The sequence below is a fragment of the Neorhizobium tunisiense genome (genome assembly GCF_039631515.1).
GTDB lineage: Bacteria > Pseudomonadota > Alphaproteobacteria > Rhizobiales > Rhizobiaceae > Neorhizobium.
In genome coordinates, this window is record NZ_JBDIUU010000002.1 from 512,544 (window position 1) to 624,430 (window position 111,887).

A 111,887-nucleotide genomic window follows, 5' to 3' on the forward strand; every position below is an offset into this window, starting at 1 on the left:
AACAATGCCGGTGAGCTCGGCCTCAACGGTGCCGGCGCCGCAACGCCCGGCTCTACGCAGGACTTCACCGTCAATGTCGGCGACCGCATCTTCTTCGATACCGACAGCACCTCGATCCGTGCCGACGCCCAGCAGACGCTCGACCGTCAGGCGCAGTGGCTGGCCCGCTATCCGAACTATGCGATCACCGTCGAAGGCCATGCCGACGAACGCGGCACACGCGAGTACAATCTCGCGCTCGGTGCCCGCCGCGCTGCCGCCACCAAGGAATATCTCGCCTCGCGCGGCGTTCCGGCGAATCGCATGAAGACCATCTCCTACGGCAAGGAACGCCCGGTTGCCGTCTGCGACGACATCTCCTGCTGGTCGCAGAACCGTCGCGCTGTCACCGTCCTCGGCGGCGCCGGCATGTGATCCGAGCAACAGCTCGAGAATAAAAGGCGGTCTTCGGGCCGCCTTTTTGTTTTTTCCATAGTTTAGCCCTGTTTTCCGGGATTTTTGACTGGGAACTCGGTTGCTTTTTGCCGGCAGTTGGAAAAATCTCCTCTCGCGCCAATCCGGCGCAGACTAAAGAGCAGGACGGACGAAGATGAAGAAACTTGTCTTGGCAGCGATGCTGGGGCTGATGGCGACGAGCGCCCCGGCTGGGGCTTTCGCGCTGCCGAAACTCTTCCAGGGCAGCAATCAGCCTGCTGCAGAACAGCCGCGGGAAACCACTCCGCCCCCGGTCATTCTGGCGCAGAGCAATGATGCCGTCCGCATCCAGCAGCTCCAGGAAGAGGTCCGCCAGTTGAACGGCCGGATCGAGGAAATGAGTTTTCAGCTGCTGCAGATGCAGGAGCAGCTGCGCAAGACGCAGGAAGACAACGAATTCCGCTTCCAGGACCTGGAAAAGAAGAAGCGCACCGAAGCAGACGACACGACCGGGAAACCGGCCGTGGCGTCCAACCGCGCTCCTGCCGCCCAGCCGCCGTTGCCGCAAGCGACCGCTCCCGCCCAGTCCTCCGACGATGTCGCACGGATCATCGAGTCGCCGTCCGGTCAGGGTGTCGGCGGGGCGACACCGGGCCGCGCGCCGCCTCCGACGACGCTCGGTTCGATGGATATCGACCAGAACGGCAATCCGCGTGGCGCAAGCCGCAACGACCGGGCCAACAATGCCGCCGGGCTTCCGGGCGTCGAGACCGGCCCGCCGACGACCGGCAGGACGCCGGCGCCGACGGGCAGAACCGATCCGCAGCAGACCGCGTCGCTCGGCACCGAAAACGATGCCTATCAGACTGCCTACAACCATGTCCTGGCCGGCGACTACCCGCTCGCCGAAAAGGAATTCAACGGATATCTGGCCGCCTATCCGAAGGGCGCCAAGGTGGCAGATGCGAGCTTCTGGCTCGGTGAATCGCAGTATTCCCAGGGAAAATACAACGACGCCGCCAAGACCTTCCTCAACGCGCATCAGACCTACAGCAAATCGCCCAAGGCGCCGGAAATGCTGTTGAAGCTCGGCATGTCGCTTGCAGCACTCGACAATACCGACACGGCCTGCGCAACCCTCAAGGAAGTCACCCGGCGTTATCCGACCGCGCCCAAAGCGGTGCTTGCCAAGGTCGGCAGCGAACAGAAGCGCCTCGCCTGCTGATCCGCGGCGTCGTTTTCTGGTGACCGCGGGGCCGAAAATCCTGTCGCCTGAACAGGCGGCCGAGCGGCTGATCGCCGATATCGCCAGACCCGCGCGCCTTCTCGTGGCGATTTCCGGGGGCAGCGATTCCTGCGGGCTGCTGATCGCCCTTTCCAAATTCAATCTCCCCGGCTCCGGCCTGTCGCTTTTCGCGGCGACGATCGATCATGGGCTAAGGCCTGAATCCGCGGATGAGGCGCGCGCCGTCGCGGCCCTTTGCGATAAACTCGGCATCCCGCATTTCATTCGCCGCTGGGAAGGGGACAAGCCCCTCAGCGGCATTTCGGCCGCAGCCCGCGAGGCACGCTACCGGCTGCTGCTCGAGGTCGCCGACGAGATCGATGCGACTGCGATCGTCACCGGCCACACGCTCGACGATCAGGCGGAAACCGTCGCCATGCGCGCCGGTCGCGGCGAGGGCGAGGAGAATTCGGGCCTTGCCGGCATGGCGCAGGCGGTACTTCTCGACAGCCGCCGCTGGCTGCTCAGGCCATTTCTCAGCAGCCGCCGGTCCGATATCCGCGCTTTCCTGGCGAAAGAAGGACAGGGCTGGATCGACGACCCCAGCAATGTCGATCCCCATTACGAGCGGGTGAGGGTCCGCGGGCGGCTGGCGCAGGAAAGCCCGTTCGACGCTGCCGTCCAGGCCGCGGCGGCCGCGCGGCGCATCACGCTTTCCGACGAGGCGGCGCGGCTTGTGCGGGAGCATGTGACGATCGCCCAAGGTGTTTTGGGGCATATCGATGCCTCGGGGATGCAAGGGGATGCGGCGTCACGCCGTCATGCGCTGTCGCTCCTTGCCGCGGTGCTCGGGGGCAGGGCACATGCGCTCGGCAGCGACAGCATGGACCGGGTGGTGGCCTTTCTCGACGGTGGCCAGCCTGGCCGCATCACCGCCGGCCGGGTGATCTTCGACCGGCGCCGCGACGGGCTTTATCTCGTCCGTGAAAACCGCGGCATTCTGCCGCTGCACATTCCTCCGGGCAATACGGCGATCTGGGACGGTCGCTACCGCATCACGAACGCCGGCCCGGACGAGATCATCGTCGGCCCGACTGCCCCGGATCGCGACGAGGCATTGGCGCTGTTTCCCGGCGTGCCGCCCGCGATCGCCATGCGCGCCGTGGCGGCGATGCCTTTCATCGAAGCCAATGCCCTCCTTTCGACGGAGGATGGCGAGAACAAAGGAATGGCCGAACGAAGTATCGTTCGCCCGCTGCTTGCGCCTTTCGACCGCTTTTTGCCGCAGTTCGAACTTAGATTTGGCAGCGAGTTAGCGGTTTTGCTCGGATGCGACGGTTTTCCCCGGCTGCCAGTTAAGGATTCCTCGCGGAAAAGGTAGGCAGCGGCTCCGGTTCGCCTTGGCAAGGACTTGCCGCAACCCTATGTTATGCGGCAAGCAAGGCGGCCGCCTCAAGAAGCTGGCCGTCGCAGTCCGGGGAGTTCAATGAACCCAAACTTTCGTAATATCGCCCTCTGGGTCATCATAGCCCTCCTGCTGGTCGCGTTGTTCAGCATGTTCCAGACGGCACCGTCGCAGACCAGTTCGCGTGAGGTCCCCTATTCGCAGTTCCTGCGGGATGTGGATTCGGGGCGAGTGCGGGATGTCGTCGTCACAGGCAACCGGGTGCTCGGCACCTACAATGAAAACGGCTCGGGATTTCAGACCTATTCGCCCGTCATCGACGATTCGTTGATGGATCGGCTGCAGGCCAAGAACGTCACCATCGTCGCCCGTCCGGAAACGGATGGATCCTCGGGTTTCCTCAGCTATCTCGGCACGCTGCTGCCGATGCTGCTCATCCTCGGCGTCTGGCTGTTCTTCATGCGGCAGATGCAGGGCGGTTCGCGCGGCGCGATGGGCTTCGGCAAGTCCAAGGCCAAGCTTCTCACCGAAGCGCATGGTCGCGTGACGTTCGAAGACGTCGCCGGCGTCGACGAAGCCAAGCAGGATCTCGAAGAAATCGTCGAGTTCCTGCGCGATCCGCAGAAATTCCAGCGTCTCGGCGGACGTATTCCGCGCGGCGTGCTGCTTGTCGGCCCTCCGGGTACCGGTAAGACGCTGCTCGCTCGGGCGATCGCCGGCGAAGCCAACGTGCCCTTCTTCACCATTTCCGGTTCCGACTTCGTTGAAATGTTCGTCGGCGTCGGTGCAAGCCGCGTGCGCGACATGTTCGAGCAGGCGAAGAAGAATGCACCGTGCATCATCTTCATCGACGAAATCGACGCGGTCGGCCGTCACCGTGGCGCAGGCCTGGGCGGCGGTAACGACGAGCGCGAGCAGACCCTCAACCAGCTCCTCGTCGAGATGGACGGTTTCGAAGCCAATGAAGGCATCATCCTGATCGCCGCGACCAACCGTCCGGACGTTCTCGACCCGGCGCTGCTGCGTCCAGGCCGTTTCGACCGCCAGGTCGTCGTGCCGAACCCGGATATCGTCGGCCGCGAGCGCATCCTCAAGGTCCATGCCCGCAACGTGCCGCTGGCGCCGAATGTCGACCTCAAGGTTCTCGCCCGCGGTACGCCCGGCTTCTCCGGTGCTGACCTCATGAACCTCGTCAACGAAGCAGCCCTGATGGCCGCGCGCCGCAACAAGCGCATGGTCACCATGAGCGAGTTCGAAGACGCCAAGGACAAGATCATGATGGGCGCCGAGCGTCGCTCGTCCGCCATGACGGAAGCGGAAAAGAAGCTCACCGCCTATCATGAAGCCGGCCACGCCACGACCGCGATCAACGTGCCTGTCGCAGATCCGCTGCATAAGGCGACGATCATTCCGCGCGGCCGTGCGCTTGGCATGGTCATGCAGTTGCCGGAAGGCGACCGCTACTCGATGAGCTACAAGTGGATGGTCTCGCGTCTGGTCATCATGATGGGCGGCCGCGTTGCCGAGGAACTGACCTTCGGCAAGGAGAACATCACCTCCGGCGCATCCTCGGACATCGAGCAGGCGACGAAGCTTGCCCGCGCGATGGTGACCCAATGGGGCTTTTCCGACATGCTCGGCCAGGTCGCCTATGGCGAAAACCAGCAGGAGGTCTTCCTCGGCCATTCCGTCTCCCAATCGAAGAACGTCTCGGAATCGACTGCCCAGAAGATCGACACCGAGGTTCGCCGTCTGATCGACGAAGCCTATACCGAGGCGCGCCGCATTCTCACCGAAAAACACGACGACTTCGTCGCGATTGCCGAAGGCCTGCTCGAATACGAGACGCTTTCGGGCGAGGAGATCAAGGCGCTGATCAAGGGCCATAAGCCGTCGCGCGATCTCGGCGACGACGCGCCGCCGACCCGTGGTTCGGCCGTTCCCTCGGCTGGCTCCAAGAAGGACGAGCCGAAGGGCGGAGAACCGGAAAGCGGTCTGGAACCGCAGCCGCACTGATCCAGGCTATCGCATTAAAAAGCCGCCGCGGAGCGATCCGCGGCGGCTTTTGCTTGGAAGAGTTTATTTATTAGTAACGGGATATAATCGATTTTGACGCTAATTTATGTGCTTGTGCCGTTAATCTATGGCATGAGCCAAGCTTCAGGCCGGATTTACCGTCTAACATGCTGCGGGTTCGATCCCTGCAAGGACCGCGACGTTCAGGCGCGATGACGAAGGAGCTTATATGACACGCCGCTATTTTGGCACTGATGGCATTCGCGGACAGTCCAACATTCATCCGATGACGCCGGATCTGGCCATGCGCGTCGGCATTGCCGTCGGCACGATCTTCCGCAACGGCAATCATCGCCATCGGGTGGTGATCGGCAAGGATACACGTCTCTCCGGTTATATGCTGGAAAACGCCATGGTGGCGGGTTTCACAGCTGCCGGCCTCGACGTCTTCCTGCTCGGACCGATCCCGACGCCGGCCGTCGCCATGCTCACCCGGTCGCTGCGCGCCGATGTCGGCGTGATGATCTCCGCTTCGCACAACCCTTACGAGGATAACGGCATCAAGCTGTTCGGCCCGGACGGCTACAAGCTTTCCGACGAACTCGAAATGCGCATCGAGGACCTGCTCGACAGCGACCTGCATTCCCAGCTCGCCAAGTCCGGCGATATCGGCCGGGCGAAGCGCGTCGAGGGCGACATTTACCGCTATATCGAACATGTGAAGCGTACGCTGCCGCGCGACGTTACCCTGCATGGCCTGCGCGTCGCGATCGATTGCGCCAATGGTGCGGCCTACAAGGTGGCGCCGCTTGCACTCTGGGAGCTCGGGGCCGAGGTGGTGACGATCGGCAACGAGCCTAATGGCACGAACATCAATCTCGATTGCGGCTCGACCAGCCCGGAAGCGCTGCAGCGGAAGGTGCATGAAGTGCGTGCCGATATCGGCATCGCGCTCGACGGTGACGCCGACCGGGTGATTATCGTCGACGAGCGCGGCGAGATCGTCGATGGCGACCAGCTGATGGCCGTGATCGCCGAGAGCTGGGCCGAGGACCAGAAGCTCAAAGGCGGCGGTATCGTCGCGACCGTGATGTCCAATCTCGGCCTGGAACGTTTCCTCAACGGCAAGGGGCTCGATCTGGCGCGCACAAAGGTCGGCGACCGTTATGTCGTCGAGCATATGCGCAATAACGATTTCAACGTCGGCGGCGAACAGTCGGGCCATATCGTGCTCTCCGATTTCGGCACGACCGGCGACGGCCTGGTCGCCGGCCTGCAGGTTCTGGCGCGGGCGAAGCGGCTCGGCAAGCCGATCAGCGAGATCTGCCGGCGTTTCGAACCCGTGCCGCAGCTTCTGAAGAATGTCCGTTTCCAGGGCGGCAAGCCGCTGGAGGACAATGTTGTGCGCCAGGCGATCGCCGATGCGGAAGCCGAGCTCGCCGCCAAGGGGCGCCTGGTGATCCGCCCGTCCGGCACCGAGCCGCTGATCCGCGTGATGGCAGAAGGCGACGACCGGGGACAGATCGAGCGCATCGTCGATGAATTGGTCGGCGTCATCGCCAATGTCCGCAACGCGGCCTGACAGACATAGTTCGCGGAACGCTGGGCGAGTTCGCGCACTTCCTGCGGGGCGAGGTGCCTTTGCGCAAGTCTCCGGATTTGCCGTTACTTGCAGAATTGCTTGCCGTTTTAAGGAAAACGCCCGGTAAACGAGCATGGTTAAGCGAGACTTAACCTTTGTCGATCATCATCCACGGCGGATCAACCCGTTGGCTGCCCGTTTTGCACGCCATACGCGATACGAGCTTTGGAGATGAACCCATGAGAAAGTTGCTGGCCAGCGCTTTTGCGCTGACACTGACGGTGAGTGCCGCCAATTCCGCCGATCTCTACCAGCCGCAGCCGGAGCCCTATCAGGATGCGCCGGAAGTGACCGTCCAGGAGGCGACCGGCTGGTACCTTCGCGGTGACGTCGGTTATTCCTTCAAGAAGTCGCGCGGCACCGAGTTCTACCAGGGGACCGGCACGCCTGGTGTAGGGCTTGCCGAATTCGGCCGTTCCGACCTGCGTGATGCCTTCACGCTCGGCGGCGGTGTCGGTTACCAGATCAACAGCTACCTGCGCACCGACGTCACCCTCGACTACATGTTCAACAGCAAGTTCCGCGGCTCGACCTCCGGTAGTTGCGGTGTCGCCGCCGCGTGTACCTCGACTGATTTGGCCTCGATGCATGCCTATTCGCTTATGGCCAACGCCTATGTCGATCTCGGCACCTATGGCTACTTCACACCTTACGTCGGTGCCGGTATCGGCGGCACCTACGTCAAGTGGTCGAACCTGCGCAACACGTCGTGCGCCGACAGCGGCGCCGGTTGCGACCCGGAAGTGACGCATGGCGGCGAAAAGAGCTGGCGTTTCACCTACGCGCTCATGGCCGGCGCGTCGATCGACGTTACCTGCAACGTCAAGGCCGATGTCGGTTATCGCTTCCGCCATGTCACGGGTGGCGACATGTTCGGCTACTCAACGGGCGGCGGCCCGGGCAAGGACAAGGGTTTCTATTCGCATGAAGCCCGCGTCGGCGCCCGCTACATCTTCGGCGGCTGCGACACGCCGCCGGCTTACGAGCCCCCGCCGCAGCAGATCGTCTACAAGTAATACCAGCTCGTCTCCCAGCCAAAGCCGCCTCCGGGCGGCTTTTTGCGTTTCGGGCGACAGACATGCGGCAGAAATTTATCCGAGAGCGACATGCCCTCTTGACTGTGAAGGCGCTCAGGCATAACCACAGCGGCGGGACACCCTTCCCCAACGAAGGGCCATCTATCTGGAAGGATAGCCATATGGCAAACGCCGCAAAGCCGGACCTGCGTCCGAACAATACCCACTTTTCTTCTGGCCCTTGCTCGAAGCGCCCCGGTTGGTCGCTCGAAGCGCTCGCTGATGCTCCGCTCGGTCGTTCGCACCGCGCCAAGATCGGCAAGGCGAAGCTGAAGCAGGCCATCGACCTCACCCGTGAAATTCTGAATGTGCCGGCGGATTACCGCATCGGCATCGTGCCAGCTTCCGATACCGGCGCCGTCGAAATGGCGCTCTGGTCGCTGCTCGGCGAGCGCGGCGTCGACATGCTGTCCTGGGAAAGCTTTGGTGCCGGCTGGGTCACCGACGTCGTCAAGCAGCTGAAGCTCAAGGACGTCCGCAAGATCGAAGCCGGCTACGGCCTGCTTCCGGACCTTTCCACGGTCGATTTCGACCGCGACGTGGTCTTCACCTGGAACGGCACCACCTCGGGCGTGCGCGTCCCGAACGCCGATTTCATCCCGGCAGACCGCAAGGGCCTGACGATCTGCGACGCCACCTCGGCGGCTTTCGCGCAGGACATGGACTTCGCCAAGCTCGACGTCGTCACCTTCTCCTGGCAGAAGGTTCTGGGCGGCGAGGGCGGCCACGGCATGCTGATCCTCAGCCCCCGCGCTGTCGAGCGCCTGCAGACCTACGTTCCGGCCTGGCCGCTGCCGAAGATTTTCCGCCTGACTTCGGGCGGCAAGCTGATCGAAGGCATCTTCGTCGGCGAGACGATCAACACGCCGTCGATGCTCTGCGTCGAGGACTATATCGATGCGCTCAACTGGGCCAAGTCGGTCGGCAGCCTTGAAGGCCTGATCGCCCGTGCGGATGCCAACGCCAAGGTGATCCACGATTTCGTGGCCGCCAATGCCTGGATCGACAACCTTGCCGTGGACCCGGCAACGCGCTCCAACACCTCCGTCTGCCTCAAGATCGCCGACGCCGATGTTGCCGCTCTCGATACCGACGCGCAGGAAGCCTTTGCCAAGGGCATGGTGTCGATCCTCGAAAAGGAAGGCGTCGCGCTTGACATCGGTGCCTATCGTGATGCGCCGTCCGGCCTTCGCATCTGGGCCGGCGCCACGATCGAAGAAGCCGACATGAAGGCGCTGATGCCTTGGCTCACCTACGCTTTCGAAACGCAGAAGGCCGCGCTTTCCAAGGCCGCCGCTTAGCCAAGTCGCGTATCGGCTCCGCTGACGAAGCGGAGCCCATTCCCTCATTCACGACAGAAACTTTTTCAGGAGGCCACTGATGGCACCTCGCGTTCTCGTATCCGACGAATTGTCGGAAACCGCCGTCCAGATCTTTCGCGATCGCGGCGTTGAAGTCGATTTCCAGCCGAAGCTCGGCAAGGACAAGGAAAAGCTCGCCGAGATCATCGGCAACTATGACGGCCTCGCGATCCGTTCCGCCACCAAGGCGACCGAAAAGCTGATCGCCGCCGCGACCAACCTCAAGGTCATCGGCCGCGCCGGCATCGGCGTCGACAATGTCGATATCCCGGCCGCCTCGCGCCGCGGCATCATCGTCATGAACACGCCGTTCGGCAATTCGATCACCACGGCCGAACACGCCATCGCCCTGATGTTCGCCGTCGCCCGCCAGCTTCCGGCAGCCGACTCGTCGACGCAGGCCGGCAAATGGGAAAAGTCGCGCTTCATGGGCGTCGAGATCACCGGCAAGATCCTCGGGGTCATCGGCGCCGGCAATATCGGCGGCATCGTCTGCAAGAAGGCGATCGGCATCGGCATGCACGTTCTCGCCTACGACCCCTTCCTCTCGGCCGAACGCGCCGAGGAAATGGGCGTCACCAAGGTCGAGCTCGACGAGCTGCTGGCCCAGGCCGACTTCATCACCCTGCACGTGCCGATGACCGACAAGACCCGCGGCATCCTCGGCAAGGAAGCGCTCGCCAAGACCAAGCCCGGCGTTCGCATCATCAACTGCGCCCGTGGCGGCCTGGTGGATGAGGCAGCGCTTGCCGAAGCCATCAAGTCCGGCCATGTCGCCGGCGCCGGCTTCGACGTGTTCGAAGTCGAACCGGCCACGGCAAGCCCGCTCTTCGGCCTCGAAAACGTCGTCTGCACGCCGCATCTCGGCGCCTCGACCACGGAAGCGCAGGAAAACGTCGCACTTCAGGTCGCCGAGCAGATGTCGGACTACCTGATCAAGGGCGCCGTCTCCAACGCCATCAACATGCCGTCGATCACTGCCGAGGAAGCGCCGCGCCTGAAGCCGTTCATCCGGCTCGCCGACGTGCTCGGCGCCTTCGTTGGCCAGGTCACCGAGGATGCGATCAAGGAAATCGAGATCCTCTATGACGGCTCGACCGCCGGCATGAACACCAAGGCGCTGACGAGCGCGCTGCTCGCCGGCCTCATCCGCAGCCAGGTCTCCGACGTCAACATGGTTTCGGCGCCGATCATGATCAAGGAAAAGGGCATCATCCTGTCCGAAGCCAAGCGCGACAAGTCGGGCGTCTTCGACGGCTATATCAAGCTTACCGTCACCACCGACACGATGACCCGCTCGGTCGCCGGCACGGTCTTCTCGGACGGCAAGCCGCGCTTCATCCAGATCAAGGGCATCAACCTCGATGCGGATGTCGGCACCAACATGGTCTACATCGCCAATACCGACGTGCCCGGCATGATCGGCTTCATCGGCATGACGCTCGGCAATGCCGGCGTCAACATCGCCAACTTCCATCTCGGCCGCGACAAGGAAGGTGGCGACGCGATCGCTCTCCTTTATGTCGACGGTCCGGTTCCGGCCGACGTGCTCGCGAAACTGACCGCCAATCCGGCGATCCGCCAGGCCAAGCCGCTGGCGTTCAACGTCGAGTAACAATCGCCAAAGCTTTTCACGCCCGTTGTGGTCGTGAGGGTTTTCCGAACAGGACGAAGGCCTCCGGTGAAAACCGCCGGAGGCCTTCGTCATTTTATCCGTCCGACATGTCCTGCATGTCGGAGAGCTCGATGCCATGGGTGTCGAACCACCATTCGGGGCTCATGCCGGGATGCTTTTCCCGCAGGCGCAGGTATTTTGCCCGAAGCCGTTCCTGGCGCTGGACCTCCTCGATGAAGAAAGGATGGTCGAGCGTGCTGCCCATCCGATGCAGGCGGCGGAGCAGTTTGCGCAGCACGTAACCCTGCTCCTTGTTTCCCGGACGATAACCGCTTTCGATGATCTTCACGATCGCGCTGCTCAGCGTTTCGACCACATCCTCCGGCGGCGTGCCGTTGATGAGCATGTCGAGACGATCGGCGCCGAAGCCGACATCGATGCAGGTTCCGAGCGGATTGACGATGTTGCCGATCTCCACTCGATCCTTGTAAAACTCGGTGCTGTATGCGGTGATGCTGCCATCGCTCCACGTGCATTCGGGATCCGGAACGATTGGAATGCGTCCGCGGTAAAGCGGCGTCCATTCGGCCAGGCGGTCCGGATGAATGGTGACGTGATCCGGCACAAGACCGAGCGTTCGCAGGAACTCGAGCCAGAAATCGATGGCACCGCCAACGCTCATCTCCCGGAAGGAGAAGAGGCCGAGCATGGTGAAGTGAAGGAAGTGGGTTCCGTCTCCGATTTCGTCCAGGTCGCCCAGGCGCAGGCATGCCTGGCTGTTTGCGACGGTTCCTCTATGGGAAGGATCGGAAAAGAGCGGTTTGTACTGCTGCATGCCAGCGCTGCAGAAGAGCGTGGTGGCGTCATGCGGCCTTACGGATTGAATGTTTGTGAAGTCGATGCCCTTTGAAAGGCAGAAGTCTTGATAGTGCTGGATCAGGCGTCCCGCGGTGACATAGGCAACCTCCTTTGCGTTTGTGTGCCTCGCCCAAAGGTAATGGCATTCTGCACGCGGCGCAATCTAGTCTGCAGGATCATCTTTCGACGCAGAGATCCGCGCCTGGATGTCGCAGGCCGATATGAGCTACCTCTCCCTTTGGTTGTATTTATGGAGCTTGGCTCCCGTTTCAAACTCCGTTATCTACTTCGACGGGAAAAATGGAGGATGGGCCTAAAATCCTGGAGGCAGCCTCTCTATATAAACAGGGCATTCCGCGATTGAGCGGTTTATGAGGAGAAAACGATGTTATCCAACCTTCGGCGTTTCAAGAACCTGTTCGCGATCCTGGCGATCGGAATGGCGGTTTCCTTGACCGCCGTGGACATGGCTGAGGCGCGCCGCGCCAGCGGCGGCTTCGGCAGCCGCGGCACGCGCACGTATTCGGCTCCGGCAACCACCAATACCGCGCCCACCGCTCCGACCGGCATCAACCGGTCGATGACGCCCAATACGCAACAGAACGCCACGACCCCGCAGAACGGCCTTGGCCAGCAGGCGGCGCAGCAGCCCCGTCGCGGCCTCTTCGGTGGCATGTTCGGCGGCCTACTCGGCGGTCTCGCCCTTGGTGGCCTGCTCGGCATGTTGATGGGCACCGGTTTCGGCGGCATGGCCGGCATGCTGGGCATGCTGCTGCAGATCGCGCTGATCGGCGGTCTCGCGATGCTGGCTTTCCGTTGGTTCGCGCGCCGTCAGCAGACGGCTGGCGGCCCGGCAGGCGGGATGAACACCGGGTTCGGCCAGTCGCGCAACGCCTATGATGCGCCGAGCCAGAATACGTCGTCCTTCCAGATCCCGAAGATCGGCTCGCTGGGCGGCGGCGGTGCGCCAACCGGTTTCGGCGGCGGTTCCAATGCCGCTCCGCGCCAGGCCGGCCCAGAGACCGACGAGATCGGCATCACCAACCGCGACCTCGACCAGTTCGAGAAGCTGCTGACCAATGTCCAGTCTGCCTATGGCGACGAAGACTATGCCAAGCTCCGCAGCCTCACGACGCCGGAAGCGATGTCCTACCTGGCCGAAGAACTCGGCGAGAACGCCACCAACGGCGTCAAGAACGAGGTGAAGGACGTCAAGCTGCTGCAGGGCGACCTGGCGGAAGCCTGGCGCGAAAACGGCCAGGACTATGCGACCGTGGCGATGCGCTATTCGAGCATCGACTATATGAAGGACCGCAAGACCGGCGCAGTCGCCGAAGGCGATCCGAACGCGGTGACCGAGACCGTCGAAGTCTGGACCTTTGTGCGCAAGCCGGCCAACGACTGGAAGCTTTCGGCCATCCAGGCGGCCGCCTAACGTCGAAGCAGCGCGACGGTCTTCTCGTCGCGCTCACCATCAAAGAATTGCGAAAGGGCTTGGCTGAAAGGCGAGCCCTTTTTGCTGACCGCTTCGAACAGCGTCATCGAGCTCTTGAATTTCATGTCGTCGGGGGAACCGAGGATCGCGTGCGCCGACAAATCCGGATGGGAGAGCATTGCTTCGGTGCATTCGGTGAGCCGGGGGCCGAGCAGGGGATGTTCCAGATAGGCTGTCGCCTCCGCCACCGAGCCGATCGCGAAGCGCTGGGACATGATCGAGAAACCGAGCCCCTCCACCTGTGGGAAGATGTACCACATCCAGTGGGAACGCTTTTTGCCGTCGCGCAGCTCGCCGATGACGCGCCCATAGACCGGCGCTTGCGCGTCAACAAAGCGCATGAGGTCGAATTGCATCGTCTCCGTCCCTGATCGCCCTGTTGCCACAAATCACCCCGCGCCCAGAAGACTCCCAAAACATGAAATTTTTGCGGCCGCTCTTTTCGATGCTGCATTGCACCCTAGCTGAGGGGGCATGGAACGCTTCATTCAGGAATTCCGCAATGATACGTCCTGGCTGCCGGATTGGCTCGTCAGCTGGGGCGTCATGGCCGTCGCATTTCTGATCGGCCTTGCGATCCAGCGCTTCGGATTTCGCTTTCTGACGCGGCTGGTGGAGAGCAGGGACCTGTTCTGGCGGTCGCTGGTATTGCGTACGCGGCGGCCGATGCGGCTGGCGATCCTCACCTGGACGCTGTCGCTCGGCGCGACCATCGCTCCTCTCAGTGCCGGGCAGGGGCAGGTGATACGTCACCTGCTGCTGCTCGGCTTCATCGTCGTCGTCGGCTGGATGGCAAAGATCGCCCTGCATGTGTGGATGATCGTTTATCTGCGCCGCTTCAAGCTGGATGCGGAAGACAATCTGCTCGCCCGCACGCATGTCACCCAATCGCGGATCGCCGAACGGATCGCGAGCGTCATGATCGTGGCGATCACCATCGCCGCGATGCTGATGACCTTTCCCGCGGTGCAGCAATACGGCGTCAGCCTGCTCGCCTCCGCCGGCGTGGCGGGTGTCGTGCTGGGCCTTGCGCTGCAGCCGGTGCTGAAGAACATCTTCGCCGGCATCCAGCTTGCGATCACCCAGCCGATCCGCATCGACGACGCGCTGATTGTCGAGGGCGAGTGGGGCAATGTCGAGGAGATCACCTCGACCTATGTGGTGGTGAAACTGTGGGACTGGCGGCGGATGATCCTGCCGCTCAGCTATTTCATCGAGACGCCGTTCCAGAACTGGACGCGCGACAGTTCGGAGCTGATCGGCACGGTGATGATCTATCTCGACTATTCGGTTCCGGTAAATGCGGTCCGTCGCAAGGTCGAGGAGATTGCCGCAACGTCAAAGCTCTGGGACAAGCGGGTGGTGGCGGTGCAGGTGACGGATTTCAGGGAAAACGTCATGGAGATCCGCATCCTCGTCTCCGCCTCCAATGCCCCCCGGACCTTCGACCTGCGATGCGAGGTCCGCGAAAAGATCATCGACTTCATCCAGCGCGAATATCCGGCAAGCCTGCCGCGGGTGCGGGCGGAAGGTGCGGCCAGCAGCGTCAGGACGGCTGCCGGCAAGGTCGTACGGCATGGCGTGCTGCAATCTTGAATCCCGGCCTCCCGGCTCGGGCAGGCCGCTTTTCGGAGTGCTGAGGACCGGCGGGACGGCCCGGGTGTTTTACAAAACCAGTCCATGGGCATAGACAGTCGGCCATGCAAACCTCCGCTGGACGACCGCATTGAACACCGAAGCAAAGCCGATATGCGCCATCCTTGTCCATGTCGCGGATGTTGCGCGGGCATTGGACTGGTATCAGGCCGCTTTCCCGCAATCGGTGCGGCGTCACCTCGAGGCTTTCGAATTTCAGTTTCTCGATATCGGCGGGATCTGCCTCGAGATCGTCGCGGCTGACGAGAAGGTGGGAAGCGGCGCCAGCGGATCCGTCGTCTATTGGCAGGTCGATGATCTTGACGCGGCGGTCGAGCATTTCACCGCGATTGGCGCGACGCTTTATCGGGGACCGATCGACATCCAGAACGGCCTGCGCATGTGTCAGGTCCGCGATCCATGGGGAAACTGCATCGGTCTTCGCGGTTGAGGCCTTGTCCGTTTCTGCATACGCCGCGCCTGCGATTCGCGCTCCTCCTTGCGCAGGCCGCAAATCCTTTCTATATCCGGCAAGAATTGCCTCCGACGGCCGATCCCGCCGCAGGCCCTGAACATGTCGCCCTCCCATCATGGACCGGCGCTTGAGAGACCGAGAGAGTTACTCGTGAATACGCTGGATTTTGACAAGAGGCCGGAAGACACACGTGTTGTCGTTGCCATGTCGGGGGGAGTGGATTCCTCCGTCGTCGCCGGTCTGCTCAAACGCCAGGGTTATGACGTGCTCGGCATCACGCTGCAGCTCTATGATCACGGCGCGGCCGTGCACCGCGCCGGCTCGTGCTGCGCCGGGCAGGATATCGACGACGCGCGGCGGGTTTCCGAAACGCTCGGCATCCCGCATTACGTGCTCGACTACGAAAAGCGCTTCCGTGAGACGGTGATCAACCCGTTCGCCGAAGCTTATGCGATGGGCGAAACGCCGGTCCCGTGCGTTGCCTGCAACCAGACGGTCAAGTTCGCCGATCTTCTGGCGACGGCACGAGAGCTTGGCGCCGATGCGCTGGCGACCGGCCACTATATCCGCTCCTCCGCCAATCCTTCCGTGGGCAACCCGAACCGCCGCGCGCTGTTTCGCCCGATCGACAGCGATCGCGACCAAAGCTGGTTCCTGTTTGCAACGACGCAGGAGCAGATCGACTATCTGCGCTTTCCGCTCGGCGGCATGTCGAAGGCGCAGGTGCGCGATCTGGCCGAGGAGATGGGCCTGGTGGTCGCCAAGAAGGCCGACAGCCAGGACATCTGTTTCGTACCGCAGGGCAAATATGCCGACATCATCAACAAGGTGAAGCCGAACGCGGCACTCGCCGGCGATATCGTGCATATGGACGGGCGTGTGCTCGGCCGCCACGAGGGGATCGTGCATTATACGATCGGTCAGCGCCGCGGCATCGGCATCGCCACCGGTGAGCCGCTCTACGTCGTTTATCTCGATGCCCGCTCGCGCCGGGTGATCGTCGGGCCGAAAGAAGCGCTCGATACCCACCGCGTCTACCTGCGCGACGTCAACTGGATCGGCGACGGTGTACTCGACGAGGATGCGAAGGGTGGATTCGCCTGTTTCGCCAAGGTGCGCTCGACGCGTCCGCCGACACCGGCCATCCTCCACTGCGACGATCACGGCGTCTATGTCGATCTGGCAATCGGAGAGGCGGGCGTGGCGCCGGGTCAGGCCTGCGTGCTCTATTCCGCCGAAGGGGCGGATGCGCGGGTTTATGGCGGCGGTTTCATCGAGCGTTCGGAACGGGCAGCCGAGGCAGAAACCGCTCTGAAGGCCCTGCTTTCGACCCCGGTCGCGGCCTGAGACCGGCGCTAACCGCGCGGCACAAAATTGCCGCCGGTTTTTACCCAAACCCTGCTTGACACTTTGGTGACGGGGGACTTATAAGCCGCACGACCAAAGCGGAACCGGCCACGCCGGAACTTCCGCAGTCCCTGTGGCGGGGTAGCTCAGTTGGTGAGAGCGCAGGATTCATAACCCTGAGGTCGGCAGTTCAATTCTGCCTCCCGCTACCAGTCTTCTGGCTTCCAGCCACGGGTAAAAACACGGCTCATAGCGAAGTCCGAGAGCCCAGGCTGCCGATATAGTTACCGGCGATCGGCAAGCAGCGTCCGGAGTCCCCGGCACAGCTCAGTCAAAGTAACCCTCCCTCTCGAGCCAGTCTTCAACGATCCATTCGAGGACTGCTTCGGGTCTCGCTGGCGAGCTCTGGTTTAAACAGAAATCCTCTATCGCTTCCTGAACCCTCGGAGACAGAGATATAGTTGCGGTGGCCCCAACCAGCGGAATCGCCGCGTCCGGAGCGTCCTCTATGGGAAGCAGCCCTTTCTTCACCAATCCTCGTGCAGCACCTCTGACCGTTTCCTCGCACTGTCGAAGGGCTGCTTCTACCTCTCCACCAAAATTTGGGAGCCGCTTGTTTTCTGAGATAAATTTGCCGATCTCGGCCAAGCCTTCATGCGTCATTGTGTGATCGGATAGAACGAGCGACCACGCAACTTCCGAAATACCAAATGGTTGGTGCCGGCATTTCGGGCACGGGGTCCAGCAGCCGTGTTTTTCACTGCCGCATCTGATGCATATCGCGCGAGTCATTCTTCCCCTTCAGTAACCCGATAGATGTCAAGATCCCGAAGAGCCTAAACCAGCCGGTGTGACTTAGCAACTATCGATACCAATACCTGGTGTCATGGCGTCATCTTCGAGATGGAAAGCAGATTTGACGTAGCCTTATTTTTGTTGTTCATTATTTTTCGGGGCAACCCCGAATAGCGATGATGATGCAACACGGTATAGATTCCGCGTATATTCTATACCATGCGTATACATCGGCTTCCGGGATATCTAAAAAGGGGGCGTGCGTGATCACCGTCAGGCAATGGCAGTTCTTCGGGCCAGTTTTCAAAGCTGCCCGACTTATCCGCACGATCTTTCTCAGCGCAGCCTTATGTATTTCCACGCTCAACCCGCAAACATCTTCGGCGGCAAGCAGCCAGACTTTGTCGGATGGACGCAAATGGGTGGTGCTTGCGAGCCGGGCCGATCTCAGCGAAGCGATCGAGATCGCGAAAACCTATGCGGGCCACCAGGTCAAGATAATGAAATCCGAGAACGGCTGGTTCGCGGTCGTGCTGGGGCCCTATCGGGCCAAGGACATCGGCGAAGTCAAAAGCGGTTTTCAAGGTCCTTCGATCCCGGATGACGCGTATCTCGCACTGGGCAAGAATTTCCTTTCCGTTGCCTGGACCGATGGCGGGGCGGCGACGGTTGCGGCCAGCAAGGCGCCGGAGGAGGACTTTTTCACCTGGTCGCTCGACTGGTACGACGAGACCTATGAAATCACGAAAATTCCGATGCGCTTTCAAAAACAGGAAAGCGAGGACGACGTTCTGAAATTCCGCGACGGAGAACAATACATCAAAATTCAGGTGGACTCGTCGACAACTGCCGAAGATCTGCTGAACACGATCAAAGGCGAATATCCCGGCAACGACCTCGCAGAGGACGGGGATAAGGAGTTCCAGATCATCAAGGCGGAAGGTGAAAACAACACGGCCTTTGTAACGGCCCAGACCTTGGACGGCTCCCATCGACGGGTGGAATTTGCGACTGCCGGTTGCTGCGACGGAAACTACCTGAGATTTATCTTCCAATATCCCCAGGGCACGAAATCCGATTGGCTGCAGGCCTTCTACAAGCATTTTCAGGCGGAACCCGTGCAGGGCAACTTTACTCATGCGTTCTATATCAAAAGCGAGTGGGAGATGCCGCTGGCGACGACGCCCGCCTTGAGCGCGCGCGACCGCCTGTACGACGTCTGCGCCGCTCACTGGAACAAGCGAAACTTCCACGGGCAGCGGGCCAACAAGGCCATGGTCGCCTACGAGGTTGGCAAGCAGGTCCATTGCCTGTTCCAATGGAAGCAGGCAACGTTGGCCGCCGCGAGGTCGGCGGTCCAGGAAGGATGCAAGAAGAACAATGCCAGCAACTGCTATCTGTTTGCGCTGGGCGATGAGCTCAGTCAATGGGCGAAGGACGCGCGAAACGATGCGGAATATGGCGGCCGGGAAAGGAAATACCGGCAATACGAACAGAGCCGCAGGCAGCCGTCGGCTCCCGCCGCGCAGAGCGATGACAGCGGAAGCCTCTTCGATGACCTTCTGGGCGCGGCGGGCAGTATCGCGCAGGGTGCGTTAATCGGCGCCAATATCGGGGCGGCGATCAGCGGTGCAGGATCGAGCGGTGGATTCAGCGGCGGCAGTAGCGGCGGTGGGGGGCAATGCGCTCATTTCAGATCCAACTATGCGACCTGCGAACGCAGTTGGCGCAATATCGGAGGAGGATCCTCTGGGCAAGCGGGCAGCTTCAAGGCATGCATGGACCTCAACCGCAATGCGATGATCAGTGCGCGTTGCTGAAATGTGTTATCGTCCCATCGCGTTTCTGATCGTCATCGCGACAGGCATCGGCTTGTCGCCAATTTTTCCCAGGGATGCCGTCTCGGCCATGAGCTGCAGCGACCAGCTGATCCAGATGACCGCCGCCTGCATGGGTGGCGACCTGACAAAGGCGGCCGAATGCCGGCGCCGCGCCGAACTGCGCGGGTGTTCCAATCTGGGCGGCGCCAACGCCTGCGATACGAGCGAAATGAGGGAGAATATCGATTGGGTGTTCCGGGATGCCGGCGCGCGACAGACCTATGCGCGCGGTCTTCGGAAAGGACTTGAACCCGAGGAGGCCGTCATCGAGGCGCAGCAGCACAATCCGCGGGCTATGAACCAGCTTCAGGGATGCCGGGACTTCATATCCGCCTATCTTAACAGGCCCCCGACGCTCCCTCCGTCCGCCGCCGACTGTTCGTGCGTGTCGATCATCCCTGGCGGAGCGGGATATATCGTATCCAATTCCTGCCCGACCTCTTTCCGGTTCCTGGTCGAAATCGTCGATGCCGCGAATGCCGCCCGCAAGACACGTATTGATGTGGGCCGCATCGAAGGCGGGCAAAGCAAATCGGTCAACGCTCCCGCATTTACCGTTCCCTCGATCAGTTCCACCACTCTTTACAGAGGAGGGAAGTTGCAATTCTGCCCTTACTGAAACGAGTGGCGCTCGAGGCACCAGAGACAACGCAGTCGCTACTGTCGCGCAGAGGATGCAGCGTCAAGCGGAATGGCCGTTGCCGTTCGCGTTCCTGATCGGCGGCGGAGGAAGCAGCCATCGACAAACCCGGATCCTCCGTATCCGTCAACGGCACGGCCTCAACGGGGTGACCGGCCTGGACGGAACGGCGCTAGCTTCTGGACAGAAAATTTTCTGATCTAACTCAATGTCGCGGGCAGACTGCAGCGAGTGCGACGTTATTGCCATCAGTCACGGCAGCGCCGGATAGCTCTGACAATCAGATGCGATAGAAATCTACCGGTGTCACGCAGCTTTGTCTTGTCAGTTGAGCGGAACAAGATCTGTCTCGCGAACGCCATGCCCGGACTTTTTGAGCAGCATCCGCTTTCGCCATGCATTGGGAGCGATTCCGTAAAGGCGGCGGAAGCTGTTGGTAAGGTGTGCCTGGTCCGTCATGCCGCATTCCAGGGCGATCCGGCAGAGGGGTTCGTCCGTGCCGGTCATCATCCGGCAGGCCATTTCCATGCGCCTGCGGGTGACGTATTTGTGCGGCGTCTCGCCAAGGCTTGCCTTGAAGGCTCGCTGAAAATGGCCGCAGCTCAGGTTGCAGAGACCGGCCAAGGCCTCGACGCGGATCGTCGAGCGGAGATACATGTCGACATAGGTCTGCACATTGCGCATTTGCCACGGGGCAAGGCCGCCGATGGCGATCTGGCGGAGGTTGAGGTCCGGTCCGGATTGGTCGAGACATTGCGGAGCCTGTCTGGCGGCAAGTCTTTCGAGATCGATCTCCGACGTCCGATATCTTGAAACGTCGGTGCGCTTTGCCCATGGGCTGGCAGGCGGTGCCTTCAAGGGCCGTGGGAACTGCATGCTAACTCTCCCCATTCTTGGTGTCTTCGTCGATGATCGAAGTCTAACGCGGAGGCGGCCCTCGGGACTATTGGACATGGGGACTGGCCCCCCTATCCAAAGGTATGACTAGACGTCCTGAAATGATCTGCCCACCGTCAGAAGCCTGCGTGTCTGTCTCGCGGCTACATCAAAAAAGCTCTGGAGGGATGATTCCGGAGCCGTTGCTTTCTTGGGAAATGGGGAAACCGCCGGCGGCGGGGCGGCCTCAGTCGAAGAATGCCCGGTCGTCTTCCGTGAGGTAGCGTTTGGCCTTTTCGGGCACGAGATCGACGCCCATGCCCGGCCGGTCGATGACGTCGATGAAGCCGTCCTTGACGATCGTCTCCGGCAGGCCCTCGACGATGTCGTACCACCAGGCGGGGTCGCCGGTCGTGTATTCGAAGGCGATGAAATTGTTGGGGAGGGTGGCCGAGACCTGGATGAGGGCGGCGAGCCCCAGCAGCCCGTTCGCCGTTCCGTGCGGGGCCATCAGGATCGAATGCAGGTCGGCATATTCGGCGATCCATTTCAGTTCGGCGATGCCGCCGACATCGGCCGGGTCGGGCCCGACGACGTTGACGGCCTGGCCTTCGATCAGCTCCTTGAAATTCTGCCGCAGATAGATCTGCTCGCCGGTGTGGATCGGCGTCGTGCTCGTCCGGGTGAGCTCACGATAGACGCCGGCATTGACCCAGGGCGTATAGTCGCCTGAGAGCAGGTCCTCGACCCAGAGAAGATTGTAGGGTTCGAGCATGCGCACCAGCCGGATCGCATCCGGCAGCATCCAGCCGGGGCCGCAGTCGAGTGCCAGCCCGATTGCGTCGCCGGCAACTTCCTTCATCGCGGCGACGCAATCGACGAAATGCCGCAGGCCCTTTTCGGTGATCGGGCCGCGATCGAGCGCTCCATGGAAGGGGCTGGCATTCGGTTCGTGGTAATAAAAATTCTCGACCGCCCGCTTCATCGGGGAATGGAAGCCGATCGGTTGCTTGATGATCGTGAAGCCTTCCGGCAGCGCCATCATCTTTTTCAGGTCGTCGGCAAGGTCCTCGGGCCGGTGGTCGGTCATCGGGAAGCGGATCGAGCCGTTATAGACGCGCACGCGGTCGCGCACCTTGCCGCCGAGAAGCTTGTAGACGGGCACGTTGGCGGCCTTGCCGGCGATGTCCCACAGGGCCATCTCGATGACGCTGACGGCGGAGCCCCAGGGCTTGAAGCCGCCGCGCTGGCGGATTTTCAGCATGACGCGCTCGACATTGGTCGGGTCCTCGCCGATCAAGGCCTCGCGGAAGGCGAGAATATGAGGCTTCAGATAGGGCTTCCAGGTCTCGGCCTGCCCGTAACCGGAGATGCCCTCGTCGGTGACGATCCGTACGATCGGGCTTTTGCCGATGACCGCGCATTTGAGATCGACGATCTTCATTCTTCCTCCCAGTCGGCTTTCCGGTCCTGATCAGACCGGCATTGCCTCGCTCATCGCCCGCGCCGCATCGATGGCGGCAAGCCGGATCTCCTCCATGCGGCTCGCCTCCGCTCCGGCCAGATAGGGAATACTGATCGCCGCGACCACCCGCCCCGCCTTGTCGCAGACGGGGGCGGCAAAGGCCTGGATGCTCGGCGCGTTCTCGCCTCTATCCTGTGCCCAGCCCAGCCGCTTGATGCGGGTCAGTTCCGTCATCAGCCGCTTCGGATCGGTCAGCGATTTGGGCGTATAGGCGATCAACGGCTTTGCGAGCCAGGCCGCCAGCTCTTCGGGCGGCAGATGCGCCAGCAGCATCTTGCTGGCGGCGCCGGCATGGACCGGCATGCGCTGGCCGGGAGCCACCGTCAAAGCATATTGCCGACGGCCTTGCGCTGCTGCGAGCACGAGAATGCCGTCCTGATCGATGACCGACAGCTTGCTGCCCTCGCCAATTTCCGCCGACAGCTTGTCGAGGAAGGGCTGTGCAAAGGCCGCGAGATCGATCTCGCTGACGCCGGTCGCGACATGGGAAGCCAGCGACAGAAGCCGCCGCCCCAGGTGGTAGGCGCCGGTATCGTCGCGCCGGACCATGTCGTGGCCCTGCAGCGTGTTGACGATCCGATAGATGGTCGTTCGGGGCAGGGAGAGCAGCGATGTCAGCTCGCGGATCGTCGCCCCGTTCGGCCGCCGCTCCAGTTGCCCCAGGACGTCCATCATTCTGTCGATGACCGGTATCGTGTACTTCGACGCGCCGGCGTCACTCATTTGATCCATGGAATACGTTCGCCGTTGACAATCGGTTCGGCATCTTCCTATCATGCATTATTGAACTTCGAAAGTTCAAATATGAATTTATCTGCTATTCTTTTTCAGATGGCAGACGGGTTCGACCAAGGTTTCTGCTGGAGGAGGCAGACCACATGGACAGAGATTCCGCAGCGATCGCGGCGAAAGCCGCACGCTTCAACAAGCTTTACACCGCCGCCGTCTACGACATTCTCGACGAGATGGGGCTTCCGCATCAGTGCATGGATCTCGACATCCGGGCGCTGGATCGTGGGATGCGGATCGCCGGACCCGCGTTTACCGTCGCCTGCACGGCGGACATGCGCACCGACGACGAATACGACAATGAAGAGGTGAAGACCTTCACCTTCTTCCGGCGGATGTATTCCGGCTGCGTCGTGCTGATCTCGGCGGCAGGCGAGCGCAAGGCCGGTCACTGGGGCGAGCTGATGAGTACCGGAGCGAAAAGCAAGGGTGCCGTCGGCGTCGTCGTCGATGGCGGCATTCGCGACGGCAATATCCTGATGGGCATGGAGAACTGGCCCGTCTTCACCCGCTACCTTTCCCCGATCGAATCCCGCCAGCGGACCCGCATCAGCGGCATCGAAGTGCCGATCGCGGTCACCGGAACGCTGACCACGCAGATCCGGGTCGATCCGGGCGACTGGATTTTTGGCGATATGGACGGGGTGATCGTCATTCCCGCCGACAAGGTGGATGCGGTGCTCGACCGCGCCGAAGAGATCATGGGCATCGAGAACCGCTCGCGCAACGAGATCCGCGCCGGCGCCGACGTTGCCGATGTCTATGCCAAATACGGCCGCCTCTAATTGGAGACATTCCCATGCTGACCGTTTCGTCGATCGCCCATGTGGCCATTCGCGTCAAGGATATCGATCGTACCCTCGACTTCTACGTCAACAAGCTCGGTTTTTCCGAGATGATGCGCCTCGACCGCGAAGGCCGGCTCTGGCTGGTCTATCTGCGCATCACCGATGACCAGTATCTGGAGATCTTTCCGGAAGGCGAGGGCGACAAGGCGGCCGAGCGCGAGGCGGTCGGTTACAATCATGTCTGCCTTGCCGTGCCGGATATCCAGAAGACCGTGGCCGAACTCGACGCGCTCGGTATCGAGCGTATCCGGCCGACGATCAAGGCCGCCGACAACAACTGGCAGACCTGGATCGAGGATCCGGACGGGCACCGCATCGAACTGATGCAGATGGCCGATGACAGCCTGCAGTTCGAGGCGATCAAGCGGCTGAAGGCCGAGGCCAGATAGTCATAGGGAAATAACGAGGGGGGTTGGCGTCGGCCTGCCAGGAGGAGCCTCATGAGGATCGTGCAGCAGAAGATCTTTGTTGCGAATGTGTCCCGCACCAATTTCGTCTTCGTCAAACTCTATACCGATGAAGGCTACGAAGGTGTCGGCGAGGCGACGCTGGAGTGGAAAACGAAGACCATCGTATCGGCGCTGGAAGAGCTGGAGCGCGTGCTGATCGGCCGCAATCCGTTCGAGGTCGATGCGATCGTCGAGCAACTGCACCGCGACTCCTATTGGCGCACCGGCGCGGTGTTTCGCACCGCGCTCGGCGCCATCGAGGCGGCGCTCCTTGACATCAAGGGCAAGGCGCTCGGGGTGCCGGTCTTCGAATTGCTCGGCGGCAAATATCGGGATCGGGTCGAATGCTACGCCAACCATTGGTTCTTCGGCGCGGTGACGCCCGACCAGTATGCCGAGAACGCGCGCAAGGCCGTCGCCATGGGCTATCGGGCCCTCAAATGGGACCCGTTCGACATTGCCGACCTGGAGATGAGCCGCAAGCAGCGCCGCCAGACGATCGATATCGTTGCTGCAGTGCGCGATGCGGTCGGGCCGGACGTTGACCTGATGCTCGACGTTCACGGTCGGCTCAACGTGCCGACGGCGATCGCCATGTGCCGGGAACTTGCGCCTTATAACCTGCGATGGATCGAGGAACCGACGCCGCCCGAAAGTATCGATGCCCTGGTCGATGTCCGGGAGAAAAGCCCGGTGCCGATCGCCGCCGGCGAGCGCTGGTACGAGCCGGGCAAGTTCCTCGAAGCGCTCAGCAAGAAGGCCGTCGATATCCTGCAGCCCGACGTCTCGCATGCGGGCGGGCTTGGCGAAACGAAGCGCATTTCGCATATGGCGCATCACCATCTGATCCCGATCGCGCCGCATAACCCGGTCGGTCCGGTGATGAATGCGATGACGCTGCACATGTCGGTCGCGATCCCCAATTTCTCGATCTTCGAGACCGTTTCGGTGGACGTGCCGTGGCGCAAGGAACTGGTGCGCGAGACGCTGCAGTTCGAGGACGGGGCGATCCTGGCGCCGACCGCGCCGGGGCTCGGGGTGGAGCTTATCGAGGAGGCCTGCGGCCGCTACCCCTACGCGCCCTATAACGTGCCTTTGTTCGACGGCAGCATGAACACCAGCGGCGTCGCGATCGGGGCGGTCACGCTGAAGGACGGGGCACGCTCATGAGGCCGGAACAATTGACAATCGGGCCTTCTTGGCGCAAGTTATATTACGAATTGGCGACATTCAAATATGAACTAGCCGGCGGCAAGGCCGGGCGTCAATCGGGGAGGGTAAGGTGCGGGTAGGTCTGACCCTGTTCGGCGATCATCTGTCGGAGGATGGCGCGCGTTACGCGAGCCAGCTCGGCGTCGGCGACATTGTCATTCACCTGACCGAATATGCCCGCAACGCCGACAACAGCGCTTATCGCAACGGCGGAGTCGGCCCCATCAATGGCGAATGTATCGACGTGCCGCTCTGGACCTACGACCATATGGCCGGCGTCGTCGCGATGCTTGCCAAGCATGGCCTCAAAGTTGCGGCGATGGAGAACCTGTCGCCCAATTTCTGGTCGGACATCCTGCTGGACGGACCGAAGAAACATGAGCAGATGGATGGGCTGAAACAACTCGTCCGCGATGCCGGAAGGGCAGGTATCCCGGTTCTCGGCTACAATTTTTCGATCGCCGGGGTCTGGGGCTGGCAGCGCAAGCGGGTCGCCCGGGGCGGCGCGATGACCGCGGTGTTCTTCGGTGACGAATTCGATACGGACGCGCCGATCCCGGACGGAATGCTTTGGAACATGCGCTACCGCGAGGCCGTCGCGGGTGCGGCGCCGATCAGCGTCAGCGAGCGGGATCTCTGGTCGCGCCTCGAATGGTTCCTGAAGGAGCTCGTGCCGGTCGCGGAAAAGGCGAATGTCCGGCTGGCGGCTCATCCCGACGATCCGCCGGTGGCGCGGCTGCGCGGCAATGCACGCCTCGTCAACGCTCACGCAAAATACCAGCGCCTGCTGGAGATCGCGCCGAGCCCGGCCAATGCGCTCGAATTCTGCGTCGGTTCGCTACAGGAGATGGTCGATGGCGACGTTTACGAAACGACCCGCCATTTCGCGCGGCTGGGCGCGATCGCCTACGTGCATTTCCGCAATGTCCGCGGCAAGGTTCCGCACTATGTCGAGACCTTCGTCGACGACGGCGATGTCGAGATGGCGGAAATCGTCCGTGTCCTCAGGGATGAGGGTTTTGATGGGGTGATGGTTCCCGATCATGTCCCCGATCTCGATTGTCCGGCCCCGTGGCATGCCGGCAATGCCTACACGATCGGCTTCATGAAAGCCCTGACGATGAATGCCCATGCGCTGGGACCGGCGCGTTCGCAGGATATCGCGCATTTCGGGGGAGAAAGGCAGGCCGCAGCATCGCGGTGAACCAATCCGGTGGAGGCCGGTAGGGAAAAGCGCGGCATGGAGCCGCGCGGAGGAGGAGATGATGATGAAATTCAAGACGCTGGCCGTGATGGCCACGGCAATGACGATGCTGACGAGCGGCGTGGCGCTGGCCGGTGAGGTTGTCTGGTGGACGCCCAATTTCAACGAGGCGCGGGCGCGCGAACTCGTCACCAAGTTCGAACAGGCCAATCAGGGCATCAAGGTCAAGCTCGAGATCACCACGACCGACGGTCTGCCGCAGCGCGTCCTGACCGCCCTGCAGTCGGGGGCCGCGCCAGACATCATCGATGTCCAGCACGCCTGGGTAAACGGTTATGCCCAGAACGGCCTGGTCCTTGCGGTCGATGACGTGTTAAAGGACCGCGAGGATTATATTCCAGCCTCGCTGGACTATTGCACTTGGAACAGCAAGCTCTGGGCCATCCCGTATCGCATCGAGACCCATGCGGTCATCTACAACAAGGGCGCCTTCAAGGACGCCGGCCTCGATCCGGCAAAACCGCCGCAGACCTGGGACGAACTGGTCGCCGCTGCCAAGACGCTGTCGAAGGGCAAGGTTTCCGGTTTTGCCATCACCGGTGGCGGTGAAGTCGGCAATACGATCTTCCGTTCGCTTCCCTTCATCTGGATGAACGGCGGCGACATCATTTCTGCGGACGGCAAGAAGGCGGTCGTCAACCAGCCGGCGGCGGTGGCCGCGGTCAAGTTCTATACGGACTTCTTCAAGAACAAGCAGTCGCCGGCATCGACGCTCGAAAACGACGGTACTGCAAACCGCCGGCTGTTCATCGCCGAGACGGTTGCGGCCTACCAGTCGGGCCAGTTCGACGTGGCTTCGATCAAAAAAGAAAATCCGAAGATCGATATCGGCGTGATGCAGATCCCGCATCCGGCCGGCAAGCCGACCGCCGCACTCCTCGGCGGCTGGAGTTTTGTCATCCCGTCGTCGGCCAAGAACCCGGCCGAGGCGAAGAAACTCGTCGCGTTCCTTGCCGAGGCGCCGAACCAGGGCGCGCTGACCGATACGTTCCCGGCCCGCAAATCGGCCATGTCGCTGCCGCGCTTCAGCGATCCGATCCTGACCGTGTTCAAGGAAATGCTGCCCTATGGCCGCGCCGTGCCCAACAACAAGAACTGGGTGCAGATCACCCAGGCCTATTTCGACGGCATCCAGCGCATCCTTCTCGGTGACGAGGACGTGCAGAAGGCCATGGACGGAGCAGCCAAGGACATCCAGGCCCTGCTCGACCAGAAATAACCGATAGCCGATCGCTCCGGGGGAACCGTCTTTCCCCGGAGCATGTACTCCACCCGATGTCGTTCAAGGAAACCTGCAGATGGACCGCAATTCGACGGGCCTCGTTTTCGTATTGCCGGCGCTGATCGTGCTGGCGATGCTGATCGCCTATCCCGTTGCCTATACCGGTCTGCTCAGCGTGACCGACAGGCAGGGCGAGTTTGTCGGCCTCACCAATTTCAGGTCCGTGCTTTCGGCCCGCGCGACGCCGCAGGCCTTCTGGAACACCATCTGGTTCGTCGGCGGCTCGATCGTCTTCCAGGTCATCCTCGGAACGGCGACCGCCATCCTGCTCAACCAAAGCTTCTTCGGACGCGGCATCGTACGCTCGATCACGCTCATTCCCTGGGTCGTACCGGGCATCGTCGCGGCCACCACCTGGGCGTGGATGTTCCATACGGAATTCGGCATCATCAACTATATGATGACTGGTTCCGGCATCATTCCCGAGCCGATCGGCTGGTTGACCAACGGCAATACTGTGATGCCGGTGCTGATCGCGATCAACGTCTGGAAGCTTTTTCCTTTCGTGGCGATCATGGTGCTGGCGGGACTGCAGTCGATTCCCAACGACCTCTATGAAGCCGCGCGCGTCGATGGCGCCAATTTCTGGCAGGAAGTCCGCTTCATCATGATCCCGCAGGTGCGCTCCGTCATCGTCGCGGTGACGCTGCTGCTGGTGATCTGGGGCCTCAACTCGATCACCATCATCTACGCGATCACCCGCGGCGGACCGGCCAACCGGACTTTGATCACACCGATCCAGATTTTCCGCCTGGCGTTCGAAAGCACGCAGTTCAACCAGGCGGCAGCGCTTTCGGTGATCTTCTTCGCCGTCGCGCTGGTCATCGTCATCATCTACATCAGGGCGCTCGCCTCGGCGCCGGGAGAGGCCAAATGAGCGATCCCGGCACCCTCAAGAGGACGGGCCTGCCGCTGCCGATCACCGTCATCGGCGCGGTAATCGTTGTGCTCATCTGCCTCTTCCCGTTCATGTGGATGTTCGTCTCGTCGATCAAGACGCTGCCGGAACTCTATACGGTTCCGCCGATCTGGTGGCCGGAGACGCCGACGCTCGGCAACTATTACAAGGTGCTTTTCGAGAGCAATATTCCGCGCTATTTCCTCAACAGCGTCATCATTTCGGTTGGTTCGACATTCCTGGCGCTGATCCTGGCGATCTTTGCGTCCTATGGCTTTGCGCGGTTCGATTTCCGCGGAAAACCGTTGCTGCAGAGTTTCGTGCTGATCGGCCAGCTTTTGCCGACGGCGGCGATCATCGTGCCGCTGTTCATCACGCTGAGGGTGCTCGGGCTGGTCAATACCTATTGGGGCCTGATCCTCGTCTACATGATCATCACCCTGCCGCTCTCCGTCTGGATGTTGACCTCCTATTTCAAGGCGATCCCGGTGGAGCTCGAAGAGGCGGCGATCATCGACGGGTCGTCGCGGCTCGGCATCCTTTTCCGCATCACGCTGCCGCTGTCGACACCCGGCATCGTCGCGGTCGTCGTTTATGCCTTCGTCACCACCTGGAACGAGTTCGTCTTCGCCTTGTGCTTTGCGACCGACTCCTCGGTGAAGACGCTGCCGATCGGACTTGCGGAATTCTCCACCGAGTTCAACACCGACTGGGGTGCGGTCATGGCCGCCTCGGTCGTCATGACGCTGCCGATCGCGCTTCTGTTCTTCTCGATGCAGCGCCTGTTCGTCGGCGGCCTCACCGCCGGCGCCACGAAAGGATGATCATGACCGACAAAACCATCCCTGGACTGGGCCTCGGCACCTATGGCAGGACCGGCAGCGAGGGCGTTGCCGCCCTCCTGAAAGCGATCGAGATCGGCTACCGCCATCTCGATACCGCCCAGAGCTACGATACCGAGCAGCCAGTCGGCGAGGCGGTGCGTCGCTCCGGCGTGCCGCGCGGTGATTTCTTCATCACCACCAAGGTGGCCGACACCTGTCTCGACAAGACGCAGTTCATGCCGTCGGTGCGCCGGAGCCTCGATACGATCGGCGTCGACCACGTCGACCTGCTGCTGATCCATTGGCCTTCCCACAAGGATGCCGTGCCGTTCGAGGACTACATGACGGCGCTCGTCGAGGCGCAGCATAAAGGTTATGCGCGCCTGATCGGCGTTTCCAACTACCCGATCGCGCTGCTCGAAAAGGCACGTTCCCTGGTCGGGAAGGATACACTCGCCACCAACCAGGTCGAGATCCACCCCTATCTGCAGTCACCGAAGCTCGCCGCCTATGCGCGAAAGATCGGCCTGCCGCTCACCGCCTATCAGCCGCTTGCCAAGGGCGAGATCGCCAGCGATCCGGTTCTCAACCGTATCGCCGACAAACATGGGGCAACGGTGGCGGCCGTCGCGCTCGCCTTCCTGATCGGCGAGGGGCATATTGTCATTCCGGCCTCCGGCAGCGAGGCCAATCTTCGCGCCAATTTCGCCGCCCTTAACGTCTCATTGGACGAGGCTGACATGGCGGAGATCCGCAGGCTCGATCGCGGTTATCGCCGCATCAATCCCGAAAAGTCTCCCGGCTGGGATGATTGACATCATGAATGGAGTAAACCCTTGGGTTCGGTGACCATCAGAGAGGCGCGCAAGAGCTATGGTGCGCTGGAAGTCCTGTACGGCGTTTCGGTCGATATCGCCAACGGCGAGTTCGTGGTGCTTGTCGGGCCGTCCGGCTGCGGCAAGTCCACGCTGCTTCGGATGATCGCGGGGCTGGAAGCCATCAGCGGCGGCGAGATCGCCATAGACGGGAAGGTGGTGAATACGCTCGCTCCCAAGGAGCGCGACATCGCCATGGTGTTCCAGTCCTATGCGCTTTATCCGCACATGACCGTGGAAGCCAATATGGGCTTTTCGCTGCGGCTTGCCGGTGCGCCGAAGCAGGAGATTTCGGCGCGCGTGGCCGACGCCGCACGGATATTGGGGCTCGAACCCTATCTGAAACGTTACCCGCGTCACCTCTCGGGCGGCCAGCGCCAGCGCGTGGCGATGGGGCGGGCGATGGTGCGCAAGCCGAAGGTTTTCCTGTTCGACGAGCCGCTTTCCAACCTCGACGCCAAGCTGCGTGTCCAGATGCGCTCCGAGATCAAGCAGAACCATCATCGCCTGAAGACGACGACCGTCTACGTGACCCACGACCAGATCGAGGCGATGACCATGGCCGACCGGATCGTCGTCATGAACGGCGGCGTCATCGAGCAGGTGGGCTCGCCACTCGATCTTTACGACCGGCCGGCGAACCTGTTCGTCGCCGGTTTCATCGGGTCTCCGAGCATGAACATCCTGACCGGCCGGCTCGAAAACGGAAGCTTCGTCCTGGCTGACGGAACGGCCGTGCCCGCTGCCAACCTGGCGTCGTTCGGCAATCGGTCCATTCAGCTCGGTGTCCGGCCGGAGCATCTCCGTCTCGATCCGAACGGCTTGAACGCCGAGATCGTCACCGTCGAGCCGACCGGCTCCGAAACCCAGGTGGTGATGCGCCTTGGCGGCCATGAGGTGACCGGCGTTTTCCGCGAGCGCATCTTGAAGGTGCCCGGCGAGGCGCTGTCGATCGGGATCGATATCGAGCACGTTCACATCTTCGATACGGAGACCGGCAAGCGCCTGGAGGCCTGAGAAGAGGCCGGGCTTCAACGGCGTAAAAGCGGAAGCAGGTGGTCGCCCTGCCGCTTGATTTCCTGGAGATAAGGCGTGTCGGAGAGCACGAAATGAGTGATGCCGAGATCCTCGTATTTGCGCAGCGAACGGGCGACGTCTTCGGCTGAGCCGACGAGCCAGGTGGTGCCGGCGCCGCCGCCGCCGAATTTGCCGGGCGCCGTGTAAAGGTTGTCGTCGAGCACGTCGCCGCGCTCGTGCAGTTCGAGCAGCCGGCGCTGGCCGACGGCGACCGGCTTTCCGTGGTCGTTCCAGTTGCCGGCCTTGCCCTTGGCCATTTCGGCGACCTTCGCCTCGGCATCGGCCCAGGCCTGTTCCGTCGTGTCGCGGACGAGGGTGGTGATCCGAAGCCCGAATTGAAGCGGAGGAAGGTCGCGGTCGAGCTGCCTGCTCAGTGTCTTCAGCCGTTCGATCCTCTCCCGCACGCCGTCGAGAGGTTCGCCCCAGAAGAGCTGGACATCGGCTTCCGTCGCGGCCACCTGCTCGGCCGCTTCGGAAGCGCCGCCGAAATAGAGTTTCGGGTGCTTGCGGTCGCCACGGGGTTGGAGGCGAGGCTCAATCGTGGAACCGGCGACCTGGAAATGCTCGCCCTTGAACGTGACGTTCTCCTCGGTCCACAGCCGGCGGACCAACCGCATGAATTCCCTGGTGCGGGCATAACGATGGGCCTGATCGCCCTCGCTGTCGCCATAGGCGGCGAGATTGTCCTGGCCCGAGACGATGTTGACCCGCACCCGGCCGCCGCTCAGGTGATCCAACGTCGCTGCGGCGGAGGCGAAGTTGGCCGGCCGCCAATAGCCGGGGCGGATCGCGATCAGAGGCTCGAACGTGGTGGTGCGGGCGACAAGCGCGGTTGAGATGGTGAACGTATCCGGTCGGCCCCAGCCGGTACCGACGAGCGCGCCTTTCCAGCCGTGCTCTTCCAGCGCGTTGGCGTGGCTGGTCAGCGTCTCCAGGCTGTTGTGGTTCTCGGTTGAGGAGTCGCCGCGATGGCCGGCTTTGACGTCGTTCGGGATGTACCAGAGGAATTCGGAATCGCTGCTCATGTTATCGGCCTGCACTTATGAACGTTAAAATGAGGAAACGCATGAAAGGCATCCGGCATCGACCGCAGGAGGCGCCGGTCGGGATCCGGGAGGTTTCATCACACGACGATCGGATTGAGGGCGCCATCCATGCCGATCACGACACCGGTGACATAGCTCGCCTTCGACGAGCTCAGGAAGGTGACGACGTTGGCGATCTCCTGCGGCGTCGCCATGCGGCCGAAAGGGATGCGCTGGACCAGTTTTTCGAGCGCTGCCTGTTCGCTGATGCCATCGAGCGCCGCCTCCGCCCGAAGGCCCTCGGTCACCCGTTCCGTCTCGGTATTGCCCGGATTGATGCCGATGATCCGCAGCCCATTGGCGGCATAGGCGTTTGCAAGGCCGACGGTCGCCAGCATCAGCGCCGCATTGGCGGCCCCGCCGGGAAGGTGGATGGGTGAGGCGACCTTGCCGCCGCCGCCGATGACGTTGACGATCACGCCCGCCCGGCGAGCCGCCATCCGCTTGACCACGGGGTCGATGACGTTGATATAGGAAAAATATTTGGCATCCATCGCGGCCCGCCAGTGGGCCGGGCTCAGGTCCTGCGGCGGCGTGCGCCGCGCGGCGCCGGCGCAGTTGATGAGAATATCCAGCGCTCCGATGTCCGCTTCGATCTTGTCGATGAGCGAGAGCGCCTCGTTTTCCGATGTCAGGTCGGCGGCAAAGCCGAACGCGCCGGGCAAATTTGCCAGAGCCGCGTCAATATTGGCCTGGGAACGCGAGCAGATGACGACGCGTGCGCCTTCGGACAGGAGAGATTGGGCGCAGGCGAGGCCGATGCCTTTGGAGCCGCCTGTAATCAGTGCCGTCTTGCCGTTCAAATCGAGTTGCATGGGTCGCCGCTTTCCTCAAAATCCAGGGAAGAGGCTAGGCTCTCGAGAATATTGGAACAAGCAAAAGGCAACTGCCGCGATCCCGGTTACGGGGAAACGGTTCCTTAGTTAGCTGCCCAGGGAGGCAACTCTTCCATGCGGCGAGGCCGCGGGCAATTTGCCGGCTTTGCCGACACGCCGATGTCTGATGGACACGATCCGGCTGCGCCTTGCTACTCTCGGATGATCTCCTCATACGCCATCGCGGCCTGCAGCAATGTTTCGTCGCAATTGGCATTGGCCGACAGGAGGAAGCCGACCGGCATGTCGGCATCGCCGGTGCCGCAGGGAATGGAGACGCCGCACCAGTCGAGGAAATTGCCGAAGCCGGTATTGCGCAGTGTCTTGCCGTTGGTGGCGAAGAACAGCTCGTCATCCTTTTCGAGCGGCGTGATCGGCGGCGCCACATGGGCGATCGAAGGCATGGCGACGAAACGGTCGCCGATCAGGGCCTCTGTTTCGGCGATCATCCGGGCGCGGTTTTCGACGATGGCGATATAGTCGGAAAGACTGGTCTTTTCGCCGAGGCGCGTGCGCGCCACGACCCGGTGGTCCATCTCCGCGGCGTCCGGTCCCGACAGTTTCTCCCGATGCAGGGCGAAGGCTTCGGCGGTCACCATCGGACCGTATTTCACCATCAGCTTCGGAAGTTCGTCGAAGGTCGGGAAGGCGAGGCGGGTGATCTTGGCTCCGGCTTTTGCAAGCCGCTCGATCGCCGCTTCGAAGGCTGCCACCACCCCCGGCTCGGCGCCGTCGAAGACGATGTTGGTGGGGATGACGATATCGAGCGGTTGTGCCGGTTTGCGAGGCGTCCGGGGGGCTGCAAGTCCGCGCATCGCCGCATCCACCAAGACCGCGTCCTGCACCGTGCGGCAGAGCGGTCCGAGTGAGTCGAGGCTCGTCGCCAGAGGATAGACGCCGTTCATCGCATAACGGCCGCGGGTCGCCTTGTAACCGACGATGCCGTTGAAGCCAGCCGGGATGCGGATCGAGCCGCCGGTATCGGTACCCATCGCGACGGGCACGAGGCCGGCCGCGACCGCGACGCCGGAACCGGAGGAGGAGCCGCCGGGAATGCGCGGCGCATCCTTGCCATGCGGATTGTGCGGCGTGCCGTAATGCGGATTGATGCCGATGCCGGAAAAGGCGAATTCGCTCATGTTGGTGCGTCCGATCGCGACCATGCCGGCCTGTTTCAGGAGATCGACGATCGCGGCGTCCTTGGCGGCAGGCGTCGCCTTCTTCAGCACCTTCGAGCCGGCGGTGGTCGGCAGGCCTTCGATGTCGAAGAGATCCTTCCAGGCGATCGGAATGCCATCGAGCAGGCCGAGCGAGCGGCCTTCCTTCAAGCGCTTTGAGGATGCCTGGGCTTCCGCCAGGGCCCGGTCGTCGAGCAGCGAGACGAACACGGCCTTGTCCGGATAGGCCCTGATACCTGACAGCACCGATTCCGTGACCTCGATCGGGTCGACCTTGCCCATCTGTATGAGAGCGGAAAGCTCGGCGATCGACATCGCTCCAAAGGATTTCGTCACGGCAGTCATTCTCCCTATTCCGTTACTGGCGGGTCACAGATGTATCGGATATTTTGGCGATGGGTAGAGGATTTATCGGCTTGGCACGCCGCATGGAACTTCCCGCATATCCGCGAAGTTCAGTGAATCCACCGCGTGAGCGGAACATCGGGAAGGATTCAGCCCATGAGAAACATCATCGCCATAACCGGTCTCGTGATCGCGCTTGCCGGCTGCAGCACGGACGGCGGCGGGACCACCGGAGCCATCGATATCGGGCCGGGTATCCGGCCGATCCCCGGCAGCATCACCTATCGAGGCCAGCCGCGTACCAAGCTCACCAAGTCGCCGATCGGCAGCGTCGTTCCGCACGAGTTCCGCAACGAACTCGGCCAGCGGGTCGAGGAAAACTACATCATCCAGCCGGACCGCAGCCTGAAGCTGGTCAGCCGGCGGGTGTTTCGCGATCCGTTCGGCTTCGACGACTGATCTGCCTCAGCCGCCGATCCGTGCCCAGGCTCGCTCGGTGGCGACCGGTTCGTCGGTGGTGATCTGATCCGGCTTCAGCGCCATCAGGGCCGCGAAATCGCGGGCCTCTTCGTCGTCGAAACCGGCGTCCGGGTTCTTGAGATTGAAGGTCCAGGCATCGACGAGCCTCCCCGCATCGTGGCAGAGGCCGATCAGGTCGAGCCCGTCCTTGGCGGCCTGCAGCACCAGTTGCCAGGCAAGATAGATGGTGTCCGGCTCGGTCGGGCCGGCCATATCGTCGCGCAGATCCGCTTCGACGGCCTTGAGGCCCTGACCGCGATAGATCTCCATGAGCTTGTCGGTTGGGTCGATGCCGCGCTTGAGATCCGGCAGCCTCTGCTTGACGGCGACGATAAGATCGAGATCGGCGCCACTGACGATGATCGAGGAGCCGGCGCTTGCGAAATAATCGGCGAGATGGTCCATGCCGCGCGCCCCGATCACCGCAAGCTCGTCCTTCATGTCGAACTGCAGCAGGGCGTCCGGATGAGCGGTCTCAAGCATGGTCGCCAGGTCCTCGCTGAGGATTGGCGGATGGCCGCCTTCGAGCAGCGTCAGACCGCGGATGGCTTCGGGCAAAGTCGCACGGATGGGGCCATGGCCGGTGGTTTCGCCTTCAAGCTCTTCGTCGTGCAGTACGACGAAGCCGCCGTCGGCGCGGACGCGCAGGTCGAGTTCGGTCGATGCTCCAAGACGAAAACCCTCTGCCATGACGCCGGCGGAAAACAGCGGGTCCTTGAGGCTGCGGCGCAGGCGATGCCACTTCAGCCGGGTGAAACGACCCTGATGGGCGATGCCGAGGCCTGAAAATATTGAAGCCATGAAATTCCGTCTAAGGTGAAGGGTGCCGATTCGATCGATGACAGACTATTGTCTCGGAGCTGCCTGCCATAGATCGATGACAGAAGTTTCGTGCCGAGCTTCAAAAACGAATTGCCGCCTGTCAGGGAACGACTTGTTATAGAGGTTTGCGGATAAGTACCCGAAAACAAATTTTGTCTCCTGTCACGAAAGGCAGATCTCATGTCCCATGACGCAAACTGGGCGCCTCTTCCCCCCACCAGCACCGGCCTGCGCGGCCGTTGCCCGCGTTGCGGCCAGGGACATCTGTTCAACGGGTTCCTGTCGATGCGGCCGGCTTGCGAGGTCTGCGGTCTCGATTATTCCTTTGCCGACCCGGGAGACGGTCCCGCCTTTTTCGTCATGTGTTTCGGCTGCATTCCGAGTATCGCGCTTGCGGTCTGGATCGAGACCAGCTTCCAGCCGCCATTCTGGGTGCATCTGCTGGTCTCGCTTCCCTTTCTGCTCCTCACCTGTCTCGCGCCGATGCGGCCGCTGAAGGGCTGGCTCGTCGCGAGCCAGTATTTTTACAAGGCAGGTCCCGGCAAGGTCGACAAGAGCCCGTCACCGCCCGATGACGCCCAGAACGGCGGCTGACTGCCGACAGGACCTCGAGGCTTGCGAAAAGACCGGGCAGGATGATGAGGAACAATCTTCTCCGCAAACCATTCGACAGGTGACAATTCAAGGGGCCTGTAATGTCCGATGCCGATGAATTTGAAATGGAAGCGCACCGTAGGGCACTCGCCGTGGAAGGGGCGATGCTCATGCTGATCGACGGCCTCACCGCCCGGGGCACGATCTCCGCCGACGAGGCGGAGGATATGTTGCGCATCCTGTCGAAGAGCTCGGATTTCTCGGCGGCCCGTGCCGCAAGCTCGCTCCGGATCGTCAACCAGCTGAAGCGCCTGCAGCGCGGCGACGGAGCAATCACCCCCGGGGCGTGAATCGGCGAAGAATCCGCCGACAGTGCGGGAGGCGTGTTGCGAGGCGCCTTCTCGTTTTTTGATCGGGAACATCTCCAGTCGGGGTCAGTTGGGGGCGATCAGTTCACCAGTTCAACAATAAGGAAGATCCCATGGCCCAGTATCCCACTCCGCCGTTTCCCGAACAGCAGCAGCCGATGCCGGGCTTTACCGGACGCATGGATCCGGTGCCCGATCACGGCGAGCTTTCCTACCGCGGCTCCGGTCGATTGGCCGGCAAGAAAGCGGTAATTACCGGTGGCGATAGCGGCATCGGCCGGGCTGTGGCGATCGCATATGCACGCGAGGGCGCCGATCTGCTGATCTCATATCTCGACGAAGACGAGGATGCCGAGGACACCAGGCGCCTTGTCGAGGAGGCCGGGCGCAAGGCGGTGCTGGTGCCGGGCGACATCAAGACCGCGGCGCATTGCCGGACGATCATCGACCGGGCTGTCCAGGAATTGGGCGGCATCGATATTCTCGTCAACAACGCCGCCCATCAGGCCACGTTCTCCGACATTGCAGACATCAGCGACGAGGAATGGGAGCTGACCTTCCAAGTCAATATCCATGCGATGTTCTATCTCACCAAGGCGGCGGTTCCTCACATGAAGCCGGGCAGCGCCATCATCAATACCGCCTCGATCAATTCCGACAGTCCGAGCCCGACGCTGCTCGCCTATGCGACCACCAAGGGCGCGATCCAGAATTTCACGGCGGGGCTTGCGCAGCTTCTCGCTGAAAAAGGTATCCGCGCGAACGCGGTTGCGCCGGGGCCGATCTGGACGCCGCTCATCCCTTCCACCATGCCGGAGGACCGGGTGAAGAACTTCGGCAAGCAGGTCCCCATGAAACGTCCGGGCCAGCCGGTCGAACTCGCGACCGCCTATGTGATGCTGGCCGATCCGCTCTCCAGCTACGTTTCGGGCGCGACGATCGCCGTCACCGGCGGCAAACCAATCCTGTAGCTCCGCTCCCCTGCCGACGAAAACGGCGGCGGCGTGGCTCACGCCGCCGTTCCTGTTTGGAGAATTGCCCTCAGGTGCGGCGGCCGACTTCCCGCGCCAGATCCTCGAAACAGAATTTGGTGCCCTGTTCGCTCGCTTCATTGGCAAGAAGCAGGAGCCGGATCGGGAAGGCGATCGCCTTCTGATGGGAGGTGGAGACGGCGAGGGGCTTGTCGTCGGCGAGCACGGTGCGTTCGGCCGCTTGCAGGGCGCCCTGGATTTCCGAGTGAGAGACGACGCCTTTTTCGACCAGGAGCCGGTTGATCGCGGCGACCGCGAGATAGAGGCCTTCGAGCTGGGGATTGGCAGTGTTCATGTCTCGGTCCTTTGCGTGGAAGACGGAACGGAGGTGGCGGCATTTTCGTCGATCAGCCGGGCGCCGCGCTGCTGGGTCAGGTAACGCCAGATCCATTGCACGCTGACGAGCAGGCGCTTTTCGAAATTGACGAGCAGGTAGACATGGACGAGCGCCCAGAGGAACCAGGCGAGGCGGCCCTTCAGCGTCCACTTGCCGAAGTCGAAGATCGCCGCATCGCGGCCGATGACGGCTGTATTGCCGCGATTCTGGAAGCGGAACGGCTCGGCCGGCTTGCCGTCGAGCAGGTTCGCCCGCAGCGCCTTGCCGAGATATTGGCCCTGCTGCTTGGCGACCTGGGCAAGGGCCGGCAGCGGCTTGCCGTCTTCGGCGAGGCCCAGTGCCGTGTCCCCGATCGCATAAATATCCGGAAAGCCGGTGATGGAGAGGTCCGGCTCGACGGGAATGCGGCCGCCTGCCTTGCCTTCGATGCCCAGCCATCTGGCCGAGGGCGCCGCTTTGACGCCTGCGCCCCAGATGACGCAGCTGGTGCGGAAACGCTGCGAGCCGGCGATCACCTCGTCCTTGGTGACGGATTCGACGGATAGACCGGTCATCACCTCGACGCCGGCCTTTTCGAGCGCCTTCATGGCGTATTGGGTGAGGTTGTCGGGAAAGGCGGCGAGGATTTTCGGGCCGGCCTCGATGAGGATGACCCGCATGTGATCGGGCTCCAGCTTGCGGAAGTCGCGGGCGATCATGAAATGGCCAAGCTCGGCGATGGCGCCTGCCATTTCGACACCGGTCGGGCCGCCGCCGATGATGACGCTGGTGAGGAGGGCCTTTTTCTCTTCCGGATCGTGAGAAAGCTCGGCCTTTTCGAAGGCGAGCAGCAGGCGCTGGCGGATCAGCCGCGCCTCGTGGATGGTCTTCAGGCCCGGCGCCCAGGCGCGCCAGTCGTCATGGCCGAAATAATTATAGTCCGAGCCGGTGGCGATGACGAGGCGGTCGTAAGGGACCGACGTGCCGTTGTCGAGCGCAACGGTCTTGGCGATCGGATCGACGCCGGTGACTTCGGCCAGCATGACGTTGATGTTCTTGAAGCGCCCGAGCGTCCGGCGGATCGGCTCGGAGATATCGGCGGGAGACAGTGCGGCGGTCGCGACCTGATAAAGCAGCGGCTGGAAGAGATTGTGGTTGCGCCGGTCGATGACGGTGACGTCGATGGCGCTGTTGCCAAGCGCGCCGGCTGTCGCAAGCCCGCCGAAACCGGCGCCGACGATGACGACCCTCGGCAGTTTTGTTTGTCCTGTCGTGCCGTTCTGGAAAGTCTTGCCGGTCATATTGCCCCACCCGATTGACGGAGCAAAGCTCCGCTTGACGCCTGTTCAACCCACGCCGCACACCTTTGTTCCGGACGTGTTTCACCGGAACCTTTTACGCCTGTCGCCGTTCAATTTCACGACATCAATAGGAGAACGTCATGAACAGCATCGTTTGGTTGGTCGGCGCGGTCGTCATCGTCATCGCCGTTCTGAATCTCGTCGGATTTGCTTAATTTATTGACTGAATCCAACCGGAAGCCTTGCTTTCATCTGCATCGAACTGAAAAGGAGACAGTCATGAACAGCATCGTATGGCTCGTTGGAGCCGTCGTCATCGTTCTCGCCGTTCTGTCCTTCATCGGCATAGGCTGATCGGTCAGACGCAAAGCTGGAAGATATCGACAAGGCGCCGTCTCCCAAGGATCGGCGCCTTGTCTTTGCGTGGTTCATTTTGACATGGCGGCCCCTATTCGGCCAGCAGTAGCGCGAATGGGTGGTCGCCGAACACCGAGTTGACGGTGATGCGATCCTTGGGATCGATGGTCTTGCCGGTGCACACATCGCGATAGCGGCGATGTCCCAGCCGTTCGGGCAGCGCTATTTCCGTTTCCGCCCAGCGCTCGGACCGGGACGGCGCAAGGCCTGCATGGAGCGCGCTGAACACGAGACGCGGGGCGACGACGATGAAGGCGTCGTCCATGTCGGCGCGGGCGAAGGCGATGACGTTGTCTGCGCGCTTGCCCGATGCCCTGAGAGGCAGATATTCTCCCCGCCGAAACAGCGTGGGCGCCTCCTGGCGCACGCGCAGCAGGGTCGCGATGACATGCTGTTTCAGCCGGCCGCTCTGCCATTCCTCCTCGGGGCCGGAGGCGAGTTTGTCCTTCTCCGTCAGCCGTTGCTGCAGCAGGCCGAAATCCGGCTCGCGACGGTTGTCCGGGTCCACGAGGCTGAGGTCGAGTGCTTCGCTTCCCTGGTAGATATCGGGGACGCCCGGCGCCGTCAGCTTGATGATCGTCTGGGTGACGCTGTTCACCAGGCCGGCGCGGGTGAAGGGGCTCAGGGTATCCGTGAAGTCCGCCAGGAAGGCCTGGTTGCCGGGGTTGAGGAGTGCGCTGGCGTAGTCGCGAACCGCCTTCTCGTAAGTCTCGTTGCCATCGCTCCAGTTGGTGCGCAGCTTCGCCTCTCGCAGTGCCTTTTCGACATAGGCGAGGAAGCGCGTCTCCAGCGCCTCGAGGCCCTGCGCATCTTCCGGGTGGAGAGCGTTCGGCCATGCGCCAGCAAGCGCCTGGTACAGCATCCATTCGACCGTAGGTTCCGGGGCGGGGCCGTCTTCGAGCACCTGAACGGCCTGGCTGTTGATTCTGCGCCAGCGGTCCACGGCTTCGGCCCAGAGTTCAGGCGCCTCGGTGATCGCATAAAGCCGGGCACGGGCATCCTCGCCGCGCTTGGTGTCGTGGGTGGAGGTCCCCGACAGCGCATCGGCCTGCCTTTCCAGTCGCGTCTGCATTTGCGCGTGAAAGCGGTCGAGCGAGAAGGTTCGGGGCAGCGGTTCGGCTCCGACCTCGTTCAGAGCCAGCGCCATGTGATGTCGGAAGAACAGCGTATCCTCCACCGATTTTGCCATCAGCGGACCGGTGAGTTGCTGGAAACGGGTGCGAAAGATCGATGCCTGGCCGGCGGCGGCCTGCTCGACATCACCGACCAGGATGCGTTCGACAAAGGCGAGTGCCGCATCGTCCGGCGGGTTCGGGCCGTTGCGCACCTTGTCGAGAACTTTTGCCAGCATCTCCCGGCCCTCGGGCGGAATGCCTTCCCGCGTGCCGTAGGTGCGGTAGACCGGGAAGGCGACGAGCAGTTCCCGCAGCGCCGACTTCACGGCCGCCTCCGACAGGGCGGATTCGCGGTCCTCCGTGGGCTGGATCTGCATGGCGATATTCAAGAGCGTCGAGACTTCGCCGGCGAAATTTTTGTCGGCCATCAAGAGCTTCGCGGCACGGAATTCGGCTTCCATGTCGATCGGCCGGCCGGTAACCTTTTCATACGCGCCCCGAAGGTCGTCCAGCTTTCGGCCATCGACCAGCGCGTCGCTCACGGTGGCGATGAACTCGTAGCCGGTCGTGCCGGAGATCGGCCAGTCGGTCGGGATATGCTCGCCTTCGCCGAGGATCTTTTCGACGGTGATGTAGCAGTCCGGCCCGGCCTCGTGCCGCAGGCGTTCGAGATAGGCTTTAGGGTCGGCAAGGCCGTCGACATGATCGACGCGCAGGCCGTCGACCTTGCCGCTATGGACGAGTTCGAGGATTAGCCGGTGGGTATCGTCGAACACGGTGCCGTCCTCCACCCGCATGCCGGCAAGCCCGGTGATCTCGAAGAAACGGCGATAGGAGAGTTCGCGCGGCGCATCCCGCCAGGACATCAGGCGGTAGGGCTGCTGGTCGTGCAATCTGGCGATCGCGGCGCGTTCGGTCAGGTTCAGCACCTCCGCTTCACGATCGGCATAGCTCGCCGGCGTCAGCGGGTAGAATGTGTCGTAATAGGCCAAGGCGGGTTTGCCGGTCTTCGGATCGGCCTTGATGGAGATCTCGCCGGCTTCAAGCGCTTTCTCGAACGTGTCACCCAGGAAGGGCAATGTCAGGGACCTGGTCCAGTCGATATCGAAATGGCGGGCATAGCTGCTCTTCTCTCCGCGCTCGACGACATCGCGCCACCAGGGATTTTCAAGCGACGCAGCTATGTGGTTGGGGACGATGTCGAGGATCAGGCCAAGGCCCTCGGCTTTCAACGCCTTCACCATCCGCTCGAAGCCGTCGCGGCCGCCGATCGCAGGCTCGATCTCGTTGGCGTCGGTGACGTCATAGCCGTGGGTGGAGCCGGTCGTGGCGGTGAAGATCGGCGAGGCGTAGAGGTGGCTGATGCCGAGCCGCTTCAGATAGGGCACCAGGCCGCTGGCGCGATCGAAGGTCATGCCGTTGCGGAACTGGATGCGGTAGGTGGCGGTCGGGATCATCATGCCGGGTCTCCCGCAGCTTTAAAACGGACGAGTACCGAGTTGGGCGGCAGGTCCTTGGCCGGTTCGGGCCAGGCAAAAATCACCTTGCCGGGCATGTCCGCAAGCGCCTGGACCGCCTCACCGATGTTGAGCGCCATGGAAAGTGTGCCTCCCTCAAAAGTCCAGGTGACGGCGAAGAAACCCTTGTCTGTCTTTACCACCTTTCCGGAGCGGCCGCTTGCCGACCCGAGCAGGGGCACAACGACCTCCTTCCGTAATTTCAGGAGCGCCTTGGTGAATCCCAGCCAATCGTGGCCGTCCGCCGATTCCAGCTTCTTCCAATCGAGCCTGCTCACATCGAAGCTCTTCCTCGCATTCGGATCGGGGACGGTCTCGCCTTCGTGGCCTGCATGGCCTTCGAATTCCTTGCGACGTCCCTCCCGCACGGCTTTTGCGAGATCGCCGTGGAAATCGGTGAAAAACAGGAAGGGATTGGTCTCGCCATATTCCTCGCCCATGAAGAGGAGCGGGATATGCGGCGAGAGAAGAAGCATGGCGAGCAGCGCCTTCACCTTGTCGGGGCCGGCGAGCTCGATCAGTCTTTCCCCTTGAGCCCGATTACCGACCTGGTCGTGGTTCTGGATGAAATCGACGAAGGCGACCGGCGGCTGGTCGAGGCTGGGCACGCCGCGCTTTTTACCGGTCTGCGCCGAGACCTCGCCCTGATAGGCGAAGCCTTCCGCCAGCGCCCGCGCGACGAGCTTTTCGGGCTCCTTTGCGAAGTCCTTGTAATAGGCATGCGTCTCCCCGGTTGCGAACACATGGGCGGCGTTGTGCAGGTCGTCGTTCCACTCGGCGGTGAAGAGCGGCGCCTTGCCGTCCTCGTCGCGGGGATGCAGGAAGGTGATGTTGCGGCTGTCCTCGGTGGTCAGGTGGATGGCGCGCTCGGGAATCTCGGCGCGGATACGTTCGGCGATCTCGACCAGAACATGTTTTTCGGACGGATCGTCGATCTGGTCGATGGCGTCGAAACGCAGCCCGTCGAGGTGGAATTCCTCCAGCCAGTAGAGCGCGCATTCGACGATATATTGCCGGACCGGTTCGACATCATAGGCGATCGCCGCACCCCAAGGGGTCATCTTCTCCCTGTGGAAGAAACCGGGCGCCAGCATCGGCAGATAGTTTCCTTCCGGGCCGAAATGGTTGAGCACGATGTCGAGCACCACCGTCAGCCCATGGCCGTGGGCAGCATCGATGAAGGCCTTGAAATCCTCGGGCGCGCCATAGGCGGCATGAGGCGCATAGAGGAGAACGCCGTCATAACCCCAGCCGCGGCTTCCGCCGAAATGGGCGACCGGCATGACCTCGATCATGGTGACACCGAGCTTAGTGAGATAGGGCAGCTTGTCGATCGCGGCGCGGAACGTGCCTTCCTCGGTAAAGGTGCCGATATGGATTTCGTAGACGACCGTTTCTTCCCATGGCCGGCCCTGCCATTCGGGATGCTGCCAGGTGTAGCTGGTCGGATCGATCACCAGCGAGGGACCGTTGACGCTGTCCTTCTGGCCGCGCGACGCGGGATCGGGAACGACCATGCCATCGACAAGGACGTAGTTATATTCGGCGCCGGGGGCGATGCCGGTGGCGAGCAGCTCGAACCAGCCGTCGTCGTTGCGGCTCATTTCGGTATCTTCGCCGTTCAGCCTCAGCGTCACGGTTTCCTGGCCTGGGGCCCAGAGCCGGAACCGTACCTCGCCGGCGGCGACATATTCGGCGCCCCATGTCTTTGGAAACGCACGAAACTCGGTAACGGCATTCAATTCCGACATGCTGGCCAGCCCCTGGTTGAGAGAGACCGGCAAACGGCCGAAGAGGCTTCGAGTTCCATTGTGGGGCGCAGGCGCAATAAAATTGCGCGCGGGGGTAACAAATAACAAGTTCAAAGGAGTAGCCGCCGGACAGGTTCAGTCCTAATTTAGCAGTTATGCAGGCGGTTTCGGGGAGGAGATCAGTGCATGCTGACTGAGGAGGAAGAGCTTATCCGCTCGACTGCCGCGGAGTTTTCCCGGGAGGTGCTGAAGCCCGGTGCCGCGGCGCGCGACAAGTCGCACGCGATCGAGCCGGAGGTTCTGAAACAGCTCGCCGAACTCGGTTTTCTCGGCATGCGGACGGCGGAGGAATGGGGCGGCGTCGGCTGTTCCTATGTTGCCTATGCCAGCGCGCTGATGGAGATCGCCGCCGGCGACGGCGCGGTCTCGACGCTGGTCAGCGTCCACAATTCGCCGGTCTGCTCTCTCCTCGACATGCACGCTTCCGACGACCAGAAGGAACGGTTTCTCAGACCGCTCGCCGAAGGCCGCCATATCGGCGCCTTTGCGCTGACCGAGGCCGATACCGGCTCGGATGCAGCCGCGATCCGCACCCGCGCCGCCCGAGACGGCAGCGACTATGTCATCAACGGCTCGAAAATGTTCATCACGTCAGGCAAGATCGCCGGCACGGTGATCATCTTTGCGGTTACGGATCCGAGTGCCGGCAAACGCGGCATCTCCGCCTTTGTCACCTCCACGGATGTTCCGGGATTTTCGATCTCCAAGATCGAGGACAAGCTCGGGCAGAAGGCGTCGGATACCGCGGCGCTGATGTTCGATAATCTGCGCATTCCCGAAAGCCAGCGGATCGGCGCCGAAGGGGCAGGGCTAAAGATCGCGCTGTCCGGGCTGGAGGCTGGCCGCATCGGCATCGCCGCCCAATGCGCCGGCATGGCGCAGGCCGCCTTCGACGTGGCGCTCACCTATGCCAAGGAACGCAAGACGTTCGGAAAATTGTTGCTCGATCATCAGGCCGTTGCCTTCCGGCTGGCGGATGCGAAGACCCAGATCGAGGCGGCGCGGCAACTGGTCCTGCATGCCGCAAGGCTGAAGGATCGCGGGGAGCCGTGCCTCGACGAGGCCTGCATGGCAAAGCTGTTCGCCTCCGAAATGGCCGAAAAGGTCTGTTCGGCGGCGATCCAGACGCTCGGCGGCTACGGTTATATTTCCGATTTCCCGGTCGAGCGCATCTATCGTGATGTCCGCGTCTGCCAGATCTACGAGGGCACGTCCGACATCCAGAAGATCATCATCGCCCGCGGCCTGGCAAACTGAGGAGGATGGGATGCGGATCGAAGGCGGAAATTTTCTGGTGACCGGTGCCGCTTCCGGCCTTGGGCTCGCGACTGCTAAAATGCTTGTCGAGGCGGGCGGTTGCGTTGCTTTGCTCGACCTTGACGAGACGAGCGGCCGGGCAAAAGCCGAGGAGCTTGGCAAGGGCACGATCTTCGTGAAGACGGATGTCCGCAGCGGCGAAGCGGTCGAAAACGCGGTCGCCAAAGCCGAGGCCGCCAATGGGCCGATCCGCGGTGCCGTCTGCTGTGCCGGCATCGCGCCCTCAGAAAAGGTGCTCGGCAAACAGGGCGTCCATGCGCTCGACAGTTTTGCCCGCGCGCTGGAGATCAACACGATCGGCACGTTCAACGTGATCCGGCTGGCGGCGCAGGCGATTGCCCGGACCGAGCCGAACGAGGAGGGCGAGCGCGGCGTGCTGGTCGCCACCGCCTCGGTCGCCGCTTATGACGGGCAGATCGGGCAGGCCGCTTATGCAGCGTCGAAGGCGGCGGTGGCCGGCATGACGCTGCCTATCGCCCGCGAGCTTGCCCGCGACGGAATCCGCATGATGACGATCGCGCCCGGCATTTTCGAGACGCCGATGATGGCAGGCTTTTCCGACGAGGTGCGCGCCTCGCTCGGCAAATCGGTGCCGTTTCCGCCGCGGCTCGGACGGCCCGCCGAATTTGCGCGGCTGGTGCGCGACATCATCGAAAACCCGATGCTGAATGGCGAAGTGATCCGTCTCGACGGAGCACTCCGGATGGCGCCGCGTTGAACGACTGATTTGATCGGTTCTTTGGGAGGAGAAACGAATGACGGATGGACAGAGACTGAGCCTGCATGTGCCGGAGCCGGAAGTGCGGCCGGGCGGCAAGCCGGACTTCTCCAATGTGCCGATCCCGAAGGCCGGCTCGGTGCGGCGGCCGGAGGTGGATGTCGATGCGAAGGAGATCCGCGACCTCGCCTATTCGATCATCCGAGTGCTGGACCGCGAGGGCGAGGCCGTCGGTCCCTGGGCCGGGTCGCTGACATCCGAGGAACTGATGGAAGGCCTCAAGCACATGATGCTGCTGCGGGTCTTCGACAGCCGCATGCTGATGGCGCAGCGGCAGGGCAAGACGTCCTTCTACATGCAGCATCTCGGCGAGGAGGCGGTCTCCTGCGCCTTCCGCAAGGCGCTTCTGCCGGGCGACATGAACTTCCCGACCTACCGTCAGGCGGGACTGCTGATCGCTGGCGGTTATCCGATGGTCGAGATGATGAACCAGATCTATTCCAACGATGCGGATCCCCTGAAGGGGCGGCAGTTGCCGATCATGTATTCGTCCAAGGAGTTCGGCTTCTTCACGATCTCGGGCAATCTCGCTACGCAATATGTGCAGGCCGTCGGCTGGGCCATGGCGTCGGCGATCAAGAACGACACGAAGATCGCCGCCGCCTGGATCGGTGACGGATCGACGGCGGAATCGGACTTTCATTCGGCGCTGGTCTTTGCCTCCACCTACCGGGCGCCTGTCGTCCTCAACGTCGTCAACAACCAGTGGGCCATCTCGACCTTCCAGGGTGTCGCCCGCGGCGGGTCCGGCACCTTTGCCGCCCGTGGCCTCGGTTACGGCCTGCCGTCGTTGCGCGTCGATGGCAACGATTATCTCGCCGTGCACGCGGTCGCCAAATGGGCGGCGGAGCGGGCACGGCGCAATATCGGCCCGACTCTGGTCGAATACGTCACCTATCGCGTCGGGGCGCATTCCACTTCCGACGATCCGTCCGCCTATCGCCCCAAGGAAGAATCGGAGGCCTGGCCGCTCGGCGATCCGGTCATCCGGCTGAAGAACCACCTGATCCGCATCGGCACCTGGAGCGAGGAACGTCACAAGCAGATGGAGGCTGAAATCCGCGATACGGTGGTTGCCGCCCAGAAGGAGGCCGAGCGACATGGCACGCTGCATTCCGGCGGTAGGCCTTCGATGCGCGACATGTTCGAAGGCGTTTATGCGGAAATGCCGCCGCATCTGAAACGGCAGCGGCAGCAGGCGGGGGTGTGAGGGATGAAAGTTTTTGCTTTTGGAAGACCCCTCCCCAACCCCTCCCCACAAGGGGGAGGGGCTAACCCGGCCTCACCATCGCTGGATTTGGCGTGGGGCGGTGCCGCGAGTCTTCTCCCCCCTTGTGGGGGAGATGGCCGGCAGGCCAGAAGGGGTTTTGCTTCCTCCGATCTCGATGCCAACCTCTCCGCGGAGGCCCGCCCATGCCGCGCATGACGATGATCGAGGCGATCCGCAGCGCCATGGATGTCTCCATGGAGCGCGACGACGATGTGGTCGTGTTCGGCGAGGATGTCGGTTATTTCGGCGGCGTCTTCCGCGGCACCCAGGGGCTGCAGCAGAAATACGGAAAGACGCGCTGTTTCGACGCGCCGATCAACGAATCCGGCATCGTCGGTACGGCAATCGGCATGGCGGCTTATGGGCTCAAACCCTGCGTCGAGATCCAGTTCGCCGATTACATGTATCCGGCCTATGACCAGCTCACCCAGGAGGCTGCGCGGCTGCGATATCGCTCCAACGGCGATTTCACCTGCGGGATTACGGTGCGGATGCCGACCGGTGGCGGCATCTTTGGCGGCCAGACGCACAGCCAGAGCCCGGAGGCGCTGTTCACCCATGTCTGTGGCCTGCAGGTGGTGGTGCCGTCCAATCCCTATGACGCCAAGGGCCTGCTGATCGCATCGATCGAGAACCCGGATCCGGTGATCTTCCTCGAACCGAAGCGGCTTTATAATGGCCCGTTCGACGGTCATCACGACCGGCCGGTGACCTCCTGGGCGGGCCATCCGCTCGGCGAGGTGCCGGCTGAACACTATGTCGTGCCGCTCGGCAAGGCGGTGGTGCGGCGGCCGGGCTCGGCGGTCACCGTGCTCGCCTATGGCACGATGGTGCATGTGGCCGAAGCGACGGCGCAGGAGACCGGCATCGATGCCGAGATCATCGATCTGCGCACACTGATGCCGCTCGATCTCGACACCATCGTCACCTCGGTGAAGAAGACCGGCCGTTGTATGGTGGTGCACGAGGCGACGCTGACCTCCGGCTTCGGCGCGGAACTGGCGGCGCTGGTGCAGGAGCATTGCTTCTACAACCTCGAAGCCCCGGTCACCCGGGTCGCAGGCTGGGATACGCCTTATCCGCATGCGCAGGAATGGGACTATTTTCCAGGCCCGGCCCGCGTCGGACGGGCGCTGCGCGACATGATGGAGGCCTGAGACATGGCGGAAAAACTCATCAAGCTGCCGGATGTCGGCGAAGGCGTCGCGGAAGCCGAGCTGGTGGAATGGCATGTGAACGTCGGCGATCTGGTACGGGAGGACATGGTGCTCGCCGCCGTAATGACCGGCAAGGCGACCGTCGAAATCCCGTCGCCTGTCGAGGGCGAGGTCATCTTCAGGCACGGCGAGATCGGTGACGTGATCGCTACCGGCACCGTCATCCTCAAGATCAGGATCGCGGGCGAGGGGAACGAAGGCGAGGAGCCGGAGGTCGAGGACGGGTTTGGCGACGAGGAGCCACAGGTCACCTCTGCTATTTCACCCGTTGCGGCTCTCGAAAAGTCATCTGAGAAACAGGTTGAACCTCTTAAACCAAAAGCTGAGATCGTCGCATCACCGCCTCTCGCCAAACCGCTGCCTCATCCCATTGGAGCGCCCCGCGCGGAAGGTGAAAAACCGCTGGCACCGCCGGCCGTGCGTCTCCGGGCGAAGGAGGCGGGTATCGACCTTCGGCAGGTCCCTGGCACGGGTCCGGCGGGCCGCATCACCCATGAGGATCTGGATGCGTTCCTGAACAGCCAGGGCGGAGGGACAACCGTAGCAACCGGGCTGCAGCCGAACAAGGCGGTGCAGGAGGTCAAGGTCGTCGGCCTGCGCCGCCGCATTGCCGAAAAGATGGCGCTGTCGAAATCCCGCATCCCTCACATCACCTATGTGGAGGAGATCGACATGACCGCGCTCGAAGAGCTGCGGATGCGCATGAACGGCACACAGAAACCCGGCCGGCCGAAACTCACCATCCTGCCCTTCCTGATGCGGGCGATGGTGAAGGCGATCGCCGAGCAGCCGGGCATCAATGCGCTTTATGACGACGAAGCGGGCATCATCCGCCAATATGGCGGCGTGCATATCGGCATCGCGGCGCAGACGCCCTCGGGGCTCGTCGTGCCGGTGGTCAAGCATGCCGAGGCGCGCGACATCTTCGACTGCGCCCGGGAAGTGGCGCGGCTTAGCGATGCCGCCAAGAACGGCACGGCCTTGCGCGAGGAACTGTCCGGCTCGACGATCACCATCAGTTCGCTCGGCGCGATGGGCGGCATCGTGTCGACGCCGGTCATCAATCATCCGGAAGTGGCGATCATCGGTGTCAACAAGCTCGCCGTCCGGCCCCATTGGGACGGGACGCAGTTCGTGCCGCGCAAGATGATGAACCTGTCCTCCAGCTTCGATCACCGGGTGATCGACGGCTGGGATGCCGCGAGTTTCGTGCAGCGCCTGAAGGCGCTGATGGAAACGCCGGCGCTTATCTTCGTCGAGGAGTGAGGTGGAACAAGAACAATGAAAGAGATCACCTGCAAGCTTCTCGTCATCGGGGCCGGTCCGGGAGGTTATGTCTGCGCCATCCGGGCCGGCCAGTTGGGGGTCGATACCGTCATCGTCGAAATGGCGAAACCGGGCGGCACCTGCCTCAACATCGGCTGCATTCCCTCCAAGGCGATCATCCATGCGGCCGACGATTTCGCAAAGACCGTCGCGATGGCTGCGGGCAAAAATGCCATGGGCATCAAGGCCGATAATCCGGCCATCGACCTTGCAAAGACCATGGCCTGGAAGGACGGTATTACCGGCCGGCTGACCCTCGGCGTCGCGGGCCTCCTGAAGAAGGCCGGCGTCAAGATCGTCGTCGGCCGGGCAAAATTCCGGGACGGCAAGACGGTCGCGGTGGAAACCGAGACCGGCGAACAGGTCATCCGCGCCGAAAACATCGTCATCGCCACGGGTTCGGCGCCGGTCGAACTGCCGATACTGCCGTTCGGGGGCAAGGTCGTCTCGTCTACCGGCGCGCTGTCCCTGACGGAGGTGCCGGAGAGGCTGGCGGTCGTCGGTGCCGGTTATGTCGGCCTCGAACTTGGGCTCGCCTTTGCCAAGCTCGGAGCGAAGGTGACGATCGTCGAAGCGCTCGACCGCATCCTGCCGCTCTACGATACGCAGCTCACCCAGCCGGTCGCCAGGCGTCTCGTGGCTTTAGGTGTCGATGTCCTGCTCGGCACGAAGGTCAAGGGCCTGTCTTCGAACGGCGAGGCACTATTGGCGGAGACGGGTTCCCGGGACGAAAGGCGCATCGTCGCCGACAAGGTCCTCGTCACGGTCGGTCGCAAGCCTGTCACCGAGGGCTGGGGCCGCGAGGAGCTGGAACTCGACATGGACGGCCGGTTCCTCAGGATCGACGAACAGTGCCGCACCTCGATGCGCGGCATTTATGCAATCGGCGACGTGACCGGCGAGCCGATGCTGGCGCACCGGGCGATGGCGCAGGGCGAGATGGTGGCGGAGATCGTTTCCGGCAAGCGGCGCTCCTGGGACAAACGAGCCATTCCGGCCGTCTGCTTTACGGATCCGGAAATCGTCTCGGTGGGAATGTCTCCGGATGAGGCGAAGGCGGGCGGCCGCGAGATCAAGATCGGCCAGTTCCCGTTTTCCGCCAACGGCCGGGCGATGACGCTGTCGGCGGAGGAAGGCTTCGTGCGGGTGGTGGCGCGGGCCGACAACCATCTGGTGCTAGGCATCCAAGGCGTAGGCGCGGGGATCTCCGAGCTCTCGGCGGCGTTTTCGCTGGCGATCGAGATGGGCGCGCGGCTGGAGGATGTTGCCGGGACGATCCATGCGCATCCGACGCAATCGGAAGGATTTGCCGAGGCCGCGCTGAAGGCGCTCGGGCATGCGCTGCATGTGTGAACATCCCAGCGGCAAACCGCCGTGGACACCCTGATCGCCGCAAGGTACTCGTTCTTTGGACCCGGAGGCGGTGATGAAGAGACTGTTTGTGATATGCATTTCGTTGTTGCTTGTGCCGGCAGCCGCACTTGCCGAAACGCGTTGCGGCTGGCTGATCAATCCGACGCCCCGCAACTGGACGCTGGTTGATGCCCAGAATGAATGGCTGATCATGCTTCAGGGCGGCTATGGAGCCAAAGGCATGGACAAGATCAAGGACATGGCCGAGGGCGAGCATGTCTCCATCGGCTACAGTCACGGCTACGCCTGCTTCTGCATGAACGTTTCGACTGACAAGGACGGAATCATCCGGCAGATTTTCTCCACCCGGCAGTTGCCCTTATCGAAATGCCGACGCGATCCTGCACTCAGTGAACCTAGATGAACGATTAGGCCTCCCCCCCGGTGGTCCTGTCCAGAGGAGCTCGGTCGCGATAACGGCCTAAAGCTCCAGCAGAGCATATGGTTTGCCCGTCGGCTTCTCGATATGCGAGGCGACGTTGTAGACCGGCGCTCCGCCCGGCGTCCTGCCCTCGTAGGTCCCACGATGGGCATGGCCGTGGACCACGGCTGAGACTGGAAAACGATCGATGGTCTCCGCAAGGCGGGACGAGCCGAGAAACGGATAGATTTCTTCCGGCTCGCCGACCACGGTCTCGCGGATCGGCGCGTAGTGCAGGATGACCATGGCCCGCTCCGAGCGCACCTGGCGTAGCGCGTTTTCGAGCCGCATCGTTTCCTCGACGCTTTCGGTGACCATCGCCTTGATGGCGGGCTCGCCGAACGAGCCGAGCATGTGGCGGCCGAAACCGCCTGCGAAACCCTTGGCGCCTGCAAAGCCGACGCCGTTGATCTCCACCGCCTGGCCCTCCAGCAGGTGGATGCCGGCGTCCTTCAGGATGTGGGTGACTTCCTCGACACAGCCGCATTCATAATCATGGTTGCCGAGCACGCCCACGATTGGGATCGAGCAGGAGCGCAGGTCGGCGGCCAGTATTTCCGCCTCCTTCGGTTTGCCGAGGTCGGTCAGATCGCCGGTCAGGACCAGGATATCGGCGGTTTGCGAGATCTCGCTGAACAGCTCCCTGTAGGACGCCGAGCCGTGCTCCTTGATGTGCAGGTCGCCCATCGCGGCGATCCGCTGCTTGCCGTTCGCCTTTTTCGTCGACGCCTTGGTCGTGTCAGCCTTTTTTGTTTCCGTTTGGGCGGTATCGCTCTTCGGGTCCGTTGCCTTGCTCACGCTGCGCCTCCCTGGGCCATTTCCTCTTCGACGCCGTCGCGAAGGTCGCCTTCGCCGCCCACGTCGGCAAAACCCCATTCCTTGACGTCGATCTCGAAATCCACGCGGCTGAACATGCGGCCGCGGCAGATCTTCATCTGCGGCAGCGGCAGTTCGCGCTGCGCCTTCAGACGGTCCAGCAGCTCGTCCAGCAGCCAGTCCGGCACCTTGTCGCGCTCGGTCGGATAGATCCAGCGGAAGTTCAGGAGGTGGATCAACAGCACTTCCCAATGCACTTCCATATGGTTCAGCAGCCGTTCCCAATCGATCTGGTCATGGGCACGCAGGATCATGTGGACGATGTCGCCGCCGTCATAGCGGTGACGGAGTTGCACGAAACATTTCGACCAGATGAGTTCGGTCGGGGCGATGATGCGCACCTTGTGGCCGTTCATCTCGATCTGGCGGGCGTTTTCGAACCAGGCGTCGCTGATCGGCATGGTGCCGTTCGAAGCGGCGAAGATGACGTCGAAGAAGTGCCGGCCCTTCTTCACCTTGCCGAGCCAGCGGTCGTCCTCGACCTCGATATGATAACCCTTGTCCTTGAAATGGGCGAGGATGCGGGCGTAGTCGCCGGCCTTGCAGAAGATGTCGAGATCCTTGGTCGGGCGGGTGATGCCCGTATAGGCGCTGATGGCGAAGGTGCCGGCCAGCAGGAACGGGATATGGCAATTGGCGAGATCCTCGACCGCTTCGGCGACAAAGGCCTCCGCATCCGCATCGGCAAGCGTCGGCGCGGCCTTCACCTCCATCCCCGGCATGGTATCGACCGGATGGGTGGCCTTTTCCCTCGGCAGGGTCTGCGCTGCATCGGCTTCGGCATTCATCACGGCTCTCCGATACTCAAATGTCGCGCAGAGGAACACCCGGGCATGCCCGGAGGTTCCGCTTCCGGTTGTTTTGCAGGATGGTGATGTTTCAGTCCTCGGGATTATCGGCATTCGCCATGGGGCTGGCGCGGCCGTCCGGCTGGTCGCCGTCTTCGCGCTGGTCGCGGTCTTCGAGGTCGGTTTCGACCAGATAGGCATCCTTGCTGCCGAGCCTTGCGGCTTCTTTCAGCGCCTCGGGATTGGTCGTGTCCAATTGTTCGTCATTCAATTGCTGCTGGAGCGCGTCATTGGCCTTGCCGCTGTCGGCGGGTGTCTTGCGGCTGTCGGTGGGCGGGCGTTTGGCATCCATGGCGATGGGTCCCTTTCTGCGGTGTCGAGCGGATCCCGGACATCCATCCGGGCTCATATCTCAACCCTTGGCAAGGCCGCAGGTTCCGCCGATCGCCCAGGAGGGAACCAAAGCTGCCGTTGGCGGTTGGTTTTAATGCGCAAACTCGAGGAGGCAGATATGCCAGCGAAATCCAAAGCACAGCAGAAAGCGGCCGGTGCTGCACTTGCCGCGAAACGCGGTGATATGAAGAAGAGCGAACTCAAGGGCGCTTCGAAGGGCATGGAGAAATCCATGAGCGAAAAGCAGCTCGAAGAGTTCGCCTCGACCAAACGGAAGGGCAAGCCGGATCACGCCGCCCACCACTGACGGTGCCGGTTTGCCGGGGTGCTTCCGATCGGACTGCCGGTCCGAGACCGGAACTTCCCGGAAAGACGGACGTTCTTCGGAGCGCCCGCCTTTTCGTGGAGGAAGAAGCCATGCCGCCTGAAGAACTCGATGCAACGCTGACCGCCCTGCCGCTGAGGATCGGCGTCTACATTCCCGATGATTTGATGGAAGATTGGTTTGCGCCCGGAACGGGTATGAAACCGGTGAGCGAGATGGCCTTGAAGGCGGCAGAGGCCTATGGGCGCCGCTTCGAGTGCGAATTCAAATATTATCCGGAGCGGATGGAGGGCGTCTTCTGGAAATGGGTTCCGGCGCTCTAGACAGTTTAGGCCCAACGAGACCTGAAAAGTCGATGAAGCGCGCCGCGCCGCTAAGGATCGCTCTCTCCTTTGAGAAAGGAAAGCGACCGGTCCGCCTTTGGGCGCGGCGGCGCCTCATTCAATGACAATCACCTTCGAGGGCGGCATTTGGCTGAAACAACAGACGAGCCAACCCACTCCGCGAACCCTGCCATGACGCTGCAATGCAGGAGAGAACGAAAGGTTCCCCTTGGAAGTGATTCGAGCGGTTGTTTTTCGTCCGAATCACCAAAACTCACAGAAACGCCGATACTCAGGCGACGTAGCTGTCGCGCAGGGCCTCGAACTTCTGCAGCTGTTCTGCGATCAGTTCGCGTGCGGCATCCCGCTTGACGAAGACCTTGAACATCGCGGAACCCTTGGCGTTCATGAACCATACCGAGCAGGAACGGCGGCCGTGGAACGCACGGTCGACGAAGGTCACCGAGGCGCAGTTATCCTTCTTGATGTGACCGCCGATCGGGCTGTCGCCGTGGATGTTGAACCAGCCATGGCCTTCAGACCCCATCGGCAGGCTGCCTTCGGCCTCCAGCACGATGTCTTCGGTGTGGACGATGAACAGGACTTCGCCCCAGGTGCTCATCTCGGCCCAGATATCCGCGAACTTCTCCTTGTCGGCGATGACCGCCGCGCCCTTGGGCAGGATTTCGAGGATCTCTGCCGGCGTCACGTCGGCATTGGCGGCAATCGCCTCGACGACGCCGTCGGGCTTCTCGGCAAGGGCGGCGAGAGCCCGTTCGCGACGGTCCGGCTTGATTTCGGATACGGCGTTCATCCGGGACCTCAGGCGGCAGCGTCGGCGCGCACGCCGTTCTTGTCTTCGTGGATGATCACTTCGAAACCTTCGAAATGCGGGCCGGAGAGATATTCCACCTTGGCGCGGTTGTTGCCGGCATTCGCATGGGCGGCGCGGAACTGTTCCGACTTCGTCCAGGCCTGGAAGTCCTCGAAGGTTTCCCAGACGGTATGGGATGCGTAGAGGGTGTGATCCTCCGCCTTCGGGCCCTTGAGCATGTGGAATTCGATATAACCCGGCAGCTCCGCGAGGCGGCCCTGGCGGCCGCGCCAGATGGCTTCGAACGCTTCTTCGTAGCCCGGCACGACGCGGAACCGGTTCATGGCGATGTACATGGATAGACCCTCACTTAAAGTTTCACTTTCGGCTCAAGATATCTGCGGCCGGTCCCCTTGAAAAGCCTAAAAAACTTGCGTAGTCAACTCAAGTTATCGCCGCCGGCCAGGCGGATTTGGGGCATTTGGGGCCTCGGCTTGGGTACAAGGAGCAGAGTATCATGGGGTCTTCCTTCACCGTGAGGGGGCTTTTCGCAGCCGTCCTCCTGGGCACCGGTCTCGTCGCGGGCGTCGCTGCGGCGTCCGACAAGGGCAATCCGGAGGCCAGGCGGATTGTCTCCATCGGCGGCACGATCACCGAGATACTCTACGCGCTCGGAGCCGAGGATAGGATCGTAGCACGGGACTCGACGAGCTTCTATCCGGATGCGGCCAATTCCAAGCCCGATGTCGGTTACATGCGCGCCCTGTCCGCGGAAGGCATTCTCGGCCAGAAGCCCGATCTGATCCTGATGGAGGAGGGCTCGGGTCCGCCGCCGGTCCTCGAAATCCTCAAAGCCAGCGAAGTGCCGATGGTGGTCATCCCTACGCCGCCGAAGGTGGATGCAATCGGCAGGAAGATCCGGGACGTGGGCGTTGCCGTCGGGCTGCCCGACAAGGCCGAGGCGCTCGCAGCAAAGACCGAAGACGGGCTGAAGAAGCTCGCCGCCGACGTCGCCAGGATCCCCGGCCCGAAAAAGAAGGTTTTGTTCGTGCTTTCGCTTGCCAATAACCGCGTCATGGCGGGCGGCGGCGATACGGAAGCGGGCGCGGTGATCGAAATGGCCGGCGGTATCAATGCCGCGCCGACGGTTAACGGCTACAAGCCGCTTGCCGACGAAGCCGTCATCGCCGCCAAGCCGGATGTCGTGCTTTCCATGTCTCGGGGCGACCACACAATCACACCGGAACAGGTTTTTGCGATACCGTCGATGCAGACGACGCCGGCCGCCGCCAGCAAGGCGCTGGTCACCATGGACGGCCTGCTGCTGCTCGGCTTTGGCCCGCGCACGCCGGAGGCTGCCCGTTCGCTCGCGGCCCAGATCTATCCCGGGGCGATCAAGTGATGATGAAGGCGCTGGCGATGCCCTTTCGTCCGGCGGATGATGGAGACCGGACCCGCCACGGGGTCGTCGTGCTTCTTCTGCTGACGGTGATGCTGTTTGCCGCGTGCCTGCTTTCGCTCGGCATCGGCCCGACCGGCGTCGGCCTGCGCGATCTCTGGACCTATGCGACCGGCAACAGCGCCAGCCTTTCGACCCAGGAGCGCGTGATCCTCGAGGCGGTCCGGCTGCCGCGCACAGCGCTCGGCCTTCTGGTCGGCGCCGGGCTTGCCGTCTCCGGGGCGATGATGCAGGGCCTGTTCCGCAATCCGCTCGCCGATCCCGGTATCGTCGGGGTCACTTCCGGCGCGGGGCTTGCCGCGGTTGCGGCGATCGTACTCGGCAACGGCATTCTGGCGCCGGTCGCCATGGTGCTCGGCAACCAGTTCCTGCCGCTGATGGCCTTCTTCGGCGGTCTCTTCAACACCTGGGCGCTCTACATCATCGCCACCCGCGACGGGCGGACCTCGACGACGACGTTGATCCTGTCGGGCATCGCGATCGGCGCGCTTTCGGCGGCGCTCATGGGCCTGCTGATCGTCATGGCCGACGACCGGCAGTTGCGCGATATCACTTTCTGGAACCTCGGCTCGCTCGGGGGCGCCACGTTCGGACGGGTATTGTCCATCCTGCCTTTCGTCGGCGCAGTGATGGTGATCATGCCCTTCGTGGCGCGCGGCCTCGACGCGCTGGTACTTGGCGACGCGGCCGCGTTCCACATGGGCATACCGGTGCAGCGGCTGAAGAAGATCGTCATCGTCGCGGTCGCCGCCGCCTGCGGCTCGACCGTCGCCGTCGCCGGCTCGATCGGTTTCGTCGGCATCGTCGTACCGCACCTGCTGCGCCTTGTCATGGGGCCGTCGCACCGCTTCCTGCTGCCGGGCTCGGCGCTCGGCGGCGGCGCGCTGCTGCTGGTTGCCGACAGCGTTGCGCGCACCGTGGCCGCTCCGGCGGAGCTGCCGATCGGCGTCATCACGGCACTGTTCGGTGCTCCGGTCTTCCTCTTCCTGCTGCTGGGCAAAAACGGCATCACCACGCGGGACTTGCCATGATTTCCGCCGAACACGTCACCGTCACCCGCTCGGGCCGCAAGCTGCTCGACGATGTCGGCCTCGATCTCGAACCGGGCAAGTTCACCGTCGTCATCGGTCCGAACGGTGCCGGAAAATCGACGCTGATGAAGGTGATCTCCGGCGAGATGAAACCGGATATGGGTTTCGTTGCCTATCACGGCACCAGCGTCGAACTCTGCCAGCCGGTCGAACTCGCCAGACGCCGGGCGGTGCTACCGCAGGCCACGCAGCTTGCTTTCCCCTTTACCGCGCTAGAAATCGTCCGCATGGGGGCGGTGGCGCAAGGGGCACTCAATCCGACCGAGCAGGCTCGCCAGGCGCTCTCTCGCGTCGGACTTCGCGGGTTCGAAAGCCGGCCCTATCCGTCGCTGTCGGGCGGCGAGCAGCAGCGGGTGCAGTTTGCCCGCGCCCTCGCGCAGGTGCCGCAACCGGTCGCCGACGGCGTGCCCCGGGCGCTGTTTCTCGACGAGCCGACCGCCAGCCTCGACCTCGGCCACCAGATCTCGGTGCTGGAGATCGCCCGCGATTTCGCCAATGCCGGCGGCATCGTGCTCGCCATCCTGCACGACCTCAACCTGGCGGCTGAGTTCGCAGACCATCTCGTGGTGTTGAACCACGGCCGGGTGGTGACGGAAGGCGCCTGCACGGAAACGGTCAACGACGAGATCATCGCCAGTGTCTATGGAATAACCGGCGCCGTCGGTCGTCTGCCGGCTGCGCACATTCCCTACGTCCTGCCGCAATCGCGGCACCGTTGAACGTTCAAGTGATCAGGTATCGGGCCGGGTGACGATGAAGGTTGCCGATCCGAGCATGACCGCGGCCACCAGCGCCGCCCGCCACAACGGCGGCGAGGTGCCGAACAAGAAGACCGCATAACTCACCGCCATCAGCGAAATGGCGGCGATCTTCGCCTTGCGCGCAATCGCACCCTTTTCCCGCCAACTGCGCAGTGACGGTCCGAATTTCGGGTGGTCGAGCAGCCACGCCTCGAGCCGCGGCGAGGAGCGGGCGAAACAACCGACTGCCAGAAGCAGGAACGGAGTGGTGGGCAGGACAGGTAGAAACGCGCCGACAATGCCGACCGCGACGAACAGCCATCCGAGGACGAGAAACAGGAGACGCATGAAATGACCTATGGAATATCCTGAGTAGGATAGACAAGTTCGGAAGCGGCGTCTCCACCCAAATTTCTCGTGGTCGTCCGCCCTTCCCATTTAAGCGTCGCCGGTTATAGTGCGGCCGGCTTCAATAACCGCAGGGAAAATGATGTCGAAACAGAAAGTGCTCGTGGTCGGCGGGGCCGGCTATATCGGTTCCCATACGTGCCTGGTGCTCGCCGAGCGGGGCTATGAGCCGATCGTCTTCGACAATCTCTCCAACGGGCATGCGGAGTTTGTGCGCTGGGGTGAGCTGGAACAGGGCGATATCCGCGACCGCGCCCGGCTCGACGAGGTGTTTGCCAAGCACAAGCCCGACGCCGTGCTGCATTTCGCGGCGCTGATCGAGGTGGGTGAATCGGTCAAGAATCCGGTCGCCTTCTACGACAACAATGTCATCGGGGCGCTGACGCTCTTGTCGGCGGCGATCGATGCCGGTGTGAAGGCCTTCGTATTCTCCTCCACCTGCGCGACCTACGGCCTGCCGGATCGCGTGCCGATGGACGAGACGCATAAACAGGCGCCGATCAACCCCTATGGTCGCACCAAGTTCATCATCGAACAGGCGCTGAAGGACTACGGCACCTACAAGGACCTGAAGTCGGTCATGCTGCGCTATTTCAATGCCGCCGGGGCTGATTTCGAAGGCCGGATCGGCGAATGGCACACGCCTGAGACCCACGCCATTCCGCTTGCCATTGAAGCGGCGCTCGGCCGCCGCCAGGGGTTCAAGGTGTTCGGTGACGATTATGACACCCGCGACGGCACCTGCGTGCGCGACTATATCCACGTGCTCGACCTCGCGGATGCGCATGTGCGGGCGGTCGATTACCTTCTCGCAGGCGGCGAGACGGTCGAACTCAATCTCGGCACGGGCACCGGCACGACCGTGAAGGAACTGCTGGGGGCGATTTCGGAGGTTTCCGGCAAACCCTTCCCCGTGGAATATGTCGGCCGGCGCGAAGGTGATTCCACCTCTCTCGTCGCCAATAACGACAAGGCGCGGGCGGTGCTCGGCTGGGAGCCGAAATACAGCCTGAACGATATCATCCGTTCGGCCTGGGACTGGCATTCCCGCTCCAACCACCACGTGATTTGAGGAAGGACATGGCGGAAGGCGAGGTCAAGCTCGAGGAAAGCTGGAGACACGCGCTCGGGCCGGAATTCTCCAATCCCTATATGGGTGAGCTCAAGCGTTTTCTCGTTGCCGAAAAGGAAGCGGGCAAACGCATCTTTCCGAAGGGCTCGGAATATTTTCGCGCGCTCGACCTGACGCCGCTCGACGAGGTAAAGGTCGTCATCCTCGGCCAGGACCCCTATCACGGGCTCGGGCAGGCGCATGGCTTGTGTTTTTCCGTCAGGCCCGGCGTGCGCATTCCGCCGTCGCTCGTCAACATCTACAAGGAGATGGAGACGGATCTCGGTATTCCGCCGGCCAGGCACGGCTTCCTTGAACACTGGGCGGAGCAGGGCGTGCTTTTGCTCAACAGCGTGCTGACCGTCGAGGAGAGCCAGGCGGCCTCGCATCAGGGCAAGGGCTGGGAACGGTTTACCGACGCCGTCATCCGCACCGTCAACGACGAGTGCGATGGCGTCGTCTTCGTCCTTTGGGGCTCCTATGCCCAGAAGAAGGCGGCCTTCGTCGATCAGCAGCGCCACCTGGTGCTGAAATCCGCGCATCCATCGCCGCTGTCGGCCCACAACGGCTTTCTTGGCTCGCGACCCTTTTCGAAGGCGAATGCCTACCTGCAGTCGATCGGCAAGGATCCGGTCGACTGGCGCCTGCCTGAACAAGTTTAATTCTGTGAACGATTAACTATTTGTCGTCTACGCAGAGTGAACAATGCGTTCGGATCGTCGCGTCTATCCAATTCGCGGTCGTTCCACCATTTTAACTCCAGAAAGCAGGCCGCACAGGTGGCCTCAGAAAGGGGTTTAAAATGCTCGACCAGATCAAAGGGCTGCACCACGTCACGTCGATGGCTGCCAGCGCCAGCACCAACAACAAGTTCTTCACCGATACGCTCGGCCTTCGCCGGGTCAAGAAAACCGTCAACTTCGACGCTCCGGATGTCTATCATCTCTACTATGGCGACGAAGTCGGTTCACCCGGCTCTGTGATGACCTACTTCCCGTTTCCGCATATCGCCCGTGGCCGTCAGGGTACCGGCGAAGTGGGGACGACGCTCTTCTCGGTTCCTGAAGGCTCGTTCGGTTTCTGGACCGACCGGCTGACGAAAGCCGGCGCCGACGGCATCAAGGCCGACACCGCGTTCGGTGAAAACCGCCTGCATTTCGCCGGTCCCGATGGCGACGGGTTCGCGCTCGTCGAAGTCAAGGACGATGCCCGCAAGCAGTTTGTCGGCAACGGCATTTCCGAAGACCATGCGATCCGCGGCTTCCATTCCGCTTCGCTTCGTCTTCGCGATGAAGGGGCGACCGCTGAACTCCTGAAGTTCATGGGTTACAGCCAAGCCGACGCCCAGGATGGCGTGACCCGCCTGATCATGCCGGGCGGCAACGGTGCCGATGTCATCGACATCGAAACCATGCCGAACATTGCCCGCGCCAATCTCGGTGCAGGCTCGGTCCACCATATCGCCTTTGCCGTCGAGAACCGCGCAACGCAGCTCGAAGTCCGCAAGGCGCTGATGGATACCGGTTACCAGGTCACCCCGGTCATCGATCGCGACTACTTCTGGGCGATCTATTTCCGCACCCCGGGTGGCGTGCTGTTCGAAATCGCCACCAACGAACCCGGTTTCGATCGCGACGAGGACACCGCCCATCTCGGTGAAGCCCTGAAGCTGCCCGCACAGCATGCACATCTGCGGGCAACGCTCGAACAACATCTCGAACCGCTGGACGCCTAGTCAAGCACAGCGTCCAAGGAGACTATCATGAGTTACGACAGTTATGTGCACCGGGCGCGCCCCGGTGCACCCGGAGCGCCGATCCTGTTCGTCTTTCACGGCACCGGCGGCGATGAAAACCAGTTCTTCGATTTTGGCGGCCGGCTTTTGGCCGGTGCCACGGTGATCTCGCCGCGCGGCGACATTTCCGAACACGGCGCGGCGCGCTTCTTCAGGCGCAAGGCCGAAGGCGTCTACGATTGCGAAGATCTTGCCCGGGCGACCGAGCGGATGAGCGAATTCGTCGCCGCCAACCGCGAGCGCTACGGTTCCTCGACCGTGCTTGGCCTCGGGTTCTCGAACGGGGCGAACATTCTCGCCAATATTATGATCGAGAAGCCCGGCCTGTTCGATGCGGGTGTGCTGATGCATCCGCTGATCCCGTTCACGCCGAAGGACCGCAAGGCCGAAGACAAGGCCCGTGTCCTGATCACGGCCGGCCAGCACGACCCGATCAGTTCCATCGAGCAGACCAGCGCCCTTGCCGACTATTTCCGGCGGCAGGGCGACACGGTGACGTTGGAATGGCACGGCGGCGGGCACGAGATCCGCCCCAACGAGATCGAAGCCGCCAAGACGTTCTTGGCGCCCTATGGCGCTTGAACGCGACAATGAAAATGCCCGACGTCAATCTTTTGAAGGATGACGCCGGGCTCACTTTTGCGGGCGCGCGCTACCAGCGCGCCGTCGCCTTGCCGAACAGGTTCTGGAGAGTGGGCTTTTTCTCGTCGTCGACCGCCTCTTCGCTCTCGCCGGTTTTGCCCTCTTCCTCTTTGAAATATTTGGCGACCGTCTGCATGTGCCACTGCATCAGCTCATAACAGTATGTCACTTCCCGTCCGCCCGCCGACCAATAGGCATTCGGCTCACCGCAATCGGCGGCCGTCAGCTTGATGCCGTCGTCCAGCTTGTAGAGGCCCGAGAGAAGCTCGGCGAGGATATCCAGAACCTTCGCCGTCTTCGTCAGGTCGGCGTAGTCCTCAAGTTCCTTGTTGTTCGGCTTCTTGTAGGTGATCGTAAATTTGTTGTTCTGCCCGTCGGTCCGCAGATGCGGTTTCAGGACGCCGAACCAGCTGTCATGGGCTTTCAGATATTCGCCGACGCACTGCCTGCGGCGTTCCTCCGGAAATTCAAGGTTGTCGGCCGATTCCTTGAATTTCTCCGCATCCTTGCCGACCATCATGCAGACCATGCTGAAGGCGCGCTGGCGGTCGAGCGCGTGGACGTCCCACATGGCCAGTTCCTCTTCGGCGGCCTCGCTGGCCTCTGCGGAAAATGTCCAGCCATCGACGGAATCGGTGAGCGCCGTATCGAAGACTTCATCGTCGGCTTCCAGCAGGAGCAGCGTGGAGAGCGTGTCCACGGCATCCTCCTCACGGCCAAGAACCGGCAGGTTGAATTCCGAAACCAGCATGTGTCCGGCTTCGTGGAACAGGAAAAACAGCGCGTTGCCGAATGCGAACTCGACGCTGTCCTCGACCTGCTGCTTGGAAAGACCCTGAAGGTCGTCGGTGAGGGCCGTCGCCTGTGCGCCGGGCATCGGCAGCGCAAAAAGCCCGAGAAGGGCGAGAGGGAGAAGGCTGCGTCGCATCGGGCCTGCCTGCTTTCTGAAAGCCGTGTTGATCTGCCGCGTCCAGGCGTTGCGGAAACTCCGTGGCCGTCGCGAGGATGATCTATTCGATAACATCGAGCTTTTAAGTTCGGATGAAGCGGTATTGTTGCTGATATCTTTCGACGGGTTTTGCGAATATTTAAGACGTGTTGATGCTCCCCGGCTTTCCTTGGCCCGCAAGAGCAAGGGCGTCGGCTGCCGAACGCTGCGTGGCGATGGAACAAGCTTCCGCACTTCGTCTTTTCGACGCATCCGGGCGGGCTTGCGAGGGAGATGGCGATGGCCGATAGTGGCTCACCATTCCTCGATCGCGCGGAGGTTTCCCATGAGCAACCACTTGAAATTCTTCATTGACGGCGTCTGGATCGAACCGGCCATTCCAGTCGCGCTGGACGTTATCGACCCGTCCACCGAAGAGGCCTATACGCGGATCGCGCTCGGCTCCAAGGCGGATGTGGACAAGGCCGTCGCGGCCGCCAAGGCCGCTTTCCCGACTTTCTCCCGGTGGTCGAAGGAGGAGCGGCTGGCGCTGCTCCGCCGTATCCTTGTCGAATATGAAAAGCGTTACGAGGATATCGCGCAAGCCGTTTCCCAGGAAATGGGTGCGCCGATAGGCTTTGCCCGGGACGCGCAGGCCGCCGCGGGGCAGGGGCATCTCAAGGCAACGATCGAGGCGTTCGAAGCCTACGAATTCACCGAGACGCGCGGTACGACGACCATCGTGAAAGAGCCGATCGGCGTCTGTGCGCTGATCACCCCGTGGAACTGGCCGCTCAACCAGATCGTCTGCAAGGTGGCACCGGCGATCGCCGCCGGCTGCACCATGGTGCTCAAACCCTCCGAGATCGCGCCGATCAGCGGCATCATCTTTGCGGAAGTGATGGAGGCGGCGGGTACGCCGAAGGGCGTCTTCAACCTCGTCAACGGCACCGGCCCGGACGTCGGGCAGGTGATGGCAGGCCATCCGGATGTCGACATGGTGTCCTTCACCGGCTCGACCCGCGCCGGGGTGATCGTCGCCAAGACCGCCGCCGATACGGTGAAGCGCGTGGCACAGGAGCTTGGCGGCAAATCGCCCAACATCATCCTGGCAGACGCCGAGTTTGAAAAGGCGGTGGCGGAGGGCGTGACCGCCTGCTTTGCCAATTCCGGCCAATCCTGCGACGCCCCGACCCGAATGCTGGTACCGGCCAGGCGTCACGACGAGGCGCTTCAAGTTGCCAAGGCTGCGGCCGAAAAACTGAAGACCGGCGATCCCCGCGCCGATGGCATAGATCTCGGCCCGGTTGTCAGCCAGGTACAGTTCGACAAGATCCAGCGGCTGATCGAGGCCGGCATCGCCGAAGGCGCGACGCTCGTCACCGGCGGTCCCGGCCGGCCGGAAAACCTCAATCGCGGCTATTACATCCGCCCCACCGTGTTCGGAAACGTTACCAACGACATGACCATCGCCCGCGAAGAGATCTTCGGGCCGGTCCTGTCGATCCTCTCTTACGAGACGGACGAGCAGGCGATCGAGATCGCCAACGACACGCCCTACGGGCTTGCGGCCTATGTCCAGTCCGGAGACCTTGCCCATGCCCGCAAGGTGGCGGCGCGGCTGCGTGCCGGTTCTGTGTTCATCAATTATCCCGCATGGGATCTCTTCGCGCCCTTCGGCGGCTTCAAGCAATCCGGCAATGGCCGCGAGTATGCCGACTGGGCCATTCACGACTTCCTCGAAATCAAGGGTATCGTCGGTTATGGCATTTAAGACATTCAATCCAACCTCCGTCCGCAAGCCGTTCGGCGGCTACAATCACGGTTTGCTCGTCCCTGCGGGGGCAAGCCTGCTGGTGACCTCCGGCCAGCTCGGCATCTCGCCGGAAGACAGGATTCCGCCGGATGTGGCTGGCCAGGCCGAACTCTGCTTCAAGGCGATCGGCGCCATCCTCGAAGAGGCGGGCATGACCTACTCGGACGTCATCCGCATTTCCGGCTTCGTCACCAGCCGCGAGGATTTTCCCGCCTACATGGCGGTGCGGGACCGCTATACGCTCGAGCCGAAACCGGTCTCGACGCTGATCGTCGTCGGCGGCTTTACCCGTGCCGAATTCCTGGTCGAAGTGGAAGTCACGGCGGCGAAAGTGTTTTGAAGCAACGCCGAATAGAGATGCCTCTCCCGTGCGTCCCGTGTAGGGGAGGGGCCTACGGTATTCAGTCTTTATTGATCACGTAGTTGTTTTATTGCAGCGATGGCTGCCGAATTTGTGATTTGCGGAGAATATCGCCCTCCGGTTTAAATATTCCTTGAGCTGATTGGGGTATCGTTTGCTCTAGGGTTTTTATTGGGGGTTTTTATGCATCGTATCGTAATGGGTGCCGTGGCACTTCTGTGTGCGCAATTTCTCGCGCCCGCTGCCTTTTCCGCAAGTCTTGTTGCCAGCGTCAGCCTGTCGTCGCAGACCATGACCGTCGAGCAGGATGGTGTCGTCGTCTATGAATGGAAGGTCTCGACCGCTCGTCCCGGCTATTCGACGCCGACGGGAAGCTGGGGGGCCAAGTGGCTGTCCCGGGACCACCGTTCGCGCAAATACGATGACGCGCCGATGCCGTTTGCGGTGTTCTACAATGGTGGTTATGCCGTCCATGCGACCTTCGAGACGAAGCGGCTCGGCCGACCTGCCTCGCATGGCTGCATCCGCCTGCATCCCGAAAATGCAGCGACGTTCTTCTCGCTCGCCAGCCGGCATGGACTGTCGAACACACGCATCGTCGTCAGCCGCTAAGCGGTCTACACGACGTCCTTGCTGAGCCGCAGCTGGCCTTCGATGAGAAGCCCAATCCGGCCGCGGCCGAGGCGGGCCAGACGGATCGGCAGCCGCTTCTCGTCCAGCCGTCGGCGGAGAAGCAGCAACCGCGTTTCCAGATTGTCCTTGAAGTCAGGCAGTTTCAGCGCCGCGTCGAGCCGGATCTCGCGGTTGGTGAATTCCAGCCGGCCGCTTTCCTTGTGCTGTTCGAGCATCGAGGCGAGCAGCCTGCCTGCGACCCCCTTGATGACGTAGTCGCCGTCGACGAAAACGCTGTCATCGAAGCGATGGTGGACAACCTGAACCGTCTTTTCGGACGTCGGCGGCTGGACCCGGACCGGCCGTTGCGGTTCGGTTTCAAGCGACAGCTTCTCGCTCAGGGCCAGTGCCATGGCTGCCTGGCTGGCAATCATCGCAAGGGCCGCCTCGTCCTCGCCGGTGAAAGCGATGCGGTCGCGGCTTTCGAGGAAAAGCACGCCGCGCACCACGCCCGCGGCGATCAGCGGCACGGCAATCTGGCTCATCGCATCCGGCATGCCGGGGAGCGGGATTGCCCGCGTCCGGTTTTCGTCCGCGGAGGAGCCGCGCACGGCAGCGCCGAAGCGGCGGATGCGGCTCATGTCGCTCAGCTTGACGAGACGCCCGCCTGCGGCAGCCGCGCCGATCACGCCTTCGTCGACAGGAATATCCGAACCGATGCCGGACGGGACATAGCCCATGCTGCCGATGGTGATGAGCTGGTTGCGCTCTTCATAGAGTTGCAGCAACAAGCCGTGCTCGAAGCCGAACTCCGTGCGCAGGCGCTCCAGCATGGCGTCGATGATGCCGTCCGCATCCGCCTCCGCGGCGATCGCCTCCGCAATCCTGGCGGCTGCGGTCAGGCGGTTCCGTTTTGGTCCTCGGGTTTCGGCGGTCTGAACCTGGGAGGGGATCGCCGCAATACTTGTGACGCGGAAGACGTCGAGATTGCGCAGCTTCATGATACCAGCCATGCCGACCTGAGCGCTGCTGGCGTCGATCTGCAGCGCGATGTGATCGAACAGCGGTCCCGCCTCCAGGGTGTGGGCGAAGACCAGTTCCAGCCGGTATTGTGCTGAATTGCGTGCATCGACCAGCAGCAGCATCGCATGCGGGTTCAGGCGGATGTTGGCTGCGGTCTTGGCGAAGAACTGGTTCGAGAGCGCCACATGCCGATCGTCGACCATGGCGACATGCGAGAGATAGGAAATGTTCGGCAACCCGTCGGCATCCGCCGTCGAGATGATCGAGGGGATCACGCCTTCGAAACAGGCTTCGAGATCGGCCAAGGTCAACCTGATCGGCGTCGGCGTCATGGGGTCGGGCTCCAGATACGTTCCCCGGCGCGAGAGCCGGGCGTCTGCACGAAGACCGAGGCGACGCGCATCGTGATCAGCATCGGATCGCGGTTCGACAGCACCGGCATGATCAGTTCCGGCAGCATGCCAAGTCTCATCTGGGTCGAAACGATCGCGACGATGTACTGGGACGAACGCTCCACCTCGTCCGGCTCTGCGGGCCGTATGGTCGCCTGCCCCTTCAGTTGATAGGAGACGTAGTCCGATGGCCTGGCGAAAGTGACGGCAATTCTGCCGTTTTCGCGCAGATTGGCGACAGTCTCGGGCCATTGCCAGGCTGAGGTCACGAGATTGATCGTATCGCTTCCGGTGGACGTCCATGCGCCCACGGCTCGGCCGATCTCCGGCCGGCGGGCAGCGTTCGAACTGCCGATGATCTGCATCACCGGGCTTTCTATGAAGCCTGCGATTTCGTCCCCGAACATCGAGCGTTTCCCCCTTTGGACAGGTTCATAGCGCAGTTAGGCAGGTTTTAGGATTCCCGCGACCCAACTTAATGAGCTTTTAGGAAACGACATTCTCGGAACTGGCTAAAGCGCTCCCATCGAACAAGGAGCAAGCTGATGTCTACTGAAAATCATCTCAAAATGCCTGAGAATACGGTCGCCGTGATTGGCGCCGGTCCTGCCGGCCTGGTCGCCGCGCGCTTCCTCATCGCCCGCGGGCTGGTCCCCGTCATCTTCGAGGCCTCGTCCCGCCTCGGCGGTCAATGGAATTCCGCTTCGGCCGCCAGCGCCATCTGGCCCGGCATGCGCACCAATACCAGCCGCGTCATGACCGCCTTTTCAGATCTCGACCACCCGACCGAAAGCGCCGTTTATCTGCGGCAAGAGGAGATGCTCGATTACCTGGAACGATATGCCTTCACCTTTGGCCTGCTGCCGCATCTGAGACTGAAGACGCGGGTCGAGCGGCTTGAGCGGGCTGGCAATGGCTGGCTGATCCGTTCGGCAGAAGACGGGGAGGAGCGTTCCGAAGTCTTCCAGCGGGTTATCGTCGCCACCGGACGGCAGAACGTGCCCGACCTGCCCGCAGTACCGGGACTCGATGCTTTTGCCGGAGCTCTCGGCGCCGCCCACACAGCCCAGTATAACGGCCCGGAGCGTTATCGCGGGCGCAAGGTGCTTGTCGCCGGCTGCTCGATCAGTGCGTTGGAGATCGCCTCCGATATCGCGCTCAGTGGTGCGGCCCAGGTGGTCTCCACCAGCCGCCGGCAACGCTACATCCTGCCGAAGGTCATCGCCGGGGTGCCGACGGATCACGTGATGTTCAATCGAGCCGCAGTGCTGATGGAAAGTGTATTGCCGCCGGACGTGCTGGCCGAGGGGCTGACCAGGAAGATCCTCCAGGTGGCCGGTTCTCCCGACCAGTTCGGGGCGCAGAAGCCGGAAGGCAATGCCTTTGCGGCGGGCATCTCCCAGTCGCAGGGTTTTCTGCCGGCGGTGGCGGAGGGCCGGATCGCGGTGAAGCCCTGGATCGAGCGGATCGACGGTCACACCGTCTGGTTCCGTGACGGGACGAGCGCCAATGTCGACGCCATCCTGTTCGGTACGGGTTACCGCCTGTCGATGCCCTGGCTTTCGGAGGATATCGTCCGGACGATCGGGCTCGATGGTTATGGCGCCGATCTTCACGATCATACCTTCCACCCGGACCTGCCGGGACTCGCCTTCCTCGGCCTGTTCGATCTGGTCGGACCGACCTTCCCGGTTCTCGAATTGCAGGCGCGCTGGGTGGCCCAGTGCTTCGGAAACAAGCAACCGCTCCCGACGCGGGCGACGATGCTTGCCGGGGTTGACCGCAGCCGCGCCACGCGCTCGGGCCCGTTCAGCCTGCCGATGCATGTGGCGGCGCTCACCTTCGCCCGCAATGCTGGTGTGGAGCCGGACCTGGCAAGCTGGCCGGACCTCGAACGGGCGCTGCTCTTCGGGGCGCTCTCGCCGATCTCCTTCCGTCTGCAAGGGCCGGATGCCCTGCCGCACGCACTGGCGAAGACAGCGGTTGCGGCGGCTGCCTTCGGGGCGATCACGGTCGACGATTTCACCGCCGAGGAAGAGAGCATCCGCCAACTCCTCAAGCTCCGCCCGGTTCAGACGGCGGCTTGAACACTTCAACCATCGATTCATGTTCTTCAACAAGAGAGGCTATGCTTATGAAATGCCTATATGTTCTCGCGCTCTCGGCGCTGTTCGCCACGCCCGCCTTCCCCCAGAGCAGGCCGGCGCCCGCGCCTTCCGGCACCTATGTGTCCGACCCTGCCCATTCGAGCGTCACCTGGAAAGTCGGTCATTTCGGGCTGTCGAACTATACGGCCCGTTTCACCCAGATGAGCGCGGAGCTCCTCTGGGATGCGAAGAACCCGGCGGCTTCGAAGGTGTCGGCCAGTATCGATCCGACCTCGGTGCGCACCGATTTCCCGTTTCCCGACGTCGAAAATTTTGACAGGAAGATCGGCAGCGACGGGAACTTTCTGGCGGCTCAGCCGATCAGTTTCGTATCGACCGAGGTCAAGGTGACGGACGAGAACAAGGGGCAGATGACCGGCGACCTCACCTTTCGCGGCCTGACCCGTCGAGCGACGTTCGACGTCACGTTCAACGGCTCGATGGCCGAACACCCGATGGAGAAGGCGCCGAAGCTCGGCTTTTCTGCCATTGCCAGGATCAGACGCAGCGAATGGGGCCTCACCCTTTATGTGCCGGCGGTCAGCGACGAGGTGACGATCCTGATCGAGACGGAACTCGCGCCTGCGAAGAAGGCGACGAATTGATCCGAGAAGGCGGCGGCGTCGGCAACCGGCGCCGCTTCATCAATAGCCGCAGCTTCTGAGCTGCGCTTCGTATTTGGCGGCCATGCCGGCGGATTTCTGCGCGGTCTGCTTGACGCCGTTGCCGAACTCGCCGCGCGCGTAGCCGGCCTGGCCTGTGTAGTAGGCGAGGTAGAGGTTGTAGCTGTCGCTCAGTGGAATGCCGTTCTTGAGATGGCTCTGATTGTGATACCAGCCGACGAAATGGATGGCATCGCCGAAATCGGTGCGGCTGGCGTTCCAGCGGCCGGTATCCTTCTTGTAGGTCAGCCACGTACCGTCGAGAGCCTGGGCGTAACCATAGGCCGTCGAGGGGCGTGTCCACGGGATGAAGCCGAGCAGTTTGGTGCGCGGCGGCCGGGCATAGGGCTGGAAGCCGGATTCCACATAGATGGTCGCCATCAGGATCGGCACCGGCACGCCGAATTCCCGCTCGGCCTTTTTGGCATCACGCGCCCAGTTGTTGAATAGCCCGTCGCGCTGCTCGAAGATCGCGCAGGCATTGGTGACCCGGCTCGGCGCAGACGCGCAGGCAGACAGGGACAGTGTCAGGAGGGCGATGAAAAACGCAATACGCATCGCTTAATCTCTCGGTTTCCAGAGATTAATAACCGGTAAAATTTAAGGAAAAGTTTAGCGGCCGGGGTGAGATGTCGGTGACGCCAAATAAGCACGTCCGGCAAACAGGTTGCGTACGATGACGCCGAGCGCGGTCGTCGCCGCGATGCCTTCGAGGCCGAGCCCGATGGCTGGCGCGACGAGGCCAAGCAGACCGAAGATAAGAAGCGCATACCGGCCGAAGCCGGTGCAGGCGAAACGGTCGCGTACGAACCAGAGGCTTGCGAAATAAATCGCGACCGGGATCGCCACGGCATAATCGCCGACGATCAACGATACTTCCGCATGATGAGTGATAATGTCGACGAGCGCGGCAAAACCAGCGCCGACCGCGGCCCCGGACGCGAAGATGAAGAAGTGGCCGTAACCCCATTGCAAGGCGCGGCTGAGCCTGTGGCTGCCAAGGTGTTCCTGCCGGGAGAAATAAGCCCACCAGAGCGCAAAGACGATGATCAGTGCCGAAAGTGCGGTATGGACCAGCATGAGGTTGAATTCGCCGGCAAACTGGCGCAGCGCGATGGAGCCGGCAAGCAGGGTTTCGCCGAGCACGATGATGTTCAGGAGGCCGTAGCGTTCCATGATGTGGTGCCTGTGCCAAGGCGTGTTGCCGCTGAGCGGCTCGGCAATTGCCGGGACGGCGAGTTCAAGCAAGGCGCCCAAAACCCACAGCGCCAGGCCGAAGCCGGTCGATACCGATTGCGTCATCAGGTAGACCACCCAGTAGATCTGCACCAGGAAGATGCCGACGGCATAAGCGAGGTTCGTCCTGCGGCGGGCGGGGTCATGGTAGGCGGCGCGCAGCCAGAGCAACACCATGGCGAGACGCATGACGACATAGCCAAAAACGACCATGGTCAGATCCGGAGCCGCCGTAAAGAGGAACTGGATGCCGGCCGCCATGGTCAGCGACCCGCCCATCAGGACCATCGTCAAAAGCCGATAGACGACGTCGTCATTATCATAGGCGGATGAGAACCAGGTGAAGTTCATCCAGGCCCACCAGATGCAAAAAAAAGCGATCAGAAAGGTGACGACACCTTGGCCGGCGTGGTTCTCCGCGATCGCATGGTGCAGCCCTCCCGCGGCGGATGCGATCGCGATCACCGACACTAGGTCGAACAGCAGTTCGAGCGGGGTTGCGGCCCGGTGATGCTCGTCCGGATCACGGGGATGCAAGGGGCGCAAGATGCTGGCGAGTGGTGAAACCTGGTTCGTCATCGTCTGCCGTGTTCCTGGACATGAAGATTCGCGATGTGGGGAAATAGCGCAAAAAAGCGCCTTCAAGTAAAGGGTGTGGGCGGTGTGGCGATGATTGGAGCTTTCGGAGGATGCGTGGGGTTCTTGAGACGGAAAGGCTGACCTTACGGGAGATCACCAAGGCCGATCTGCCGATTTTGCATCGCATCTTTGGCGATTCCGGGAGCATGCGTTTCTATCCGCGCGCCAAGAGTTTCGAAGAGACCGAAACGTGGTTCGAAAAGCTTGCCTTCCGGAGTTATGAGGAAAACGGCTTCGGTCTCTGGGGTGTCATGGAAAAAGTGACCGGTGAGTTGGTTGGCGACTGTGGCATTTCCCTTCAGCCAACGCCGAAGGGCCTGGAGCCGGAGATCGGATATCATCTTCGGCGCGAATGGCTCGGTCGCGGTTATGCTGTTGAAGCGGCCGCTGCGTGCCGTGATTTTGGCCTCGGTCGCCTCGGTTTCACGCGGATCGTCTCGATCGTCAGCCCGGAAAATATTCCGTCGCTCCGGGTTGCGGCGAGAATCCATCAGCGATGGGAAACCTATCGGACGGTGACGGCGGCCGGGAAAGAGGTGGATCGGTTCCTGTTCATATCCGAGCGCGGCGTTGGTGCGCCGACCGGTCTCTGGTCGAACGCCGAGACCCGCGCTGCGATGGTGGAGGCCGACGCCCTGCTATTGACGCGCCGCCGCGATACGGGGAGCTAAAACCGCTCCATCTCGCGCTTCACCTTGTCCAGAAATGCCGCACGCGTCTGCGGCGTGCAGTTGTTCATGTCGTAATGGGCCAGAAATTTCACCGGCCTTGCCGGGTTGGTCTGTACCCGCAGCACACGCTTCGAGAGTTTGCGCGGCGGGTCGCCGGCGAGGAAGGCGCGCCAGCGGGTGGCGCCGTAGGTTGTCACCACCGCCACCTTGTCGATATGCAGTTTTCGCGTCAGCCTGCCGTCCTTCAGTTCGAAGGTGATGCCCGGCAGCCAGACGCGGTCGAAATAGCCTTTCAGCATGGCCGGCCAGCCGAAATTCCAGACCGGCGTGACGATCACCAGCCCTTCGGCCGCCTGCAGCCGGTCGACATAGGGTTTCACCAGCGACAGGTTGTTGGGATAGTCGTGATAGACCATCCGGTCATGGCGCGACATGACCGGATCGAAACCTTCGGCATAGAGGTTGCAGTCATCCACCTCGTGCCCGGCTCTGGTCAGGCTTTCGCGCGCTTGGGCGTGCAGGGCCGCGCCATAACTTTCCTCGACCGGATGCGAATGGATGAGCAGGACCCGCATCAGCCACCTGCTGCGGCAAGGCCCGGGAAGAGGTAGTTCTTGCCGGCCGAGAAATCGAAGTCGGGATTGTCCCAGGCGATCATCTTGCCGGGGTTCAAGAGTCCCTTTGGATCGGTCTCCTTCTTGAAGGCGAGCTGGACCACGTCCGTCTGCTTCATGCCGCCTTCCTCCAGCGTGTAGCGGTGCGGATTGAAGATCGGGCAGCCGTTGTCGCGGTGGATCTGCATGATCTCCTCCAGCCGCTCTTTGGTCGTATAACGGACGAGCGGAAGCCCGGAGCACTGCATGCGGCCGTCGAACTTGATGAATTCCAGATGGCCCGGCACCTCGTCGCCGAAGAGCTTGGTCATCTTCTCGACCTTGGCGACATGATCCGGCCCCGGATACTGGACCTGCAGATAGGTGAAGCCGGGATCGACCTTGAGGGCCCGCAACGTCGTGTGGTTCCAGGCGAGTTCATAGGCGTGAGGGATGCCCTTCATGCTTTCCACCTTGTCGGAGCGGAACAGGATCTCGCCCTTCTGGCGCTCGGCAAAGGCGGTGAACGCGTCCATCGAGTGCGGCGCCACCATCAGCACGACGATCGACTGGTTGCGGTCGCGCAGGAACGGCTTGTGGCGCGGGAAATAATCGTAGGGGATGGGTGCGGCGATCGGCGCGATTTCCTTGATCAGCAGGCCGTTCTTGTGGGCCAGCGCATCGCCGAACCGCACCGCGTCCATGAAATCGTCGTAACCGACCAGCACGTCCACCCAGTCATAAGCCGGGGCGAGCGGCATCTCGACCTCGACGATGATGCCGTTTGTGCCGTAGGCGTGGGTCACCTTCTGCAGGTCCCAGGCTGTCAGGTCGAGCACGCGCGGCTCGGCCTCCATGGTGACGACGCGCAGCCGCAGGATGTTGCCGAGGTCGCGCAGACCGCCCCAATGGATCGAGCCGACGCCGCCGGAACCGCCGGCGACGAAGCCGCCGATGGTCGCCGTCTGGGCGGTTGAGGGGTGGAAACGCAGTTCCTGGCCGGAATGGGCCTTGGTCTGACGGTCGAGTTCGGCAATCACGATGCCGGGTTCGGCGATGACACGGCCAGGATGGATTTCCTTTACCTTGTTCATGTTGATGAGGTTGAGCACGATGCCGCCGGACAGCGGCATGGCCTGGCCGTAATTGCCGGTGCCGGCGCCGCGCGGGGTCACCGGCACGCCATGCGCGAAGGCCACCTTCAGTACCCGGATCACCTCTTCCTCGCTTTTCGGCGAGACGACGAGATCGGCGGTGACGCTTTCGAGTTCTTCCTTGAGGATCGGTGAATACCAATAGAAATCGCGGCTCTTCTGGCGCACCAGGGCCGGATTGTCCTCGATCGCGAGGCCTTCGAGTTCTTTCTTGATCTGTGCGTAGTCCGGCATGTTCACTTGTCCAAAATCGGGTCCAGGTCACGGTAATCCGGCAGGCGACGGTCGATGCCCATGCCATTCCGCATCACGATGCGGTCGGCCTGCGGACGGGAAAGGAATTCGCTCCAGCGCCGGGCGCTGAACAGTACGAGGTCGGCGGGGCCACCTTCAGCGATCACGCCGATATCCGGCCGGCCCAGGATTTCGGCGGGCGTCGAGGTGACGACGCGGGCGGAGGTATCGAGCGGGTGGTCGAGATGCAGGATGCGGACCGCCTCGCGGAACACCTCGACCGGATCCATGTCGCCATAGGCGTAGAACGGATCGCGGGTGTTGTCGGAGGAGACGGCGGTCTTGACGCCGGCGGCCGCCAGCTCGTGGAACAGCGTGACGCCGCGCCAGCGGGGGGTGCGATCCGCATGGCGGTCCTGGAGGTACATGTTGCACATCGGGAGTGACACAACGGAGATACCGGCGCTCGCGACCTTGTCGATGACGCGTTTTGCCGTCTCGTCGTCCTGCCGCGCCAGCGAGCAGCAATGGCCGACGGTGACCGAACCTTCGAAACGGTTGCGGATTGTCGCCTCGGCGATCTGTTCCAGAGTGAGAACCTGTTTGTCTTCCGTCTCGTCCACATGCAGGTCGATGTCGAGGCCGTTGTCGGACGCAGCTTTGAAGAGCGTGTCGAGGATCCGCTCGAAATCCGGCAGGATGCGAGTGGCGCCGCCCAGCAGCCCGCCATATCGCTTCGTTGTGGCGACGATGCCGCCGAAGATGCTTTCGTCGAGCACACATTCGAGCGGCAGCAGGGCGACCGCCTGCAGCGCTATCCGGTCCTTCCAGTCGGCGCGGAGCTCGTCGAACAGCGGGAAGGAGATATCCGGCTGCGGCGGGATCGAATCGAGATGAGTGCGGATCAGCTTGGTGCCGTGGGCATAGGCGCTTTTCAGCGAAAATTCGAAACGGGCGCGGATGTCTTCGGTAGACCAGTTGGCGATCCGGTCCTCGCGCACGTTCATCAATGCGCCTTCGAACGTGCCGTCCGGGTTGGGGCGGCGGTCCCAGAAATGGCCCTTGTCGAGATGGGTGTGCATGTCGGCGAAGCAGGGCCAGATCATGCTGCCGCGCATGTCGGCGGTGACCAGATCGGCGGGTGCCGAACCTGCCGGCAGGATCGCCTCGATCTTCCCGTCCGCGATGATCAGATCGGCCGACACGAGACCGTCCTTGGCGACGGAGGGCAGGCCTTTGACGAGAACCGCCGGCAGTGTGGCATTGGCGAGCGCGAAACGGCGGGCGTCGGGAAGCGTCATGAAGGCAGTCATCAGTTTTCTCTTTTCAGGCTGCTTTCATGCCAGCGATGCAGGAAGAACCAGGAAATGAACGAGGTGATCGCAAAGATGACCACGCCGAGCAGCGACAACAGGACCAGTGCCGCAAACAGGCGCGGGATGTTGAGGCGATATTGGGATTCCAGCAGACGGAAGGCAAGGCCGGAGCCGGCGCCGGCAGAGCCCGCGGCGAACTCCGCCACGACAGCCGCGATCAGCGCCAGGCCGCCGCCGATCCTGAGCCCCGTCATGAAATAGGGCAGCGACGAGGGAAGCTTCAGGTAAAGCAGTGTCTGCCAGCGGGAGGCGCCGTAGAGGTCGTAGAGGTTGAGCAGGTTATGATCGACGCTCTTCAGACCCTGTACCATGTTCGAGAGGATCGGGAAAAAGGCGACAAGGAAGGCACAGATCAGGAGCGCCACCTGCGTCGTCGGCGCGTAGATCAGGATCAGCGGCGCGATCGCCACAATCGGGGTGACCTGCAGGATGACGGTGATCGGGTAGAAGGCCGTCTCGATCCATTTCGACTGGACCAGGAAGATGGCGATGCCGACGCCACCGATCAGCGCCAGGGCCAGCGCCTGCATGGTAATCTGCGTCGTCACCCACAGGGCAGGGGAGAGCGTGCCCCAGTCGTTGTAGAGCGAATTGGCGACCGCCAGCGGCCCCGGCAGGATATATTGCGGGATGCTGTTGACGGTGATGATGAACTGCCAGAGGAGGACGAGGCAAATCACCACGCAGATCGGGATCAGGGTGCGCAGCAGCGTGTCGCGGTTGCGGGCGAAAAAGCCGGCTTTCGGCGGGACGACGGCGGGTGCGTTGTCGGTCATCAGTGTTCCTCCCCGCCGATCGCTTCGAGAAGCATGTTCGAGACCTTTTCGCAGGCCTGGCGGTAGTCTTCGGACGTGCGGTAGTGGGCGTCGCGGCTCATGCTCGTTTTCAGCGGGAAATCCGCATGCACCCGGCCGGGACGGGCCTTCATCACCACGATGCGGTTCGAGAGATAGGCGGATTCGAAGACGGAATGGGTGACGAAGATCACCGTGATGCCCGTCTCGCGCCACAGCCTGAGCACGTCGTCGTTGAGTTTCTGACGGGTGATTTCGTCGAGTGCCGCAAACGGTTCGTCCATCAGCAGCAGCTTCGGCTTGGTGACCAGCGCGCGAGCGATCGAGACGCGCATCTTCATGCCGCCCGACAGTTCTCGCGGATAGGCATCGGCGAAATCCTGCAGACCGACCGTTGCCAGTGTCGTCATGATCTCGTCGCGGGCGGCGGATTTGGAGACGCCGCGCAGTTTCAGCGGCAGGTAGACATTGCCGAACACTGTCTGCCACGGCATCAGCGTCGGCTCCTGGAAGACGAAGGAAATGTCGCCTTCCGGCAGGCCCTGCGAATTGATGCGGGAACTCGGCCAGTCGATCGTGCCCGTCGAGACGTCGCCAAGGCCGGCAATGATGCGCAGCGCCGTCGATTTGCCGCAGCCGGAAGGACCGAGCAGGCTGACGAACTCGCCGCCCTCAACCGTCAGCGACATGTCGGAGAGCGCCAGCGTGCCACTCGAGAACATTTTCGACACGGTGCGCATGACGACCAGCGGTCGTCTGCGGGCGTCTCCGGGAGCGGGCATCAGCGGGGCTTGGGATGTGGTCATGCTTCACTCGATCAGAAGGGCGGCATTTGCCGCTTCAGCTTCCCTTTAAGGGGGGCTCTGGCATCTGGGTGTTCGGCGGTGCGAGGTTGGGGAGGGGCTTCGTTGCGGCCAAAACCCCTCCCGCCGCCGGCCACCCTCCCCCATGCGGGGAGGGTCAAGAATGCCGCTCCATTCACATTACTTCTTCAGCGCCATGCCAACGCCCTTGCAGACGAATTTGGTCGAATAGGCCTTCTTGTAATCGAGGTCGGCCGGTTCGACGCCAATCGCGACCATCGAGTCAAAGAACTTCTTGTAGCGCTCGTCGGTGATGCAGCCGATGCCCTTGGTCTCGGCGTCGCCCGAAACCACGATGCCGTATTCCTTCATCTTGGCGATGGAATAGGCGATCTGGCCATCCGTCATTTCCGGATTGTCCTTCTTGATCAGATCGTTGCCGGCTTTGTTGTCACCATAGAGGTAAGTGTACCAGCCCTCGAGAGAGGCATCGACGAAACGCTGCACGACGTCCGGCTTCTTGTCGATCATCGGCTGCGTGGTGGTGATCATCGTCGAATAGGGGCCGTAACCGGCATCGGCGATCAGGAACACTTTCGGCGTCCAGCCGGCCTGCTTGCCGATCTCATAGGGTTCGGAGGTCAGGTAACCCTGCTGCGCAGAGGTCTTGTCGGCGATGAAAGGGGCCGGGTTGAACGTGTAGGGCTTGAACTGTTCGTCCTTGAAGCCTTTGAAGTTCTTCTTCATCCACTCGAAATAGGTAGTGTAGCCTTCCTTGCCCATGAAGATGGTCTTCATCTTGGCGAGGTCCTCGAACTTTTCGACGCCCGCGTCGGGATGGGCGAGCAGGACCTGCGGGTCCTTCTGGAAGATCGAGGCGACGCTGACCAGCGGGATGCCCTGCTTGACGGCATCCATGTCGCCGAGCGGGCCGCCCATGTAGAAATCCACCTTGCCGGCGATCAGCAGCGCGCGGTTGGCGGCGTTCGGACCGCCCTGCACGATCTTCACCTTCAGGCCATGCTTTTCGTAGGTGCCGTCGGCGACGGCCTGGTAGAAGCCGCCATGCTCGGCCTGGGCAAGCCAGTTGGTGCCGTAGGAGACTTCATCGAGGGCTGCTGCAGGCTGAGCGGCGAGTGCCATCGCCGAAAGGCCGGCGGCAGCCAGAAAACGTTTCATCATCAATGATTTGGACATGTCGCTTTGTTCCCCTGTTAAACCGTGCGGCATCGTGAGAGCAGCTTGTGATGAGCATTTGTACGGTTGCGTTGCTCTTTGAAAAGCATCAAATTTCGTCCACATTGATGCCTTTAGGGCAGCGGTCGAATTTTCATCTGCCAAATTGTGGTGCATGATCAAAAAAGATGCAACGAGGGTTGGGGTAAAATGCTGCATTCGCGAAAGCTTCAGTATATCGACGAGATCGCCCGCTGCGGATCGATTCGCAAGGCGGCTGCGCGGCTGAACGTCGCGTCGTCGGCGATCAACCGGCAGATCCTGGCTCTGGAGGAGGAGCTTGGAGCGCAGATCTTCGAGCGGATGCCGCGCGGGCTGAAGTTGACGGCGGCCGGCGAGCTTTGCATCGAGCATATCCGCGAGGTGCTGAAAACCTATGAGCGGATGGAAGCGCGTATCCGCGGCCTCAAGATGCCGCAGGCCGGCAAGGTAACGCTGGTTTCGACCGTCGGGCTTGCTGCCGGGCCGCTTCCCGAGATCATAGCCCGCTTCGTCGCGCAGCATCCGCGCGTGCGGGTTCTCCTGCGCAACGACGGGCCGTCCAACACGATGCAGCCGGTGATCACAGGGGAGGTGGATTTCGGACTGGGCTTCAACATCCCGGCGACGCCCGGTATCCGCACGCTCGCCAATTTCGATATACCGATTGGCGTGGTGATGCCGCCGGGGCATCGGCTGGCGGCGGAAGAGGGGCCGGTCGATCTGGCGGATGTCGTGCAGGAGCCGCTGGTGCTCGCCCAGTCAGGCACCAGCCTGCGCAACGTCATCAACCTTGCGCTCTCGCCGCTGTCGGTCGCGGTAGAGCCGCTGGTGGAAAGCAATGCCTCGGAAATGCTGAAGAAGCTGGTCAAGGCCGGTACGGGGCTGACGCTGCTGAACCCGCTCGACGTGCTGCCGGAATGCCGACGGGGCGAGTTGATCTTCCGGCCGATCGTCAATCCGCACGCTCGCCACCAGCCGATGAAGCTTTTCGCCCGAGCGCGAACGACGCTCGATACGGCGACCAGCCTGTTCGTGGAGTTCCTGCTGTCGGAACTGGCCGCGATGGTGGCCGAATTGCAGGCCAAGGGCCATCTGCCGCCCCAGCCGCATGGCCGGGACGCGCAGCGTGACGAGGGTTAGCGGGAATAGAGCTCGTCAAGCGGGAAGGCTTCGAATTCCCGCAGCATCTCGATGAAGCCGGCGACCTGATGGCGGCAGATGGTTGCGCCCTTTTCGGCGGTGCCCTTCGAGGCGTCGCCGACGACGCCGTTGGGGTTCAGGTCGTGCGCCACCCAGGACAGTACGTGGGGCGGGGCAGGCTGCATGTATTTCGAGCGGCTTTCCGCCTTGGAGACGAAGTTCTGCGCCTTGTCCATCCGCACCAGTTCGGGGCGGAAATGCAGCATCAGCGAGGTTTCCACTTCGCCGCCATGGATGCCGTATTTCTGCTCGTGCTCGCTGATCAGGCCCGGCGGATGGCCGAAGCGGCCCCATTGCGTGCCGATCACCGCCATCTTGTAACGGACACGCAATTCGCGCCCGACAATGCTCATGATATCGACATTGCCGCCATGCGAGTTGACGAAGACGAGCTTGCGGATGCCGGCTTCCGCCACCTTGGCACCGATCGCGGTCCAGGCGGGGATGAGGATTTCCGGGCCGAAGGACAGCGAGCCGGGGCCATAGACGTGTTCGTTCGCCTTGCCGATCTCCTGCGTGGGAAGCACGAGGAAATCGAGGTCGTCCGGGCGCTGGGCCTTCAGCTCGACCAGCATGCCGTTGGCGATCGCCACGTCGGTCGCGATCGGCAGATGCGGACCGTGCTGTTCGGTCGAGGCGATCGGCAGGATGGCGATGGTCTTGTCGGGCGAAAGGCCGGCGAAGTCGAGAGTGTTGAGTTCGTTCCAGTAAAATGGCTTGCCCATGCTGTCCTGCCTTTCTGCATCTCGTTTTTGAGGGTTAGGAGATCGGGCACGTCTCGAAAAGCATCAATTTCCGCCTGCGCCGCTGCCTTTTTGAGTGCGCACCGGATGCCCCTGCGTGTCAATTCGGGAAAAAAGCTGATTTCGCTAAAATTGCATCCATCGGTTTAAGCGCCCCGAAATGCCGTTCGGATAGGGTGAGCCTATCTAAGAAACGGCACCAAGCCGTCCGAAGAAACAGGGTGCAGAGCCATGATCAAGAAGCTCATCATTTCCGCCATTGTCCTGACGGCGCTGATTGTCAGCAAGGAATCCCGCGCAGCCGGCGTTGGCGGTTTTGCGCGCGTGTTGTCCGAAAACGCGGCCATCGAACGCAGTGAAGGCGCGATGAGCGGTTTGTCGCCGAAGCTGACATTTTCAGAGCGCCGCGAATTGCTGCGGGTCCATTTCGCGGTCAACGGTGCGATGTCCGAGCTCGACAGCTATTTCGATACGGTGATCGGCGTGCCTTTCGCAAAGGTCCGCTCCAATGCCTGCATCGATTGCGCCGACCTCAAGCGCGATCACCTGATCTCGCTCGGCTGGCCGCCGGAGGTTCTGCGGATCGAATACGCAATCGGCGACGAAGGCCGTATCGAACGGGTGCTGGCGATTGCGGCCGGCCGCGGCGAGATGATCCTCGGCCATGACGGCGCGATGATCGACATGTCTCGGGATCAGGTGCGGCACCCGACCGGCGGGCGTGGTATGATCATTCCGACCTGTCATCTTATCTGATCCGGAGCGGCTCTCCTCGCTCCCGTCCGTTGCAGCACGACGGACCGACCCGCCGCCCTCATACGGGGAGGCGGGTTTTCGCCATTCGGGGGATGTGATGCTTCAGTTGCGGAAACGATTCCACAGGCTTACGGAACGCCTTGTATTTAATCGAATATTTAATGTTTTATACGAGGTTGTATTATCTCTCCCGTCCAGGTCGAGAGAAGCTGCCGGGTGCTTCAGCGATTATCCGAATTGCTGATTGCCCGCAAACCGAGCGGCGAGTGTTTTAAATAAGGAGTGATGCAGGTGCGGATTTCAATCAAGCATACTTTGATACTGGCGTTTGTCGTTTTGAGCCTGGGCATATTGGGTCTCATGGGCAGAATGCTGTCTCAGGAGATCGACCGCTACCGAAACTCCACCCGGCTCTCGGAACTGGCACAGCTTGACGAAGCGCTTTTCAATGCGCTGATCGGCCTGCGCGGCGAGCGTGGCGGCATCTCGTCGGCCATCAAGCTGGAACCTGCAGAGGTCGCCTCCAGCCGCAAGAACATGGATACCGGCCGCGAGTCGATGGACAAGGCCTTTTCGGCGGTGAAGACCTTGACCGCCGACCTGGAGCAGGCAAACCTGCGCGGTGCCATCTCTCCCGTCCTCAGCGCCTATGCGCAGTGGACCGGTTATCGCGCAAATGTCGACACGGCGCTCACCCAGTCGGTCAAGGATCGCGATCCGGCGCTCGGCAAAGCCGTGCTCGGACTTGCCGATACGATGCTGGCCGATCTCGAAAAGGCCGCCAATCAGGTCGAGGCCACCATCAACGCAAGCGGGCCCGGGATGATCATGTTCACCCAGATACGTTCCCTTGCCTGGACGGCGCGCACGCAGCTCGGCACCGCCAACTCCACCTTCGTCAATGCCCTGATCGCCAAACAGCCGCTTTCGGCGGAGAAACTCACCGAAATTGCGGTTCAGGATGCCCGCGTGGCAACCGCATGGGATGTCATTACCCAGCTCTCCAACGCGGAAACGACCCCGGAAAAGATCAAGGCGCTCCACCGGACGGCACAAACGACCTATTTCGGCGGACCGTATGCCGAGCAGCGCAATGCTGCCCTCAAGGCATTCCAAGCCGGCAAACCCTTCGACATGGCGGTTGACGACTGGCGTAAGCCCGCCGCACCCGCACAGGCTTCGATCGCCGACATGGCCTCTGCATCGCTCAACGAGATGACGAGGCTGACGGCAGAAGAGGCCGCTTCCGCAAAGCAATCCATCATCGTCTACAGTGTTGCGACTGTCATCGCCTTTGCGCTTTCGCTTCTCGGCATCTACACGGTCATCGTGCGGATCGCCAATCCGATCGACCGGTTGACGGGTGTGATGCGCACACTTGCCGGCGGTGAGCTTTCCGTCGAGATTCCGGGTGCTGCCCGCACCGACGAGATCGGCGACATGGCGCGCGCGGTGGAAATCTTCCGCGAGGCTGCGCAGCAGAACCGCCAGCTCGAGGCGGATGCCGAACACTCTCGCAAGGCGGCCGAGGCTGAACGCATCGAATTCCAGCGCCGGGCAGAGTCCGAGGCCGAGGAGCGGCTGACCCAGGCCACCTCCGAACTCGCTCATGGTCTGCAGCGCCTTGCTGCCGGCGATCTGCTGTGTGAGATCGACAAGGAGTTCTCCGAGCAGTTCGAATCCCTGCGCCATGACTTCAATAGCTCGGTCCGCCAGTTGCGGACAGCGCTCGAAGGCGTGAACCGGACCGCCCAAAGCGTTCGCAGCGGCAGCGACGAAATCTCGTCCGCTTCTGACCAGCTTTCGAAGCGGACGGAACAGCAGGCTGCATCGCTGGAAGAGACGGCGGCGGCGCTGGAAGAAGTTACCACCAATGTCAAGCAGACGTCCGAGAGGGCGAGCGAAGCACGGGAGATCGTTCGCGATGCGAGCTCGCGCGCCCAAAGCTCCAGCACGGTCGTTTCCAACGCGGTCAATGCGATGCAGAAGATCGAGATGGCGTCGAACCAGATCAGCCAGATCATCGGCGTCATCGACGAGATCGCGTTCCAGACCAACCTGCTTGCCCTTAATGCCGGCGTCGAAGCCGCTCGCGCAGGCGAGGCGGGCAAGGGGTTTGCCGTCGTTGCCCAAGAGGTCCGCGAACTGGCGCAGCGCTCGGCCAAGGCCGCCAAGGAGATCAAGACGCTGATCGGCAATTCCGAAGCCGCCGTCAACCAGGGCGTGGTTCTCGTCAATGATACCGGCGATGGTCTCAAGGAGATCGCCAAGCTGGTCGCGGCGGTCAACCAGCATATGGAGGCGATCGCCATCGCTGCAAACGAGCAGGCGGTAGGTCTCTCGGAAATCAATACGTCCGTGAATCACATGGACCAGATGACCCAGCAGAATGCCGCCATGGTCGAGGAAATGAATGCGGCCGGCGCTTCTCTGGCGCAGGAAAGCGGCCGCCTGTCGGAACTGCTGGCGCGTTTCGAAGTGAGCCGAAACAACGTGCGTGATCAGCGGTCGTTCGCCTCCGGACGACTGGCGATGGCCAGCTGAGGACGTACCGTACCGGCCATCCCGCCTCTATAGACAACGTGCGGGATTTCAACGGTCCAGGATTTCAGAACCGCCGGCTCGTTCGTATGGGCCGGCGGTTTCCGTTTCGGGAGGACCTGTCAGTTTACGCGGGGTTTTCCCCATTCGGCGATGGCGATGCCGCCGAGTGCGAGCGCCAGCGCGACGACATGGAAGAGCTGCAGGCTCTCACCGATGATGGCGACCGAGAGCAGCGTGCCGAACACCGGTACGAGATTGATGAACAGCCCCGCCCGGTTGGCGCCGATCTCGCCGACGCCCTTGATATAGAGCACCTGTGCGATCAGCGAGGCGAAGACCGCCGTATAGAGCACCACGATCCAGCCTTCCGTGTCGGGCCAGATCAGGCGGTCGCTCGAATATTCCCAGAAGGCCAGGGGCAGGGAGAAGATCATCGCGAAGAAGGCGGGGACCGCCATCAGTGTCCGCCAGTCGATCCTCGGGCGCCATCTAAGTGCCACCGTGTAGATCGCGTAGGAGACGACGGCGATCATCATGATCGCATCGCCGAAGTTGACGGTGAGCGTCACCAGCGCGCTCAGGTCGCCGTGGACGGCGGTGAGGGCACCGCCGAAGAGCGTCAGGGTGAAGCCGAGAATCTGGGCCCAGGACACCTTCATCCGGAACAGTACGAAGTTGATGACGAAGATCAGCATCGGGATGACCGCCTGCTCGACCGTCACGTTGATCGCCGTCGTGTAGTTGACGGCGGTATAGAGCGCGGCGTTGAAGACGACATAACCGACGACGCCGAGGAAAAGGAGAATCGGCAGGTTCTTCCTGACGACCGGCCAGTCCTTGACTAGCTGCGGCACGGAGATGGCGAAGATGACGGCGACGGCGAAAAACCAGCGCCAGAAGGTCAGCATCATCGGGCTCACGTGGCCGACGGCGAGCTTGCCCGCTACCGCATTGCCGCCCCAGGCCAGGGTTGCAATGACGAGCGAGAGATAGGCCTTTTTATGCAAGATGGTCTCCGGCGCCGGCAAATGGCGGCAATTTCAGGGGCAACGGCCGGGGAAATAGCGTGCGGTCCACGCTTTTGTCACGTAAAAACCACGCCCGTGTGACAAACAGGTCGCTTTCCGTCGGCCGAGGCTTTATAGATGCGGCCGTTTGCAATGCCTCTGAACCGGTTCCCTCCGCCAAAGGCAGTGCACGTAAAATCAAATTGGCGCATCGACCGTATATCAATATTGATCTACGGAAGGTGCGCGTGTGGTCGCGTGGGGCTTTGCCCGCAATACAGGAAACGCAGATGACGAACGTAGTCGTGGTTGGTTCGCAATGGGGTGACGAAGGCAAGGGCAAGATCGTCGACTGGCTTTCTGAACGTGCCGATATCGTGGTGCGTTTCCAGGGCGGTCACAATGCCGGCCATACGCTCGTCATCGACGGCATCAGTTATAAGCTCTCGCTGCTGCCCTCGGGCATCGTCCGTCCCGGCAAGATCGCGGTGATCGGCAACGGCGTCGTGCTCGACCCGCATGCGCTCTTGGCCGAAATCGAAAAGCTGGGCGCGCAGGGCGTGAAGGTCACGCCGGAGAACCTGCGCGTCGCCGATAACGCCACGCTGATTCTGTCGTTGCACCGCGAACTCGACGGCATGCGCGAAGACGCCGCCTCCAACAGTGGCACCAAGATCGGCACCACCCGCCGTGGTATCGGTCCGGCCTATGAGGACAAGGTCGGCCGCCGTGCGATTCGGGTCATGGACCTCGCCGACCTGGAAACGCTGCCGGGCAAGGTGGATCGTATCCTTACCCATCACAACGCCCTGCGCCGCGGCCTCGGCGAGAAGGAAGTCTCGCACGAGGCGATCATGCAGGAGCTCACCTCGATCGCCGACCGCGTGCTGCCCTTCCGCGAAACGGTGTGGGAACTGCTCGACAAGCAGCGCCGCAAGGGCGCGCGCATCCTGTTTGAAGGGGCGCAAGGCTCGCTGCTCGATATCGACCACGGCACCTATCCGTTCGTCACCTCGTCCAACACCGTCGCGGGCCAGGCGTCGGCCGGCTCCGGCATGGGCCCGGGCGCGCTCGGCTACATCCTCGGCATTACCAAGGCCTATACGACCCGCGTCGGCGAAGGCCCGTTCCCGACCGAGCTGAAGGACGAGATCGGCCAGTTCCTCGGCGAGAAGGGCCATGAATTCGGCACGGTCACGGGCCGCAAGCGCCGTTGCGGCTGGTTCGACGCAGCGCTCGTGCGCCAGTCGGTCGCCACCAACGGCATTACCGGCATCGCGCTCACCAAGCTTGACGTGCTCGACGGTCTCGACGAGCTGAAGATCTGCGTCGGCTACATGCTCGACGGTGAGCAGATCGACCACCTTCCGGCAAGCCAGGGCGCCCAGGCTCGTGTCGAGCCGGTCTATGTCACCCTCGAAGGCTGGAAGGAATCGACGGTCGGGGCGCGCTCCTGGGCGGATCTGCCGGCCCAGGCGATCAAATATGTCCGCCAGGTCGAGGAATTGATCGGTGCGCCGGTTGCCCTACTTTCCACCAGCCCGGAGCGGGACGACACCATACTTGTGACCGACCCGTTTGAAGATTAAAGTCAAGAATTGATTACCATTCGGCCGGCCTTCGGGCCGGCTTACATGAGAAAGTGCTGATGGCTGATTTTGTAGCGGTGATCCGCCGCGCCGTTGACGGTCTGGCGAACAATACGCCGGAGATGCGCGCGAAGGTTTATGAAAAGGCTCGTGGCGCCGTGCAGCGGCAACTCGAGAACATGAAGCCGCGCCCGCCCGAAGACATGCTGCGGCGCCAGCTCGACAAGCTCGAAGCCGCCATTATCGATGTCGAGAGCGAGCATGCCGAAGCACTGGAACCCATAGCCGACGGCGCAGGTGTCGCGGACGCCCAGCCGATCGAGGAGGCGCCCCCGGCCGAGCGCGATGTCGCAGAACAGCCGGCGGAGCGGGTCTCCGAATACCAGGACGACCAGCAGTCCGCTGCCGAACCGGCTCAGGCGCCGGAAGCTCATGAACCGCCAGAGGCGCCGGCCGTATCCGAATCAACCCCGGTCGCTCGCGCAGAACGGCCGGTCTTTTACGAAGACGGTTATGAAGAGCCGGTCGAGCAAGAGCCTGCCGACATGGAGCCGCCGGTCTCCGAGCCGGCCGTCGTCCACGAGGAGGAAGAGGTAACGGCGGTTTCCGATCAGCAGGAGCCTGCCGTTCAGCAATATGGCGACTGGCGGGATGACGTGCCGTCCGAAGAGGCGCCATTCGAACCGGCACCCCATGATCGTTCCGAACAGGCGCCCGAGCCTTCGCACGCTTTCGACGAGAGCACGATCGAATTCCCGACGGCCGCGCCCCTGGCGGCCTCAGAGCCGGTTGTGCCGGAACCGGTCAATGCCGAACCGGTCGAGAGCGAACCGGCCGAGGATGATTTCCCATATCCGACGCGCGGAGAGCAGACCGTCCAGCAGGCCGCGCCGGAATTTGTGGAAGAGTGGCGCAACGAACCGCCTTCTTTCGAGGGCACGCATCCTGTTGAGGAGCGGTTCGAGGCCGAACAGCCGGTCGAGGCCTACCAGCCGCCGGAGCCCCCCTCTGCTATCGAGCCATCCAAGCCGGTGGAAGAGGATTGGGGCTGGGAGGTGCCAGCGCAGGCCGAACCTGCGGCGCCGAGCCAGGAGGCGGTCGCAGCCGCAGCGTGGAACGATGTGCCGGAACTGGTCACGGCCGGTCCTGTCGTACCGATCGATCATGGGCACGGCGGCACGGCCACTCCCGTCGATGCCCATTTCGATGCGGAGACCCATGTGGCGGCCGATACGGTCCGCATGCCTTCTGCCGCCGATCTCCCGGAGCTCGCGCAGCCCGGCGCAGCGGTCGCTGCAGGAGCGGCAGCGGCTGCCGCCGTCGATCCCTTTGCCGATTATCTCGATCAGCCACCGTCCAAGAAGGCCACTGCCGCGCCAGCAAAACCGGTTGACAGTGATCCGTGGGGTGATCTCGAAGAACTGATCGGCTTCAACAAGGATGCTCCGTCCTCTTCGGGCGGTGGCGCGCGCAGCACGCTCCACACCGATGCCGATGCGGACGATCTGATGCATGCACCGGCCAGGCCCTATCGGGTCACCCCGGTGCGCAAGCGCAACTATGCCGGCATCGTGCTGGCGATCGTCGGCCTCTTGCTCGTCGGCGGTGGCGGTTACGCAATCTGGCTGAACCGCGACTCGCTGAACGACATGGTCGACGGCCTGATCCAGTCGAGCCTGCCCGGAGGCCAGACGGCCCAGCAGGCACCGGCGCCAGCGCCCGCGACACCGCAGCCCAACCGCAGCCCTTCGACGCCCTCCACCCCTTCGACGCCACCACAGAACGGTGCGGCCAATACGCCTGCGGCGCCGCGAACGGCGGACGGATCGACAGCCGGGACCAAATTCACACAGCGGCTGATGGCCGACGGCAGCGAGGTCGATGAGGGACCGGGCGTCACCGCCGGCCTGGCGCAGAATGCCGAGGGTCAGTCGGTAGCGCAGCTCAACGCTCCGCCCGCCAATCCTTCGGCGCAAAGGGCGCCCACTCCGAGCGCGCCGGCTGCTGCCCCGCACGCTCCGAACGGCAATGCCAATGCGGTACCGGCTCAAGCGCCACCAGTGGTGCCGGCTCCGAATGCCGCGACCCCGCCTGCCAATCCGCCGTCGGCGGGCCCGGCGGATGCTCCGGCGGTCGCCGGCGAGAAGATGTTCCTTTATGAGGAGCGGATCGGCCAGACGGCGCCGACGGCCATCGACGGCTCGGTCTCCTGGTCGCTGCAGCGCGAGGCAGGCGCCAACGGCCGGCAGGAACCGGTCGTCCAAGGGCGTATCAACGTGCCGGGCAGGGGCCTGACGGCGCTGATGACCTTCAAGCGCAATACCGACCCGTCGCTGCCGGCCAGCCACCTGGTCGAGATCGTCTTCGCCGTGCCGCCGGATTTCGAAGGCGGTGCAATCGAAAGCGTGCAGCGCATCGCCATGAAGGCGAGCGAGCAGGATCGCGGCAATGCATTGATCGCGGTGCCTGCCAAGATCACCGACGACTTCCACATGATCGCACTCAACGATTTCCCGGATGCACGGGCGACCAATCTGGAACTCCTGCGCAGCCGCAACTGGATCGACATCCCGATCGCCTATCGCAACGGCCGCCGCGCGCTCCTGACCCTCCAGAAGGGCCCGAACGGCGAACGCGCCTTTAACGAGGCGATCCGCGAATGGGGCACGCTTGGGGCGACCGCCAGCGGGCAGTGACAGATATTGTTCAGAAGGCTGTCAGAACCGGCGGTGGAGACATCGCCGGTTTTTTATGGCTGTCGCGATTTCAGTTGGTCCCTGCGAGCGATGCCGCCGGGAGCCCCGATCCCAGGAAGATTGGTTTTCCAGTAATTTTGTATCGCCTAGAGAAGCGTGTGACCTGCGGCCTGCAGCAGCTCACGGGCCTTCGGTTCGTCGGCCGTCTTGATCAGCAGGTGGTCGCCGTCGAAGGTGGAGACGACGAAGATACCGATACCGTTCTCCGACAGCGGTTGGATTACCGAGAGCACGATGCCGGTTTCTCCGAACGCGAAAGGCCCCTGGAACTTGTAGCAGGTCCAGCCGCCGTCCTGTTTGATGCCGGAAGGAACGCGCTCATTGCGGCAGACGATAGAGAGTTCATCCTCGCTGCGGCTGATGCTGACGAAACCTTCGCCATCCGCCCATGCGGGAATGCGGTCGGTAGGTTCAAGCCGAGCGATGGCATAGCTGCCGGCAAGTTCTCTGAGTGTGATGCGCGGTGCCATCCCGGCTTCTCCATTTCCTGTCTACGGGTGCCGGATAAAAGAAAAGGGGCCGCCGAAGCAGCCCCTATTTTATCGTCAGCGTCGAGCCGGATCAGGCGTCGACGACACGCAGAGCGTTCGCCTGGGCGAGCGCTTCCTTCTGAACCGCTTCCTGCACCTTTTCGAAGGCGCGGACTTCGATCTGGCGGACGCGTTCGCGGCTGATGTCGAACTCGGCCGACAATTCCTCGAGCGTTACCGGATCGTCGGAAAGACGACGGGCCTCGAAGATGCGGCGTTCGCGGTCGTTCAGAACACTCAGGGCCTTGGCCAGCATGCGGCGGCGTGTATCGAGCTCGTCCTGCTCGATCAGCACGGCTTCCTGGCTTTCGTGGTCGTCGACCAGCCAATCCTGCCACTGGCCGGATTCGCCTTCGGTGGCGCGGATCGGCGCGTTCAGCGAAGCGTCGCCCGACAGGCGGCGGTTCATGGAAACCACTTCCTCCTCGGAGACGTTCAGCTTGGTGGCGATTTCGGCCACCTGGTCGGGCTTCAGATCACCTTCGTCGATCGCCTGGATCTTACCCTTCAACCGGCGCAGGTTGAAGAACAGGCGTTTCTGGTTGGCGGTGGTGCCCATCTTCACGAGCGACCAGGACCGCAGGATATATTCCTGGATCGAGGCCTTGATCCACCACATGGCATAGGTGGCCAGGCGGAAGCCGCGTTCCGGATCGAACTTCTTGACGGCCTGCATCAGGCCGACATTGCCTTCGGACACGACTTCGCCGATCGGCAGGCCATAACCGCGATAACCCATGGCGATCTTTGCCACGAGACGCAGGTGGCTAGTGACCAGTTTGTGGGCCGCATCCCGGTCGGCATGTTCGGCATACCGTTTCGCCAGCATGTATTCCTGCTGCGGTTCCAGCATGGGAAACTTGCGGATTTCATCGAGATAACGGTTGAGGCCGGCTTCGCCGGCAGTAATGGAAGGCAGAGTATTGCGGGCCATAAAGCACCCCTTTCCGATCTATGTATCGGCTCCCTTTTTGATCTAGCTGTGCATGCTGAAGGCGAGCCAAGCGGCGCGGATCATTCTCGACCCCGCACCGATCCAGGTGACAGATAAGTACGGCAGAACAGTGATTCAAGTCATCACAGATGCGTTATATCATTACAACTTGGTAATATACAGCACGTTGGTTTGACTCACTGGAAAGCGGGGCGATCATGATCGGCGCGGGTCTGTGCGTGTGTCTTAGCCGCCTATCTCTGCTGACTCAGAGGCATTTGCGTTCCACGCCATGCGCGTTGCTGCGGCGGTAGCGGCTGACATCGCCATAGGCCTGGCTACGTGAAACGCCGATATCCTTCAACTGGTCGTCGTTCAACTCGAGCAGTGCCAGCCGGTTCCGGTGCTGGCGGAGTTTTCTGGCTATGGCGGCGACCAGGCGGTGCAAGGGCGAGGGTTCGACGGCTGTTTCAACGTCGGTTGTGGAGGCCTGATGTTCCGCGATGGGCGGCAGTTCCAAGACAAGGTGGTAGCGTTCCGATGCGCGGTCAAAGACCGCCCGGTTCTCGTTCTTCATGATCTTTCTCCTGATGGGATGCCGGCCTGTCCGCGGCCGGCGTTCAGGAGGCGGGCGGCTGCCGCCCGCCTCCTTGTCGGTTGTTTACTTGCCGGCTGCCCTTATTTGCTGGCTGCCTGGGCCGTGCGGGTCGCGACTTCCGCTTCCCGCAATGCTTCGGCGCATTCCTCGCAGCAGACTTCGACCGTCTTGCCGCCGACCTTCACCGCGATCCGGGTCGAATCGAGTTCGCAGTCGCAGGCGGCGCAGGTGTTCTCTTTCATGGTGGCATCTCCCGATGATGACGTTACGGGAAGAAGAAAAGCATTTTGGCGGGGGCTTCCGCTGTCAAAATCTTTAGCGACTTTTGCGCTCTGCTATCTCAAGCCCGCAAAGCGCTGGAACTCCGCCGGCGTGCGGCCATAGGCCTGACGGAAGGCGGAAGAGAAGTGGCTGTGGCTGGAAAAGCCGAGTTCCAGCCCGAGCTCGGTCAGGTCGTCATAGGTGCCGAGCAGGTCGAGCGCCCGGGCCAGCCGCAGGCGAAGCTGGTAGCGGTAGAGCGGCGTGCCCTCCACCTGCTGGAAGACCTGGGTCAGATAGACCGGCGAGACGCCGGCCTCCCGGGCGATCTCGGCGAGGGTCCAGCGGCGTGCAAGATCGGAGGAGAGGGCGAGCTTGGCGCGGTCTACCAGCTTCTGTCGCCCCGCACTGGCGGTCGCGGCGCGGGCGGTCCTGACCCCGACGGAGCGGCGCACCAGCGTCATGGCCAGCGTCTCGGCCTCCAATATCTCGGCGGCGCCGCGCATCAAACTGTGGCGCAGAAGCGCCACCAGCGCCTGGGCGCGCTCGTCGATCCTCAGCCGCTGCTTGTCGAAGACGAAGCGTGATCCCTTGGGATTGCGGTGCTCGGCCGGGACCAGTTCCTCCAGCATCGCTTCGGGCACGTCCATGCTCAGGCAGGAATCGCCGCCTTCGACCGGGTGGCTGATCCGGTAAGCCTCCTCGCAGTTGAAGAACAGCACCTGGTTGGCTTCCGCCACCGTGTCGTCACTGCCGACATGGCGCATGAAGACGCCGCGATAAGGGAAGACGAGGCTGGTCGCATGCGAGCATTCCTCGCCGCTCCGGTGCCGACATTCGCCGCTGCACACGACGTCGCGGACCTTGATCAGGTCCGTGTCGAGGAGTTTTGTGACAGCGAGCTGGCTCATGGAGGACCTTGGGATGCCTCAGTGGTGTCGTGGAGTTATATACTCTCCAACGCTACCTCAGGCCACCCGTTTCATGCCTTCAGCGCTTCGATCAGCTCTGCCATGTCGTCGGGCATCGGCGCTTCGAATTCCATCACCTCGCCGGTGCGGGGATGTTCGAAGGCGAGCAGGAAGGCGTGCAGCGCCTGGCGCGGAAAGCGGTTGACGACACCCTTGGCGAAATCCGGCAGCAGGTTCGCCTTGGTCTTGAAGCCGGCGGAATAATCCTGGTCGCCGATCAGCGGGTGGCCGATATGGGCCATGTGCACGCGGATCTGGTGGGTACGCCCGGTTTCCAGCCGGCATTCGATCAGCGCGGCAAGTGCCGTCGCGTCCGGCTTCTCGTGGAACCGCTCGATCACCTGGTAATGGGTGATGGCCTCGCGGGCATCGCTGCTGTCTTCCTTCTGCACGGCGCGCTTGGTGCGGTCGCCGGCGCGGCCGAGCGGCGCGTCGATCGTGCCTTTCAGCCCACGCGGACGACCCCAGACGACCGCCTGATAGGCGCGCTCCAGCGGCCCGGAGCGGCCGTGGTCGGCGAACTGGTCGGCGAGGTGGCGGTGGGCGATGTCGTTCTTGGCGGCGACCATGACGCCGCTGGTATCCTTGTCGAGCCGGTGAACGATGCCGGGGCGCTTGACGCCGCCGATGCCGGAAAGGCTGGCGCCGCAATGATAGATCAGCGCGTTGACCAGCGTGCCGGTCCAGTTGCCGGCGCCCGGATGGACGACGAGGCCGGCGGGCTTGGCGATGACGATCAGGTCGTCGTCCTCGTAGAGTACTTCGAGCGGGATATCCTCGCCCTTCGGCTCCGGATCCTCGGGCTCCGGAAGATCGATCTCGACCTTATCGCCGGCATTGATCTTCTTCTTCGGCTCGGTGACGGGCTTGCCGTTGAGGCTGACGGCGCCCTGTTCGATCAGCGCCTTGATGCGGTTTCGCGAAAACTCGCCTTCGAGCACCGAGGTCAACCAGGCGTCCAGCCGTCCTTCAGCCTCGTCGGAGGCGGTGAGGACTTTCCTTGGACGCTCGGCTTCTTTAAAGGGATCGTTCATTCAATCATTCCGATAACATTCGACCAGAACAAGGACGTCCCCCTCATGCCCCAACCCGAAATCGAGGAACAGGAAGAGCCGCTTGATCCGGCAATGGAGAGAATCCGCCGGAAAATGGTGCTTCTGATACTCGTTTCGGGCGGGATCTTGTTCGTCTGCTTTATGGCGGTCCTTGGCGCCATTGTCTACAAGGTCTCGCAGCGGCCTGCCACGGCCGCGACGATCGCCTCGACGGGCGGGTTCTCGGTGCCGGCAGGCCAGCCGCTTGCGGCCACCGCCGAGCTGCCCGCCGGCTTCGTCGTGCAGGGCGTATCGCTCTCCGGCAGCCAGATCCTGTTCTACGGCCTGCTGACCGGCGACCAGAAGGTCCTGATCTACGATATTGCCGCCGGCCGCATCGTCGCCGATGTGACGGTTGCGATACCGCAATAATGGCGCCGATCCGTATCCAGGACGCGGACGATCCGCGGATCGCCGAGTTCCGGTCGATCCGCGAGCGGGACCTCACCGGGCGGGAAGGGCGGTTCATCGCGGAAGGAACCGTGGTGCTCAGGATGCTCGCCAGCGCGCATGGTTCGGGCGGCGATTTTCTGACCGAGAAGATCCTGCTGCTCGAAAATCGGGTTGCGGGGCTTTCCGAGATCCTTGCGGGTTTTCCGGCGGATATTCCGGTCTACGTGGCCTCGGCCGCGGTACTGGATCAGATCGCCGGTTTCCACCTGCATCGGGGTGTGCTGGCACTAGGACGCCGCCGACAGGAGAGGACAGCCGCCGAGCTGATTGCCATGTTGCCCGAGAAGGCGCTGGTGGTCGCGGCTTTCGGCATTTCCAATCACGATAATATCGGTTCCATCTTCCGCAATGCCGCGGCCTTCGGCGCCGATGCGGTGCTGCTCGACCAGGGCTGTTGCGATCCGCTCTACCGCAAGTCGCTGCGCGTCTCCGTTGGGGCGGTGCTGTCGGTGCCTTATGCGCGGCACGGCACGATGTCCGACATCCTGGCTGTGCTGATGGAGAACGGTTTTGCCGTTTGGGGGCTTTCGCCAACGGGTTCCGTGGAAATTCGCGATGTGCCGCCATCCGGCCGCATGGTGCTGATCACCGGCACGGAAGGCGAGGGACTGCCCGCACAGGTCCTCAGCCGCATCCGATCGGCGCGGATCGCCCAGGCGCCGGGCCTCGACAGCCTCAATGCCGCGACGGCGACCGGCATCGCGCTCTACGAGATCGCCATGGCCCAAGGTCGCCTATCTCAGGGCAGGTTATAGGGGTCTCAGGTGTTCGCGTCCTGACCGGCTGCGAGCGTCTTCTTCGACTTCGCGGCGAGGCTTTCCCGGTTGCTGTTTGCGGACTTGCCGGACAGGATCTTGTGGATCGGTGAACCCGAACCTTCGGAGGCGGCCGTCATCGCCACCATGCTGGCAGCTATCGAGGCGAGCTCCTGGCGAATCGCGTCGTCACTGCCGCTGCCCTTCTGCAGGCGTTCGGAGAGCGCCGCTGCCCGGTTGCGGGCATCATCAGCCATTCTGGCCACCACGGGGTCGATGTCCGGCTGTCCGGAAACTCGAGCCTGTCTGGGAGGCGGAGCGTGCGGAATTTCGCGCAGGTTGATGTCCTCCGGAGTGATCTTCTTCTTCGGCGTCGCTTTGACCACCGGGCGGAGAGCCGCCGAATCGCGAAGGGCGCGACTGGAATCCCGCGCTTCGGCACTGGCGCCTTTCAGCTTGTCCCGCAGGCGGGCGATCTCGGCAAGCCGGCGTTCCAGCGCCGTCTCCCTGTCCGCGCGGTCGGCGATTTCCTTGGCAAGCTTGTCCTCGAGCCGCTGGACGCGATGCTCTTCCTGGGCGAGCCGTGCCTCGGCGTCCTTGGCGCGAGCGGTCTGCTGCCGGACGTCGTTGCGCAGCGTATCGCGCTCGTCGCGCAAGGCGGTGACCCGGGATTTCAGGTTTTCGACCTCGGTGTCGCGGGTGGAAAGATCGATCCGGAAATTGTCGGCCTCGGAGATCATCAGAAGCTGGCGTTGCTGCAGCTTCTCGATCTCCAGATCCTTGGCGGCGACCGTTTCCTCGGCGGTTTCGAGCGCCGCCTTCAACTGCTGGATATAGCTGTCTTCCTGACGCAGGCGCGAACGGGCGTCGGCAGCCTCGACATCCATGGTGTCGATCTGGGCGCGCAGGTCGGTGATCTCGGATAGCAACTGCGTGGCTTCTTCGGCCAGCCTGTCGCTCTTGATCTGTAGCGCGACCGCCCTGTCCCTTTCCTGGACGAGTTCCTGCTTGGTGCGGGCATTCTCGGCCGCATAGACGGCGCGGGCCATGTCCCGCTGAGCGCGGACCTCCTGCGGGCTGATCGGCAGCGTCGCCTTGATGCGGTTTTCGGTGTAGCGGACGATGCGATTATGGACTGCCGGTGCAATCAGCATCACCGCAAGTGCGGCGCTCAGGAAACCCAAGCCGAACAGAAGAGCAAACTGGATCACGATGAGGCCGTTTCGCGGTCTGGATGGGAATGCGCAGGCTGTTTAAGCATGGTCAGATTCAACCGGCAAGCGCCCTTCAGGCAGAAGGCCGGATTACCGGCCGCTGTGGCGCAAAACATGAATTCCTCTCCGTTGTCCGCAGTGGACAATGGCGAATTTCAGAAAGGGTTCCAGGTCGGCGACTGGGTGAGCTTCAGATAACCGACATTGATGCCGAGGCGAGCACCGAGGCCGGTGCGAATCGGCACGAGAATCATATTGTTGTTGCGCAGCACCGTCATGCCGACGCCGGCGACCACGAAGGCGGAGCCCGACACGCCGCCGAAGCGGGCATAAAGACTGTTCACCGAGGGCAGGTCGTAGACCAGCATCATCGCGCGGGTGCCTTGGCCGCCGTAGTCGATTCCGAGCGAGGGACCCTGCCAGAAGACCGGATGCCGACCAGCGTTCTTCGTATAAAGCTCGCCCTCGCCATAGGTCAGGCCGGCGATGAACGCGCCCGAGCCTTCCTGGCCAAGGATATAGCCGTTCGGCAGGCCATATTGCGAAAAGGCGTTCTCCACGACCTTGGCAAGGCCACCGCTGGTGGAGCCGAAGAAGCCGTGGCCGGCATCGACGATTTCCTGGGCGGAATATTGGTTGGAGCCCTGCTGGGCGGATGCCGGGCCTGCGAAGACCGCCACGGCTGCGATCACGGCAAACACCGTCGCTGTGAAACGAGCGAGGGCGGAAGGGTTGTGGATGCGCATTGTCAGATCCATGATTGTATCATCCAGGGGCACGCCTTTTGCGTCATGCTTAAGGCTCGGCCATTTTGGGGCCATGATCTTAACAATCGGTTTACCAAATATGGTGTCATTATGGCCAGGAACATTGCTCCATCCCCGCGCAACCTTCAGATGGCAAGGCGAATACGGGGGGGAACATTCCCAAACAGGAGACCTACATGCCGAAGAATCCGAATCTTACCCTTGCCGGGCCAGATCTCGCGGCACTTCTGTGCAGCCGTGTCTGCCATGACGTGATCTCCCCGGTCGGCGCGATCAACAACGGCCTCGAACTCCTCGATGAAGGTGCTGCCGACAGCGACGCGATGGATCTCATCCGCACTTCGGCGCTCAACGCTTCGGTGCGCCTCAAGTTCGCGCGGCTCGCCTTCGGTGCTTCCGGCTCGGTCGGCGCCTCGATCGATACGGGCGAGGCCGAGAAGGCCGCCAGGGATTTCGCCATCGCCGAAAAGAAGACCGAGGTCACCTGGAACGGTCCGCGGGCGATCATCGCCAAGAATCGCGTCAAACTGCTCCTCAACCTCTTCCTGGTCGCCTATGCAGGCATTCCCCGCGGCGGCTCGATCGACGTGACGCTGGAAAATCCGGAATACGATGCGAAATTCATCCTCACCATCAAGGGACGGATGATGCGCGTGCCGGCCAAGTTCGTCGAGATCGCCAGCGGTACGCTCGAAGAGCCGATCGATGCCCATTCGATCCAGCCCTATTACACGGTGCTGCTCGCCGAAGAGTCCGGCATGGAACTGAGCCACGTGGTTTCTGAAGACAAGATCGTCTTCATCGCCGAAGCCGTGGCTGCTTGAAACGATCTGTGGTTGTTTGGCGCCCGAGGGTAACCATTCATTAGCGCCATCCCCCTAAAGATAGATGCTCGGAACCAGAGCGGGTTCAGCGTCAGGGGGATACGATGCAGCGTTTAATGATTGCCGACGGATCGGACATCGTACGCACGGTCGGCAAGCGAATCCTGTCCGAACTGGGCTTCCTCGTGGTCGAGGCAGCCACCGCGCGCGAGGCGGCGACGCGCTGCAATGCCGAGCTTCCCAATTTCCTGATCGTCGATGCAGCGCTTGAAGGCGCGCTTGAACTCATCGGCACCATCCGGGCGATGCCGAACGGCAAGAGTATCCGCATCTTCTATTGCGTCATCGAGGCGGACCTGAAGAAGATGATGGCCGGCAAGCGCGCCGGTGCGGACGATTTTCTGCTGAAGCCCTTTGATCGCAAAATCCTGACGTCGGTCTTCTCGGCCCTGGCGCAGGCCGCCTGATTCTCAAGCTGCAACATCCGCTCGACAAGTGGTGGCCCGCCCCGCGGCCGCTTTTCCGTTTCCGTCACGTTTCGTTTTGGGTCCGCAGGCGGCTCAAAACAAAACGTCCGCCGGGTAGACCAGGCGGACGTTTCGAAAGGGGATTTTCAGGCAGCTCAGGCGGTTTCGGCGTATTCCGCCTCCGGTTCGCGCAGCACGTAGCCGCGGCCCCAGACGGTTTCGATATAGTTTGCGCCGCCGGCGGCGTTGGCGAGCTTCTTGCGCAGCTTGCAGATGAAGACGTCGATGATCTTCAGTTCCGGCTCGTCCATGCCACCGTAGAGGTGGTTGAGGAACATTTCTTTGGTGAGCGTGGTACCCTTGCGGAGCGAGAGGAGCTCCAGCATCTGGTATTCCTTGCCCGTCAGGTGAACGCGCTGGCCGCCGACTTCGACAGTTTTGGCGTCGAGATTGACGATCAGTTCGCCGGTAACGATGATCGACTGTGCGTGACCCTTGGAACGGCGGACGATCGCATGGATGCGAGCGACCAGTTCATCCTTGTGGAAGGGCTTGGTCATGTAGTCGTCGGCGCCGAAGCCGAGACCACGGACCTTGTCTTCGATGCCGGCCATGCCGGACAGGATGAGGATCGGTGTTTTGACCTTCGAAAGCCTCAACGTGCGAAGCACTTCGTAGCCCGACATGTCGGGCAGGTTGAGGTCGAGGAGAATGATATCATAGTCGTAGAGCTTGCCGAGGTCGACGCCTTCCTCTCCGAGGTCGGTCGTGTAGACGTTGAAGCTCTCCGATTTCAGCATTAGCTCGATGCTCTGGGCAGTCGCGCTGTCATCTTCGATGAGTAGAACCCGCATATTTTTCCCCTTTACCGCCGCGTAAGGTATCTTTGCCCCCTTACTCGATACGGATCCAGACTGAGCCTGATTTGGAAGCTGCCACTAAATGGTTAACAAATTATGATTCAACCTGGCAAGGTTCATGATTTCGTTAAGCAAGATTAGTAGCAACCTGTTTTCCCTTCAAGTTTGGCCATCACCAGGATTGAATCCGCGGATGAGGAAATTCCGCTAAGTGATTCATTCGACTCATACATTGTCGCGGCCAATTTAGGCCCTGGCATTTACCGACCCTTAAACGATCCGGTTTATCATTAATGATGCCCGTAAACGAAAGGTTAACGCGACGCTTAATTTATTAACGCCGCGAGAATTTTTTGATCCGGAGTGTACCAATCCGGATACACGGGCCTGGGTCTCGCTATCCACGGAGTATTGCGTATGAAGTCGCGTGACAGCATGGTTCGCCTGAAAAGCTTTCAGGTCACCGAAAAACGCCGTCAACTGCAGCAATTGCAGATGATGATGGCTGAATTCGAGAGAATGTCTAAAGAACTCGAGCATCAGATCACTCTGGAAGAGAAGAAATCCGGGATCACCGACCGGAATCACTTCGCTTATCCGACATTCGCGAAGGCCGCCCGCCAGCGCGCGGACAATCTTCAGGTCTCGATTCGCGAACTGAAGGTCCAGGAGGAGAGCGCAGAACTGGCGCTCGAGGAAGCGGAAGCCGAATTTGCCAAGGCTTCGGCGCTCGAAGAGCGCGATGGCGGAATGCGCGCCCGGGCTTAACACCGTCGGGCGGCATCAACGACGGAAATGTCATAGTCTGGGGCGGTGCCGCGGTGCCGAGCCCCGTTTCCGTTTTTTTGGTCTTCGTTGGCGTTTGTGATTCGGGCCCGCCCCTTAACGAAGAATGTCCTGCCAGTCCGGGTGGCGTTCCACCTGAGCCTTGAAGAACGGGCAGAGCGGAATGATCTTCCAGCCGCCCTTGCGGGCTTCTTCGACCGCGTGCAATGCCAGCGCCTGGCCCACCCCTTTGCCGCGAAGCTCGTCGGGAACCCCGGTATGATCGACGATGATCAGTTCCGGCGATGCGCGCGAAAAGGTCATTTCGGCATAATGACCCTCGACCTCGGCCACATAACGGCCGCCCGACCGGTTCTCTTCCAGAGTAATATTCATGATTGTCCCGCTTTCGTCCGTTTGGCGATGGTGTAATACGGAGAAGGCCGAAGGGAAATAGCCTGGGTTGCCGCCCAAGGGTGACACATCGTCAACGGAGAAAGCGATGAACTTGCTGCGGTCGCTTCTTCTTGCGCTGGCCGCGATTTTTCTGGCTCTCGGTCTCTTTTTGCCGATCATCCGTTTCGAGCGGCTCTATTTTTTCAGCGAGACGCCGTCTCTGGTGGAACTCGTCGCGGTGCTTTTCCGGGAGGGAGACCTGGCGCTATCGCTGGTGGTCGGCCTGTTTTCGATCGTTTTTCCGATCGTCAAGCTGGCAGGGCTGACGGTTCAGCTCTCCGGACGGGCGGCGGCGGCAGGATTTTTCCGCCGCGCGATGCCGCATCTTTCGAAATGGTCGATGATGGACGTGATGCTGGTGGCAATCGTCGTCTTCGCCGCGAAGAGCAGCGGCCTGGCTGTTGCGGTCTCGCAGCCGGGCCTCTGGTTCTACGCCGCCTCGGCCATTATCGCCGGGGTGCTGCCGTCGCTCTCCCGGATCGGATCCGGGCAGAATTGAGCCGTTTTCCAGAAACCGAAAGGTGCCGTTGCGTTCTTGGCAGCGGCACCTTTTGTTTTCCGGTGCGGACTTGGCGCCCGCGAATTCGGCGTCAGTGACGATATTGCTGGATGCGCGTGGTGCGCAGACCTGCCAGGCCATGATCGTTGATGGAGGACTGCCAGGAGAGGAATTCCTCGACGGTTAGCGTATAACGCTCGCAGGCTTCTTCCAAGCTCAACAGGCCGCCGCGAACCGCGGCTACCACCTCTGCCTTTCGCCGGATGACCCAGCGGCGCGTATTGGCCGGCGGCAGGTCGGCGATCGTCAAGGGGCTGCCATCGGGGCCGATGACATATTTTACTCGGGGACGTATCAATTCGGTCATTGAACTCTCTACACAACGCAAGACCACGTCGGTGAGCCTAGCCGCCCAGTTTTAACATTTGACTAAACAGGCCGCAGCATTTGTTCCAACTATGGCAACAATCGCGCCGCGTGTCCCCGGGCAGGACGAAAAAGGGCCATTTGCAAAGTAAAAGCGGTGTCCGGCGATTGGACGACCGCTTGAAAGCAGCCGATCAGAAGCCTTTGCCGCCACGGAATTCCGCAAGCAGCGTGCCGAGCATGATACGCAGATCGAGCAAAATGGAGAAATTATCGATGTAATGGAGGTCGCATGCGATACGGGCGCGCGCCTTGCCAGGGCGATCCGTCGGTCCGCGAAGACCGCGCATCTGTGCCAGGCCGGTCATGCCCGGCCGCATCGAATGGCGGCGATGATAATCCGAAACCAGGCTCTCGTAGGGGATGCCGGCGGCTAGCATGTCGATCACGTGGCAGCGCGGGCCGACCAGCGACATGTCGCCTTTCAGAACGTTCAGGAACTGCGGCAGTTCGTCGACATTGGCCTTGCGGATGAGGGCGCCGACGCGGGTGATGCGCGGATCGTCCTTGACTGTCTGGGCTATCCCCCTCGCATCGCCGAGATTGGTGCGCATCGAACGGAACTTGTAGACCCGGAACCTGCGACCGTCCTTGCCCCAGCGCATCTGGGTGAAGAGCGCGGGCCCGTCGCTGTCGATGCGGATCGCCAGCGCGACGAGCAGCATCAGAGGCAGGAGCAGGATCAGCGCGGAAAGCGAGACGCCGATGTCGATCGCCCGTTTTGCCGCGAGCTGCGTTCGAAGGCTGCCGCTGGATTTACGCGGTAAACCCGAATGCCGGATGAGGATTGGCGGCAGCTCGATGCGCCGCCAGCCGCCCGACCCGTCGGTGGTGTCGTCATGCAGATCAGGAACACTCAAAACCAGCCACCCCACCCAACGCCCGACGCCCTGAGGGCGGCGGCAACTCTTGATAGAATACCTCCAGTCCGGAGTCATCAACCAAGTTAACCGTCTGTTAAGGATGAATAGAATTTTAGAGATTGCTGTTATTGCAGCATCGCCAAAGATAACTCTGTTTTTCCGGCGCCCAATTCCAGTTGTGCCGTTCCTGCATGCCCGAGCGTCACGTAATCTCCCGCGGAAAAGGAAAAAATTCCCGTTGCGGACTGCATTTGTGCTCCACCGGCAGCGCCATTCATCAGAATAAGTGTCTGCGTTGCATTGAGCATCAGGCTGGTCGCGTGCCCGGAGGACGAGAGCACCGCGAGATTGAGGGCGACGAGATAAACGCCGTCGGCCGGCACCACGACCCGGTTGCCGCCGCCACCGACCGCCGCGCCCAGCGAAAAGCCGCCGTGATCGAGGGCAAGCGTGGTGAAGCCGCTCTGCTGGCCAGCGGTCGGGGTGAAACTCGTGCCGGTGCGGTAAGCGCGGGCGGCCGGCTGGTTCGGTAGCGAGAGACGGCCGGTGGGCGAGATCGACAGCCCGGTCTTCCATGTCGTCCCGTCGCTGACCTTGACGGAGAACTCGGTGTTGCCGGCCAAACCCATTTCCGCATGACCCGTCCAGTTCGACTGGAAGAGCAGCGAGGCCGTGTCGGTAGGCGCGGCCTTGTTGACCTTGATCTGGTGGCCGTTGCCGGCGTGGTTGAACAGGCTTGCCGGTGAGGCGAGCGTGAGCCGGTTGGTGCTGTCGGGCGTCGCATTGATGCCGAGTTCGTCGAGGCGGCCGGTGGCGGGCAGGGGAATGTCCTGCCAGAGCGCGCCCGAGAACACCTTGAGCTTTTCGGAAGCGGCGAACCAGGCGCGCCAGCCGATGCGCGGGATCAGAAATGCCCAATAGCCGTCCTGCCAGGAAGCGACACGTCCCGTTTTGCCGGCCCAGGCGCCGGTCGGCGCGGTCGCCACCAGATAACAGGCGCCTTCTTCGGGTGCCCCTGGCGGATTTGCGAGTTCCGCCAGGATGGTCAGATGCACCAGCGCGTCGAGCCGCAGCAGCGCCTCGTTGTGGGTCACGTGTTTCTGCGCCTGGGAAGGCAGGATGAAGGGCATGTTCAGATTTGCGGTCGTGTCGGCCATGGTTGTCTCCTTTCGGTCGACCGCGAGTCTAAGGCCGATGGCGCAGGCGGGGAGGCGGAGGCGATCAAGCCTTTGAAAAACCTCAACCGGCCCTTGGGAAACATGCCCGCTTCAACGCTGCGTGCCTTTGACGCAACGCCTGGGCGTTTCGTCGCATGCAGGCTTTTCGATGTCCTGATTGCGCTTGTCCTTTGTCTCGCATATGCGAATGTGAGCGCGGCGAGAGACAGGGAAAAGCATGCGTTATTCGGCCTACTCGATCTTCAAGGAAGCGCTGTCCGGCAACCGGATGTGGAAGCCCGCCTGGCGCGAACCGCAACCGAAGCCACATTACGACGTGATCATCGTCGGTGGCGGCGGGCATGGGCTGGCGACCGCCTACTACCTTGCCAAGGAATTCGGCATCACCAATGTCGCGGTGCTCGAAAAGGGTTACCTCGGGTCCGGCAATGTCGGGCGCAACACGACGATCATCCGCTCCAACTACCTGCTCGAAGGCAACAACCCGTTCTACGAATTTTCGCTGAAGCTGTGGGAAGGGCTGGAGCGGGATTTCAACTACAATGCCATGGTGTCCCAGCGCGGCATGCTCAACCTCTTCCATTCCGACGGCCAGCGGGACGCCTATGCCCGCAAGGGCAACGGCATGCGCATCCATGGCGTCGATGCCGAACTGCTCGACCGCGAGCAGGTGCGCCGGAAAGCGCCCTATCTCAATTTCGACCACGCCCGTTTCCCGATCATGGGCGCGCTCTACCAGAAGCGCGCCGGCACGGTGCGGCATGATGCGGTCGCCTGGGGTTACGGCCGCGGGGCGGACGCCCGCGGCGTCGACCTGATCCAGCATTGCGAGGTGACCGGCATCCGCCGCGAGAACGGACTTGTGGTGGGCGTCGAGACCAGCAGGGGCTTTATCGGCTGCAACAAGCTGGCGCTTGCGGCCGCCGGCAACACGACGACGGTCGGCCGGATGGCCGATCTCGAACTGCCGATCGAGACGCATGTCCTGCAGGCCTTCGTCTCGGAAGGGCTGAAACCGGTGGTCGACCATGTGATCACCTATGGCGCCGGCCATTTCTACATATCGCAGTCGGACAAGGGCGGGCTGGTGTTCGGCGCGGAGATCGACTTCTATTCGTCCTATGCGCAGCGCGGCAATCTGCAGACCGTCGAGCACACGATGGAGGAGGGGGTGTCGCTGATCCCCGGCCTGTCGCGCGCCAAGGTGCTGAGAAGCTGGGGCGGCGTCATGGACATGTCGATGGACGGATCGCCGATCATCGACCGCACGCCGGTCGACAATCTCTATCTCAACTGCGGCTGGTGTTACGGCGGCTTCAAGGCGACGCCGGCCTCCGGTTTCTGCTTCGCCCACCTGATCGCCAAAAACGAGACGCATCACGTCTCACGCTTCATGCGGCTCGACCGGTTCGAGCGCGGCTACACGATCGACGAAGCGGGCCGCGGCCCCCAGCCGAACCTCCACTGAGCAAGATCCCCCATGGCAAGCCTGATCACCTGTCCGCATTGCGGCACCAGACCCAAGGAAGAGTTTTCGATCCGCGGTGCCGCCGCGCCGAAACGCCCTGCGCCGATCGCCAAGGACGAGGCCTGGCATCGTTACGTTTATGTCCGCGACAATCCGAAAGGGCGAACCCTGGAATATTGGCATCATGTTGCCGGCTGTCGCCGTTTTCTGATGGTCGAGCGGGACAATCTCACGCATGAGGTTTTCGGCGTGACCGACGCTTCGACGGGGGCCGCCGAATGACCTCCTATCGTCTCGGGTCCGGCGGTGCGATCAATCGCGGCCAGTCGCTCAATTTCACCTTCGACGGCCGGACCTACAAGGGCTTCGAGGGCGATACGCTCGCCTCGGCGCTGCTGGCCAACGACCAGATGCTGATGGCTCGCAGCTTCAAGTATCACCGCCCGCGCGGGGTGGTCACGGCAGGCTCCGCGGAGCCGAATGCGCTGATGACGATCGGGTCCGGCGCGCGGGCCGAGCCGAACGCCCGGGCGACGGTGGTCGAGCTCTACAACGGTCTTGCCGCCGCAAGCCAGAACCGCTGGCCGTCGCTGAAACATGATTTTGGCGCGGTGAACGATCTGTTTTCACCGTTCCTCGGCGCCGGTTTCTACTACAAGACCTTCATGTGGCCCGGCGTGCTGTGGGAGAAGCTCTACGAACCGCTGATCCGCCGCGCCGCCGGTCTTGGCAAGGTGACGATGCAGGCGGATCCCGACCGTTACGAAAAATCCTGGGCGCATTGTGACCTGCTGGTGATCGGCGCAGGGCCGACAGGCCTGATGGCGGCGCTTGCGGCGGGTCGGGCGGGCGTGCGGGTCATCCTCTGCGACGAAGGGTTCAGGTTCGGCGGTTCGCTGCTGTCGGAAAGTGCAGCTGTCGGCGGCCAGCCGGCTGCGGTCTTCGCCGCTGAGATCGTCGAGGAACTGGCGTCGCTGCCGAATGTGACGCTGATGCCGCGCACCACCGTTTTCGGCTGGTATGACGATATGGTGTTCGGCGCCGTCGAGCGGGTGCAGAAACACGTGGCCTCGCCATCGCCGGACCTGCCGATGGAGCGGTTGTGGCGCATCGTTGCGAAACGGGCGATCCTTGCCACCGGTGCCGAGGAGCGGCCGCTCGTCTTCGGCGGCAACGACAAGCCGGGGGTGATGACGGCAGGGGCGGCGCGCACCTATCTCAATCGCTATGGCGTCGCCGTCGGCGGCAAGGTTGCGATCTTCACCAGTGGCGGCTCCGGGTACCGCACCGCGGCCGATCTCGTAGCGCAGGGCGTCGAGGTGACCGCGATCATCGATGCCAGGCCGCAATCGGCCGATCCGGTGTCGGAAAGCATTCGGGTCATCCGCAACGGCTCGGTCATCGCCACGAAGGGCCGGCACCGCATCGAGGGGCTGATCGCCGAACGCTCCGGCTTCGAGGAGGTGATCGGCTGCGATGCGCTCGCCATGTCCGGCGGATGGTCACCGATCGTGCACCTGATGTGCCAGCGCGGCGCCAAGCCCGTCTGGTCGGACGAGAAACAGGCGTTCCTGGCGCCCGACGTGGGCAGTGCCTTCATCGCCGCGGGTTCCGCTGCCGGCCACGCGTCGCTCGGCGACTGCCTGAAGGACGGTGCCGCCCAGGCGCATGCGGCGCTCGGCGCGCTGGGCCGGCTGGTCGGCTCGCTCGACATGCCTGAGGTCGAGGGGGAATACGATCCCTCCTTCGCGCCGCTCTGGTATGTGCCGGGTGCGAGGGACAAGGCTTTCGTCGATTTTCAGAACGACGTGCATGTCGGCGATCTCGGCCTCGCCCAGCGCGAGGGGTTTCGCCATATCGAACATACCAAGCGTTATACGACCGCCGGCATGGCGACCGACCAGGGCAAGCTCGGCAATGTCAACACGGCCGGCATCGTCGCCGGGATGCGTGGCGTTTCGCCAGCCGAGATCGGCACCACGACATTCCGGCCGTTCTACACGCCGGTCTCCTTCGGCGCTCTGGCCGGTACGGCTCGGGCCGAGCATGCGGCCCCGGTACGTACCTCGCCGCTGCATGGCTGGGCGAGAAAGAACGGCGCGACTTTCGTCGAATCCGGTCTCTGGTACCGCTCCGCCTGGTTCCCGCGAGAGGGCGAAAAGACCTGGCGGGAAAGCGTCGACCGCGAGGTCTTGAACGTTCGCGCCCATGCCGGGCTCTGCGACGTTTCCACGCTCGGCAAGATGGAGCTATTCGGGCCGGGCGCGGCGGAATTCCTCGATCGTATCTATTCCAATAGCTTTCTGAAGCTGCCGGTCGGAAGAGCACGTTACGGGCTGATGCTGCGCGAGGACGGCATCGTCTTCGACGACGGAACAGTGAGCCGGCTTTCCGAAAACCACTATGTCATGACCACGACGACGGCTTCTGCCGCGGAAGTGCTCGCGCATCTGGAATTCTCGGCACAGACCTTCTGGCCGGAGCTCGACGTGCGCTTCGTCTCCTCGACGGATCAGTGGGCGCAGATGTCGCTCGCCGGGCCGAAGGCGCGAATCATCATGAGCCGCGTCGTGCAGGACGATATTTCCGATGCTGCCTTTCCCTTCCTCGCTGCCAGGGAGGTGATGCTGCGCGACGGACTGAAGGCGCGGCTGTTCCGCATCTCCTTCTCGGGCGAACTCGCCTACGAGCTCGGGGTTCCGGCCGGTTACGGCGAGGCGGTCGCCGACGCGATCATGAATGCGGGCCGCGAGGAGGGGATCTGCGCCTATGGTGTCGAGGCCCTTAACGTGCTGCGCGTCGAGAAGGGACATGTCACCCACAGCGAGCTCGACGGCCGCACCACGGCGGACGATGTCGGGCTTGGCCGGATGATGGCGATGCAGAAGCCGGATTTCATCGGCAAGCGGCTGTCCACCCGATTCGGCCTGACGGCCGCCGACCGTCTGCAACTCGTCGGACTAAAGCCGGTTGAGGCCGACAAGGAGATCAAGGTTGGCGCGCACCTGCTCAAAGACGGCGCGAAACCGTCGATGGCGAACGACCAGGGTTTCGTCTCGTCGGCCTGTTTTTCACCAACTCTCGGGCATTTCATCGCGCTCGGCATGCTGAAATCCGGGCGCGAGCGGATCGGCGAGCGGGTCATGGTCTGGGACGGGTTGCGCGGCTCGGAAGTGCTTGGTGAAGTCTGCCCGCCGGTCTTCGTCGACCCCGAAAACCGCAAACTGCATCTCTGAGGGCTGCTGAATGTCCATCAATCTTCTCCACCGGCATGTCCTCGACGATCATATTTCCGGCTTCGAGACGGACCCCAATCCGAACCATCTCTCCATCATTCGCCGGCCAGTGATCTTCTCGATCCTCGCCCATGCCGGGCAGGAGGCCGCCGTCGCCGAGGCCCTGTGGAATGCCGAGGATGTCGCGCCGCGCTTCTGCAGCCCGTCCGAATGGCTTGCCGTATCGCGGACGGTCGGCGCCGAGACGGTCGCCGGCATGCTGTCCGGGATCGCCGGAGCGTCCGTCGTCGATCAGAGCGACGGTCGCGTGCTCATGGAAATCTCCGGTCCGAGCGTGCGAACGATTCTGGCCAAATGCGTGGCGATCGACCTGCATCCGGAGATCTTCGAGGAGGGCCATTCCGCCTTGATGCTGTGCTGCCACGCGGAGGCGAATGTGGCCCGCACCGGTGCCGATACGTTCGAGATCATCGTGCCGCGCTCGCTTGCCGGATCGGTTTTCGAGGAGTTGATGGAGATGGGCCGCGAACATGCGCTGACCCGCGGCTTTGCTGACTGACCGCTGCGCTTGCAGGTCGAGGGTTGGATCTGGATTTAACGTTAACCGCAGTACGATCTTTAATTTCGAAAACCGGGCGTCCTGACTAATTTTTCGTCAGAAGCTGCCGGTTTTGTGGAATTTCTGATCTTTGTGTTGCCAGATTGTTGAGAAGTGCCGCGATTTTGTCGATCTCTCGGCTTTTTGTCTTCACATTCCTTACGAAAACGTTATGGAATGCGCCAAAGAACGTAAGAACCCGCAAGGGGCAAATAAACGAGATGCGACCCTCCCGGGATCGCATCCAGGGGAAAATATATGGAGTATTTTATCCAGCAGCTCATCAACGGGCTGACTCTTGGATCCATCTATGGCCTTGTGGCAATCGGCTATACGATGGTTTACGGCATCATCGGCATGATCAACTTCGCCCATGGCGATATTTTCATGCTCGGCGGTTTTGCCGCTCTCATCGTCTTTCTGATCGCAACCTCCTTCTTCGCCGGTATTCCGGTGGCGTTGCTTCTGCTGTTGATGCTGCTTGTCGGCATGCTGATGACAGGGTTGTGGAACTGGACGATCGAGCGGGTCGCCTACCGGCCGTTGCGCGGTTCGTTCCGGCTTGCGCCGCTGATCACCGCGATCGGCATGTCGATCGTGCTATCCAACTTCATCCAGGTGACGCAGGGGCCGCGCAACAAGCCGATCCCGCCCATGGTGACCGACGTCTTCCATCTCGGTGCCATCACCGTCTCGCTGAAGCAGGTGCTCATCGTCGTCATCACGGCGGTGCTGCTGTTCGCCTTCTGGTACATCGTCAACAGGACGCCGCTCGGGCGCGCCCAGCGGGCAACCGAACAGGACCGCAAGATGGCGGCGCTGCTCGGCGTCGACGTTGACCGGACGATCTCGATCACCTTCATCATGGGTGCAGCGCTCGCGGCCGTCGCCGGTGCCATGTACCTGATGTATTACGGCGTCGCCTCGTTCAACGACGGCTTCATCCCGGGGGTCAAAGCGTTCACGGCGGCGGTTCTCGGCGGTATCGGTTCGCTGCCGGGCGCGGTTCTCGGAGGGCTGCTGATCGGTCTCATCGAGTCGCTGTGGTCGGCCTATTTCTCCATCGCCTACAAGGACGTCGCCACGTTTGCGATCCTCGCTTTCGTGCTGATCTTCAAGCCGACCGGCATTCTCGGCCGGCCGGAAGTGGAGAAGGTGTAACATGGCAGCTGCAACCGAAACCGGACATCCGAACGTGCTTGCCAAGGCGGTGCGGGAGGGGCTGTTTGCCGGCGTCATTTCCTTCTTCATGTTCCTGCTGTTCGTCGGCATCGAGACCTATCAGGACATCAACAACGCGCTGGTCTGGCGCACCCGCTGGGGCCTGCTGGCGATCTTCGTGGCTGTTGCGGCGATCGGCCGCTTCCTGACCGTCGGCTTCATCAAGCCACATATCGACCGGCGCAAGCTCGCCAAGGCCAAGAGCGGCGTTCTCGAGATCTCCGAGCAGAAGAACTTCTTCCACCGGCATTTCCTGAAGATCGCGCTGATCTTCCTGCTGGTCTATCCCTTCCTGTCGCTGCTGATCGTCGGCAAGCAGGGATCGCTGAAATATGTCGACAATTTCGGCATCCAGATCCTCATCTACGTGATGCTCGCCTGGGGCCTGAACATCGTGGTCGGCCTCGCCGGCCTTCTCGACCTCGGCTATGTCGCCTTTTATGCGGTCGGCGCCTATTCCTACGCGCTGCTGTCCTCCTATTTCGGCTTCTCCTTCTGGCTGCTTTTGCCGATGTCGGGCATTCTCGCAGCGCTCTGGGGCATCATCCTCGGTTTTCCTGTCCTGCGTCTGAGGGGCGACTATCTCGCCATCGTGACGC

Annotated in this window: 112 protein-coding genes and 1 tRNA gene (2 of these 113 cut by a window edge); 67 read left to right on the forward strand and 46 right to left on the reverse strand. The window is 62.3% G+C overall.

The window, feature by feature from the left end; all coding sequences use genetic code 11:
* The 8 genes from pal to serA all read left to right on the forward strand — a co-directional run.
* A protein-coding gene (gene pal / locus ABCW43_RS11530; protein WP_024164010.1) for a peptidoglycan-associated lipoprotein Pal crosses the window boundary here: on the forward strand, positions 1-414 show its 3' portion. The gene continues 120 nt to the left of window position 1, outside the view; the window shows 414 of its 534 coding nt (coding positions 121-534); its start codon lies beyond the left edge, outside the window; its stop codon occupies positions 412-414.
* Positions 415-589: 175 nt separating this feature from the next.
* Positions 590-1,639: a tol-pal system protein YbgF gene (gene ybgF / locus ABCW43_RS11535; protein WP_345924379.1), complete on the forward strand. Its 1,050-nt coding sequence runs from the start codon at positions 590-592 to the stop codon at positions 1,637-1,639.
* A 19-nt stretch (positions 1,640-1,658) separates the two neighbouring features.
* The gene (gene tilS, locus ABCW43_RS11540) at positions 1,659-3,020 is read left to right on the forward strand and encodes a tRNA lysidine(34) synthetase TilS (RefSeq protein WP_345924381.1); all 1,362 of its coding nucleotides are present in this window, start codon (positions 1,659-1,661) and stop codon (positions 3,018-3,020) included.
* A gap of 105 nt (positions 3,021-3,125) precedes the next feature.
* Complete coding sequence (gene ftsH / locus ABCW43_RS11545; RefSeq protein ID WP_345924383.1) at positions 3,126-5,060, forward strand: ATP-dependent zinc metalloprotease FtsH; 1,935 nt, start codon at positions 3,126-3,128, stop codon at positions 5,058-5,060.
* Positions 5,061-5,289: 229 nt separating this feature from the next.
* On the forward strand, positions 5,290-6,642 hold the full coding sequence (gene glmM / locus ABCW43_RS11550; protein WP_345924385.1) for a phosphoglucosamine mutase: 1,353 nt from the start codon (positions 5,290-5,292) through the stop codon (positions 6,640-6,642).
* Positions 6,643-6,881: 239 nt separating this feature from the next.
* Positions 6,882-7,718 (forward strand): outer membrane protein, encoded by an 837-nt coding sequence (locus ABCW43_RS11555; RefSeq protein WP_345924387.1) that lies wholly within the window; start codon positions 6,882-6,884, stop codon positions 7,716-7,718.
* A gap of 182 nt (positions 7,719-7,900) precedes the next feature.
* Positions 7,901-9,079 (forward strand): phosphoserine transaminase, encoded by a 1,179-nt coding sequence (locus tag ABCW43_RS11560; RefSeq protein WP_345924388.1) that lies wholly within the window; start codon positions 7,901-7,903, stop codon positions 9,077-9,079.
* 79 nt (positions 9,080-9,158) lie between these two features.
* A complete protein-coding gene (gene serA / locus ABCW43_RS11565; RefSeq protein ID WP_345924390.1) occupies positions 9,159-10,754 on the forward strand; it encodes a phosphoglycerate dehydrogenase in 1,596 nt (531 codons plus the stop codon).
* Between the two features lie 94 nt (positions 10,755-10,848).
* On the opposite strand, the gene ABCW43_RS11570 is transcribed toward serA, so the two are convergent.
* Entirely contained in the window at positions 10,849-11,694 is an 846-nt protein-coding gene (locus ABCW43_RS11570) for an alanine--tRNA ligase-related protein (RefSeq protein WP_345925433.1), read from the reverse strand.
* Between the two features lie 303 nt (positions 11,695-11,997).
* Here ABCW43_RS11570 and ABCW43_RS11575 point away from each other — a divergent pair, with 303 nt between their 5' ends.
* Positions 11,998-13,047 (forward strand): Tim44 domain-containing protein, encoded by a 1,050-nt coding sequence (locus ABCW43_RS11575; RefSeq protein WP_345924392.1) that lies wholly within the window; start codon positions 11,998-12,000, stop codon positions 13,045-13,047.
* On the opposite strand, the gene ABCW43_RS11580 is transcribed toward ABCW43_RS11575, so the two are convergent.
* On the reverse strand, positions 13,044-13,463 hold the full coding sequence (locus ABCW43_RS11580; protein WP_345924394.1) for a DUF1810 domain-containing protein: 420 nt from the start codon (positions 13,461-13,463) through the stop codon (positions 13,044-13,046). The genes ABCW43_RS11575 and ABCW43_RS11580 overlap by 4 nt on opposite strands.
* A gap of 118 nt (positions 13,464-13,581) precedes the next feature.
* On the opposite strand from ABCW43_RS11580, the gene ABCW43_RS11585 reads away from it, so the two are divergent.
* The 4 genes from ABCW43_RS11585 (at position 13,582) to ABCW43_RS11600 (ending at position 16,776) form a co-directional block, all read left to right on the forward strand.
* A complete protein-coding gene (locus tag ABCW43_RS11585) occupies positions 13,582-14,703 on the forward strand; it encodes a mechanosensitive ion channel family protein (RefSeq protein WP_345924396.1) in 1,122 nt (373 codons plus the stop codon).
* 130 nt (positions 14,704-14,833) lie between these two features.
* Positions 14,834-15,193: a VOC family protein gene (locus ABCW43_RS11590; RefSeq protein ID WP_046640868.1), complete on the forward strand. Its 360-nt coding sequence runs from the start codon at positions 14,834-14,836 to the stop codon at positions 15,191-15,193.
* Between the two features lie 174 nt (positions 15,194-15,367).
* Positions 15,368-16,564, forward strand: coding sequence for a tRNA 2-thiouridine(34) synthase MnmA (gene mnmA, locus ABCW43_RS11595; protein ID WP_345924399.1), 1,197 nt, complete (start codon positions 15,368-15,370; stop codon positions 16,562-16,564).
* Positions 16,565-16,699: 135 nt separating this feature from the next.
* Positions 16,700-16,776, forward strand: a tRNA-Met gene (locus tag ABCW43_RS11600).
* A gap of 115 nt (positions 16,777-16,891) precedes the next feature.
* Here the strand turns inward: ABCW43_RS11600 and ABCW43_RS11605 are convergent.
* On the reverse strand, positions 16,892-17,227 hold the full coding sequence (locus ABCW43_RS11605; RefSeq protein WP_345924401.1) for a hypothetical protein: 336 nt from the start codon (positions 17,225-17,227) through the stop codon (positions 16,892-16,894).
* 395 nt (positions 17,228-17,622) lie between these two features.
* Between ABCW43_RS11605 and ABCW43_RS11610 the strand changes: the two genes are divergently transcribed.
* Together ABCW43_RS11610 and ABCW43_RS11615 are read left to right on the forward strand one after the other, a co-directional pair.
* Positions 17,623-19,179, forward strand: a complete 1,557-nt coding sequence (locus ABCW43_RS11610; protein ID WP_345924403.1) for a PB1 domain-containing protein — start codon at positions 17,623-17,625, stop codon at positions 19,177-19,179.
* Positions 19,166-19,858, forward strand: coding sequence for a hypothetical protein (locus tag ABCW43_RS11615; protein ID WP_345924405.1), 693 nt, complete (start codon positions 19,166-19,168; stop codon positions 19,856-19,858). The genes ABCW43_RS11610 and ABCW43_RS11615 overlap by 14 nt, the downstream gene beginning before the upstream one ends.
* A gap of 345 nt (positions 19,859-20,203) precedes the next feature.
* On the opposite strand, the gene ABCW43_RS11620 is transcribed toward ABCW43_RS11615, so the two are convergent.
* The 3 genes from ABCW43_RS11620 to ABCW43_RS11630 form a co-directional block, all read right to left on the reverse strand.
* Positions 20,204-20,755, reverse strand: coding sequence for a helix-turn-helix domain-containing protein (locus tag ABCW43_RS11620; RefSeq protein WP_345924407.1), 552 nt, complete (start codon positions 20,753-20,755; stop codon positions 20,204-20,206).
* A 247-nt stretch (positions 20,756-21,002) separates the two neighbouring features.
* Positions 21,003-22,199, reverse strand: a complete 1,197-nt coding sequence (locus ABCW43_RS11625) for a mandelate racemase/muconate lactonizing enzyme family protein (RefSeq protein ID WP_345924409.1) — start codon at positions 22,197-22,199, stop codon at positions 21,003-21,005.
* A gap of 30 nt (positions 22,200-22,229) precedes the next feature.
* Positions 22,230-23,012 carry an IclR family transcriptional regulator gene (locus ABCW43_RS11630; protein ID WP_345924411.1) on the reverse strand — a complete coding sequence of 261 codons (783 nt, stop codon included), beginning with the start codon at positions 23,010-23,012 and terminating at the stop codon, positions 22,230-22,232.
* A gap of 146 nt (positions 23,013-23,158) precedes the next feature.
* Here ABCW43_RS11630 and ABCW43_RS11635 point away from each other — a divergent pair, with 146 nt between their 5' ends.
* The 9 genes from ABCW43_RS11635 to ABCW43_RS11675 all read left to right on the forward strand — a co-directional run bounded on the left by ABCW43_RS11635 (position 23,159) and on the right by ABCW43_RS11675 (position 31,738).
* On the forward strand, positions 23,159-23,854 hold the full coding sequence (locus ABCW43_RS11635; RefSeq protein WP_345924414.1) for an RraA family protein: 696 nt from the start codon (positions 23,159-23,161) through the stop codon (positions 23,852-23,854).
* Positions 23,855-23,868: 14 nt separating this feature from the next.
* Positions 23,869-24,306, forward strand: coding sequence for a VOC family protein (locus tag ABCW43_RS11640; RefSeq protein WP_345924416.1), 438 nt, complete (start codon positions 23,869-23,871; stop codon positions 24,304-24,306).
* Positions 24,307-24,357: 51 nt separating this feature from the next.
* The gene (locus ABCW43_RS11645; RefSeq protein WP_345924419.1) at positions 24,358-25,536 is read left to right on the forward strand and encodes a mandelate racemase/muconate lactonizing enzyme family protein; all 1,179 of its coding nucleotides are present in this window, start codon (positions 24,358-24,360) and stop codon (positions 25,534-25,536) included.
* A gap of 112 nt (positions 25,537-25,648) precedes the next feature.
* A complete protein-coding gene (locus ABCW43_RS11650) occupies positions 25,649-26,782 on the forward strand; it encodes a mannonate dehydratase (protein ID WP_345924421.1) in 1,134 nt (377 codons plus the stop codon).
* 58 nt (positions 26,783-26,840) lie between these two features.
* Positions 26,841-28,061 (forward strand): ABC transporter substrate-binding protein, encoded by a 1,221-nt coding sequence (locus ABCW43_RS11655; RefSeq protein WP_345924423.1) that lies wholly within the window; start codon positions 26,841-26,843, stop codon positions 28,059-28,061.
* A 79-nt stretch (positions 28,062-28,140) separates the two neighbouring features.
* Entirely contained in the window at positions 28,141-29,001 is an 861-nt protein-coding gene (locus tag ABCW43_RS11660; RefSeq protein ID WP_345924425.1) for a carbohydrate ABC transporter permease, read from the forward strand.
* Positions 28,998-29,846 (forward strand): carbohydrate ABC transporter permease, encoded by an 849-nt coding sequence (locus ABCW43_RS11665; RefSeq protein ID WP_345924427.1) that lies wholly within the window; start codon positions 28,998-29,000, stop codon positions 29,844-29,846. The genes ABCW43_RS11660 and ABCW43_RS11665 overlap by 4 nt, the downstream gene beginning before the upstream one ends.
* A 2-nt stretch (positions 29,847-29,848) precedes the next feature.
* Positions 29,849-30,661 carry an aldo/keto reductase gene (locus ABCW43_RS11670; RefSeq protein ID WP_345924429.1) on the forward strand — a complete coding sequence of 271 codons (813 nt, stop codon included), beginning with the start codon at positions 29,849-29,851 and terminating at the stop codon, positions 30,659-30,661.
* A gap of 21 nt (positions 30,662-30,682) precedes the next feature.
* Entirely contained in the window at positions 30,683-31,738 is a 1,056-nt protein-coding gene (locus ABCW43_RS11675; protein WP_345924431.1) for an ABC transporter ATP-binding protein, read from the forward strand.
* Positions 31,739-31,752: 14 nt separating this feature from the next.
* On the opposite strand, the gene ABCW43_RS11680 is transcribed toward ABCW43_RS11675, so the two are convergent.
* From ABCW43_RS11680 to ABCW43_RS11690, 3 genes are all read right to left on the reverse strand, one after another.
* Entirely contained in the window at positions 31,753-32,823 is a 1,071-nt protein-coding gene (locus tag ABCW43_RS11680) for an LLM class flavin-dependent oxidoreductase (protein ID WP_345924433.1), read from the reverse strand.
* A gap of 98 nt (positions 32,824-32,921) precedes the next feature.
* Positions 32,922-33,698 carry an SDR family NAD(P)-dependent oxidoreductase gene (locus ABCW43_RS11685; protein WP_345924435.1) on the reverse strand — a complete coding sequence of 259 codons (777 nt, stop codon included), beginning with the start codon at positions 33,696-33,698 and terminating at the stop codon, positions 32,922-32,924.
* 212 nt (positions 33,699-33,910) lie between these two features.
* Positions 33,911-35,272: an amidase gene (locus tag ABCW43_RS11690; RefSeq protein WP_345924437.1), complete on the reverse strand. Its 1,362-nt coding sequence runs from the start codon at positions 35,270-35,272 to the stop codon at positions 33,911-33,913.
* Positions 35,273-35,437: 165 nt separating this feature from the next.
* On the opposite strand from ABCW43_RS11690, the gene ABCW43_RS11695 reads away from it, so the two are divergent.
* Positions 35,438-35,740 (forward strand): hypothetical protein, encoded by a 303-nt coding sequence (locus ABCW43_RS11695; RefSeq protein ID WP_037076940.1) that lies wholly within the window; start codon positions 35,438-35,440, stop codon positions 35,738-35,740.
* Positions 35,741-35,746: 6 nt separating this feature from the next.
* On the opposite strand, the gene ABCW43_RS11700 is transcribed toward ABCW43_RS11695, so the two are convergent.
* A complete protein-coding gene (locus ABCW43_RS11700; protein WP_345924440.1) occupies positions 35,747-36,601 on the reverse strand; it encodes a glycerophosphodiester phosphodiesterase in 855 nt (284 codons plus the stop codon).
* 201 nt (positions 36,602-36,802) lie between these two features.
* Here ABCW43_RS11700 and ABCW43_RS11705 point away from each other — a divergent pair, with 201 nt between their 5' ends.
* The 3 genes from ABCW43_RS11705 (at position 36,803) to ABCW43_RS11715 (ending at position 38,555) form a co-directional block, all read left to right on the forward strand.
* Entirely contained in the window at positions 36,803-37,216 is a 414-nt protein-coding gene (locus ABCW43_RS11705) for a DUF983 domain-containing protein (protein ID WP_345924441.1), read from the forward strand.
* A gap of 101 nt (positions 37,217-37,317) precedes the next feature.
* A complete protein-coding gene (locus ABCW43_RS11710) occupies positions 37,318-37,566 on the forward strand; it encodes a hypothetical protein (protein ID WP_345924443.1) in 249 nt (82 codons plus the stop codon).
* Between the two features lie 131 nt (positions 37,567-37,697).
* Positions 37,698-38,555 (forward strand): SDR family oxidoreductase, encoded by an 858-nt coding sequence (locus tag ABCW43_RS11715; RefSeq protein ID WP_345924445.1) that lies wholly within the window; start codon positions 37,698-37,700, stop codon positions 38,553-38,555.
* Between the two features lie 70 nt (positions 38,556-38,625).
* Here ABCW43_RS11715 and ABCW43_RS11720 read toward each other — a convergent pair whose 3' ends face one another.
* The 4 genes from ABCW43_RS11720 to treZ form a co-directional block, all read right to left on the reverse strand.
* A complete protein-coding gene (locus tag ABCW43_RS11720; protein ID WP_345924447.1) occupies positions 38,626-38,910 on the reverse strand; it encodes a hypothetical protein in 285 nt (94 codons plus the stop codon).
* The gene (locus ABCW43_RS11725; RefSeq protein ID WP_345924449.1) at positions 38,907-40,232 is read right to left on the reverse strand and encodes an NAD(P)/FAD-dependent oxidoreductase; all 1,326 of its coding nucleotides are present in this window, start codon (positions 40,230-40,232) and stop codon (positions 38,907-38,909) included. Before ABCW43_RS11725 ends, ABCW43_RS11720 begins: the two co-directional genes overlap by 4 nt.
* A 448-nt stretch (positions 40,233-40,680) precedes the next feature.
* Complete coding sequence (gene treY, locus ABCW43_RS11730) at positions 40,681-43,224, reverse strand: malto-oligosyltrehalose synthase (protein WP_345924451.1); 2,544 nt, start codon at positions 43,222-43,224, stop codon at positions 40,681-40,683.
* Complete coding sequence (gene treZ / locus ABCW43_RS11735; RefSeq protein ID WP_345924453.1) at positions 43,221-45,032, reverse strand: malto-oligosyltrehalose trehalohydrolase; 1,812 nt, start codon at positions 45,030-45,032, stop codon at positions 43,221-43,223. Before treZ ends, treY begins: the two co-directional genes overlap by 4 nt.
* Positions 45,033-45,218: 186 nt before the next feature.
* Here treZ and ABCW43_RS11740 point away from each other — a divergent pair, with 186 nt between their 5' ends.
* From ABCW43_RS11740 to ABCW43_RS11770, 7 genes are all read left to right on the forward strand, one after another.
* Positions 45,219-46,349, forward strand: coding sequence for an acyl-CoA dehydrogenase family protein (locus ABCW43_RS11740; protein WP_345924455.1), 1,131 nt, complete (start codon positions 45,219-45,221; stop codon positions 46,347-46,349).
* A gap of 10 nt (positions 46,350-46,359) precedes the next feature.
* Positions 46,360-47,127: an SDR family NAD(P)-dependent oxidoreductase gene (locus ABCW43_RS11745; protein ID WP_345924457.1), complete on the forward strand. Its 768-nt coding sequence runs from the start codon at positions 46,360-46,362 to the stop codon at positions 47,125-47,127.
* 37 nt (positions 47,128-47,164) lie between these two features.
* On the forward strand, positions 47,165-48,397 hold the full coding sequence (locus ABCW43_RS11750) for a 3-methyl-2-oxobutanoate dehydrogenase (2-methylpropanoyl-transferring) subunit alpha (protein ID WP_345924459.1): 1,233 nt from the start codon (positions 47,165-47,167) through the stop codon (positions 48,395-48,397).
* A 203-nt stretch (positions 48,398-48,600) separates the two neighbouring features.
* Positions 48,601-49,614, forward strand: a complete 1,014-nt coding sequence (locus tag ABCW43_RS11755; RefSeq protein WP_345924461.1) for an alpha-ketoacid dehydrogenase subunit beta — start codon at positions 48,601-48,603, stop codon at positions 49,612-49,614.
* Positions 49,615-49,617: 3 nt separating this feature from the next.
* Positions 49,618-50,940, forward strand: coding sequence for a dihydrolipoamide acetyltransferase family protein (locus ABCW43_RS11760; protein ID WP_345924463.1), 1,323 nt, complete (start codon positions 49,618-49,620; stop codon positions 50,938-50,940).
* A gap of 15 nt (positions 50,941-50,955) precedes the next feature.
* Positions 50,956-52,353 (forward strand): dihydrolipoyl dehydrogenase, encoded by a 1,398-nt coding sequence (gene lpdA / locus ABCW43_RS11765; protein WP_345924465.1) that lies wholly within the window; start codon positions 50,956-50,958, stop codon positions 52,351-52,353.
* A 73-nt stretch (positions 52,354-52,426) separates the two neighbouring features.
* Entirely contained in the window at positions 52,427-52,777 is a 351-nt protein-coding gene (locus tag ABCW43_RS11770; RefSeq protein ID WP_345924467.1) for a DUF4087 domain-containing protein, read from the forward strand.
* A 57-nt stretch (positions 52,778-52,834) separates the two neighbouring features.
* Here the strand turns inward: ABCW43_RS11770 and ABCW43_RS11775 are convergent, their stop codons facing one another.
* The 3 genes from ABCW43_RS11775 to ABCW43_RS11785 all read right to left on the reverse strand — a co-directional run bounded on the left by ABCW43_RS11775 (position 52,835) and on the right by ABCW43_RS11785 (position 54,850).
* Complete coding sequence (locus ABCW43_RS11775; protein WP_345925435.1) at positions 52,835-53,521, reverse strand: metallophosphoesterase family protein; 687 nt, start codon at positions 53,519-53,521, stop codon at positions 52,835-52,837.
* Positions 53,522-53,628: 107 nt separating this feature from the next.
* Positions 53,629-54,423, reverse strand: coding sequence for a nucleotidyltransferase family protein (locus tag ABCW43_RS11780; RefSeq protein ID WP_345925437.1), 795 nt, complete (start codon positions 54,421-54,423; stop codon positions 53,629-53,631).
* A gap of 166 nt (positions 54,424-54,589) precedes the next feature.
* A complete protein-coding gene (locus tag ABCW43_RS11785) occupies positions 54,590-54,850 on the reverse strand; it encodes a hypothetical protein (RefSeq protein WP_345924469.1) in 261 nt (86 codons plus the stop codon).
* Between the two features lie 159 nt (positions 54,851-55,009).
* Between ABCW43_RS11785 and ABCW43_RS11790 the strand changes: the two genes are divergently transcribed.
* Both ABCW43_RS11790 and ABCW43_RS11795 read left to right on the forward strand, forming a co-directional pair.
* On the forward strand, positions 55,010-55,198 hold the full coding sequence (locus ABCW43_RS11790) for a DUF3008 family protein (protein ID WP_345924471.1): 189 nt from the start codon (positions 55,010-55,012) through the stop codon (positions 55,196-55,198).
* 110 nt (positions 55,199-55,308) lie between these two features.
* Complete coding sequence (locus ABCW43_RS11795) at positions 55,309-55,539, forward strand: hypothetical protein (RefSeq protein WP_210008590.1); 231 nt, start codon at positions 55,309-55,311, stop codon at positions 55,537-55,539.
* 292 nt (positions 55,540-55,831) lie between these two features.
* Here the strand turns inward: ABCW43_RS11795 and hutX are convergent, their stop codons facing one another.
* Both hutX and hmuQ read right to left on the reverse strand, forming a co-directional pair.
* Positions 55,832-56,353 carry a heme utilization cystosolic carrier protein HutX gene (gene hutX / locus ABCW43_RS11800; protein ID WP_345924476.1) on the reverse strand — a complete coding sequence of 174 codons (522 nt, stop codon included), beginning with the start codon at positions 56,351-56,353 and terminating at the stop codon, positions 55,832-55,834.
* 8 nt (positions 56,354-56,361) lie between these two features.
* The gene (gene hmuQ / locus ABCW43_RS11805) at positions 56,362-56,709 is read right to left on the reverse strand and encodes a heme-degrading protein HmuQ (RefSeq protein ID WP_345924478.1); all 348 of its coding nucleotides are present in this window, start codon (positions 56,707-56,709) and stop codon (positions 56,362-56,364) included.
* A gap of 161 nt (positions 56,710-56,870) precedes the next feature.
* On the opposite strand from hmuQ, the gene ABCW43_RS11810 reads away from it, so the two are divergent.
* Genes ABCW43_RS11810 through ABCW43_RS11820 form a run of 3 tightly spaced genes read left to right on the forward strand, consistent with a single transcriptional unit; the run spans position 56,871 to position 59,622 of the window.
* Entirely contained in the window at positions 56,871-57,755 is an 885-nt protein-coding gene (locus ABCW43_RS11810) for a heme/hemin ABC transporter substrate-binding protein (protein ID WP_345924480.1), read from the forward strand.
* Positions 57,755-58,843: a FecCD family ABC transporter permease gene (locus ABCW43_RS11815; protein ID WP_345924482.1), complete on the forward strand. Its 1,089-nt coding sequence runs from the start codon at positions 57,755-57,757 to the stop codon at positions 58,841-58,843. Before ABCW43_RS11810 ends, ABCW43_RS11815 begins: the two co-directional genes overlap by 1 nt.
* Entirely contained in the window at positions 58,840-59,622 is a 783-nt protein-coding gene (locus ABCW43_RS11820; protein WP_345924484.1) for a heme ABC transporter ATP-binding protein, read from the forward strand. The genes ABCW43_RS11815 and ABCW43_RS11820 overlap by 4 nt, the downstream gene beginning before the upstream one ends.
* Positions 59,623-59,634: 12 nt before the next feature.
* Here ABCW43_RS11820 and ABCW43_RS11825 read toward each other — a convergent pair whose 3' ends face one another.
* Positions 59,635-59,991: a YbaN family protein gene (locus ABCW43_RS11825; protein WP_345924486.1), complete on the reverse strand. Its 357-nt coding sequence runs from the start codon at positions 59,989-59,991 to the stop codon at positions 59,635-59,637.
* A gap of 142 nt (positions 59,992-60,133) precedes the next feature.
* Between ABCW43_RS11825 and galE the strand changes: the two genes are divergently transcribed.
* The 4 genes from galE (at position 60,134) to ABCW43_RS11845 (ending at position 63,539) form a co-directional block, all read left to right on the forward strand.
* Positions 60,134-61,123 carry a UDP-glucose 4-epimerase GalE gene (gene galE / locus ABCW43_RS11830; RefSeq protein WP_345925439.1) on the forward strand — a complete coding sequence of 330 codons (990 nt, stop codon included), beginning with the start codon at positions 60,134-60,136 and terminating at the stop codon, positions 61,121-61,123.
* Between the two features lie 8 nt (positions 61,124-61,131).
* Positions 61,132-61,824, forward strand: a complete 693-nt coding sequence (gene ung, locus ABCW43_RS11835; RefSeq protein WP_345924488.1) for a uracil-DNA glycosylase — start codon at positions 61,132-61,134, stop codon at positions 61,822-61,824.
* 140 nt (positions 61,825-61,964) lie between these two features.
* Positions 61,965-62,897, forward strand: coding sequence for a VOC family protein (locus ABCW43_RS11840; RefSeq protein WP_345924491.1), 933 nt, complete (start codon positions 61,965-61,967; stop codon positions 62,895-62,897).
* A 27-nt stretch (positions 62,898-62,924) separates the two neighbouring features.
* Positions 62,925-63,539 carry an alpha/beta hydrolase gene (locus ABCW43_RS11845; RefSeq protein WP_345924493.1) on the forward strand — a complete coding sequence of 205 codons (615 nt, stop codon included), beginning with the start codon at positions 62,925-62,927 and terminating at the stop codon, positions 63,537-63,539.
* Positions 63,540-63,609: 70 nt separating this feature from the next.
* Here ABCW43_RS11845 and ABCW43_RS11850 read toward each other — a convergent pair whose 3' ends face one another.
* On the reverse strand, positions 63,610-64,527 hold the full coding sequence (locus ABCW43_RS11850) for a DUF4344 domain-containing metallopeptidase (RefSeq protein ID WP_345924495.1): 918 nt from the start codon (positions 64,525-64,527) through the stop codon (positions 63,610-63,612).
* A 346-nt stretch (positions 64,528-64,873) separates the two neighbouring features.
* Between ABCW43_RS11850 and ABCW43_RS11855 the strand changes: the two genes are divergently transcribed.
* The 3 genes from ABCW43_RS11855 to ABCW43_RS11865 all read left to right on the forward strand — a co-directional run bounded on the left by ABCW43_RS11855 (position 64,874) and on the right by ABCW43_RS11865 (position 67,316).
* Positions 64,874-66,301 carry an aldehyde dehydrogenase family protein gene (locus ABCW43_RS11855; protein WP_345924497.1) on the forward strand — a complete coding sequence of 476 codons (1,428 nt, stop codon included), beginning with the start codon at positions 64,874-64,876 and terminating at the stop codon, positions 66,299-66,301.
* Positions 66,291-66,683: a RidA family protein gene (locus ABCW43_RS11860; protein ID WP_345924499.1), complete on the forward strand. Its 393-nt coding sequence runs from the start codon at positions 66,291-66,293 to the stop codon at positions 66,681-66,683. The genes ABCW43_RS11855 and ABCW43_RS11860 overlap by 11 nt, the downstream gene beginning before the upstream one ends.
* Positions 66,684-66,887: 204 nt before the next feature.
* Positions 66,888-67,316, forward strand: a complete 429-nt coding sequence (locus tag ABCW43_RS11865; protein ID WP_306872592.1) for a L,D-transpeptidase — start codon at positions 66,888-66,890, stop codon at positions 67,314-67,316.
* A gap of 5 nt (positions 67,317-67,321) precedes the next feature.
* Here ABCW43_RS11865 and ABCW43_RS11870 read toward each other — a convergent pair whose 3' ends face one another.
* Both ABCW43_RS11870 and ABCW43_RS11875 read right to left on the reverse strand, forming a co-directional pair.
* Complete coding sequence (locus ABCW43_RS11870; protein ID WP_345924503.1) at positions 67,322-68,671, reverse strand: GAF domain-containing protein; 1,350 nt, start codon at positions 68,669-68,671, stop codon at positions 67,322-67,324.
* Entirely contained in the window at positions 68,668-69,138 is a 471-nt protein-coding gene (locus ABCW43_RS11875) for a pyridoxamine 5'-phosphate oxidase family protein (RefSeq protein WP_345924505.1), read from the reverse strand. Before ABCW43_RS11875 ends, ABCW43_RS11870 begins: the two co-directional genes overlap by 4 nt.
* Before the next feature lie 138 nt (positions 69,139-69,276).
* Between ABCW43_RS11875 and ABCW43_RS11880 the strand changes: the two genes are divergently transcribed.
* Entirely contained in the window at positions 69,277-70,818 is a 1,542-nt protein-coding gene (locus ABCW43_RS11880) for a flavin-containing monooxygenase (RefSeq protein ID WP_345924507.1), read from the forward strand.
* A gap of 41 nt (positions 70,819-70,859) precedes the next feature.
* Positions 70,860-71,483, forward strand: a complete 624-nt coding sequence (locus ABCW43_RS11885; protein WP_345924509.1) for a YceI family protein — start codon at positions 70,860-70,862, stop codon at positions 71,481-71,483.
* Between the two features lie 39 nt (positions 71,484-71,522).
* On the opposite strand, the gene ABCW43_RS11890 is transcribed toward ABCW43_RS11885, so the two are convergent.
* On the reverse strand, positions 71,523-72,098 hold the full coding sequence (locus ABCW43_RS11890) for a transglycosylase SLT domain-containing protein (RefSeq protein ID WP_345924511.1): 576 nt from the start codon (positions 72,096-72,098) through the stop codon (positions 71,523-71,525).
* Positions 72,099-72,152: 54 nt separating this feature from the next.
* The gene (locus ABCW43_RS11895; protein ID WP_345924513.1) at positions 72,153-73,355 is read right to left on the reverse strand and encodes a low temperature requirement protein A; all 1,203 of its coding nucleotides are present in this window, start codon (positions 73,353-73,355) and stop codon (positions 72,153-72,155) included.
* Positions 73,356-73,465: 110 nt separating this feature from the next.
* On the opposite strand from ABCW43_RS11895, the gene ABCW43_RS11900 reads away from it, so the two are divergent.
* The gene (locus tag ABCW43_RS11900) at positions 73,466-74,086 is read left to right on the forward strand and encodes a GNAT family N-acetyltransferase (protein WP_345924515.1); all 621 of its coding nucleotides are present in this window, start codon (positions 73,466-73,468) and stop codon (positions 74,084-74,086) included.
* Here ABCW43_RS11900 and ABCW43_RS11905 read toward each other — a convergent pair.
* From ABCW43_RS11905 to ABCW43_RS11930, 6 genes are all read right to left on the reverse strand, one after another.
* Positions 74,083-74,661: an NAD(P)H-dependent oxidoreductase gene (locus ABCW43_RS11905; protein WP_345924517.1), complete on the reverse strand. Its 579-nt coding sequence runs from the start codon at positions 74,659-74,661 to the stop codon at positions 74,083-74,085. The genes ABCW43_RS11900 and ABCW43_RS11905 overlap by 4 nt on opposite strands.
* Positions 74,661-76,067 (reverse strand): FAD-binding oxidoreductase, encoded by a 1,407-nt coding sequence (locus ABCW43_RS11910; protein WP_345924520.1) that lies wholly within the window; start codon positions 76,065-76,067, stop codon positions 74,661-74,663. The genes ABCW43_RS11905 and ABCW43_RS11910 overlap by 1 nt, the downstream gene beginning before the upstream one ends.
* Before the next feature lie 2 nt (positions 76,068-76,069).
* Positions 76,070-77,380, reverse strand: coding sequence for a cytosine deaminase (locus ABCW43_RS11915; RefSeq protein WP_445738928.1), 1,311 nt, complete (start codon positions 77,378-77,380; stop codon positions 76,070-76,072).
* Positions 77,380-78,219: an ABC transporter permease gene (locus ABCW43_RS11920; protein ID WP_345924522.1), complete on the reverse strand. Its 840-nt coding sequence runs from the start codon at positions 78,217-78,219 to the stop codon at positions 77,380-77,382. Before ABCW43_RS11920 ends, ABCW43_RS11915 begins: the two co-directional genes overlap by 1 nt.
* Positions 78,219-79,043 (reverse strand): ABC transporter ATP-binding protein, encoded by an 825-nt coding sequence (locus tag ABCW43_RS11925; protein ID WP_345924524.1) that lies wholly within the window; start codon positions 79,041-79,043, stop codon positions 78,219-78,221. The genes ABCW43_RS11920 and ABCW43_RS11925 overlap by 1 nt, the downstream gene beginning before the upstream one ends.
* A gap of 177 nt (positions 79,044-79,220) precedes the next feature.
* Positions 79,221-80,237, reverse strand: coding sequence for an ABC transporter substrate-binding protein (locus ABCW43_RS11930; protein ID WP_345924526.1), 1,017 nt, complete (start codon positions 80,235-80,237; stop codon positions 79,221-79,223).
* A 189-nt stretch (positions 80,238-80,426) separates the two neighbouring features.
* On the opposite strand from ABCW43_RS11930, the gene ABCW43_RS11935 reads away from it, so the two are divergent.
* A complete protein-coding gene (locus tag ABCW43_RS11935; protein ID WP_345924528.1) occupies positions 80,427-81,398 on the forward strand; it encodes a LysR family transcriptional regulator in 972 nt (323 codons plus the stop codon).
* Here the strand turns inward: ABCW43_RS11935 and ABCW43_RS11940 are convergent.
* Positions 81,395-82,183 carry a creatininase family protein gene (locus tag ABCW43_RS11940; RefSeq protein WP_345924530.1) on the reverse strand — a complete coding sequence of 263 codons (789 nt, stop codon included), beginning with the start codon at positions 82,181-82,183 and terminating at the stop codon, positions 81,395-81,397. The two genes, ABCW43_RS11935 and ABCW43_RS11940, sit on opposite strands and share 4 nt — an antisense overlap.
* A gap of 249 nt (positions 82,184-82,432) precedes the next feature.
* On the opposite strand from ABCW43_RS11940, the gene ABCW43_RS11945 reads away from it, so the two are divergent.
* Together ABCW43_RS11945 and ABCW43_RS11950 are read left to right on the forward strand one after the other, a co-directional pair.
* Complete coding sequence (locus ABCW43_RS11945; RefSeq protein WP_345924532.1) at positions 82,433-82,957, forward strand: transglutaminase-like domain-containing protein; 525 nt, start codon at positions 82,433-82,435, stop codon at positions 82,955-82,957.
* 360 nt (positions 82,958-83,317) lie between these two features.
* Entirely contained in the window at positions 83,318-85,501 is a 2,184-nt protein-coding gene (locus ABCW43_RS11950) for a methyl-accepting chemotaxis protein (RefSeq protein ID WP_345924533.1), read from the forward strand.
* Positions 85,502-85,620: 119 nt separating this feature from the next.
* Here ABCW43_RS11950 and ABCW43_RS11955 read toward each other — a convergent pair whose 3' ends face one another.
* The gene (locus ABCW43_RS11955; RefSeq protein ID WP_345924535.1) at positions 85,621-86,508 is read right to left on the reverse strand and encodes a DMT family transporter; all 888 of its coding nucleotides are present in this window, start codon (positions 86,506-86,508) and stop codon (positions 85,621-85,623) included.
* A 290-nt stretch (positions 86,509-86,798) separates the two neighbouring features.
* Here ABCW43_RS11955 and ABCW43_RS11960 point away from each other — a divergent pair, with 290 nt between their 5' ends.
* The gene (locus tag ABCW43_RS11960; protein ID WP_345924537.1) at positions 86,799-88,097 is read left to right on the forward strand and encodes an adenylosuccinate synthase; all 1,299 of its coding nucleotides are present in this window, start codon (positions 86,799-86,801) and stop codon (positions 88,095-88,097) included.
* A 59-nt stretch (positions 88,098-88,156) separates the two neighbouring features.
* Positions 88,157-90,793: a hypothetical protein gene (locus tag ABCW43_RS11965; protein WP_345924539.1), complete on the forward strand. Its 2,637-nt coding sequence runs from the start codon at positions 88,157-88,159 to the stop codon at positions 90,791-90,793.
* Positions 90,794-90,939: 146 nt separating this feature from the next.
* On the opposite strand, the gene ABCW43_RS11970 is transcribed toward ABCW43_RS11965, so the two are convergent.
* From ABCW43_RS11970 to ABCW43_RS11995, 6 genes are all read right to left on the reverse strand, one after another.
* Complete coding sequence (locus ABCW43_RS11970) at positions 90,940-91,323, reverse strand: ACT domain-containing protein (protein WP_345924541.1); 384 nt, start codon at positions 91,321-91,323, stop codon at positions 90,940-90,942.
* Positions 91,324-91,414: 91 nt separating this feature from the next.
* A complete protein-coding gene (gene rpoH / locus ABCW43_RS11975) occupies positions 91,415-92,317 on the reverse strand; it encodes an RNA polymerase sigma factor RpoH (protein WP_037076844.1) in 903 nt (300 codons plus the stop codon).
* 268 nt (positions 92,318-92,585) lie between these two features.
* On the reverse strand, positions 92,586-92,894 hold the full coding sequence (locus ABCW43_RS11980) for a DUF1127 domain-containing protein (RefSeq protein ID WP_445738929.1): 309 nt from the start codon (positions 92,892-92,894) through the stop codon (positions 92,586-92,588).
* Positions 92,895-92,995: 101 nt separating this feature from the next.
* Entirely contained in the window at positions 92,996-93,157 is a 162-nt protein-coding gene (locus ABCW43_RS11985; protein WP_345924543.1) for a hypothetical protein, read from the reverse strand.
* Between the two features lie 93 nt (positions 93,158-93,250).
* The gene (locus tag ABCW43_RS11990; RefSeq protein WP_345924545.1) at positions 93,251-94,084 is read right to left on the reverse strand and encodes a helix-turn-helix domain-containing protein; all 834 of its coding nucleotides are present in this window, start codon (positions 94,082-94,084) and stop codon (positions 93,251-93,253) included.
* Positions 94,085-94,155: 71 nt separating this feature from the next.
* Complete coding sequence (locus ABCW43_RS11995) at positions 94,156-95,178, reverse strand: RluA family pseudouridine synthase (RefSeq protein WP_345924547.1); 1,023 nt, start codon at positions 95,176-95,178, stop codon at positions 94,156-94,158.
* A 45-nt stretch (positions 95,179-95,223) separates the two neighbouring features.
* Between ABCW43_RS11995 and ABCW43_RS12000 the strand changes: the two genes are divergently transcribed.
* Together ABCW43_RS12000 and ABCW43_RS12005 are read left to right on the forward strand one after the other, a co-directional pair.
* Positions 95,224-95,610 (forward strand): hypothetical protein, encoded by a 387-nt coding sequence (locus tag ABCW43_RS12000; protein ID WP_345924549.1) that lies wholly within the window; start codon positions 95,224-95,226, stop codon positions 95,608-95,610.
* Positions 95,610-96,446, forward strand: a complete 837-nt coding sequence (locus ABCW43_RS12005) for a TrmH family RNA methyltransferase (protein WP_345924551.1) — start codon at positions 95,610-95,612, stop codon at positions 96,444-96,446. The genes ABCW43_RS12000 and ABCW43_RS12005 overlap by 1 nt, the downstream gene beginning before the upstream one ends.
* 5 nt (positions 96,447-96,451) lie before the next feature.
* Here ABCW43_RS12005 and ABCW43_RS12010 read toward each other — a convergent pair whose 3' ends face one another.
* Together ABCW43_RS12010 and ABCW43_RS12015 are read right to left on the reverse strand one after the other, a co-directional pair.
* Positions 96,452-97,657, reverse strand: a complete 1,206-nt coding sequence (locus tag ABCW43_RS12010) for a coiled-coil domain-containing protein (protein WP_345924554.1) — start codon at positions 97,655-97,657, stop codon at positions 96,452-96,454.
* Between the two features lie 158 nt (positions 97,658-97,815).
* The gene (locus ABCW43_RS12015; protein WP_445738930.1) at positions 97,816-98,418 is read right to left on the reverse strand and encodes a DUF1134 domain-containing protein; all 603 of its coding nucleotides are present in this window, start codon (positions 98,416-98,418) and stop codon (positions 97,816-97,818) included.
* A 185-nt stretch (positions 98,419-98,603) separates the two neighbouring features.
* Here ABCW43_RS12015 and chpT point away from each other — a divergent pair, with 185 nt between their 5' ends.
* Together chpT and ABCW43_RS12025 are read left to right on the forward strand one after the other, a co-directional pair.
* Positions 98,604-99,251, forward strand: coding sequence for a histidine phosphotransferase ChpT (chpT, locus tag ABCW43_RS12020; protein ID WP_345924556.1), 648 nt, complete (start codon positions 98,604-98,606; stop codon positions 99,249-99,251).
* A gap of 104 nt (positions 99,252-99,355) precedes the next feature.
* Complete coding sequence (locus ABCW43_RS12025; RefSeq protein ID WP_345924558.1) at positions 99,356-99,718, forward strand: response regulator; 363 nt, start codon at positions 99,356-99,358, stop codon at positions 99,716-99,718.
* Between the two features lie 155 nt (positions 99,719-99,873).
* Here the strand turns inward: ABCW43_RS12025 and ctrA are convergent, their stop codons facing one another.
* On the reverse strand, positions 99,874-100,572 hold the full coding sequence (gene ctrA / locus ABCW43_RS12030) for a response regulator transcription factor CtrA (protein ID WP_007769464.1): 699 nt from the start codon (positions 100,570-100,572) through the stop codon (positions 99,874-99,876).
* 423 nt (positions 100,573-100,995) lie between these two features.
* Here ctrA and ABCW43_RS12035 point away from each other — a divergent pair, with 423 nt between their 5' ends.
* A complete protein-coding gene (locus tag ABCW43_RS12035) occupies positions 100,996-101,346 on the forward strand; it encodes a hypothetical protein (RefSeq protein WP_046603647.1) in 351 nt (116 codons plus the stop codon).
* 114 nt (positions 101,347-101,460) lie between these two features.
* Here the strand turns inward: ABCW43_RS12035 and ABCW43_RS12040 are convergent, their stop codons facing one another.
* Complete coding sequence (locus tag ABCW43_RS12040; protein ID WP_345924563.1) at positions 101,461-101,739, reverse strand: GNAT family N-acetyltransferase; 279 nt, start codon at positions 101,737-101,739, stop codon at positions 101,461-101,463.
* Between the two features lie 106 nt (positions 101,740-101,845).
* On the opposite strand from ABCW43_RS12040, the gene ABCW43_RS12045 reads away from it, so the two are divergent.
* Positions 101,846-102,298 carry a paraquat-inducible protein A gene (locus tag ABCW43_RS12045; RefSeq protein WP_345924565.1) on the forward strand — a complete coding sequence of 151 codons (453 nt, stop codon included), beginning with the start codon at positions 101,846-101,848 and terminating at the stop codon, positions 102,296-102,298.
* 91 nt (positions 102,299-102,389) lie between these two features.
* Here the strand turns inward: ABCW43_RS12045 and sciP are convergent, their stop codons facing one another.
* From sciP to ABCW43_RS12060, 3 genes are all read right to left on the reverse strand, one after another.
* A complete protein-coding gene (gene sciP / locus ABCW43_RS12050) occupies positions 102,390-102,665 on the reverse strand; it encodes a CtrA inhibitor SciP (protein WP_007769470.1) in 276 nt (91 codons plus the stop codon).
* Positions 102,666-102,858: 193 nt separating this feature from the next.
* Positions 102,859-103,512, reverse strand: coding sequence for a sugar transferase (locus tag ABCW43_RS12055; protein WP_445738941.1), 654 nt, complete (start codon positions 103,510-103,512; stop codon positions 102,859-102,861).
* 200 nt (positions 103,513-103,712) lie between these two features.
* Positions 103,713-104,744, reverse strand: coding sequence for a DUF2793 domain-containing protein (locus tag ABCW43_RS12060; protein WP_345924568.1), 1,032 nt, complete (start codon positions 104,742-104,744; stop codon positions 103,713-103,715).
* Between the two features lie 238 nt (positions 104,745-104,982).
* Here ABCW43_RS12060 and ABCW43_RS12065 point away from each other — a divergent pair, with 238 nt between their 5' ends.
* The 6 genes from ABCW43_RS12065 to livM all read left to right on the forward strand — a co-directional run.
* Positions 104,983-106,233: a sarcosine oxidase subunit beta family protein gene (locus tag ABCW43_RS12065; RefSeq protein WP_345924570.1), complete on the forward strand. Its 1,251-nt coding sequence runs from the start codon at positions 104,983-104,985 to the stop codon at positions 106,231-106,233.
* A gap of 12 nt (positions 106,234-106,245) precedes the next feature.
* The gene (locus ABCW43_RS12070; RefSeq protein ID WP_345924572.1) at positions 106,246-106,515 is read left to right on the forward strand and encodes a sarcosine oxidase subunit delta; all 270 of its coding nucleotides are present in this window, start codon (positions 106,246-106,248) and stop codon (positions 106,513-106,515) included.
* Positions 106,512-109,469 (forward strand): sarcosine oxidase subunit alpha family protein, encoded by a 2,958-nt coding sequence (locus tag ABCW43_RS12075; RefSeq protein ID WP_345924574.1) that lies wholly within the window; start codon positions 106,512-106,514, stop codon positions 109,467-109,469. The genes ABCW43_RS12070 and ABCW43_RS12075 overlap by 4 nt, the downstream gene beginning before the upstream one ends.
* A 10-nt stretch (positions 109,470-109,479) precedes the next feature.
* Positions 109,480-110,028, forward strand: a complete 549-nt coding sequence (locus tag ABCW43_RS12080; protein ID WP_345924576.1) for a sarcosine oxidase subunit gamma — start codon at positions 109,480-109,482, stop codon at positions 110,026-110,028.
* Between the two features lie 297 nt (positions 110,029-110,325).
* Positions 110,326-111,228, forward strand: coding sequence for a branched-chain amino acid ABC transporter permease (locus tag ABCW43_RS12085; RefSeq protein ID WP_210008678.1), 903 nt, complete (start codon positions 110,326-110,328; stop codon positions 111,226-111,228).
* A gap of 1 nt (position 111,229) precedes the next feature.
* Positions 111,230-111,887 carry the beginning of a high-affinity branched-chain amino acid ABC transporter permease LivM gene (gene livM / locus ABCW43_RS12090; protein WP_345924580.1) on the forward strand. 731 nt of this gene lie beyond the right edge of the window, so only the first 658 of its 1,389 coding nucleotides appear in the window; the start codon lies at positions 111,230-111,232; its stop codon lies off the right edge, out of view.

Coding starts and splice junctions, on each gene's coding strand:
- ABCW43_RS11935 (WP_345924528.1), top strand. CDS start 80,427: ATGCTGCATTCGCGAAAGCTTCAGTATATCGACGAGATCGCCCGCTGC.
- ABCW43_RS11645 (WP_345924419.1), top strand. CDS start 24,358: ATGAGGATCGTGCAGCAGAAGATCTTTGTTGCGAATGTGTCCCGCACC.
- ABCW43_RS11925 (WP_345924524.1), bottom strand. CDS start 79,043: ATGACCACATCCCAAGCCCCGCTGATGCCCGCTCCCGGAGACGCCCGC.
- ybgF (WP_345924379.1), top strand. CDS start 590: ATGAAGAAACTTGTCTTGGCAGCGATGCTGGGGCTGATGGCGACGAGC.
- ABCW43_RS11810 (WP_345924480.1), top strand. CDS start 56,871: ATGGGGTCTTCCTTCACCGTGAGGGGGCTTTTCGCAGCCGTCCTCCTG.
- ABCW43_RS11760 (WP_345924463.1), top strand. CDS start 49,618: ATGGCGGAAAAACTCATCAAGCTGCCGGATGTCGGCGAAGGCGTCGCG.
- ABCW43_RS11770 (WP_345924467.1), top strand. CDS start 52,427: ATGAAGAGACTGTTTGTGATATGCATTTCGTTGTTGCTTGTGCCGGCA.
- ABCW43_RS11985 (WP_345924543.1), bottom strand. CDS start 93,157: ATGAAAGAGAACACCTGCGCCGCCTGCGACTGCGAACTCGATTCGACC.
- ABCW43_RS11555 (WP_345924387.1), top strand. CDS start 6,882: ATGAGAAAGTTGCTGGCCAGCGCTTTTGCGCTGACACTGACGGTGAGT.
- ABCW43_RS11580 (WP_345924394.1), bottom strand. CDS start 13,463: ATGCAATTCGACCTCATGCGCTTTGTTGACGCGCAAGCGCCGGTCTAT.
- ABCW43_RS11900 (WP_345924515.1), top strand. CDS start 73,466: ATGCGTGGGGTTCTTGAGACGGAAAGGCTGACCTTACGGGAGATCACC.
- ABCW43_RS11880 (WP_345924507.1), top strand. CDS start 69,277: ATGTCTACTGAAAATCATCTCAAAATGCCTGAGAATACGGTCGCCGTG.
- ABCW43_RS11905 (WP_345924517.1), bottom strand. CDS start 74,661: ATGCGGGTCCTGCTCATCCATTCGCATCCGGTCGAGGAAAGTTATGGC.
- ABCW43_RS11750 (WP_345924459.1), top strand. CDS start 47,165: ATGACGGATGGACAGAGACTGAGCCTGCATGTGCCGGAGCCGGAAGTG.
- ABCW43_RS11890 (WP_345924511.1), bottom strand. CDS start 72,098: ATGCGTATTGCGTTTTTCATCGCCCTCCTGACACTGTCCCTGTCTGCC.
- ABCW43_RS11680 (WP_345924433.1), bottom strand. CDS start 32,823: ATGAGCAGCGATTCCGAATTCCTCTGGTACATCCCGAACGACGTCAAA.
- ABCW43_RS11840 (WP_345924491.1), top strand. CDS start 61,965: ATGCTCGACCAGATCAAAGGGCTGCACCACGTCACGTCGATGGCTGCC.
- ABCW43_RS11815 (WP_345924482.1), top strand. CDS start 57,755: ATGATGAAGGCGCTGGCGATGCCCTTTCGTCCGGCGGATGATGGAGAC.
- chpT (WP_345924556.1), top strand. CDS start 98,604: ATGCCGAAGAATCCGAATCTTACCCTTGCCGGGCCAGATCTCGCGGCA.
- ABCW43_RS12000 (WP_345924549.1), top strand. CDS start 95,224: ATGCCCCAACCCGAAATCGAGGAACAGGAAGAGCCGCTTGATCCGGCA.
- ABCW43_RS11825 (WP_345924486.1), bottom strand. CDS start 59,991: ATGCGTCTCCTGTTTCTCGTCCTCGGATGGCTGTTCGTCGCGGTCGGC.
- ABCW43_RS11990 (WP_345924545.1), bottom strand. CDS start 94,084: ATGAGCCAGCTCGCTGTCACAAAACTCCTCGACACGGACCTGATCAAG.
- ABCW43_RS11915 (WP_445738928.1), bottom strand. CDS start 77,380: ATGACTGCCTTCATGACGCTTCCCGACGCCCGCCGTTTCGCGCTCGCC.
- ABCW43_RS11665 (WP_345924427.1), top strand. CDS start 28,998: ATGAGCGATCCCGGCACCCTCAAGAGGACGGGCCTGCCGCTGCCGATC.
- ABCW43_RS11585 (WP_345924396.1), top strand. CDS start 13,582: ATGGAACGCTTCATTCAGGAATTCCGCAATGATACGTCCTGGCTGCCG.
- ABCW43_RS11860 (WP_345924499.1), top strand. CDS start 66,291: ATGGCATTTAAGACATTCAATCCAACCTCCGTCCGCAAGCCGTTCGGC.
- ABCW43_RS11725 (WP_345924449.1), bottom strand. CDS start 40,232: ATGACCGGCAAGACTTTCCAGAACGGCACGACAGGACAAACAAAACTG.
- ABCW43_RS11705 (WP_345924441.1), top strand. CDS start 36,803: ATGTCCCATGACGCAAACTGGGCGCCTCTTCCCCCCACCAGCACCGGC.
- ABCW43_RS12070 (WP_345924572.1), top strand. CDS start 106,246: ATGGCAAGCCTGATCACCTGTCCGCATTGCGGCACCAGACCCAAGGAA.
- ABCW43_RS12065 (WP_345924570.1), top strand. CDS start 104,983: ATGCGTTATTCGGCCTACTCGATCTTCAAGGAAGCGCTGTCCGGCAAC.
- ABCW43_RS11560 (WP_345924388.1), top strand. CDS start 7,901: ATGGCAAACGCCGCAAAGCCGGACCTGCGTCCGAACAATACCCACTTT.
- sciP (WP_007769470.1), bottom strand. CDS start 102,665: ATGACCGAATTGATACGTCCCCGAGTAAAATATGTCATCGGCCCCGAT.
- ABCW43_RS11980 (WP_445738929.1), bottom strand. CDS start 92,894: ATGAAGAACGAGAACCGGGCGGTCTTTGACCGCGCATCGGAACGCTAC.
- ABCW43_RS11685 (WP_345924435.1), bottom strand. CDS start 33,698: ATGCAACTCGATTTGAACGGCAAGACGGCACTGATTACAGGCGGCTCC.
- ABCW43_RS11865 (WP_306872592.1), top strand. CDS start 66,888: ATGCATCGTATCGTAATGGGTGCCGTGGCACTTCTGTGTGCGCAATTT.
- ABCW43_RS11995 (WP_345924547.1), bottom strand. CDS start 95,178: ATGAACGATCCCTTTAAAGAAGCCGAGCGTCCAAGGAAAGTCCTCACC.
- ABCW43_RS11920 (WP_345924522.1), bottom strand. CDS start 78,219: ATGACCGACAACGCACCCGCCGTCGTCCCGCCGAAAGCCGGCTTTTTC.
- ABCW43_RS11785 (WP_345924469.1), bottom strand. CDS start 54,850: ATGGATGCCAAACGCCCGCCCACCGACAGCCGCAAGACACCCGCCGAC.
- ABCW43_RS11845 (WP_345924493.1), top strand. CDS start 62,925: ATGAGTTACGACAGTTATGTGCACCGGGCGCGCCCCGGTGCACCCGGA.
- ABCW43_RS11605 (WP_345924401.1), bottom strand. CDS start 17,227: ATGACGCATGAAGGCTTGGCCGAGATCGGCAAATTTATCTCAGAAAAC.
- ung (WP_345924488.1), top strand. CDS start 61,132: ATGGCGGAAGGCGAGGTCAAGCTCGAGGAAAGCTGGAGACACGCGCTC.
- ABCW43_RS11630 (WP_345924411.1), bottom strand. CDS start 23,012: ATGGATCAAATGAGTGACGCCGGCGCGTCGAAGTACACGATACCGGTC.
- ABCW43_RS11655 (WP_345924423.1), top strand. CDS start 26,841: ATGATGATGAAATTCAAGACGCTGGCCGTGATGGCCACGGCAATGACG.
- ABCW43_RS11715 (WP_345924445.1), top strand. CDS start 37,698: ATGGCCCAGTATCCCACTCCGCCGTTTCCCGAACAGCAGCAGCCGATG.
- ABCW43_RS12025 (WP_345924558.1), top strand. CDS start 99,356: ATGCAGCGTTTAATGATTGCCGACGGATCGGACATCGTACGCACGGTC.
- ABCW43_RS11940 (WP_345924530.1), bottom strand. CDS start 82,183: ATGGGCAAGCCATTTTACTGGAACGAACTCAACACTCTCGACTTCGCC.
- ctrA (WP_007769464.1), bottom strand. CDS start 100,572: ATGCGGGTTCTACTCATCGAAGATGACAGCGCGACTGCCCAGAGCATC.
- ABCW43_RS11625 (WP_345924409.1), bottom strand. CDS start 22,199: ATGAAGATCGTCGATCTCAAATGCGCGGTCATCGGCAAAAGCCCGATC.
- ABCW43_RS12075 (WP_345924574.1), top strand. CDS start 106,512: ATGACCTCCTATCGTCTCGGGTCCGGCGGTGCGATCAATCGCGGCCAG.
- ABCW43_RS11790 (WP_345924471.1), top strand. CDS start 55,010: ATGCCAGCGAAATCCAAAGCACAGCAGAAAGCGGCCGGTGCTGCACTT.
- ABCW43_RS11960 (WP_345924537.1), top strand. CDS start 86,799: ATGACGAACGTAGTCGTGGTTGGTTCGCAATGGGGTGACGAAGGCAAG.
- ABCW43_RS11895 (WP_345924513.1), bottom strand. CDS start 73,355: ATGACGAACCAGGTTTCACCACTCGCCAGCATCTTGCGCCCCTTGCAT.
- ABCW43_RS11855 (WP_345924497.1), top strand. CDS start 64,874: ATGAGCAACCACTTGAAATTCTTCATTGACGGCGTCTGGATCGAACCG.
- ABCW43_RS11640 (WP_345924416.1), top strand. CDS start 23,869: ATGCTGACCGTTTCGTCGATCGCCCATGTGGCCATTCGCGTCAAGGAT.
- ABCW43_RS11775 (WP_345925435.1), bottom strand. CDS start 53,521: ATGGGCGACCTGCACATCAAGGAGCACGGCTCGGCGTCCTACAGGGAG.
- ABCW43_RS11700 (WP_345924440.1), bottom strand. CDS start 36,601: ATGGCTTCAATATTTTCAGGCCTCGGCATCGCCCATCAGGGTCGTTTC.
- ABCW43_RS11970 (WP_345924541.1), bottom strand. CDS start 91,323: ATGGCACCGCGCATCACACTCAGAGAACTTGCCGGCAGCTATGCCATC.
- serA (WP_345924390.1), top strand. CDS start 9,159: ATGGCACCTCGCGTTCTCGTATCCGACGAATTGTCGGAAACCGCCGTC.
- ABCW43_RS12080 (WP_345924576.1), top strand. CDS start 109,480: ATGTCCATCAATCTTCTCCACCGGCATGTCCTCGACGATCATATTTCC.
- ABCW43_RS11870 (WP_345924503.1), bottom strand. CDS start 68,671: ATGACGCCGACGCCGATCAGGTTGACCTTGGCCGATCTCGAAGCCTGT.
- ABCW43_RS12045 (WP_345924565.1), top strand. CDS start 101,846: ATGAACTTGCTGCGGTCGCTTCTTCTTGCGCTGGCCGCGATTTTTCTG.
- treZ (WP_345924453.1), bottom strand. CDS start 45,032: ATGTCGGAATTGAATGCCGTTACCGAGTTTCGTGCGTTTCCAAAGACA.
- lpdA (WP_345924465.1), top strand. CDS start 50,956: ATGAAAGAGATCACCTGCAAGCTTCTCGTCATCGGGGCCGGTCCGGGA.
- ABCW43_RS11695 (WP_037076940.1), top strand. CDS start 35,438: ATGAGAAACATCATCGCCATAACCGGTCTCGTGATCGCGCTTGCCGGC.
- rpoH (WP_037076844.1), bottom strand. CDS start 92,317: ATGGCCCGCAATACTCTGCCTTCCATTACTGCCGGCGAAGCCGGCCTC.
- ABCW43_RS11850 (WP_345924495.1), bottom strand. CDS start 64,527: ATGCGACGCAGCCTTCTCCCTCTCGCCCTTCTCGGGCTTTTTGCGCTG.
- ftsH (WP_345924383.1), top strand. CDS start 3,126: ATGAACCCAAACTTTCGTAATATCGCCCTCTGGGTCATCATAGCCCTC.
- ABCW43_RS11740 (WP_345924455.1), top strand. CDS start 45,219: ATGCTGACTGAGGAGGAAGAGCTTATCCGCTCGACTGCCGCGGAGTTT.
- glmM (WP_345924385.1), top strand. CDS start 5,290: ATGACACGCCGCTATTTTGGCACTGATGGCATTCGCGGACAGTCCAAC.
- ABCW43_RS11945 (WP_345924532.1), top strand. CDS start 82,433: ATGATCAAGAAGCTCATCATTTCCGCCATTGTCCTGACGGCGCTGATT.
- ABCW43_RS11755 (WP_345924461.1), top strand. CDS start 48,601: ATGCCGCGCATGACGATGATCGAGGCGATCCGCAGCGCCATGGATGTC.
- ABCW43_RS11620 (WP_345924407.1), bottom strand. CDS start 20,755: ATGCAGTTCCCACGGCCCTTGAAGGCACCGCCTGCCAGCCCATGGGCA.
- ABCW43_RS11820 (WP_345924484.1), top strand. CDS start 58,840: ATGATTTCCGCCGAACACGTCACCGTCACCCGCTCGGGCCGCAAGCTG.
- ABCW43_RS12040 (WP_345924563.1), bottom strand. CDS start 101,739: ATGAATATTACTCTGGAAGAGAACCGGTCGGGCGGCCGTTATGTGGCC.
- ABCW43_RS11795 (WP_210008590.1), top strand. CDS start 55,309: ATGCCGCCTGAAGAACTCGATGCAACGCTGACCGCCCTGCCGCTGAGG.
- ABCW43_RS12060 (WP_345924568.1), bottom strand. CDS start 104,744: ATGGCCGACACGACCGCAAATCTGAACATGCCCTTCATCCTGCCTTCC.
- ABCW43_RS12085 (WP_210008678.1), top strand. CDS start 110,326: ATGGAGTATTTTATCCAGCAGCTCATCAACGGGCTGACTCTTGGATCC.
- hmuQ (WP_345924478.1), bottom strand. CDS start 56,709: ATGTACATCGCCATGAACCGGTTCCGCGTCGTGCCGGGCTACGAAGAA.
- treY (WP_345924451.1), bottom strand. CDS start 43,224: ATGATGATCCCGACCGCCACCTACCGCATCCAGTTCCGCAACGGCATG.
- ABCW43_RS12015 (WP_445738930.1), bottom strand. CDS start 98,418: ATGGATCTGACAATGCGCATCCACAACCCTTCCGCCCTCGCTCGTTTC.
- ABCW43_RS11745 (WP_345924457.1), top strand. CDS start 46,360: ATGCGGATCGAAGGCGGAAATTTTCTGGTGACCGGTGCCGCTTCCGGC.
- ABCW43_RS11950 (WP_345924533.1), top strand. CDS start 83,318: ATGGGCAGAATGCTGTCTCAGGAGATCGACCGCTACCGAAACTCCACC.
- ABCW43_RS11635 (WP_345924414.1), top strand. CDS start 23,159: ATGGACAGAGATTCCGCAGCGATCGCGGCGAAAGCCGCACGCTTCAAC.
- ABCW43_RS11965 (WP_345924539.1), top strand. CDS start 88,157: ATGGCTGATTTTGTAGCGGTGATCCGCCGCGCCGTTGACGGTCTGGCG.
- galE (WP_345925439.1), top strand. CDS start 60,134: ATGTCGAAACAGAAAGTGCTCGTGGTCGGCGGGGCCGGCTATATCGGT.
- hutX (WP_345924476.1), bottom strand. CDS start 56,353: ATGAACGCCGTATCCGAAATCAAGCCGGACCGTCGCGAACGGGCTCTC.
- ABCW43_RS11875 (WP_345924505.1), bottom strand. CDS start 69,138: ATGTTCGGGGACGAAATCGCAGGCTTCATAGAAAGCCCGGTGATGCAG.
- ABCW43_RS11710 (WP_345924443.1), top strand. CDS start 37,318: ATGTCCGATGCCGATGAATTTGAAATGGAAGCGCACCGTAGGGCACTC.
- ABCW43_RS11660 (WP_345924425.1), top strand. CDS start 28,141: ATGGACCGCAATTCGACGGGCCTCGTTTTCGTATTGCCGGCGCTGATC.
- ABCW43_RS12005 (WP_345924551.1), top strand. CDS start 95,610: ATGGCGCCGATCCGTATCCAGGACGCGGACGATCCGCGGATCGCCGAG.
- ABCW43_RS11885 (WP_345924509.1), top strand. CDS start 70,860: ATGCTTATGAAATGCCTATATGTTCTCGCGCTCTCGGCGCTGTTCGCC.
- ABCW43_RS12035 (WP_046603647.1), top strand. CDS start 100,996: ATGAAGTCGCGTGACAGCATGGTTCGCCTGAAAAGCTTTCAGGTCACC.
- ABCW43_RS11720 (WP_345924447.1), bottom strand. CDS start 38,910: ATGAACACTGCCAATCCCCAGCTCGAAGGCCTCTATCTCGCGGTCGCC.
- ABCW43_RS11575 (WP_345924392.1), top strand. CDS start 11,998: ATGTTATCCAACCTTCGGCGTTTCAAGAACCTGTTCGCGATCCTGGCG.
- ABCW43_RS11670 (WP_345924429.1), top strand. CDS start 29,849: ATGACCGACAAAACCATCCCTGGACTGGGCCTCGGCACCTATGGCAGG.
- ABCW43_RS11930 (WP_345924526.1), bottom strand. CDS start 80,237: ATGTCCAAATCATTGATGATGAAACGTTTTCTGGCTGCCGCCGGCCTT.
- ABCW43_RS11780 (WP_345925437.1), bottom strand. CDS start 54,423: ATGGAGGTGAAGGCCGCGCCGACGCTTGCCGATGCGGATGCGGAGGCC.
- ABCW43_RS11910 (WP_345924520.1), bottom strand. CDS start 76,067: ATGCCGGACTACGCACAGATCAAGAAAGAACTCGAAGGCCTCGCGATC.